Origin of the sequence: Sinomicrobium soli (assembly GCF_003285545.1) — a bacterium.
GTDB lineage: Bacteria > Bacteroidota > Bacteroidia > Flavobacteriales > Flavobacteriaceae > Sinomicrobium.
This window is the reverse complement of record NZ_QLNV01000006.1, coordinates 1-115,343: the sequence shown is the minus strand read 5'-3', so window position 1 is coordinate 115,343 and position 115,343 is coordinate 1. Positions and strand designations below refer to the sequence as shown.

Annotated in this window: 100 protein-coding genes and 2 tRNA genes; 30 read left to right on the top strand and 72 right to left on the bottom strand. The window is 47.6% G+C overall.

Annotation, left to right across the window (positions count from 1 at the left end):
- Positions 1-196 precede the first annotated feature (196 nt).
- Positions 197-394 carry a helix-turn-helix domain-containing protein gene (locus DN748_RS19420; RefSeq protein WP_410528309.1) on the top strand — a complete coding sequence of 66 codons (198 nt, stop codon included), beginning with the start codon at positions 197-199 and terminating at the stop codon, positions 392-394.
- 108 nt (positions 395-502) lie between these two features.
- On the opposite strand, the gene DN748_RS09385 is transcribed toward DN748_RS19420, so the two are convergent.
- The 3 genes from DN748_RS09385 to dnaK form a co-directional block, all read right to left on the bottom strand.
- The gene (locus DN748_RS09385) at positions 503-1,345 is read right to left on the bottom strand and encodes a hypothetical protein (RefSeq protein WP_112371536.1); all 843 of its coding nucleotides are present in this window, start codon (positions 1,343-1,345) and stop codon (positions 503-505) included.
- Positions 1,346-2,764, bottom strand: a complete 1,419-nt coding sequence (locus tag DN748_RS09380) for a hypothetical protein (RefSeq protein WP_112371535.1) — start codon at positions 2,762-2,764, stop codon at positions 1,346-1,348.
- Positions 2,765-2,956: 192 nt separating this feature from the next.
- Positions 2,957-4,879 (bottom strand): molecular chaperone DnaK, encoded by a 1,923-nt coding sequence (dnaK, locus tag DN748_RS09375; RefSeq protein ID WP_112371534.1) that lies wholly within the window; start codon positions 4,877-4,879, stop codon positions 2,957-2,959.
- A 395-nt stretch (positions 4,880-5,274) separates the two neighbouring features.
- On the opposite strand from dnaK, the gene DN748_RS09370 reads away from it, so the two are divergent.
- Complete coding sequence (locus DN748_RS09370; protein WP_112371533.1) at positions 5,275-6,699, top strand: L-serine ammonia-lyase; 1,425 nt, start codon at positions 5,275-5,277, stop codon at positions 6,697-6,699.
- Positions 6,700-6,710: 11 nt separating this feature from the next.
- On the opposite strand, the gene DN748_RS09365 is transcribed toward DN748_RS09370, so the two are convergent.
- Positions 6,711-8,189, bottom strand: a complete 1,479-nt coding sequence (locus tag DN748_RS09365; RefSeq protein WP_161554521.1) for a TPM domain-containing protein — start codon at positions 8,187-8,189, stop codon at positions 6,711-6,713.
- Positions 8,190-8,486: 297 nt separating this feature from the next.
- Between DN748_RS09365 and panB the strand changes: the two genes are divergently transcribed.
- On the top strand, positions 8,487-9,305 hold the full coding sequence (gene panB, locus DN748_RS09360; protein WP_112371531.1) for a 3-methyl-2-oxobutanoate hydroxymethyltransferase: 819 nt from the start codon (positions 8,487-8,489) through the stop codon (positions 9,303-9,305).
- Positions 9,306-9,433: 128 nt separating this feature from the next.
- A complete protein-coding gene (locus DN748_RS09355) occupies positions 9,434-10,147 on the top strand; it encodes an RluA family pseudouridine synthase (RefSeq protein WP_112371530.1) in 714 nt (237 codons plus the stop codon).
- 52 nt (positions 10,148-10,199) lie between these two features.
- Here the strand turns inward: DN748_RS09355 and DN748_RS09350 are convergent, their stop codons facing one another.
- From DN748_RS09350 to DN748_RS09320, 7 genes are all read right to left on the bottom strand, one after another.
- Positions 10,200-10,913: a response regulator transcription factor gene (locus DN748_RS09350; RefSeq protein WP_112371529.1), complete on the bottom strand. Its 714-nt coding sequence runs from the start codon at positions 10,911-10,913 to the stop codon at positions 10,200-10,202.
- A gap of 5 nt (positions 10,914-10,918) precedes the next feature.
- Positions 10,919-12,490: a sensor histidine kinase gene (locus DN748_RS09345; RefSeq protein ID WP_112371528.1), complete on the bottom strand. Its 1,572-nt coding sequence runs from the start codon at positions 12,488-12,490 to the stop codon at positions 10,919-10,921.
- Positions 12,491-12,562: 72 nt separating this feature from the next.
- Positions 12,563-13,156 (bottom strand): dephospho-CoA kinase, encoded by a 594-nt coding sequence (gene coaE / locus DN748_RS09340; protein ID WP_112371527.1) that lies wholly within the window; start codon positions 13,154-13,156, stop codon positions 12,563-12,565.
- A 213-nt stretch (positions 13,157-13,369) separates the two neighbouring features.
- Positions 13,370-14,362 carry a CdaR family protein gene (locus tag DN748_RS09335; protein WP_112371526.1) on the bottom strand — a complete coding sequence of 331 codons (993 nt, stop codon included), beginning with the start codon at positions 14,360-14,362 and terminating at the stop codon, positions 13,370-13,372.
- Positions 14,363-14,365: 3 nt separating this feature from the next.
- Complete coding sequence (locus DN748_RS09330) at positions 14,366-15,367, bottom strand: glycosyltransferase family 2 protein (RefSeq protein ID WP_112371525.1); 1,002 nt, start codon at positions 15,365-15,367, stop codon at positions 14,366-14,368.
- Between the two features lie 128 nt (positions 15,368-15,495).
- Positions 15,496-16,404 carry an NAD(P)/FAD-dependent oxidoreductase gene (locus tag DN748_RS09325; protein ID WP_112371524.1) on the bottom strand — a complete coding sequence of 303 codons (909 nt, stop codon included), beginning with the start codon at positions 16,402-16,404 and terminating at the stop codon, positions 15,496-15,498.
- Positions 16,405-16,464: 60 nt separating this feature from the next.
- Entirely contained in the window at positions 16,465-17,022 is a 558-nt protein-coding gene (locus DN748_RS09320; protein ID WP_161554520.1) for a TetR/AcrR family transcriptional regulator, read from the bottom strand.
- 144 nt (positions 17,023-17,166) lie between these two features.
- Between DN748_RS09320 and DN748_RS09315 the strand changes: the two genes are divergently transcribed.
- A complete protein-coding gene (locus DN748_RS09315; RefSeq protein WP_112371522.1) occupies positions 17,167-18,039 on the top strand; it encodes a sugar phosphate isomerase/epimerase family protein in 873 nt (290 codons plus the stop codon).
- Positions 18,040-18,131: 92 nt separating this feature from the next.
- Here the strand turns inward: DN748_RS09315 and DN748_RS09310 are convergent, their stop codons facing one another.
- Complete coding sequence (locus tag DN748_RS09310) at positions 18,132-19,184, bottom strand: YncE family protein (RefSeq protein ID WP_112371521.1); 1,053 nt, start codon at positions 19,182-19,184, stop codon at positions 18,132-18,134.
- A 247-nt stretch (positions 19,185-19,431) separates the two neighbouring features.
- Here DN748_RS09310 and DN748_RS09305 point away from each other — a divergent pair, with 247 nt between their 5' ends.
- Positions 19,432-20,397, top strand: coding sequence for a hypothetical protein (locus DN748_RS09305; RefSeq protein ID WP_112371520.1), 966 nt, complete (start codon positions 19,432-19,434; stop codon positions 20,395-20,397).
- Between the two features lie 16 nt (positions 20,398-20,413).
- On the opposite strand, the gene DN748_RS09300 is transcribed toward DN748_RS09305, so the two are convergent.
- A complete protein-coding gene (locus tag DN748_RS09300) occupies positions 20,414-21,100 on the bottom strand; it encodes a hypothetical protein (RefSeq protein ID WP_146746587.1) in 687 nt (228 codons plus the stop codon).
- 211 nt (positions 21,101-21,311) lie between these two features.
- Between DN748_RS09300 and DN748_RS09295 the strand changes: the two genes are divergently transcribed.
- Positions 21,312-21,725 (top strand): glyoxalase, encoded by a 414-nt coding sequence (locus tag DN748_RS09295; protein ID WP_112371518.1) that lies wholly within the window; start codon positions 21,312-21,314, stop codon positions 21,723-21,725.
- 4 nt (positions 21,726-21,729) lie between these two features.
- On the opposite strand, the gene corA is transcribed toward DN748_RS09295, so the two are convergent.
- The 9 genes from corA to hisG form a co-directional block, all read right to left on the bottom strand.
- Positions 21,730-22,803, bottom strand: coding sequence for a magnesium/cobalt transporter CorA (corA, locus tag DN748_RS09290; protein ID WP_112371517.1), 1,074 nt, complete (start codon positions 22,801-22,803; stop codon positions 21,730-21,732).
- A 25-nt stretch (positions 22,804-22,828) separates the two neighbouring features.
- Positions 22,829-23,425 (bottom strand): bifunctional phosphoribosyl-AMP cyclohydrolase/phosphoribosyl-ATP diphosphatase HisIE, encoded by a 597-nt coding sequence (gene hisIE, locus DN748_RS09285; protein WP_112371516.1) that lies wholly within the window; start codon positions 23,423-23,425, stop codon positions 22,829-22,831.
- 351 nt (positions 23,426-23,776) lie between these two features.
- Positions 23,777-24,532 carry an imidazole glycerol phosphate synthase subunit HisF gene (hisF, locus tag DN748_RS09280; protein ID WP_112371515.1) on the bottom strand — a complete coding sequence of 252 codons (756 nt, stop codon included), beginning with the start codon at positions 24,530-24,532 and terminating at the stop codon, positions 23,777-23,779.
- Positions 24,533-24,572: 40 nt separating this feature from the next.
- Entirely contained in the window at positions 24,573-25,307 is a 735-nt protein-coding gene (gene hisA, locus DN748_RS09275) for a 1-(5-phosphoribosyl)-5-[(5-phosphoribosylamino)methylideneamino]imidazole-4-carboxamide isomerase (RefSeq protein WP_112371514.1), read from the bottom strand.
- A gap of 18 nt (positions 25,308-25,325) precedes the next feature.
- Positions 25,326-25,916, bottom strand: coding sequence for an imidazole glycerol phosphate synthase subunit HisH (gene hisH / locus DN748_RS09270; protein WP_112371513.1), 591 nt, complete (start codon positions 25,914-25,916; stop codon positions 25,326-25,328).
- Between the two features lie 7 nt (positions 25,917-25,923).
- Positions 25,924-27,057, bottom strand: coding sequence for a bifunctional histidinol-phosphatase/imidazoleglycerol-phosphate dehydratase HisB (gene hisB / locus DN748_RS09265; RefSeq protein ID WP_112371512.1), 1,134 nt, complete (start codon positions 27,055-27,057; stop codon positions 25,924-25,926).
- Positions 27,058-27,132: 75 nt separating this feature from the next.
- Entirely contained in the window at positions 27,133-28,185 is a 1,053-nt protein-coding gene (gene hisC / locus DN748_RS09260) for a histidinol-phosphate transaminase (protein WP_112371511.1), read from the bottom strand.
- A complete protein-coding gene (hisD, locus tag DN748_RS09255; RefSeq protein ID WP_112371510.1) occupies positions 28,185-29,477 on the bottom strand; it encodes a histidinol dehydrogenase in 1,293 nt (430 codons plus the stop codon). Before hisD ends, hisC begins: the two co-directional genes overlap by 1 nt.
- Positions 29,478-29,495: 18 nt before the next feature.
- Positions 29,496-30,353, bottom strand: a complete 858-nt coding sequence (gene hisG / locus DN748_RS09250; RefSeq protein WP_112371509.1) for an ATP phosphoribosyltransferase — start codon at positions 30,351-30,353, stop codon at positions 29,496-29,498.
- Between the two features lie 432 nt (positions 30,354-30,785).
- On the opposite strand from hisG, the gene DN748_RS09245 reads away from it, so the two are divergent.
- Positions 30,786-31,625 carry an OmpA family protein gene (locus DN748_RS09245; protein ID WP_112371508.1) on the top strand — a complete coding sequence of 280 codons (840 nt, stop codon included), beginning with the start codon at positions 30,786-30,788 and terminating at the stop codon, positions 31,623-31,625.
- Between the two features lie 10 nt (positions 31,626-31,635).
- The gene (locus DN748_RS09240) at positions 31,636-32,133 is read left to right on the top strand and encodes a hypothetical protein (RefSeq protein ID WP_112371507.1); all 498 of its coding nucleotides are present in this window, start codon (positions 31,636-31,638) and stop codon (positions 32,131-32,133) included.
- A gap of 128 nt (positions 32,134-32,261) precedes the next feature.
- Here DN748_RS09240 and DN748_RS09235 read toward each other — a convergent pair whose 3' ends face one another.
- Positions 32,262-33,884: an ABC-F family ATP-binding cassette domain-containing protein gene (locus tag DN748_RS09235; protein WP_112371506.1), complete on the bottom strand. Its 1,623-nt coding sequence runs from the start codon at positions 33,882-33,884 to the stop codon at positions 32,262-32,264.
- A gap of 260 nt (positions 33,885-34,144) precedes the next feature.
- Here DN748_RS09235 and DN748_RS09230 point away from each other — a divergent pair, with 260 nt between their 5' ends.
- Complete coding sequence (locus DN748_RS09230) at positions 34,145-35,557, top strand: TlpA family protein disulfide reductase (RefSeq protein ID WP_112371505.1); 1,413 nt, start codon at positions 34,145-34,147, stop codon at positions 35,555-35,557.
- A gap of 89 nt (positions 35,558-35,646) precedes the next feature.
- Here the strand turns inward: DN748_RS09230 and fsa are convergent, their stop codons facing one another.
- From fsa to DN748_RS09215, 3 genes are all read right to left on the bottom strand, one after another.
- Positions 35,647-36,303, bottom strand: coding sequence for a fructose-6-phosphate aldolase (gene fsa, locus DN748_RS09225; RefSeq protein WP_112371735.1), 657 nt, complete (start codon positions 36,301-36,303; stop codon positions 35,647-35,649).
- A gap of 158 nt (positions 36,304-36,461) precedes the next feature.
- On the bottom strand, positions 36,462-37,265 hold the full coding sequence (locus DN748_RS09220) for an SDR family oxidoreductase (RefSeq protein ID WP_112371504.1): 804 nt from the start codon (positions 37,263-37,265) through the stop codon (positions 36,462-36,464).
- A 195-nt stretch (positions 37,266-37,460) separates the two neighbouring features.
- Entirely contained in the window at positions 37,461-37,787 is a 327-nt protein-coding gene (locus tag DN748_RS09215) for a hypothetical protein (RefSeq protein WP_112371503.1), read from the bottom strand.
- A gap of 617 nt (positions 37,788-38,404) precedes the next feature.
- On the opposite strand from DN748_RS09215, the gene DN748_RS09210 reads away from it, so the two are divergent.
- On the top strand, positions 38,405-39,592 hold the full coding sequence (locus DN748_RS09210) for a DEAD/DEAH box helicase (RefSeq protein ID WP_112371502.1): 1,188 nt from the start codon (positions 38,405-38,407) through the stop codon (positions 39,590-39,592).
- An 18-nt stretch (positions 39,593-39,610) separates the two neighbouring features.
- Positions 39,611-39,805, top strand: coding sequence for a cold-shock protein (locus tag DN748_RS09205; RefSeq protein WP_112371501.1), 195 nt, complete (start codon positions 39,611-39,613; stop codon positions 39,803-39,805).
- A gap of 157 nt (positions 39,806-39,962) precedes the next feature.
- Here the strand turns inward: DN748_RS09205 and DN748_RS09200 are convergent, their stop codons facing one another.
- The 3 genes from DN748_RS09200 to DN748_RS09190 all read right to left on the bottom strand — a co-directional run bounded on the left by DN748_RS09200 (position 39,963) and on the right by DN748_RS09190 (position 44,442).
- The gene (locus DN748_RS09200) at positions 39,963-40,400 is read right to left on the bottom strand and encodes a cold shock domain-containing protein (RefSeq protein WP_112371500.1); all 438 of its coding nucleotides are present in this window, start codon (positions 40,398-40,400) and stop codon (positions 39,963-39,965) included.
- A gap of 193 nt (positions 40,401-40,593) precedes the next feature.
- Positions 40,594-43,263, bottom strand: coding sequence for an alpha-L-rhamnosidase (locus DN748_RS09195; protein ID WP_112371499.1), 2,670 nt, complete (start codon positions 43,261-43,263; stop codon positions 40,594-40,596).
- 81 nt (positions 43,264-43,344) lie between these two features.
- Entirely contained in the window at positions 43,345-44,442 is a 1,098-nt protein-coding gene (locus DN748_RS09190; RefSeq protein ID WP_112371498.1) for an L-dopachrome tautomerase-related protein, read from the bottom strand.
- 586 nt (positions 44,443-45,028) lie between these two features.
- On the opposite strand from DN748_RS09190, the gene DN748_RS09180 reads away from it, so the two are divergent.
- From DN748_RS09180 to DN748_RS09145, 8 genes are all read left to right on the top strand, one after another.
- The gene (locus DN748_RS09180; RefSeq protein WP_112371496.1) at positions 45,029-47,818 is read left to right on the top strand and encodes a M16 family metallopeptidase; all 2,790 of its coding nucleotides are present in this window, start codon (positions 45,029-45,031) and stop codon (positions 47,816-47,818) included.
- A gap of 48 nt (positions 47,819-47,866) precedes the next feature.
- Positions 47,867-50,539 carry a TonB-dependent receptor gene (locus DN748_RS09175; protein WP_112371495.1) on the top strand — a complete coding sequence of 891 codons (2,673 nt, stop codon included), beginning with the start codon at positions 47,867-47,869 and terminating at the stop codon, positions 50,537-50,539.
- Positions 50,540-50,555: 16 nt separating this feature from the next.
- Positions 50,556-51,815, top strand: a complete 1,260-nt coding sequence (locus DN748_RS09170; RefSeq protein ID WP_112371494.1) for a DUF4876 domain-containing protein — start codon at positions 50,556-50,558, stop codon at positions 51,813-51,815.
- A gap of 1 nt (position 51,816) precedes the next feature.
- Entirely contained in the window at positions 51,817-53,343 is a 1,527-nt protein-coding gene (locus DN748_RS09165) for a DUF6850 family outer membrane beta-barrel protein (RefSeq protein WP_112371493.1), read from the top strand.
- 82 nt (positions 53,344-53,425) lie between these two features.
- The gene (locus DN748_RS09160; protein ID WP_112371492.1) at positions 53,426-54,727 is read left to right on the top strand and encodes a cryptochrome/photolyase family protein; all 1,302 of its coding nucleotides are present in this window, start codon (positions 53,426-53,428) and stop codon (positions 54,725-54,727) included.
- A gap of 208 nt (positions 54,728-54,935) precedes the next feature.
- Positions 54,936-55,349 carry an OsmC family peroxiredoxin gene (locus DN748_RS09155; RefSeq protein WP_112371491.1) on the top strand — a complete coding sequence of 138 codons (414 nt, stop codon included), beginning with the start codon at positions 54,936-54,938 and terminating at the stop codon, positions 55,347-55,349.
- Positions 55,350-55,733: 384 nt separating this feature from the next.
- Complete coding sequence (locus DN748_RS09150; RefSeq protein ID WP_112371490.1) at positions 55,734-56,708, top strand: ribonucleotide-diphosphate reductase subunit beta; 975 nt, start codon at positions 55,734-55,736, stop codon at positions 56,706-56,708.
- A gap of 21 nt (positions 56,709-56,729) precedes the next feature.
- The gene (locus tag DN748_RS09145) at positions 56,730-58,424 is read left to right on the top strand and encodes a ribonucleoside-diphosphate reductase subunit alpha (protein ID WP_112371489.1); all 1,695 of its coding nucleotides are present in this window, start codon (positions 56,730-56,732) and stop codon (positions 58,422-58,424) included.
- A gap of 91 nt (positions 58,425-58,515) precedes the next feature.
- Here the strand turns inward: DN748_RS09145 and DN748_RS09140 are convergent, their stop codons facing one another.
- The 11 genes from DN748_RS09140 to DN748_RS09090 all read right to left on the bottom strand — a co-directional run bounded on the left by DN748_RS09140 (position 58,516) and on the right by DN748_RS09090 (position 72,661).
- Positions 58,516-59,592, bottom strand: coding sequence for a TraB/GumN family protein (locus tag DN748_RS09140; RefSeq protein WP_112371488.1), 1,077 nt, complete (start codon positions 59,590-59,592; stop codon positions 58,516-58,518).
- Between the two features lie 109 nt (positions 59,593-59,701).
- A complete protein-coding gene (locus tag DN748_RS09135; RefSeq protein WP_112371487.1) occupies positions 59,702-61,201 on the bottom strand; it encodes a TlpA family protein disulfide reductase in 1,500 nt (499 codons plus the stop codon).
- 3 nt (positions 61,202-61,204) lie between these two features.
- A complete protein-coding gene (locus DN748_RS09130; RefSeq protein WP_112371486.1) occupies positions 61,205-62,089 on the bottom strand; it encodes a hypothetical protein in 885 nt (294 codons plus the stop codon).
- Between the two features lie 18 nt (positions 62,090-62,107).
- On the bottom strand, positions 62,108-63,553 hold the full coding sequence (locus tag DN748_RS09125) for a RagB/SusD family nutrient uptake outer membrane protein (protein ID WP_112371485.1): 1,446 nt from the start codon (positions 63,551-63,553) through the stop codon (positions 62,108-62,110).
- A 9-nt stretch (positions 63,554-63,562) separates the two neighbouring features.
- Positions 63,563-66,916 (bottom strand): SusC/RagA family TonB-linked outer membrane protein, encoded by a 3,354-nt coding sequence (locus tag DN748_RS09120; RefSeq protein ID WP_161554519.1) that lies wholly within the window; start codon positions 66,914-66,916, stop codon positions 63,563-63,565.
- 323 nt (positions 66,917-67,239) lie between these two features.
- Positions 67,240-68,415 carry a FecR family protein gene (locus DN748_RS09115; protein ID WP_112371483.1) on the bottom strand — a complete coding sequence of 392 codons (1,176 nt, stop codon included), beginning with the start codon at positions 68,413-68,415 and terminating at the stop codon, positions 67,240-67,242.
- 257 nt (positions 68,416-68,672) lie between these two features.
- A complete protein-coding gene (locus DN748_RS09110; protein WP_236636825.1) occupies positions 68,673-69,278 on the bottom strand; it encodes an RNA polymerase sigma factor in 606 nt (201 codons plus the stop codon).
- Positions 69,279-69,527: 249 nt separating this feature from the next.
- Entirely contained in the window at positions 69,528-70,625 is a 1,098-nt protein-coding gene (locus DN748_RS09105) for an MBL fold metallo-hydrolase (RefSeq protein WP_201741456.1), read from the bottom strand.
- A gap of 84 nt (positions 70,626-70,709) precedes the next feature.
- Entirely contained in the window at positions 70,710-71,210 is a 501-nt protein-coding gene (locus DN748_RS09100) for a hypothetical protein (protein WP_112371480.1), read from the bottom strand.
- Positions 71,211-71,425: 215 nt separating this feature from the next.
- The gene (locus DN748_RS09095; RefSeq protein ID WP_112371479.1) at positions 71,426-71,875 is read right to left on the bottom strand and encodes a VOC family protein; all 450 of its coding nucleotides are present in this window, start codon (positions 71,873-71,875) and stop codon (positions 71,426-71,428) included.
- Positions 71,876-72,037: 162 nt separating this feature from the next.
- Positions 72,038-72,661, bottom strand: coding sequence for a Crp/Fnr family transcriptional regulator (locus tag DN748_RS09090; protein ID WP_112371478.1), 624 nt, complete (start codon positions 72,659-72,661; stop codon positions 72,038-72,040).
- A 159-nt stretch (positions 72,662-72,820) separates the two neighbouring features.
- Here DN748_RS09090 and pheT point away from each other — a divergent pair, with 159 nt between their 5' ends.
- A complete protein-coding gene (pheT, locus tag DN748_RS09085; RefSeq protein ID WP_112371477.1) occupies positions 72,821-75,247 on the top strand; it encodes a phenylalanine--tRNA ligase subunit beta in 2,427 nt (808 codons plus the stop codon).
- A gap of 247 nt (positions 75,248-75,494) precedes the next feature.
- Entirely contained in the window at positions 75,495-77,702 is a 2,208-nt protein-coding gene (gene katG, locus DN748_RS09080; RefSeq protein WP_112371734.1) for a catalase/peroxidase HPI, read from the top strand.
- Here the strand turns inward: katG and DN748_RS19075 are convergent.
- A complete protein-coding gene (locus tag DN748_RS19075) occupies positions 77,687-77,830 on the bottom strand; it encodes a hypothetical protein (protein ID WP_161554518.1) in 144 nt (47 codons plus the stop codon). The two genes, katG and DN748_RS19075, sit on opposite strands and share 16 nt — an antisense overlap.
- Positions 77,831-77,870: 40 nt before the next feature.
- On the opposite strand from DN748_RS19075, the gene DN748_RS09075 reads away from it, so the two are divergent.
- The gene (locus DN748_RS09075; RefSeq protein ID WP_112371733.1) at positions 77,871-78,584 is read left to right on the top strand and encodes a hypothetical protein; all 714 of its coding nucleotides are present in this window, start codon (positions 77,871-77,873) and stop codon (positions 78,582-78,584) included.
- 81 nt (positions 78,585-78,665) lie between these two features.
- Here the strand turns inward: DN748_RS09075 and DN748_RS09070 are convergent, their stop codons facing one another.
- From DN748_RS09070 to DN748_RS09005, 13 genes are all read right to left on the bottom strand, one after another.
- Positions 78,666-79,958, bottom strand: coding sequence for an acetyl-CoA hydrolase/transferase family protein (locus DN748_RS09070; RefSeq protein ID WP_236636824.1), 1,293 nt, complete (start codon positions 79,956-79,958; stop codon positions 78,666-78,668).
- Positions 79,959-80,006: 48 nt separating this feature from the next.
- Positions 80,007-80,594 carry a YceI family protein gene (locus tag DN748_RS09065; protein WP_112371475.1) on the bottom strand — a complete coding sequence of 196 codons (588 nt, stop codon included), beginning with the start codon at positions 80,592-80,594 and terminating at the stop codon, positions 80,007-80,009.
- A gap of 110 nt (positions 80,595-80,704) precedes the next feature.
- Positions 80,705-81,961, bottom strand: coding sequence for a hypothetical protein (locus DN748_RS09060; RefSeq protein ID WP_112371474.1), 1,257 nt, complete (start codon positions 81,959-81,961; stop codon positions 80,705-80,707).
- A gap of 43 nt (positions 81,962-82,004) precedes the next feature.
- Positions 82,005-82,592, bottom strand: a complete 588-nt coding sequence (locus DN748_RS09055) for a YceI family protein (protein ID WP_112371473.1) — start codon at positions 82,590-82,592, stop codon at positions 82,005-82,007.
- Between the two features lie 255 nt (positions 82,593-82,847).
- Positions 82,848-83,231, bottom strand: coding sequence for a group III truncated hemoglobin (locus DN748_RS09045; RefSeq protein ID WP_112371732.1), 384 nt, complete (start codon positions 83,229-83,231; stop codon positions 82,848-82,850).
- A 51-nt stretch (positions 83,232-83,282) separates the two neighbouring features.
- Positions 83,283-83,987, bottom strand: coding sequence for a sulfite exporter TauE/SafE family protein (locus DN748_RS09040; protein WP_317047415.1), 705 nt, complete (start codon positions 83,985-83,987; stop codon positions 83,283-83,285).
- Positions 83,988-84,013: 26 nt separating this feature from the next.
- Positions 84,014-84,475, bottom strand: a complete 462-nt coding sequence (locus DN748_RS09035) for a FixH family protein (protein WP_161554517.1) — start codon at positions 84,473-84,475, stop codon at positions 84,014-84,016.
- 187 nt (positions 84,476-84,662) lie between these two features.
- On the bottom strand, positions 84,663-86,081 hold the full coding sequence (ccoG, locus tag DN748_RS09030; RefSeq protein ID WP_112371470.1) for a cytochrome c oxidase accessory protein CcoG: 1,419 nt from the start codon (positions 86,079-86,081) through the stop codon (positions 84,663-84,665).
- Between the two features lie 47 nt (positions 86,082-86,128).
- On the bottom strand, positions 86,129-87,001 hold the full coding sequence (locus DN748_RS09025) for a cbb3-type cytochrome c oxidase N-terminal domain-containing protein (RefSeq protein WP_112371469.1): 873 nt from the start codon (positions 86,999-87,001) through the stop codon (positions 86,129-86,131).
- Positions 86,998-87,183, bottom strand: a complete 186-nt coding sequence (locus DN748_RS09020) for a CcoQ/FixQ family Cbb3-type cytochrome c oxidase assembly chaperone (protein WP_112371468.1) — start codon at positions 87,181-87,183, stop codon at positions 86,998-87,000. Before DN748_RS09020 ends, DN748_RS09025 begins: the two co-directional genes overlap by 4 nt.
- Before the next feature lie 5 nt (positions 87,184-87,188).
- Positions 87,189-89,384, bottom strand: a complete 2,196-nt coding sequence (ccoN, locus tag DN748_RS09015; RefSeq protein ID WP_112371467.1) for a cytochrome-c oxidase, cbb3-type subunit I — start codon at positions 89,382-89,384, stop codon at positions 87,189-87,191.
- A gap of 5 nt (positions 89,385-89,389) precedes the next feature.
- Entirely contained in the window at positions 89,390-89,578 is a 189-nt protein-coding gene (gene ccoS, locus DN748_RS09010; RefSeq protein ID WP_112371466.1) for a cbb3-type cytochrome oxidase assembly protein CcoS, read from the bottom strand.
- Between the two features lie 58 nt (positions 89,579-89,636).
- Positions 89,637-92,033, bottom strand: coding sequence for a heavy metal translocating P-type ATPase (locus DN748_RS09005; protein ID WP_112371465.1), 2,397 nt, complete (start codon positions 92,031-92,033; stop codon positions 89,637-89,639).
- A 107-nt stretch (positions 92,034-92,140) separates the two neighbouring features.
- Here DN748_RS09005 and DN748_RS09000 point away from each other — a divergent pair, with 107 nt between their 5' ends.
- Complete coding sequence (locus DN748_RS09000) at positions 92,141-92,824, top strand: Crp/Fnr family transcriptional regulator (protein WP_112371464.1); 684 nt, start codon at positions 92,141-92,143, stop codon at positions 92,822-92,824.
- 14 nt (positions 92,825-92,838) lie between these two features.
- Here the strand turns inward: DN748_RS09000 and DN748_RS08995 are convergent, their stop codons facing one another.
- From DN748_RS08995 to DN748_RS08975, 5 genes are all read right to left on the bottom strand, one after another.
- Positions 92,839-94,035 (bottom strand): GTP-binding protein, encoded by a 1,197-nt coding sequence (locus DN748_RS08995; protein ID WP_112371463.1) that lies wholly within the window; start codon positions 94,033-94,035, stop codon positions 92,839-92,841.
- Between the two features lie 131 nt (positions 94,036-94,166).
- Positions 94,167-94,508 (bottom strand): hypothetical protein, encoded by a 342-nt coding sequence (locus DN748_RS08990; RefSeq protein WP_146746586.1) that lies wholly within the window; start codon positions 94,506-94,508, stop codon positions 94,167-94,169.
- Positions 94,509-94,975: 467 nt separating this feature from the next.
- On the bottom strand, positions 94,976-95,818 hold the full coding sequence (locus DN748_RS08985; protein WP_112371461.1) for a universal stress protein: 843 nt from the start codon (positions 95,816-95,818) through the stop codon (positions 94,976-94,978).
- A 128-nt stretch (positions 95,819-95,946) separates the two neighbouring features.
- On the bottom strand, positions 95,947-96,993 hold the full coding sequence (locus DN748_RS08980; protein ID WP_112371460.1) for a response regulator: 1,047 nt from the start codon (positions 96,991-96,993) through the stop codon (positions 95,947-95,949).
- On the bottom strand, positions 96,971-98,209 hold the full coding sequence (locus DN748_RS08975; protein WP_112371459.1) for a PAS domain-containing sensor histidine kinase: 1,239 nt from the start codon (positions 98,207-98,209) through the stop codon (positions 96,971-96,973). The genes DN748_RS08980 and DN748_RS08975 overlap by 23 nt, the downstream gene beginning before the upstream one ends.
- Before the next feature lie 185 nt (positions 98,210-98,394).
- Between DN748_RS08975 and DN748_RS08970 the strand changes: the two genes are divergently transcribed.
- The 4 genes from DN748_RS08970 (at position 98,395) to DN748_RS08955 (ending at position 102,281) form a co-directional block, all read left to right on the top strand.
- Positions 98,395-99,666 carry an MFS transporter gene (locus tag DN748_RS08970; RefSeq protein ID WP_201741455.1) on the top strand — a complete coding sequence of 424 codons (1,272 nt, stop codon included), beginning with the start codon at positions 98,395-98,397 and terminating at the stop codon, positions 99,664-99,666.
- Positions 99,667-99,746: 80 nt separating this feature from the next.
- Complete coding sequence (locus DN748_RS08965) at positions 99,747-101,771, top strand: HD family phosphohydrolase (RefSeq protein WP_112371458.1); 2,025 nt, start codon at positions 99,747-99,749, stop codon at positions 101,769-101,771.
- Between the two features lie 148 nt (positions 101,772-101,919).
- Positions 101,920-102,003, top strand: a tRNA-Ser gene (locus tag DN748_RS08960).
- 203 nt (positions 102,004-102,206) lie between these two features.
- A tRNA-Pro gene (locus tag DN748_RS08955) sits at positions 102,207-102,281 on the top strand.
- A 316-nt stretch (positions 102,282-102,597) separates the two neighbouring features.
- On the opposite strand, the gene DN748_RS08950 is transcribed toward DN748_RS08955, so the two are convergent.
- From DN748_RS08950 to DN748_RS08920, 7 genes are all read right to left on the bottom strand, one after another.
- A complete protein-coding gene (locus tag DN748_RS08950) occupies positions 102,598-102,951 on the bottom strand; it encodes a YceI family protein (RefSeq protein ID WP_201741454.1) in 354 nt (117 codons plus the stop codon).
- A 57-nt stretch (positions 102,952-103,008) separates the two neighbouring features.
- Complete coding sequence (locus DN748_RS08945; RefSeq protein WP_112371456.1) at positions 103,009-103,638, bottom strand: NAD(P)-dependent oxidoreductase; 630 nt, start codon at positions 103,636-103,638, stop codon at positions 103,009-103,011.
- Between the two features lie 260 nt (positions 103,639-103,898).
- The gene (locus DN748_RS08940; RefSeq protein ID WP_112371455.1) at positions 103,899-104,552 is read right to left on the bottom strand and encodes an HAD family hydrolase; all 654 of its coding nucleotides are present in this window, start codon (positions 104,550-104,552) and stop codon (positions 103,899-103,901) included.
- Positions 104,553-104,626: 74 nt separating this feature from the next.
- Positions 104,627-105,250, bottom strand: a complete 624-nt coding sequence (locus DN748_RS08935; protein ID WP_112371454.1) for a class I SAM-dependent methyltransferase — start codon at positions 105,248-105,250, stop codon at positions 104,627-104,629.
- Positions 105,251-105,485: 235 nt separating this feature from the next.
- Entirely contained in the window at positions 105,486-106,670 is a 1,185-nt protein-coding gene (locus DN748_RS08930; RefSeq protein WP_112371453.1) for a M20 metallopeptidase family protein, read from the bottom strand.
- A gap of 105 nt (positions 106,671-106,775) precedes the next feature.
- Positions 106,776-107,153 carry a nuclear transport factor 2 family protein gene (locus DN748_RS08925; RefSeq protein ID WP_112371452.1) on the bottom strand — a complete coding sequence of 126 codons (378 nt, stop codon included), beginning with the start codon at positions 107,151-107,153 and terminating at the stop codon, positions 106,776-106,778.
- A 105-nt stretch (positions 107,154-107,258) separates the two neighbouring features.
- Positions 107,259-107,621, bottom strand: a complete 363-nt coding sequence (locus DN748_RS08920) for a DUF2200 domain-containing protein (protein WP_112371451.1) — start codon at positions 107,619-107,621, stop codon at positions 107,259-107,261.
- A gap of 318 nt (positions 107,622-107,939) precedes the next feature.
- On the opposite strand from DN748_RS08920, the gene DN748_RS08915 reads away from it, so the two are divergent.
- A complete protein-coding gene (locus DN748_RS08915) occupies positions 107,940-108,380 on the top strand; it encodes a DinB family protein (RefSeq protein WP_112371729.1) in 441 nt (146 codons plus the stop codon).
- 56 nt (positions 108,381-108,436) lie between these two features.
- Here the strand turns inward: DN748_RS08915 and arsB are convergent, their stop codons facing one another.
- The 4 genes from arsB to DN748_RS08895 are packed head-to-tail and all read right to left on the bottom strand — an operon-like array spanning position 108,437 to position 110,966.
- Positions 108,437-109,483 (bottom strand): ACR3 family arsenite efflux transporter, encoded by a 1,047-nt coding sequence (gene arsB, locus DN748_RS08910; protein WP_112371450.1) that lies wholly within the window; start codon positions 109,481-109,483, stop codon positions 108,437-108,439.
- Positions 109,484-109,486: 3 nt separating this feature from the next.
- A complete protein-coding gene (locus DN748_RS08905; protein ID WP_112371728.1) occupies positions 109,487-110,104 on the bottom strand; it encodes an arsenate-mycothiol transferase ArsC in 618 nt (205 codons plus the stop codon).
- 11 nt (positions 110,105-110,115) lie between these two features.
- Entirely contained in the window at positions 110,116-110,586 is a 471-nt protein-coding gene (locus tag DN748_RS08900; protein WP_112371449.1) for a DUF6428 family protein, read from the bottom strand.
- A gap of 50 nt (positions 110,587-110,636) precedes the next feature.
- The gene (locus DN748_RS08895; protein ID WP_112371727.1) at positions 110,637-110,966 is read right to left on the bottom strand and encodes an ArsR/SmtB family transcription factor; all 330 of its coding nucleotides are present in this window, start codon (positions 110,964-110,966) and stop codon (positions 110,637-110,639) included.
- A gap of 420 nt (positions 110,967-111,386) precedes the next feature.
- Between DN748_RS08895 and DN748_RS08890 the strand changes: the two genes are divergently transcribed.
- Positions 111,387-112,151, top strand: coding sequence for a LuxR C-terminal-related transcriptional regulator (locus tag DN748_RS08890; RefSeq protein WP_112371448.1), 765 nt, complete (start codon positions 111,387-111,389; stop codon positions 112,149-112,151).
- Between the two features lie 18 nt (positions 112,152-112,169).
- Here DN748_RS08890 and DN748_RS08885 read toward each other — a convergent pair whose 3' ends face one another.
- Positions 112,170-113,528, bottom strand: coding sequence for an outer membrane protein assembly factor BamD (locus tag DN748_RS08885; RefSeq protein WP_112371447.1), 1,359 nt, complete (start codon positions 113,526-113,528; stop codon positions 112,170-112,172).
- Positions 113,529-113,579: 51 nt separating this feature from the next.
- Positions 113,580-115,214 (bottom strand): hypothetical protein, encoded by a 1,635-nt coding sequence (locus DN748_RS08880; RefSeq protein WP_146746585.1) that lies wholly within the window; start codon positions 115,212-115,214, stop codon positions 113,580-113,582.
- Between the last annotated feature and the right edge of the window lie 129 nt (positions 115,215-115,343).

Here is a 115,343-nt window from a genome sequence, read left to right as displayed (position 1 = left end):
TTGAGTTTTACCAAAAACAAGACCAAAAAGTAAAAGGGAAAATCCAATATGTTTTCGAGTTGATTAAACAAGTTGACAGGTTTTAACAAAAAAATAATAAATATGGAAAAATATAAAGACATTTGATGAACTAATTGAACTCGAACACGGAAAAATCGGTACGGAAAGCCGAAACAAATACGAAGAAGGTGCACAAATGTTCATAGTGAGCGAAATGCTGAAATCTGCACGCAAAGAAGCAAAACTGACACAAGAGCAATTGGCGGAAAAGGCAGGTACAAAGAAAAGTTATATTTCCAAACTTGAAAACGGAAAAGGGAACATCCAACTTTCGACATTGATCCGAATATTTGAGCAGGGATTAAACCGCAGAATCGGACTGACTTTCCTCTAAACCGAATAAATGTAACTTATCCATTCAACGGAATATATGGAGAAAAAGGGTTGACAGCAAACAAAAAATGGTAGCAGTACTCTACAGGCGAACCTGACGGTGTCTGATTTAATCGTTCATATATCCCGCAAAACATTCTTCCGGTCTCTGAAAACAGTTTTGTTTAAAGTCTTCGGGATCTATGTTAAACGTTATGGTAATAACTTCTGTTTGCATTTTGGTGACAGAAGTCATGCTTACGGCACCCGTTGTTTCCGTTTTTTGTTCCGTCTTAATTTTGTAGGGAATCAGTATACCCCCAATTTCCTTGTAATCTTCGTAGTTATTTACACTAATCGTGGTATTAGTACTTCCGAAACTTTCCTTTTTGTCAATTAGCTTAGAGGCCACCAAAAGGCCTGAATCGGTTTCAAAATAGGCATAACAATTGAATTCGCTACCGGTTATGTTTTGCTGATAATTCACTACATATACTTCCTTGCCGTTCAAAGTTTCATTGGGCAGCACCTTACCTCCCGGAGGAGCTACGGTTTCCGGAAAGGGTTGTTCCTGGTAACGATTATAAGTAGTACTCGCCATCACCTGTTTTTTCCCATCGGGGAACAGTATGGTGGTTTTACCATTAGCGGTAAGATATCTCGAAAAACTTATTTTATCCCCGGCCAAAGCGGAGGGAAACTGTTTGAGAATGGTAGCAGACTGCACGTTGGCATAATCCCGGAAATTAATAATTTCCTGCTTTGTCGTCCCTTGGTTTTCGACCGCTCCCATAATAGTGTATTCTGAAAAAACAGCACTTACATCCACTTTATTTACGATGTTTGCCAACTTTTCGTTCCCTCCTATGGCCATTATATATTTGGCATAAATTTCTTCTACCGTGGGTGTCTGTTGGCCAAAAGCCGAAAACAGTATAAAATAAATACTCACCAATGTAATTCTTTTTTTCATTTAGTCTATCTGCCTAATCAACATCCCTGATTCGTATTTTCCTTTCGCCCCCTGGAAAATGGTATATTCCGATTCAGACGATTCTCCGAACCAGTCTCCCTGGGTAGTATTGTTCCAGATATCTTCTTCTTCCGCTACCTTAATAATGCCTACTCTCCGGTATCCGGTTGCCCCGTCTTCATGCAGTAATTGTTCGAGTACTTCAAACCTGTCCCCTGCCTTGATCCCTTCCTTGGTCCCTACCTTAGCCGCGATAGGATCGCCGCTGAAAAGGGGAAACTTGGTACGGAATTCCTCATATTTCCGCTCCAGTTCATTAAGGCAGACATTAAGGGCCTTTTTTATAACCGCATCGTCTTGGATAAGACTGACCTCATTCCAGTCGAGGGTCTCCTTTTCCAATATTTTTAATTGCTCTTTGCTGTGTTTTACTATTCCGGTATTCGAATTTTCGTCTACAACCACACTTCCGATATATTCGAGTTTAAAAATATCCGACGCATCAAAAGCGGCTTTTCTGGAAGGATCGATATCGTTTTTATCCATCCAGTAATCGTTATAAAAAACAGCAGCAACAGCATCATTCCATACCAGCCGGTACAAATAGGCCCTGGTAGTAATACTGGATTTCAAGGAATATCTAAAGAGGGCTACCTTCCTGTCATTATTAATATTTTCAAAATCATATACTACCACGAAGGTATTGCCGATCAGTTCTTCCCCGGCATCTTTCAGCATGGCTTTCCCCCGGGAACTGTGCAAGGCTACTTTTATATTCAGGTCGGAGGCATTATATTCTCCTCTACGGGCCACCAGGTTCATATTAAAGCCCCCGTCACCCCCCCTGTTAAACCATCGGGCTACCAATTGCTTTGCTACCTTATTACTGTTCAGGTAATTACCGATATGTTCAGCCTGGCCAGGATCTCCCGCTTTTCCGGGGACCTGGTAGGGGCCGATATTGTGATCGTTAAACTTTTCCGGCAATCTGCTACTCCCGAAAATATACCTTGTCTGGTAATGAAGATATTCATCCGACAAATCGGCTATCATCAGGGTATATAAGGAACTACGCCTATATTTTATATCAATGGTACCCTCCGTGGGGTTTTCTGAAAGCCGGTTTATATGCTGTGATGTCAAAGAATTATAATCTATCGAATTACGGTCAATATTTTCAAGGCTGCTTCCCTTGAAATAATTGGTATTCCAAATTTCCCGGTGCGCTGTGGGTATAAGTTGCCGGTACATGTCCGGTCCTCTTTTTTTTGCTTGTTCGGCCTGTTGTTCGTCAAATTCTTCCCGGCTGACGGTTGTCAACTGCCCGGAAGAAGAGATCGTCGCCACCCCCATACTGCATCCCACAACAACAACAGAAAAACAACCAGACAATAATAATCTCAGGTAAAGTGTATTCATAATATGCCATTTATTACGTTTTTAGTCCGGAAGTAAGCCCGGTGCAATTTCAATAAATATAAAATGCCATAAAATACCCTCCGGAAGGTATTTTATGGCATTTTAACCGGGGATAAAACGATACCTGGCCAATAAAAAAATCCGCCCCGATTTACCGGAGCGGATTTTTACAATATACTGAGAAAAACATTCTTATTTCACTTCCTCAAAGTCTACATCCTGTACATCATCGCCTTCCTGCTTGTCATTTCCGGAAGCAGAAGCATCGGCTGTATCGGCTCCGGCCTGGGCTCCACCGTTCTGCTGTGCCTCGGCCTGGGCCTTATACATCTCCTCACTGGCGGTTTTCCAGGATTCATTGAGCTTGGCAAGGGCGGGTTCGATAACCGCTATATCCTTGCTTTCATAAGCTTTCTTGAGTTCTTCCAAAGCGTCTTCGATCGGTTTTTTCTTGTCATCAGACAGCTTGTCGCCGAATTCCTTCAGTTGCTTTTCCGTCTGGAAGATCATTCCGTCGGCCTCGTTGAGCTTGTCAACCTTTTCCTTGGCCTTCTTATCGGCTTCGGCATTGGCCTCCGCCTCTTTTTTCATCTTTTCTATTTCCTCTTCGGTAAGCCCGGAAGAAGCTTCTATACGGATGTCCTGTGACTTTCCTGTGGCCTTGTCCGTAGCGGATACCTTGATGATACCGTTGGCATCGATGTCAAAAGTAACCTCTATCTGCGGCACCCCCCTCGGAGAGGGTGGTATACCGTCGAGGTGGAAACGTCCTATGGTCTTGTTGTCATTGGCCATCGGCCTTTCTCCCTGAAGCACATGGATCTCCACAGAAGGCTGGTTGTCTGCCGCTGTAGAGAATACCTGCGACTTCTTGGTAGGGATGGTCGTGTTCGACTCGATAAGCTTGGTCATTACCCCTCCCATAGTCTCGATACCGAGAGACAGCGGGGTCACGTCCAGGAGCAATACATCCTTGACATCCCCGGTAAGTACCCCTCCCTGAATGGCTGCCCCGATGGCAACTACCTCGTCGGGGTTTACCCCCTTGGAAGGTTTCTTCCCGAAGAATTTCTCTACTTCTTCCTGTATTTTGGGAATACGTGTAGACCCTCCTACAAGGATGACCTCGTCTATATCGGATTTTGAGATCCCGGCGTCCTTCAGTGCTTTTTCACAGGGTAGCATAGACCTTTTTACCAGCTCGTCTGCCAGTTGCTCGAACTTGGCTCTTGTAAGGGTCTTCACCAGGTGTTTGGGCCCTGAAGCCGTAGCCGTAACATAAGGCAGGTTTATTTCGGTCTGCGTAGAAGAGGAAAGCTCTATCTTGGCCTTTTCCGACGCCTCTTTCAAACGCTGTAATGCCATAGGGTCTTTGCGGAGATCCACCTGCTCCTCCTTGTTAAATTCATCTGCCAGCCAGTTGATGATCACCTCGTCGAAGTCATCCCCTCCCAGGTGAGTATCCCCGTTGGTAGACAGTACTTCGAATACACCGTCGCCCAGTTCCAGGATGGAGATATCAAAAGTACCTCCCCCGAGGTCGTATACGGCGATCTTCTGGTCCTTGTTAGACTTGTCCAGTCCGTAAGCCAGTGCCGCTGCCGTAGGCTCGTTTATAATACGCTGTACCTTAAGCCCGGCTATTTCCCCGGCTTCCTTGGTAGCCTGCCGCTGTGCATCGTTAAAATATGCGGGAACCGTAACCACGGCTTCCGATATTTCCTGCCCGAGATAGTCCTCGGCAGTCTTTTTCATTTTCTGAAGGATCATGGCCGACAGTTCCTGCGGGGTATATAAACGTCCGTCTATATCCACACGGGGGGTGTCGTTATCTCCTTTTACTACCTTATAGGGTACCCTGCCCACTTCTTTTTCAGACTCCGAAAACTTGTTCCCCATAAAACGCTTTATGGAATAAATGGTCTTATGAGGGTTGGTCACTGCCTGACGCTTCGCCGGGTCTCCCACCTTTATCTCTCCGCCTTCCACAAATGCAATCACGGAAGGAGTTGTTCGCTTTCCTTCGGCATTAGGTATGACTACCGGTTCGTTTCCCTCCATTACGGAAACGCAGGAGTTGGTAGTACCTAAATCGATTCCAATAATTTTACTCATAACAGTGTGTTCTTATTTTAAATTTTTAAGATATTTTACGTTTTGCTATATCATCAGTCAATGACTATGCCAAAAAAATACCGTCCGGGTTTTACTGCCATATTGCAGAATATTACTGTCATTTTGACCGGAACCCCCGGTTTCAGCGGCTCCTGTTACCCTGACTCACCCTTTAAACAGGACAATCGCCGCAGGCTCCGGCACCTATGCGGTTACAAGGATGTTTCAGGGCTGCATAAAATTGGTCGGGGAAATTCGGGAATCTGAAGTATTCGATTATATTTGCTCTTCAATAATGTGATTTATATAACAATACCATTGCCGAAATTTGGTTTTTGACACAACCGGTCCTGTATCCCGGATATTTCCGGAGGGCGATTAAACCGACTGTTATTATGGAATGCATTAGTGTTTTCGATATGTTAAAGATAGGGATCGGGCCATCCAGTTCGCATACTCTCGGACCGTGGAGAGCTGCGGAACTATGGATCGGCGAACTGAGATCGCAACATGTCTTTGAGAAGGTAAAGCATGTACATGTAGCCCTGTACGGCTCGCTGTCACTCACCGGGAAAGGCCATGCCACCGACCTCGCCGTGGTACTCGGGCTCTCGGGAAAAGACCCGGAATACGTCCCTGTAGAGGATATCCCCGGGATCGTAAATGAAGTCAAAACTCATAAAACACTGCACTTCGGCAATACACGGCGCATTGCTTTCGACTTTAAGGCAGACATTGTTTTTCACAGGGAATTCCTTCCGTTCCACGCCAATGCCATACGTTTTACAGCCACTACCTCAGACGGGAGTACCAGCAGTGAGACCTACTATTCCATAGGCGGCGGCTTTGTCGTGAGGGAGGAAAGGCTTTCGGCCAGGGAGAACAGGAAAGCGTTCAAACAGTTTCCCTACCCCGTGGAAAACGCCGCCCAGTTACAGGATTACTGTAAAAGGGAAAACAGGAATATATGGGATATCGTATATGAAAATGAACGATCGCTCAGAACGGCGGAAGATATCGACACGGAACTCCAAAGGGTATGGAACACCATGCTGGAGTGTATGTATACGGGATGTCATACCGAGGGCATCCTTCCGGGAGGGTTACAGGTAAGGCGGCGTGCTTATGAGCTGCACCGGAAATTAATGGGAACACTTCCCTACCACAACCCGGAAGAATGGTTGCAGGCCATACGGAAGACCCGGGTAAGGTTCCGGCAGATCTTCAAGTGGGTCAGTTGTTTTGCGCTTAGCGTCAATGAGGTAAACGCTTCCCTCGGAAGGGTGGTTACCGCCCCCACGAACGGCAGTGCCGGGGTAGTACCGGCTGTACTGATGTACTATATGGTGATCGAGAATCACAAGGCAGGGTTCGAACAGATAAAACGGTTCCTGCTTGTGGCCGGGGTCATAGGCAGTATTTTCAAGAGAAACGCCACCATATCGGCGGCAATGGGGGGCTGCCAGGCAGAGATCGGGGTATCTTCGGCCATGGCTGCTGCAGGGCTTGCAGCCCTCTCCGGAGGTACTACCGAACAGGTTCTCATGGCAGCGGAAATAGCTATGGAACACCATCTCGGGCTTACCTGCGACCCGATAGGCGGACTCGTACAGGTGCCTTGTATAGAACGCAATGCCATGGGGGCCATCAAGGCCATTAATGCCGCAGAACTCGCCATGGATAGCGATCCTCTCGATGCCAAGGTGCCTCTCGACAAGGTAGTACAGACCATGTGGGAAACGGCCAGGGACATGAATTCAAAATACAAGGAGACCTCCGAAGGCGGACTGGCAGTAGGGGTCTTTCTTTCCGACTGCTGACCTGAAAACGGTTACCAGCTTCCGCCGGCTCCGCCACCGCCACTGCTCCCTCCACCGAAACTTCCACCGGAAGAGGAAGAAGAACTCCCCCCAAACCCTCCGCCCGAAGACGATGAACTCCGCTGTTTACGGGGAAGTATCTTTATCCCCAGGTCTTCCACATGATTACAGTTCACACATTTCCGGATACGCTTTCCCCTGCCTTCCCGGTCGTAGGTCGCCGAGGTAATCGTCTTTACCGTTTCCTGCCCCAGCGTCCTGAACCCGCATGACTGGCAGTCGGCATATTTCCGGAAACGGGGCCCGGGCCAGCTCACAGCCCTGACCTCTCCGGTATCCCGGTGCTTCCATATTTCGTAGCTCCGCGATAACGCCCACTCCTCCTTGAGCTGTCCGCCGCTCAGCAGATCGGTAGATTTCTTCAGTTTGTCCCGGTCCATCCGGCTCCACGCCCCGCTGTTATCCGGGGGCAGAAAACGCTCCTTCATCTTTTTCCTCTTTCCCCGGAACCGCAATACCATAAAAAAAGCCAGGGGGGATAGCAGCAGGGGCAGCGCCATGCTCCGGTGGTACCGCCCCAGGGCTTCCAACTTGTTTTTTTCATCCCTGAACGATTTGGATACCAGCTCATTGCCCCTTTGATATTTAAAGAACACAATGATACTACCGAAAACAACAGCATACCACGGGATCAATGCTGGACGGAACAGTACGGCAGGATGATACCCGCTGAATCCCAGTCCGAAAATGGCGGCAAAAACAAGGAAAAAGAAACAACCGCACCCGCCTCCCAGGGCATTCATGAATTCCTTTACCCCCTTTCTGACCTTTGTCCCGCGCTTTACCGATCCCGAGATAATACGGTCCATATATTTCATGACAAGGAAGATAACAGCGATAATGATCGCCGCATACAGCAGTTTCTGCCCATACCGGTCCAGGAATGTAGGGCCTTTCAGTGCTGCCCTTATTTCATCGGCCTTCCCGGGAGACAGGGTGATGTCCCTGATAACATTCATGGCCTTTAATACCCCCTCGCCATAATTACCTGCCTTAAAGGAGGGGACCATATATACCTCCCCGATGCGTTTAAGTATGGCATCGGGAAGCACCGCTTCCATACCATACCCGGTAATAAACCGGTAATTCCTTCGCTCCCTGGCCACTAACAGCAATAATCCGTTATCCTTTTCCTTTTTCCCGATCTTCCAGCTTTCAAACAGTTCGAAAGCAAACTGAAAATCGTCCTGTCCCACAAAATCATCGATGACCACCACCGCCACCTCTGCGGTAGTTTTCCGCTCAATGGCTACAGCTATGGAATTTATGGAATCTTCGGCAACGGCATTCAATATCCCGTCGGGGTTACTCACAAAATAGTCCTGCCCCCCCGCTTTCGGGCTGGGAACACTTTCTACGGTGTACTGCCCGTATCCGGAGACCAGGGAAAGCACCGTCAGAATGACTGCTGTAACAATATGTTTTTTCATGTTTATCAATGTGATAATGTGCCAATGTGATAATGTGATAATTGACCAATTGGCTAATTGACTAATTGGCACATTGGCTAATTGACTAATTACCACATTATCTCCGCAAAATAAGGGCTGTTCCCGGGAAAGGCCTAATTTTGGAAAATAAAATATCAAAAAATACCCGATTTCCATGAGATGGTTCCGGGCAGGCACGTCCGGAATTCCTCATCAGCTTACCGGTGGGAAGCACACAATTTAGTATTTTTACGGCATATTATCAGAAGCTGCTAATACTAACATAAATAACATAGCATGTCGGTTGCAAAAAAAGAATACAGGAGAGTGACGGTAAAATCGCTTTCCGAAATGAAAGGAAACGGTGAAAAAATAAGTATGCTCACCGCCTACGATTACTCCATGGCCCATATAGTGGACGGTGCCGGGATAGATGTCATCCTGGTGGGAGATTCTGCCAGTAATGTCATGGCCGGGCACGAAACCACCCTTCCCATAACCCTCGACCAGATGATCTATCATGCCTCTTCGGTGATAAGGGCGGTAAAACGGGCCCTTGTCGTGGTAGACCTGCCGTTCGGAAGTTACCAGTCCGATCCCAAGGAAGCCCTGCGCTCCGCCATCCGCATCATGAAGGAAAGCGGCGCTCACGGGGTCAAGATCGAAGGGGGAAAGGAAATAAAGGAATCGGTCAAAAAAATCCTCCATGCGGGAATCCCGGTGATGGGACATCTCGGGCTTACCCCGCAATCCATCTATAAATTCGGGTCTTATACGGTAAGGGCCAGGGAAGAGCAGGAAGCGGAGAAGCTCCTGGAGGATGCCATTTTCCTGGAAAAAATGGGATGTTTTGCCATTGTACTTGAAAAGATCCCCGCCACACTGGCCCGGAAAGTGGCCGAAAATGTCTCCATCCCGGTTATCGGTATCGGCGCCGGAAACGGCGTAGACGGACAGGTACTGGTACTTCACGACCTGCTGGGCATGACCTATGAGTTCAGCCCGCGCTTCCTCCGCCGTTATATGAACCTGTACGAAGATATGACAAATGCCATCTCTCAATACGTTGACGATGTAAAGAACAGCGATTTTCCCAATGATGACGAACAGTATTAATGTGATAATGTGCCAATGTGATAATTGACCAATTGGCTAATTGACTAATTGGCACATTGGCTAATTGACTAATTGACTAATTGACTAATTGGCTAATTGGCTAATTGACTAATTAACAAACAGGGATTATGAGTATACGTTCAGACCGGAACAATATTATGGTGCTTTATGAAGACAATCACATCATTGTCGTAAACAAGAGGCCGGGGGATATTGTACAGGGGGACAAAACGGGAGACAAGCCGCTCAGTGAAGTGGTTAAGGAATATATCAGGTACAAGTACGACAAACCGGGTAATGTGTTCCTCGGGGTGGTACACCGCCTGGATCGCCCTACGAGTGGTATCGTTGTCTTTGCAAAGACTTCGAAGGCCCTTCCGCGCCTGAACAGGCTCTTTGCCGAAAAAGAGGCCCGAAAAACTTACTGGGCCATCGTTCAGAAATGCCCCTCTCCTCCGGAGGGACTGCTTGAGCACTGGTTAAAACGCAACCAGAAACAAAACCGTTCGTATGCATATCCCAAAAAGGTAGAGGAAGCGAAGAAAGCTTCCCTGAATTATCGGGTTATCAAAAAACTGGATCGTTATTTTCTGCTGGAAATAGACCTGCATACCGGGAGGCATCACCAGATCAGGGCACAGCTATCGGCCATAGGATCGCCTGTTAAGGGGGATCTCAAATACGGCCATGACCGGAGTAACCGGGATGGCAGCATACACCTGCACGCGCGTTCACTTACCTTTATACACCCCGTAAAGAAAGAAAAAATTACCATTGTTGCCCCCCCGCCCGAAGGAGATGCCCTGTGGAGAGCCTGTCAAAATGCAATAAAGCCCGTATGACAGCGGGCTTTATTCCTTTCGGATAATTATTTTATGATCGGGTTATTTATTGCTACTCGGCTTCACTCTTGACCACAAGCCGGAACCCTTCACCATGAATATTGAGGATTTCCACGTCTTCATCTCTCTTGAGGTATTTCCTCAGTTTGGCAATATACACGTCCATACTCCTGGAAGTAAAATAGTTATCATCCCTCCATATCTTGGTAAGCGCAAGTTCCCTCGGCATCAGATCGTTTTCGTGCAGGGCCAGCAGGCGTAACAATTCATTTTCCTTGGGCGACAGCTTGATGGGTTCTTCCTCTCCGTAAGTGAGAAAACGCAGCTTGGAATTCAGGTGGAATTTACCTATCTGGAATTCGAACTGGTTACTGTCGGCATTACCACCGTTGGCCTTACGCTGAAGGATTGCCTTTATCTTGAAGAGCAGGACCTCCGAGTCAAAAGGTTTGTTCAGGTAGTCATCGGCCCCGGCCTTGTATCCTTTCAGGACATCCTCCTTCATGGTCTTTGCGGTGAGGAATATGATCGGGATATGTTCGTTTTTTTCCCTTATTTCCTTAGCCAGGGTAAACCCGTCCTTATAAGGCATCATGACATCGAGAATACAAAGATCAAAACTTTCCTTGCGAAACTTTTCAAACCCCTCCATTCCGTTTTTTGCTAAAACCACATCAAAATTGTTTAGCGCTAAATAATCCTTAAGAACAATCCCGAAATTGGGATCGTCTTCAACCAACAAGATTTTCTTATTTACTGCTTCCATAATTTTTATATTAAAGGTAACTTTATAAAAAAGGTACTTCCTTTATCTTTTTCACTTTCCACATACACCATTCCCTGGTGATCCTCCACGACATTCTTCACATACGCCAGTCCCAGTCCGTGTCCTTTTACATTGTGGATGTTCCCGGTATGTTCCCGGTAAAATTTTTCAAATATCCTCTTGAGTACAGCCTTGCTCATTCCCATCCCCTGATCCTGTATCCTGATCACTATATTGTTTTTTACCGTTTCGGTATGTACATCGATCCGGGGCGAATCAGGAGAGTATTTTATGGCATTGTCCAGAATATTGACCAGCACATTGGTAAAATGGAATTCATTGGCCAGCACCTCACTGCGATCGGCCTTAAAATCTGTACGGATCTCCCCTCCCCGGTTTTCCACCATAAGAGATACGTGTGCTATGGCTTCTTCGATAATGTCGTGAATGTCCACATTGTTTTTACTGATCTCCAGCTGGTTTTTCTCCAGTTTTGATATGCGCAATACATTTTCTACCTGCGCATGCATTCTTTTATTCTCATCCCTGATCATTTGCAGGTACTGGCTGACCTTGTCGTTATTTTCAAGAACCTTGGGGTTCCGGATGGCATCCAGGGCGAGATTGATCGTGGCAATCGGAGTCTTGAACTCGTGCGTCATATTATTGATGAAATCCGTTTTTATTTCGGAGATCTGTTTCTGACGGAGCAGCTGGTGAATGGCTCCGGAATACGCTATAACTATAATCAGCGTGAAGATAATGGATAACAGGGCCATTCCCATGATACTGGAGACGAGGAATTTCTTTTTCTGGGGAAATGTCACCAGCAGGGCAAAATCGGTTTTGCCTTCCTCATCCAGGAAAATAGGAACCTTATACCTGGTACTCTCACTCAGTTCAAAACCCCTTGACCTTACCTTGGTGGCCAGATCGTTGCCATACACACCATACTCAAAGTCCAAATCAATCCCGGCCTCGGAAAGCTCCCTTTGCAAAAGCAGCTGGATTTCCTGGTCAGACACTCTTTCACTTATAGGCTTGCGTTTGGCATAATGCTGAAAATAGGTTTCGAACTGCGCCTTGTCAATAGCCGTCATTCCCCCTATCTTTTCTATCCTTTCGGAAGGGGTATACGTCTTTTTTCCATCGATATCTATCCCTTCTTCGTAAATGATTGTGCTTCGTTTACTGTTAAAATTTTTAATAGGAATAGAATCCGATTCGCTATCAAAGAACGTAGAAGATATCCCGTAATCCTCTTCTAAAACACCGTGAGAGTAAATAAATGTCTCGTTATTTTCCTCGTTTCTGTCTATAAACAAAATCTGCCGGAGTTCAGCTTCCTTAAACTTACCTATACTGTCTACAAGTTGCAGGTATCTGTTGGAGTAATCCTCTATCTCCCTTCTTTCGATCTTGTCTGCAACCGACCTCAGTATCTGTACGATACTCGTAGAGAATTGTTCCTCCTTATCATCTACGGCAGTCTTTATCCAATATCCCTGAACAAAAATAATACCAATCAGGGATAAGCTCATCAACGCTACCAGCAGAACGAATAATTTCTTGCTCATTAAAGCAAAATTAAGGGTTTAATATACAGTTTGTCCAGCCTTTAACCAAACCTTAACAAAAATAAACGATATTTAACGGGACGCTTCAAGGTTTGATAAAACAGGGTGTAACTCCCTGACCTGCCTTTCGGTTTTTTCCAGGTCGGTATTGACAATGACATAATCGGAAAGGGCTTCCTTCCGCTTTTCATCCCATTGATTAGCTATACGCCGGAGAACATCTTCCCTGCTTACGGTATCGCGTTGCATCACTCTTTTTATCCTGGTTTCTTCCGGTGCCGTAACCATAACCACGGCATCGCATTCCTTATTACCACCGCTTTCAAAAAGCACGGCAGCTTCCTTTATGACATAGGGTGCATGCTGCCTGGCATACCACCCCCTGAAATGTGCTGCTACCGCCGGGTGAATAATACCGTTCAGCCTGCCGAGCAATGCCCTGTCGCTAAATACCTTTCCTGCAATATACGCGTTATCCGGGCCACCGGGTGTATAGGCTTTCTCCCCCAGCAGTGCTACTATGGCCGTCCTGATTTCCGGAGCGGTCCGCATCAATTTCCCGGCTTCGATATCGGAAATATAAACAGGCACCCCCAACTCCGAAAACATACGTGCAACTGTAGACTTTCCACTACCGATACCCCCAGTTAATCCTACTACGATCATTTATTATCAAGTTAAAGGCAACCCTGACTTCGCAGGCAGGCCTGCAATTCCATTGTTACTTATCCTTTGGTTACTGAGTTACTAAGTTATTAGGTTATTGAGTCAAGACGCAATAAAACCTAATAACCTAACAACCATCCATCAATTTAACAACTTTCTGCTTCTCTCACAAGATTTTCCCGGAGATTGTATACCCCCGGACCATCTTTCCGGCTACTGCCCTTTTCCCGGCTGCTGCGCGGTATTGTCCTGCTTGAGGATATCCACCTCCCATTGCGACAGGCTTATACTCGTCACGGCATCCGGCATTTTCAATACTTTCAGCACCAGGTAACTGGTACTGTCCGACACAATACTGTCGTAATTCCCCGCGACGATAAAATCCGAGGGGTGTACCCCCGACAGGTCTCTGAGCGGACCTTCGCAACGAATTTCGATTTCGGAAGGAAATGTTTTTACTTCCACACTTTCCGGTACATTGGTCACCGTAACAGGTACGATAATCCGGCGTTCGGAAAAACGGGCTACCCTGGCACTCAGTTGCACTTCCCTGTGCTCGAAACGCAAATGGCGGAACTCTTCGGGTATGGCCAGAGGGATTTTCCGGTCGATATCCGCATCTATATTCTTCAACACCAATTCAGAAGTATAAAGGGTATCTATCCGGTTCACTTCCACGTCAGGGCCATACACCTTTACACGTTTCGGAGACAGCACCAGACTGTCGTATACCCGGTAATCCCGGGCAAAGGATAAATTAGCTTTCAGTCGTACCGGAATATCCCTGGTAATATTCCTTGCGAGATTGAAAAACAGGGTATCTGCCGCTACCTGCAATACATTCACTTCCGACGGAAGGGCGGCCCTTAACTGCCCCTGGATATCGGCAGCGAGCAGAAAATAATCCTCCCCCCTTTTTCTTATGCCGGAAAGGTCGATATTGACATTTTCACCAAAATACTTGAGCCCGAACAGCCGGAAACCCTTTGCATTGACAGCCACTTTGATACTCTTCTGTGGTTTTATCAGGAGTTTATCTTCCGGGACCCCCGAATAGTGCGCTTTTAAAGTTACGGAGGTCGTATACCTGTTAGGCAGTTTTATGAGAAACCACAGTACAAAAGAGAAGAAGAAAAAGAACATGAACAGCGAAGCTTTTCCGCTCTTTCTGATCTTTGGTTTATTTCGTTTGCTGCGCTCTTTCATCAATTATTCAAAAAATAATTCGGGAAATACCCTTTCCGGGACCTTCTTCAGTATCTTTATATAAAACGTACTCTTTATAAAACCGTATCCGTACCCGGAAAATTGTACGAGAACGGCAAAAACCGACATCAGCGCGATCTTTATCCCACCGCTGCTATACCACGAGTCGAAAAATATCACTATAAAATATATAAGGTATAATTTAATAAAAAATATGTTTCCCGCCAGGCACATCAACAGGCTGAACAGAAACCCTGCCAGAAAAAATGCCGGAAGCCAGTATACCGGCTTTTCCGTTTGCGGATGCCAGCGGTTGAGTATGGGCCTGGTCATTCCGAACTTGTATACCTGTGTATAGAATTTTTTCCAGGATATGCGCCTTTTGTGATATACGTATGCCCGCTCAAAAAAACGCGTTTCATAACCTGCTGCCCAAAGGCGGATGGTGAGATCAGGATCTTCCCCGGGATGTATTTTTCCGAAGCCGCCGGTCCGAAGGAAAGCCTCACGGGAAATCCCCATATTAAAGCTTCGGGGCTGAAATTTTCCTACGGCATTCTTCTTCCCCCTTATTCCTCCAGTGGTAAGCGTCGAAGTCATGGCATAGTTTATGGCCTTTTGCAAGGGAGAAAAGGAAAGATGAGCAGTATCGGGCCCTCCGAAACAATGCACAAAGTTTTCAGCCAGTTCGCGGTGTACTTCCGAAAGGTAGTGCGGAGGGAGAATACAATCGGAATCCAGAATGAGGAAATAATTCCCCGAAGCTTTCTGCATGCCGTAATTTCGGGAATCCCCGGGACCTGTATTCTCCTTGTAGAAATAGGAGATGCTCAGTTTTCCGGAATACCGTTTTACAACCTCTTCAGACGATATCCCGGAGCCGTCCTCCACAATGACCACTTCAAAGGACCTTTCATAATCCAGGCAGGCCATGCTCTCCAGCAGCTCCGCCACCTCATCCGGCCTGTTATACACCGGAACTATAAAAGAAAATTCCATACCCATGGGGCAAAGATATAATAAAAGACCATTGGAAAAATAAAATCAACCCGGGGCTTGTCTTTCCAAGGTACTTCCCCGATGTGATCCCATCCGCTTCCAATGACCCCGCAACTGCCTGATAAGGCTAACCCCTAATCCTCCTTGAGAATAAGTTGCCGGCTGATCATGGCTCCGGCCCTGGTCCCCGCAGCAATGGCACCCGATACCGATCTCATGGGTGAACAGTTGTCACCCACTGCAAAAACACCGTCCACACTGGTCTGTCCGAACCCGTCAACCTCAATATATCCGTTTTCAGACAGCTCACACCCCAGGGTTTCCGGAAGGGCACTGTGCTGTTCAAAAGGTAAAGCCGCATACAGCGCACTGATATCGAGCCTTCCGCCATCCGAAAACAGTACGGCCTGTAATCTGCCTTCTTCGTGCAATAACCGTTCGACCGCCCTGTCTTCTACCCGTATATCATGCCGTGACAGCAATTCGCGGTGTGCTGCCGTTACCGAATACCCTTCAGCCGGAAAAACCGTGAGCTTTCCTGCCCAGTGATTGATAAAAACCGCGTGTTCCGCTCCGTGGTCATTGCTGATCATCAATCCCGTATCCATACCCTTGTACTCGTATCCGTGACAGAACGGACAGTGGATTACGGAAATACCCCAACAGGCCGAAAATCCAGGAATACGGGGCATAATATCCCTTATTCCCGTCGCAAAAACAAGCTTGTTGCCCCGGTAAACATTTCCCTGTTCCGTGGTAACCGAAAACCCGTTTTCTTCCTTATGTACTTCACAAGCCCAATCGTAATGCAGGCTTACCGTAGGATACTTCAACACCTGTTCCCGGGCCTTATTACTGATCACCTGCGGCGGAACCCCGTCCTGGGTGATCAGGTTATGAGAATAGGGAGTCTGCCTGTTACACGGGTTCGCACTGTCTATGACCAGCACCTCCATACACGCCCTTCCCAGGATCATTGCCGTGGAAAGGCCCGCATAACTGCCTCCCACGATGATCGCATCGTAATCTTTTATTCCTTTCATAAATTGCGTTTTATGTCTCTAAAGTGAGACATTATTGTGTAAAAAATTTTATTCAGCTCCTTAATTACCTATCGCTTTTTTCATGGAGATCCAGGCAAATTTCTTTACCTCCTTTTCCCGCATTCCCTCGTCCTTCAGGCTGCTGATAGCCGCCGATACAATTCCCGGAAACAGCACTGCTATCCACGAAGAAGGAAGATGGTTACTGATCTCTCCCTTATCCCTGAGTTCTTCTATGACACGGTTAAAGGACCGGAAGGTACGGTCGTAATCCTCGCAATTCTTATCGCTGTGGGTATGATGGTGATCACGAGCACGGTGTATCTGTCGCAGAAACGCGTATTTAACCCCGCAGTCAATGGCAGCATACAGCTGGTATTCGAGCAGCTGAAGCGGTCCGGATGCTTTCCGCGAAGCTTCTTCCATGGCTTCCCGGCAAGCCAATACCATATACCGGTTGCAGGCGGCCAGCAACTCGTCCCTGTCCCTGAAATAGCGATGTAATGTTCTGCGTGTAATCCCCGCTTCCTGTGCCACTCTTTCCAGTGGCGCAGATAAATCGCCGTTGAATACGGAAATGGCGGCTTCAATAATTCCTTGTCTGGTATCTGCTTTCACGGGGTTAAAGATAAATAAAATGTCTCATGATTGAGACATTTTTAATTGATATTTTCCGAGAGAAAGCGAAGCCCCGCATAATATTGTATATTGTATGGCTTTTTCCGAATGACTAAAAAATAAAACACTAAATACCGATTGCACATGAACAGACGAAATTTTATCAGGAGTACCGGAATACTTACCGCAGGTACTGTTGCCCTGGGACAGGGCGAACTGATGGCCGGGGTATTGAAAAGCAGGTCCATCGATCCTTTCGGGGTACAGTTGTACAGCGTGAGGGATGTATTGCCACAGGACCCCAGGGGGGTGATGAAAAAACTCGCCGCCATGGGATACAGACAGTTCGAAAGCTATGCAGGGAAAAAGGGATTCCTCTGGGGAATGGCCCCGCAGGAAATGAAAACTTTTCTCGGTGACATAGGCGTAAATATGGTGAGTACCCACTTCAACTACCACGCCGTGACCGATAACCCGGACAAACTCAAAAAAAATATCGAAATGGCCGAAGGTGCCGGGTTAAAATACATCCTGTGCCCCCATATCGGCGCCCAGAAGAGCTGGGACGACTGGAAACGGATCGCCGAGCAATTCAACAAGACCGGGGAGGAAGTCAGCAAGGCCGGGCTGAAATTCGGTTATCACAACCACGATTATTCCTTCAGGCCACTGGAGGGAAAACTGCCCCAGGAATTCCTGATCGAAAACACCGACCCGGAAAACGTCTTGTTCGAACTCGATCTCTGCTGGATCGATGTTGCCGGTGCAGACACGGCCGCCCATCTTAAAAAGTACGGGAAACGCTATGAATTATGCCATATCAAAGACTATAACATCAAGGACGGAAAACCCCTGCAGTGCGATCTCGGTGACGGGAGCGTGGATGTTAAGAAAACACTTCGCAGCGTTCTTAAAAGCAATATCCGGCACTTTATCGTAGAACAGGAACAATATCCTGTTTCGCCTTTGGAAAGCCTTAAAAATGATGCCGTATACATGAAAGCGTTAAAGGTCTGACGAAAGACAACGCTCACTGTTTGCACAGAAACAATAAAAAACGCCGGGAATATGCAGTCTCCGGCGTTTTTTATATAGTTGTTTATTAATTATTATAAGCTAATAAGGCTCACGGTATCTCCTTCCGGGTCCTTCAGGGAAGGATTGTCCCTGTCACTACGGGCCTTGTTGGTTACATAGGCATTTCCTGACTTGACATCAATGGCCACCGTATTCGGATGGGTCCCTGTTTTCAGGTTTTTCAATACCGCATAGTTACCGGTATCCACCACAGTCACCGTACCTGCCTGTCTGTTGGCAATATAAAGAAGTTTCTTTTTGGGGTTGAAAGATATGCCCAGCGCACCTTCTCCCGTGGGGATAGTCCTGATCACCTTTCCGGAATGAGCATCGAGTACCGAAACATTTCCCGTTCCCTGGTTGGATACGAAAAGACGTTTTCCGCGAGGATCATATGCCAGGTTGGTAGGTTTTTCACCACCGGCCGGAAACGTTTTCACCACCTTGTGCGTTTTAAGATCGATCTCCACAATATTGTTATCCCCGAGATTACATGCATACAGCACGTTTTCCTTTTGGTCCAGGGCTATGCCCGTAGTAAGGTTTCCCGTGTTTGCTATGGTAGTCTTAAGGGTATTTGAAGCCCCGTCAATAACCCACACCCTGCTTTCTTCTCCGGGGTCGGTGACATATACCGTATTGGTGGCCTCATCAACCACCACTTCCCGCGTATGGGCCTCCCCCTGCGGGGCGGTTATTTCGGCAATGGCCTCACCGGTAGCCAGATCGATAGCCGATACACTCCCCGAAACAGTATTGGAAGTATACAAGGTCTGGGTTTTTCGGTTTATACCAAGGCCGAATGCAGGCGCTGACGAAACATCTATACTATCCGAAACCGTCAGGTCGTCAGCATCCAGTTTATATATACGGGAGCGGAACTGCTTGCTTTCAAAAATCTCTTTGGACATCGGGCCGAACGAGGCCACGTACACCGAATGATCCTTGTCATTGTATACGATCTCGTAAATCTGCTCTCCCGGTTTTACGGTTTTTTCAATCTGCTGGGCGGCAGCCCGCTGCACCAGACCAACCGTCAACAATAGTGTACCTGCCACTAAGAATTGTCGTTCTGCTTTTTTCATAATACTTTTTTAAAGGTTAATACGCTATGATCCGGAGGTCTTTATTAAGAATGATTCTATATAACAAATATAATGATATCACCTCTAAAAAATTCATATCCCGGATACTTTTTCCGATTTTAACATTTCTCCTTACGGTTTCGCGCAACCTATATCAGAGCATCACATCTACTACGTGTAACGACCTCCGACTGACCATCGGCCCCGGGTATATGAATACACACACCATTAAAATGCCACATAACACATGAAAACTTTCGTTTCACCTTCACCGCGTCTTTTATTATTACTGCTTATAACCTGTTTTTTTACCGGCTGTCAGAATGATGACGATGCAGCTGATGCTGTTTTCGGCAGCGGACAGTCCGTACTGGTTCATGAGGGAAATATCCTGGTCAGTGGCTTCATTTCCCGGCACCGGCAGCTCCGCACCGGGTATTGGATCAACGGTGAACCGGCTTCTGAAGAAGATTTCGAGGCACTGACCGGCCAGCCCGCCATATACAGGCAGGCCGTGGACGATGAATTCAGGCGGATATACAGGTACCGGGATACCCGGGGTGTTCTCAGGGAATACAGTTTTAACCAGTTTGTCTCCGAAAAAGACCATGTTCTTCAATATTACGAAGATGGTGTTCGTATGGAAATGCCTGCGGATAGCCTGGGAGTACTTTCCGCGGTCGACTTTGCGGAAGACCATCCTTATTTTGCCGGTTTTTTTGAATCGGGAGTATACGGAGACAGTATTGCCGTATTGAATCCGCGTGTCCCTTTTATCTGGGACGGCCATTCTTCCCGACTTCCCCTGCAGCTCCCGGAAAATACACCGTCATTTCAGGGTATCAGCACCATTTACATGAAAAATGCAGATGAATTTTATATAAGTGCGGTCTGCGGATTTCCTATGTACTGGAAAAATACCGAGCCTGTGGTACTCGACAACCGCTATGGGGAGGTATGGCAGATCACCTCCGGTGAATCTGATGTTTACGCTGCGGGATTCGTCAACAAACACGGGTCGAACAGCACCTCACATACGGCCTGTTACTGGGTCAACGGCACGTATCATGAACTGGAAGACCACGCCCAGGCTTATGGTATTTATATAGATGGTACCGATATTTATGTTACCGGGGCTACCGGGAATGTCCCCACCGCTTACCGCCCGTGCTACTGGGTCAACGGTGTCCGGGTCGATCTGCCATTAAAATAAGAATAAGAGAATCAGATCATTCTTCCTCGTCCTTGACGACGATCATGGTAGCCTTTCCGCCCGTATTCAGCAGCCATTCATTGGCCGACAACAGCTCTCCCTGGTCGCCGAATACCCGGAGTTCGGCCGTATTGGGGCCCGAACTACCCTGGTTCAACGCCTGAAACTCGATCTTGTTGAAACCTTTCTGCAGCGGTATGTGAAAGACCTTGAATCCCGCTTCGAGTGTCACATCGTATACCACTACGCTGTCGTTGAGATAAATCCGCACCCGGTCACCATCCACATACTCGTGGTCCCGGCAGGCCAGGCCCACTGTTTTGGAGTTCGTCTTAAAGTCTCCGAGGTAACCGGTGGTCGTATAATTCCCGTTGCGGTCCTCCCCTTCGGTACCCGTAAACTGCCTGTTGATCTTAGAATTGTATTTTTCACCCGGATTGAGAAACTGTTCTTTCTGCATGAAATTGCTCTGGTCCTCGGAGGGGTCCAGGGTATACTTTGTGTTTTTCCTGTAGGGATTAAGCATGGGAGATTCCATGATATCGGGCGTATTGAGAATGGAGCCTCCTTCCCCGGCCGAATTGCTTTTGGGGAGTGACTTTTTTTCCGCCGGAATGGGAACGGACTTTATGGGGATATCTCCCTGGGCCGATAAGCGGGCCGTAACCCCCAGCAAAACAAATATAAAAAATAGACTTTTCATACGCCACGTACAACAAAATTCATGCCTGAATAACATTTGGTCAGGAACCGGTATCCAAAAATAAGTAAAGCCATACACAATATATGCCTATAAGATGTTAAAATACCTTTCCGGGTGGAAAGTACAGGGATGTTTATAAGATGGTTAACAACTATGCCCCTATCTTTCCGGAAGCGTTCATATAAGAAGTACCTTTAATAAAACTGCTATTATGGACAACAGATCAAAAGGCTTGCTCCGTATCCGTCCCGAAATTCCCGATGCACTGGTTTACGACACGATGAGTAGTGATGAATACTTTCAGAATGCTACGCTACGCCCTGTTATCAAACTGCAAAGGGAACTACTGGTAGAGGCTTTCAGGAATTATGCCAACAAACACAAGGGGGTGTTCTACACCCTGAATACCGAAAAGAAACTGCACTATATCGAAAATGCCATCCAGAAGGACATCAAGTTCCGGAACTCCCTCAAGGGCATGATCATAGGCCAGTTTACCGTAGCGGAATACGCGGAATACATACGGAATTCCTCCACCCTGAACAAGCGGATGATGAATACCGTTATCGAAACGGTCAAGGATTGCCTGCAATTGCTGGAAGCAGATGTGGAATGCAGTGTTTGATTCACTACAGCCATTTTTTCCTTTTGAAGTATAACAACATCCCGATAAAGATCAGGAGCATGACTCCCATGAGGATAAAATAACTGTACTTTCCGTGCAGTTCGGGCATGTTGTCAAAATTCATGCCGTAAACCCCCGCAATAAAGGTCAGGGGGATAAAAATGGTGGCGATCACCGTCAGTACCTTCATGATGTTATTCATCCTGTTGCTTATGGTACTCATATACATTTCCATAAGGCTCATGATCATCTCCCGGTACATCTCGATATATTCCACGACCTGTATGGCATGATCGTAAAGATCGCGATAAAAGTTCTCGATATGCGCACTGATGAGGTCGGAATCGGTTTTTTCTATACGGCTGACGATCTCCCTTGCAGGAAATACAGAGCGTTTCATACGAAGGGTTTCCTTTTTCAGCAGCAGGATATCCCTGGTAAGATCGGCCTTATCCCCTCCCTCAAATAACTGGTCTTCTATATCTTCTATCTTCTCTCCCAGCGTTTCAGCCACCAGGAAATAATGGTCGGTAACGGCGTCGAGCAGGATAAACAGCAGGTAATCGGACTTTTCATTCCTGACCCGCCCGCGATTTTCTATAATGCGTTTTCTCAGGTCATCGAAAACATCCTGTTGCGGTTCTTCCTGAAAAGTAACCACATATCCCTGCCCCATAACCAGGCTGAGGTGTTCGATCACCAGCCTGTCCTCCTGGTAGTACAACATTTTGAACACCACAAAAAGATAATCCTCGAACTCGTCGATCTTGGGGCGCTGATAGGTGTCCACGATATCTTCGAGTACCAGCGGATGCCAGTTCAGATGTTTGCCAAGGGTCTCTATCGCCTTTACGTTCCGCAATCCGTTAACGTTGATCCAGGTCGTCTTGTTCCCGGTACAGAAAGGCAATACCTTTTCCACATTGTCAAATACGGTATGCGTACAGTTTTCCCTGTCGTAATCTATAACCTCGATAGAGAAATCCTCTTCTGTCCGGACCCCCGTATACGTCATGGTTCCGGGTACGGAACCTATGTTTCTCCTTCTCTTCCTGGCCGGGCGTGTTTTTTTCTTCATATCTCTAAAGATACTGAGAAACTATTTATTTCCTATGCCGATCCTTAAGAATTTTGATAACGTCTTCCAGGGTATACCCCTTGGCCTGCAACAGGATAAGGTAGTGAAAAAGCAGGTCTGCACTCTCGTTGAGAAACAGGTCTTTATCGTTGTCCTTGGCCTCGATAACCACTTCAACGGCCTCCTCTCCCACTTTCTGGGCGATCTTGTTGATCCCCTTCCCGAAAAGGGAAGCCACATAACTGTCCTTTCCTCCTTCCTCTTTTCTCCGGGCAATGACACCTTCCAGTTCCGACAGGAAACCGAAATGCGGGCGGTTGTCCTCTTTCCAGCAGGTATCGGTACCGGTATGGCAAGTAGGCCCCTTCGGGTATGCCCGGACCAGCAGGGTATCGCCGTCACAGTCTGCCTTAATATCGGCCAGGAGCAATACATTGCCGCTCTCCTCGCCCTTGGTCCATAAACGCTGTTTGCTGCGGCTGAAAAAGGTCACCATACCGCTTTCCACGGTTTTTTGGTAAGCGGCCTCGTTCATATACCCCAGCATCAGTACGGCCCGGGTCTCGGCATCCTGTATAACGGCAGGTACCAGGCCGTCGTTTTTTTCAAAATCTATATTCATGATGATCGTGATTTAGTTTGTTAGTTGTTAGTTTACACAGGTTAATTTAGTTTGTCATTCAGAGCGAAGCGCAGCGTAGTCCCTGCCTGCCGGCAGGCAGGGAAGAATCTCGACCCAAGCCCAAAAGAACTTCAACAGCACAACGGCTAAAAAGAGATTTAACTACGTTGAGCCCTTCGGGGTTCTCCTGCCGTCGGAATGACAATCCTGTCATTCAGAACGCAGTGAAGAATCTCAACCCAAGCCCAAAGGAACTTCAACAGCACAACGGCTAAAAAGAGATTTAACTACGTTGAGCCCTTCGGGGTTCTCCTACCGTCGGGATGAACTCCCGACTTCCGACTTCCATGATTACAAACGCACTGCAATATCCTGTGCCCTTAAAAAAGCTTTCAGCGGATTGATCTCCATCTCCTTGAAATGAAATACGCTGGCTGCCAGGGCGGCATCAGCTTTTCCTTTCAGGAAGGCGTCGGCAAAATGCTGCATTTCCCCGGCCCCTCCCGAAGCGATCACCGGGATATTTACCAGTCCGGAAATATGTGCCAGGGCTTCATTGGCAAAACCGTTCTTGGTCCCGTCGTGATCCATAGAGGTAAAGAGTATCTCCCCGGCGCCGCGCCGTTCGGCCTCCGTGACCCATTCATACAGGGGGATCTCCGTAGGCACCTTGCCCCCGACCAGGTGTACCCTCCACTGGCCGTCTACCTGCCTGGCATCTACGGCCACCACTACGCACTGGCTTCCGAAACGCCCGGAAAGTTCATCGATCAGTTCGGGGCGTTTTACCGCAGAAGAATTTACCGAAACCTTATCGGCCCCGTTATGCAATAGTATTTCCACATCTTCTACGGCAGCTATCCCCCCTCCCACCGTAAAGGGAATATCCACTTTTTCCGCTACTTTCCGGACCAGTTCGGCCAGGGTTTTCCGTTTTTCCTCGGTGGCCGAAATATCCAGGAACACCAGTTCGTCAGCACCCTCCGCAGCGTATATGGCAGCGAGTTCCACCGGGTCTCCGGCATCCCTGAGGTCGAGAAAATTAACCCCTTTTACCGTTCTTCCGTTCTTGATATCAAGACAGGGGATGATTCTTTTGGTCAACATATGTTTTTCTATTGATACTGTGATCGATACACAAACGGCATCAGGCCACAATATAGTTTTCAAGTTCTTTAAGGCTTATCTTACCCTCGTAAATGGCCTTGCCTATAATGGTCCCCTCGCATCCCAGGGCTGCAAGGCGGGGAAGTTCTTCGAAAGCGGATATCCCGCCCGAAGCGATAAGCTTTGTATTTCCGGTATGCTCCAGTATTCCGGAATACAGTTCGAACGCCGGCCCCTTCAGCATACCATCTTTGCTGATATCCGTACATATCACATATTCAATCCCCTCTTTGTTATATCCTTCGATAAAGGGGATCAGATCTATACTTGAATTTTCGAGCCAGCCGCTTATGGCTATTTTTTCTCCTTCCGGACCGGGCTGTACATCGGCCCCGAGAATAATTTTTTCCGCGCCGTAACGGTCCAGCCACCCCAGGAAGGTCTCCCTGTTCTTTACGGCAATACTCCCCCCGGTAACCTGTGCGGCACCGCTTTCAAAAGCTATTCTCAGGTCATCGTCCGATTTGAGTCCGCCCCCGAAATCGATCTTAAGACCGGTATTCGACGCTATCTGTTCCAGTATCCTGTAGTTTACGATATGACTGCTCCTGGCCCCGTCCAGGTCTACCAGGTGCAGGTATTCTATACCGTGGGCCTCAAACTGTCTGGCCACCTCGAGAGGGTGTTCGTTGTACACCTTGCTGGTACTGTAATCTCCTTTCGAAAGCCGTACACATTTGCCTTCTATAATATCTATTGCCGGTATTATTCTCATGGTGATAAATCTGTAATTTTAAGAAACGGTTTCCAGAAAATTTTTTAAAACTGCTGCTCCTGCCGTACTGCTCTTTTCGGGATGGAACTGCACCCCGTAAAAATTATCCTTTTTCAGGGCAGAAGCATACGCAATGCCATAGGACGTATAAGCGACAGCTTCGGGGCAGTCGGGCACGTAATAACTGTGTACCAGGTACATGAATTCCCCGTCCCGTATCCCGTCGAAAAGGTCCGATTTCAACCCGGAAATCCGGTTCCATCCTATCTGGGGTACCTTCACGCTATCCGGAAACCGGAGCACATCGGCATCAAATATTCCCAGTCCCGAAGTATTTCCTTCTTCCGAATGCCTGCACATCAGCTGCATCCCCAGGCATATACCCAGCACCGGCTGCTCCAGCTCCGGGATAAGCCTGTCGAGCCCGGTGGCCCTGAGTTTACTCATGGCGCTTCCCGCGGCCCCCACCCCCGGAAAAATAACCTTATCGGCCTTTTTAATGGTTGCTGCATCATCCGTAAGTACGGCCTGATGCCCCAGTCGTTCCACGGCAAATTTCACGCTCTGGATATTTCCCGCCCCGTAGTCAATAATAACGATGTTCTTCATACCTGCTTCAGATCATTCCCTTTGTAGTAGGGAGTACCATTTTTTCCACATCCCTTTTTACTGCCATCTTCACAGCTTTGGCAAAAGCCTTGAAAACAGCTTCTATCTTGTGGTGTTCGTTCTGCCCTTCGGCCTTGACATTCAGGTTTGCCCCGGCCCCGTCGGTAAAAGACTTAAAAAAGTGATAGAACATCTCCGTAGGCATCTTTCCGATCATCTCCCGCCTGAATTCGGCATCCCATACCAGCCAGTTCCTTCCCCCGAAATCGATGGCCACCTGCGCGAGACAGTCGTCCATAGGCAGGCAGAATCCATACCGCTCTATACCCAGTTTATTTCCCAGCGCCTTCCGGAATGCCTCTCCCAGTGCAATGGCAGTATCTTCAATAGTGTGGTGTTCATCCACCTCCAGGTCGCCCTCAACACGAATAAAGAGATCCATCTGCCCGTGCCTGGCCAGCTGATCGAGCATATGGTCGAAGAAGGCGATCCCCGTCGTGATATCGCTCTTACCGGTACCGTCGAGGTTAAGGTCTATTTTTATATCGGTCTCATTGGTCTTTCGCTCTACCGAAGCGGTGCGCCGTTCCAGTTTCAGAAATTCGTATATCGCCTTCCAATTATCGGTTTCCAGGGCTATACAGGCCTGAAGTTCCTCTGCCCCGGCGGTAACCTCCCCCGTTCCGAGCCGGGTGTTATTGTTGATGAACACCGCCCTGGCCCCGAGGTTTTTGGCCAGCTCCACATCAGTGAGCCTGTCGCCTATAACCAGTGAATTTTCCAGGTCGTATTCCTCTGAAAAATACGGGGTAAGCAACCCGGTTTCAGGCTTCCTGTCGGGTGAGTTCTCTTCGGGAAAGCTGCGGTCTATAAAGATCCGGTCAAACACTATCCCTTCGTTTTCCAGGCTTTTCAGTACCAGGTTATGCACCGGCCAGAACGTATCTTCCGGAAAAGCATCCGTTCCCAGTCCGTCCTGGTTGGTCACCATCACCAGCTCATAATCCAGTTCCCGGGCAATACGTCCCATCCAGGTAAACATGCCGGGATAGAATTCCAGTTTTTCAAAGGCATCGATCTGTTCGTCTTCCGGTTCCTTTATCAAGGTACCGTCACGATCTATAAACAATACTTTTTTCACACAAATATATTTTTAAGATCAATTAATTATCACATTGACTAATTGGCTAATTGACCAATTGCCACATTATCACATTCAAACCATCCCGCGCAGTTCTTCCATCAGTCTACTGTTCTCTTCAGGGGTTCCCACCGTAAAACGCAGGCAATTTTCGCAAAGCGGCTGTGTCGTCCGGTTCCGTACCACGATACCTTTGTCCAGCAGTTGCCTGTACCTCAGGTTGGCGTCGTCTACCCTGGCCAGGATAAAATTGGCATCGGAAGGAAATACCTGCGACACAAATTTTACTTCAAGTAATGCATTAAATAAAAGCCCCTTTTCCCTCTTTACATCAGATACTTCCTTATCTATACTATCCGGATCATCCAATCGGATCAATGCCCGTCTCTGGGTCAGTGCATTTACGTTATACGGCGGTTTTATCCTGTTGAGCACGGCGATGACCCCCGGCGATGCAAAGCAGATGCCCAGCCGTATTCCCGCCAGGCCGTATGCTTTAGACAGGGTCTGGGTAACCACCAGGTTGGGGTATTCCTCCAGCCTGTGCAGACAGCTTTCCTGCGCGGAAAAATCAATATACGCCTCGTCGATCACTACGAGTCCGCCAAAACCTTCCAGGAGGGCCGTAACACTTTCCGCGGAGAAGGAGTTCCCCGTGGGATTATTGGGAGAGCACAGGAACAGTATTTTCGTATTCCGGTCGGCCGCTTCCAGTATATCCTTCACCCTGGGCTGGTATTCCTGCGACAGCAGCACCTCCCTGTTTTCCACATTGTTGATCTCTGCCAGTACCTTATACATGCCATAGGTCGGGGGCAGGGTCAGCACATTGTCCTGTGCCGGTTCGCAGAACGCCCTGAACAGCAGGTCGAGCACTTCATCACTTCCGTTACCGAGAAGAATGTTGTCCGCCGGCACCCCCCTCCGGGCGGCCAGTACCTCTTTCAGCTTCCGCTGCTGCGGGTCCGGATAGCGGTTTACATCGCTTTCAAAAGGGTTCTCATTGGCATCGATAAATACCATTTCGGCCTCAAAATCCTCAAATTCGTCCCTGGCGGAAGAATACGGTTTCAGCCGGGCCACATTAGGCCTTACCAGCCGGTTGATATCAAATAGTGTCTCCTTCATTATTTCTTGTTTTCAAGACGGTTCAACCTCAGGGTAACCGCATTTTTATGTGCCTGCAGGCCTTCCGCATCCGCCATCAGTTCTATAGCATTCCCGATATGCCTGATCCCTTCTTCGGTAATTTTCTGGAAGGTAACCGATTTGGTAAAGCTGTCCAGGTTTACCCCACTGTAATTACGGGCATACCCGTTGGTAGGCAGTGTATGGTTAGTACCCGATGCATAATCTCCCGCACTTTCCGGGGTGTAGTTCCCGATAAACACCGACCCTGCATTGACAATGCCCTCCACATAAAATCCTTCTTCCGCGCTGCATATAATAAGGTGCTCGGGGCCATAGCTGTTCACCAGTTCGAGGGCATCCTCCTTATCCTGCACATAGATCAGTTTTGAATTCCCTATGGCCGCTTCGGCTATGTCCTTTCGGGGCAGGGCTTCCATCTGCTGCTCCAGCTCCTTTTCCACCGCATCGATCAGGTCTTTCGAAGTGGACACCAGCAGTACCTGGCTGTCTTTACCGTGTTCTGCCTGTGAAAGGAGATCGGAAGCTACAAACCCGGCATCGGCGCTGTCATCGGCCAGGACCAGAAGTTCCGAAGGGCCTGCGGGCATATCGATGGCCACACCGTACTGGGTAGCCAGCTGTTTGGCCACGGTGACATACTGGTTACCCGGCCCGAATATCTTGTACACCTGCGGAATGCTTTCCGTACCGAACGTCATTCCCGCAACGGCCTGTATCCCTCCCACCTTGAGGATCCGGTTTACCCCGCACAGTCCGGCAGTGTACAGGATCGCAGGATGTATATTCCCCTGTTTGTCCGGGGGAGAACAAAGTACGATCTCCCCGCATCCCGCAATAGCAGCGGGCACGGCAAGCATAAGCACCGTGGAGAACAACGGGGCCGTACCCCCGGGGATGTAAAGCCCGATCTTCTGTATCGGTTTCTTTTCCTGCCAGCACGTTATTCCATCGGTGGTGGTTACCGTTACCCTCCCTGTTTTCTGGGCAGCGTGAAATTTTTCGATGTTGGTCCTGGCCAGTGCTATGGCTTCTTTTAATTCGCCAGAAACCATTCCGCCTGCGGCTTCTATTTCGGCCGGGGTCACCACCATACTGCCCGGCGACACCCCGTCGAACAGCGAGGTGTATTTCAGCACCGCCCGGTCTCCTTTATCCTTTACTTCCCTGAAGATTTCCTTTACCATGGCCTCTATATCGCCTATGGTACGGGTCGGCCTTTGCAGTAATTCCGGCCATGTAGTGCGTTCGGGATTGTATATTCTGTTCATCTCAACCACTGTTTCTTATTAGAGTACCATTTTTTCAATAGGACATACCAGGATGCCTTCGGCTCCTACCGCCTTGAGTTCGTCGATCACCTCCCAGAACTTGTTCTTGTCGATCACCGAGTGTACGCTGCTCCACCCTTCTTCGGCCAGCGGCATTACGGTCGGACTTTTCAGTACCGGGAGTATCCTGCCCACTTCCTCTATCTTGTCATTGGGAACATTCATCAGTATGTACCGCGAATTTCTGGCCTTAAGCACCGACTGTATACGGAACAACAACCTGTTCAGCAAGACATTGCTCTCTTCCGAGATTGCAGGGGATACTGCCAGTACGGCCTCGCTTTTCAGGATGATCTCCACCTCCCTGAGATTGTTCTTAAAGAGAGTGCTGCCACTCGATACGATATCGACAATGGCATCGGCCAGGCCTATATTGGGTGCGATCTCTACCGAACCCGATATCTGGTGCAGTTCTGCCGTGATCCCTTTTCCTGCCAGGAAAGCGTTGACCGTATTCGGGTAAGAGGTGGCGATCTTCAGGCCGTCGAGATCTTTTACCGAACGGTAGGGAAATGTTTTCGGTACGGCAACCGACACCCGGCACCTGGAAAACCCGAGCTTTTCCACCACCCGGATATCGTCTCCCTTCTCCACCAGGAGGTTTTCTCCGAGAATGGCCACGTCCACCACCCCGTCGCGAAGGTATTGGGGAATATCCGAATTCCTGAGAAAGAGTACCTCCATCGGAAAGTCGGAGGCCTCTGCCTTAAGCTGGTCTATGCCGTTATTCACCGAAATTCCGCATTCCTTGAGGATCTTAAGGGAATCTTCATTAAGGCGACCGCTTTTCTGGATAGCAATTTTTAATTTGTTCATTGTTCTCGTTTTGCCCCTTCCGGGATACATTAGCTGATATACGGTTTAAAAATAAAAAAGCCCGTTTGAATCACTCAAACGGGCTCTATATGGATTTTTATGAATTACACACATACCATGTTCACCTCGCCTGAGTGCAAGAGTAAAAATGGTGATGATGTAATACGGTTATAGTCATTTCTCTATTGTAATGCAGCAAATTTAAATGAAAAATCCGTTATAAAAACAAGAAAACGGCTTTTTTTTATAACAATACCCAGCCATATTGTAACTACGGTAAAAAGCCTGTTGATTTTTTAAGCGGCCCGCATTGCCTGATCCTGGTGAAATTCATACTTTTAACCAATTTTATTGCTGTTTTATTATTATGGAACTCAATGTACGATCAATAAAAGAGGCTTTGGACCGACTATTCAGAATGATACGTTAAATATGAAAAATTTCATCATTGCCTTTATTGTCTTTTCGATATGGTTTTTTCTGGGATCACGTTATTATTTCTGCCATATAAAGAAGCTGTGTGAAACATCACCGCAGGAAACCGTTGTGAGAGATACACTTCCCGAACCCCTTCGGAAAAATTATGATACCGAAGCATTCAGCGGATTTATTATCAGGAAGGAAAGTGATTCCGTAAGCCTGTCCGGTCCCGGGGAAAAGCTGGAAAAGGGCATTTTCGATTTTCTGAACAGGGAACAGGCGCAGGAGCTGCTCATTACCGGGTATTACCGGCCGGAAGAAAAGGATTCCCTCGGGCTCAGGCGTGCCGCCAACCTGAAAGATCACCTCGTGGCTTATGGTATAAATCCCGACCGTATCGACATTACAGCAGCCGAAGACTACTATAATTACGACAGCCGGGGTTATTTTTTCGGCGGGATAACACTGAAATACAGGGACATTCCGGATGCGCGAAAGGCCATTATAGAAAAGGGGATTACCAACAAGATTCTCTACTCCCGTTTTGGTTCTGAGCAATTTGTTCCGGATAATACGCTGGTAGGATATACCGAAGAACTCAGGAACTACCTGCAGAGATACCCCGAAAAGAAAGCAGTCATTACCGGGCATACCGACAATATCGGTACGGCAGCGGCCAACGAATGGGTAGGGATGCAACGGGCCAGAAATGTGATGCACTACCTTGTCGGGGAAGGCATTCCCAGGGAGAAACTGGAAGCATTATCCCGGGGCCCTCACGACCCCATAGAAAGTAACGCCACCCCGGAGGGACGAAGAAAAAACCGAAGGATCGAAATTAAAGTGAATTAAACCGGAACTCATGGAACACATAGCACCTGTAACCTTTACAGAATACCTGGTATTGTTTATACTCTGCCTCGGCTGTTATCTTATCGGTTATTTATTTGCGAAAAAACACAGTGCAAAAAAATACGGAAAGATACTGGACCAATGCCTTACGGAAAAGCAGCTGCTGGAAGACAGCCTCCTGAACCAGCCCGGAAATACCCCGGGAAATATCAGGGCAGTCAAAACCAGGGAACGGCGTGGCGCCTTATATACCGGAGACAATCCCCTGGACTTCGAGAGGCTGGGACATGCCGGGGAAGACCATAGGGACAACCTCAAGAAAATAAACGGTATAGGTCCGTTTATAGAGGAAAAACTGAATGCCATAGGCATCTTCACCTACGAGCAGATCAGCCGGTTCAACGAACAGGACATAGAGCAGGTGACCGAACTCTTACGGTTTTTCCCGGGACGGATCAAACGGGACAACTGGAAAGGCCAGGCCATTGCCCTGAAAAAGAAGATGTAGGCAAACGGAGCGTCACCGTAAGCCCGGAGATCCCTCTCCCGGCTTACTTCTACAAACTCAGCAACCCAGGGTCAGGACAGGCACTATGGTAGGCACAACCCGACCAGGTCTCACTCATACCGGGTTTTTTAACGATACATTTTATTCCGCTGTTCCTTAATGGCCGGGTCGCTCATATAATCGTCAAAAGTCAGGTACCTGTCGATCACTCCGCCGGGGGTCAGCTCGATGATCCGGTTGGCCACGGTTTGTGCGAACTCATGGTCGTGGGTGGTAAACAGTACCGTGCCCTTGAAGTTCTTCAGTGAATTGTTGAAAGCCGTAATGCTTTCCAGGTCGAGGTGGTTGGTAGGCTCGTCCAGCAGCAGTACATTGGCTCTGAGCATCATCATCCGGCTCAGCATACACCGTACTTTTTCTCCTCCCGAAAGTACCCTTCCCGTTTTCAGGGCTTCTTCGCCGCTAAACAGCATTTTCCCGAGAAAGCCGCGTACGTAAACCTCTTCCCTTTCCTCTTCCGTCTTGGCCCATTGTCGAAGCCAGTCTACCAGCGTAAGGTCGTTATCGAAATACCCCGAATTGTCCACAGGCAGATAGGACTGCGAAGTGGTTACACCCCACTGGAATTTTCCGGAATCAGGGGCCTGGTTACCGCTGATGATCTCATAAAAGGCCGTCGTGCCCCTCGAATCACGAGATATTACAGCCACCTTGTCTCCCCGGTTGAGATTGATATCGACATTCCTGAACAGCTCTTCCCCGTCCAGCGAAGCGGCAAGCCCTTCGGCATTCAGGATCTGGTCTCCGGCTTCCCGCTCCTGCTCAAAGATAATGGCAGGATACCTTCTGCTGGAAGGCTTGATATCGTCGATCTTGAGTTTTTCCAGCATTTTTTTCCTGGAGGTAGCCTGTTTCGACTTGGCTACGTTGGCACTGAAGCGCTGTATGAATTCCTGTAGTTCCTTAGCCTTTTCCTCTGCTTTCTTATTCTGTTGTGCACGCTGCCGGGCTGCCAGCTGGCTGCTCTCGTACCAGAAGGTATAGTTCCCGGAATAATGACTTATCTTCCCGAAATCTATATCGGAAATATGCGTACATACGGCATCCAGAAAGTGGCGGTCGTGAGACACCACGATCACGGTATTGTCGTAATTGGCGAGGAAGTTCTCCAGCCATCCGATCGTTTCAAAGTCCAGGTCGTTGGTAGGCTCATCCATGATCAGCACATCCGGGTTGCCGAACAGGGCCTGTGCCAGCAGCACCCGCACTTTCAGCTTGCCGTCCATATCCGACATCACCGTGTAGTGAAACTCCTCAGAAATGCCAAGGTTAGACAACAAGGCAGCCGCATCGCTATCGGCACTCCAGCCGTTCATCTCCTCAAACTGTACCTGCAGTTCCCCTACCCGTTCGCCATCGGCATCGCTGAAGTCTTCTTTGGCATAAATATCATCCATTTCCTTTTTGATGGCAAACAGGGGTTTGTTTCCCATGATGACCGTTTCGAGCACAGTATGGTCGTCATACGCATAATGGTCCTGTTCCAGCACCGACATACGTTTGCCGGGTTCCAGGTATATGTGTCCGGAAGTAGGCTCCATTTTACCGGAAAGGATTTTGAGGAAGGTGGATTTTCCCGCCCCGTTGGCCCCTATGATCCCGTAACAGTTGCCTTGGGTAAAGGTCACGTTTACCTCGTCAAACAACACTCTTTTACCGAATTGAACAGAAAGATTGGATACTGTTAGCATGTACTATTTTATAGTTAAAAAGTTAAAACCCGGTCGCTGATACGCCGTTTTTATACACTTCCGGACTTGTATCCGGGAAAGCTTTAGTCTACATTTGTTTTTTAGTCCCTGCAAAAGTAACAAAACCTGAACTACTAACACATATGCGAACCGGGGAAAAGCAGTTTTAACTGACTATTAACACGGTGGCTTCGCAAGGTTTGTTAGATTTGTCTAGGTGTTAGCTATAGCGTTAGGCGCTATACGTATAATGTGATGGTATGAGGAAACTGCTGATAGCATTTTTGGCGATACCTTTTGTGAGCTGTAACGATTCAAAGCAAAAAACCGCTTATTTCGGTGGTGAAATCATAAACCCCAGAGACAGTATTGTTGTCCTGTACAAAGATGACGAACCTGTTGATACAGCAATACTCAACAGCCAAAACCGCTTTTTGTTCAAGATAAGGTTGAGTGACAAGGGAGGTGACCTGTTCAAATTCAGGCATTTTCCGGAGCATCAGCATGTCTTTATACAGGGAGGTGACAGCGTACTGGCGCGGGTAAACACTCTTAATTTTGACGAATCCCTGGTATTCTCCGGGAAGGGTGCGGAGAAAAATAATTTCCTCATAGAGATGTTTCTCCTCGACGAGGATGAACAGGAACTTATTTTCAGCTACTACACCCTGAAACCGGAAGTATTTTCCCGCAAGATCGACTCCCTGAGAGCCATGAAAATGGAGCAGTACGAATACCTTATCGTAAACCAGCGCCTGTCTGACGCGGCGAGAAATATAGCCAGGGCATCCATAGATTACCCCAATTACAAATCCAGGGAATTCTATCCGTATATGCATAAAAGGCTTACCAACATACCACGGGAAAACCTCCTGGATATTCCGGAAGGCTTTTTTGATTTCAGGAAAAATGTCAATTACAATGATGAGGCCCTGAGTTTTTACAAGCCCTATTTCGACTTTATGGTAACCCATTTTAACAGCCTGGCCTATGTGAAATGCGTAAAGGAATGCCGTAAACACCAGATAGGTGCCGAAAAATCCGTTCACTACTATATTCATAAACTGGAACTTATAGACCGTAAGGTAAAGGAAAAAGGGCTCAAAGACTATCTTTTCCGGAATACGGCCTATACCTATTATTTCGAAGACCAGGATGATACCAACAACCTGCTTTTTCTTGAAAAGTTCAAGGTGCTGGATAAGAGCAACAAGTACAGGGATGAAGTAGAAACGCTGTACACCAATATCCGCAACCTCAGCCAGGGTTCGGAAGTACCGCGCCTGGAGCTCCTGGATGCCGGGTCAAAACAGACCGATCTGGTCCAGGTATGCCAGGACAGCAACACCGTGATCTATTTCTGGACCTTTTATCAGAAAGGGCACTCGAAATATATAAACAAGTATGTACTGGCCCTGGAACAGGAATACCCCAAGGTCAATTTTGTAGGCATATGCCTGAATGAAGACTACGATGAATGGATGCAGACCATATCGTTTCAGGGACTGAGACGAGAGCATCAATACCTGTCATTAAACCAGGAGAATATCAGCAGGGGGCTTACGATAAACAGCCTCAACAAGGTGATTGTCATAGACAACCACAACCATATCATTAATGCCTTTACCTATATCAACAGCCCGGAACTACATCGTATATTACGTTCTCTTTAGGCTATTCTCCAAATGCAAATGGGGTTATTAAGCCAGCCGGAGTTCCGGCGGGCCTAATAACTCAATAATACCTCAGACTATAGAGGGGGCTATGCATTCCCTTTTTTGTAGTCTTCCAGGAATTTCTCCAGCCCGATATCGGTAAGCGGATGTTTCAGCAGTCCTGTAATGGAAGACAAGGGCCCCGTCATGACATCTGCACCTATCTTGGCACAGTCTATCACATGCATGGTATGTCTTACGGAAGCAGCGAGGATCTCGGTGGTGAAACCGTAGTTGTCGTATATCTGCCTGATCTCCGCAATAAGGTTCAGTCCGTCCGTAGAAATATCGTCCAGGCGCCCTATAAACGGAGAAACGTATGAGGCCCCTGCCTTGGCGGCAAGCAGGGCCTGCCCGGGAGAAAATACCAGGGTACAGTTGGTACGTATGCCCTTATCGGTAAAATACTTGATCGCCTTTACCCCGTCCCTGATCATGGGCACCTTTACCACAATCTGTTCGTGCAGGTCGGCAAGCTCTTCCCCTTCCTTTATCATTCCTTCAAGATCGGTCGCGATAACTTCGGCAGATACGTCGCCTTCTACAATATTACAGATATCCACGTAGTGTTTCAGGATATTATCCCTCCCGGTAATACCTTCCTTGGCCATAAGCGACGGATTGGTGGTTACGCCGTCAAGCACTCCTAAAGCCTGTGCTTCCTCAATTTGCTGCAAATTGGCAGTGTCGATAAAAAATTTCATCTGTTCTTTTTTTATTTGTTTTTCATAGGTCAGATGGAATGCCCTGATGATCATATCGGTAAATGTCCGGAAATCTGGTCATGGGCATTTCATGTGAATAAATTCAAAGTTAAGTTGTTATATATAATCAGGTTATACCTGTTTTTATCCGTATAGTACTACAGCTTATAATGATTGATCAACAGTTTTTCATAGACCTTGTCCGGAAGGATGCGCTTCAGCACTATGGAGAACTTCTGCATAAAGGCCCCTACCTTGTAGTGGATACGGGGCGATCCTGAAGTGATAATGCGGTATACCGCCCTGGCCATCTGCTGCGGGTCTCCTCCTTCATCGACGTGTTCATCCATAAGCCGGAGGATTTTTCCGTACTTCTCTTCATAGGGCGATCCTTCCCGCACCGGGGCGTGATAGCGTCCTGCCGCAATATTGGTAGCGAAGTCTCCCGGGGCCACATTTACGGCCTGTACACCAAAATCCCTGATTTCCATCCGCAGGGCTTCGGTAAGTAATTCGAGTGCCCCTTTGGAAGAAGAATATATCCCCCTGTAAGGCAGCCCCATATACCCGGCAATAGAAGTTACATTGACAATAAGGCCTTCCTGCTGTGCTCTCATGGCAGGCAGAACCGCCCTGATCACCCGGAGCGGACCGAAAAAATTGGTTTCGAAATGCTGGTGTACCTCCTCCTCCGGGATCTCCTCCAGGGGCCCTGTGATACCCACCCCGGCATTATTGATCAGCACATCGATCCTCGACTCCGCCTCCAGGAGGTTTTCTACCGCCTGTGACACGGAAACCGGATCTCTCACATCCATTTTCAGCAATGGAAATACCGATACCGTTACTTTCTCCGGGTTCCTGCTGGTGCCGTATACCTTAAGCCCCCTGGCCGTAAGGTATTCGCCCATGCACTTTCCTATTCCCGAAGAGCCCCCGGTAATCAAAACCACTTTAGACATAGTTATCTTCTTTTATCCCGTCCGGAATTTGAGAAACTGTTTAAAAAGAACCAAAGAATAAGCTTTAGCTACTTTCAGGGAACGAAGATACCTTTTTTTGACGTAAATACAGGCTTAAAACGCGAAGTAATACAGACTTCAGAATAAGGGAAGACGAACACGGTCCCGGATCACTTTCGCAACCGGGACCCGTACTTACTTATCGATAAACGAGAACTTGTCTTCGAACATCTTGCCGATGACCGGCAGGGGCTTCTTCTCTTCATTCACCGCATTAATGATCCCCATAATCAGAAATACCAGGAAAACAATCCCTACCAGGCCTACGATCATGCCCAGGCTGGATGATATGGCATTGACAATGGTTACCGCAATATTAAACAGTATACCGGTTATAAAGAGCCCCAGTCCCTGCTTGAGGTGATACCGGCTCAGGTCGTCTCGCTGGTCCTTGCCTGCAAAATAGGCCACCAGCCAGAAAATACCAAGATAACTTACAATGGATTGTGCTTTCGGATTCATAATTTATACGATTAGATTTTACATTACTACGACACTCCGGAATTCTATGATGCAATTTACATCATGTCCCCTTTCAGAAGTATCACTGGAATTGGGTATATATACAGGAATCGTTACCAATGCTGTACCTTCATAAAATATTTCTAACTAAAATAAAAAAATATCACGTATTTATTAAAAATATTATCATACATTTGCGCATGTTTTATTAAAAACCACGATCATTATATTTTATAAAGTTTAGGTTGTCATATTGCACTTGACAGGTATCCGTTTAAGTGGGCACTACGCAGTCTCCTCCTCTATAACACTACTTTCTCATTTTTGTAATCCACAAAGTTTACTCTTATAGAATAACAAAACGCTTTTTGCAGAAAAGCCGGTAATATTTGTTTGTAAAATTTAAAATCACTTTTATCAAAAATTCCGTATTCTTTGTCCTGTTATACGCCCCTGGCCACCGAAACCCGGTATGTGTACCCCCTGAAGTACGTATATATTTCAATATGTCAAACATCACCAGTACGTAAAAATTATTTCATTCGCAAACAGTCTGCCTGTCCCGAACCCGTTTCGTGGAATACAGGCTTTTATTTTCATAAAAACAGAAATTTATAATGTATTACAAAAAAAATAACAATACCAGAAACACTCCGCAGAGAAGAAGGCCGCCCGCAGGGAACCGTAAAACTTCATCCCTGAGCACTACGGCACTTTTGCAGCATACCAAAAAGACTCCGGAGCATTCTTCCGCGACTTTTGTTGCGCAACAAACTTACGGAGAAATGAACCTTCACCCCTTGTTGCAAAAGAACCTGCATAAAAAGGGATATACCCATCCTACCGAAATCCAGGAAAAGACCATTTCTCCCCTGGTCAACGGGGAGAATCTGGTGGGCATAGCCTCTACCGGAACCGGAAAGACCGGGGCATTCCTCATTCCCATCATACAACAATTACTCGTCACCCCCCGTACCCGGTACCTGGTGGTCGTCCCTACCCGCGAACTGGCCTTACAGGTCCGGGAAGAGTTTGAAGCGCTTGCCGGCGGACTCAAGTTTTTCTCTGCATGTTTTATAGGCGGCACCAGTGTTGGCCGGGATATAGCCAGGGCAAAACGTAAAAACCACCTCGTTATAGGCACCCCGGGCAGATTGCTGGACCTGGCAGAACAAGGGGCTTTACCACTGCAAGGTATCAACGGACTCGTGCTGGACGAATTCGACCGCATGCTGGATATGGGATTTATAAAGAGCGTTAAGACCTTGATTTCCCTGATGTCTTCGAGGAAGCAGACCATGCTGTTTTCGGCTACGATAAACCCGGGACAGGAACCACTGATCAAAGATATCGTTGCCAGTTCCGTGCGGGTAAAAGCCAGCAGTGGCACCGAATCGAGCAGCAATGTAAAGCAGCATATCATAAAGCTGTCTGAGGGCGAAAACAAATTTGAGGTACTGCACAACCTTCTAAAGGAAAAGTCCTGTAAAAAAGTGATCCTCTTTGCAGAGACCAAAAGAGCCGTAGATAAAATAAACAAACAGCTCACCAGGACCGGGATACACTCCGACGTGATCCACGGCAACAAATCACAGAATTACAGAACCCGGACCATCCAGCATTTCAAATCGGGCAAAATACGTGTACTGGTCGCTACCGATGTAGCTGCCAGGGGTATTGATGTAGATAATGTGACCCATGTTATCAACTACCAGATGCCCCAGAGCCTGGATAGTTATATTCATCGCATAGGAAGAACAGGCAGGGCCGGAAAACAAGGCAGGGCCTATACTTTTATCAATTAATAATTAAATGAATTCATTATGAAAAAAGGAACCGTTAAATTTTTTAATACCGAACGAGGATTCGGCTTTATTACCCCGGAAGACAATTCCCAGGAGATATTTGTCCACTACACCGGACTTGTAGACGAGATCAGGGAAAATGACAAGGTACAATACGAAACCACGCAGGGAAACCGCGGCTTAAGTGCTGTTAACGTAGAAGTACTGGACTAATTAAGGTCTGTCTGAAAAATCAATACCTGCAGGGATTTCCTTTAACGAGGTAAACCTTGCAGGTATCGTTTTATATACGAGTATGAGACCACGAAAACACATTCCCTCCCGGCCGGAGGTTTTTATGTTCTTATCAGCCACTATCTCCCAATTCTTATTATTCTGATCTTTTTACTCTGGTGGCGCTATAGCCTTTGGGGGTCCGCTCCTTGATAAAGGTGACCCTGTCCCGCTCCGCAACAGCCCCCAGAAAGTGGTTTTTGTGCACAAAGACCGTATCGCCGCTGGCATCATCCTTTATAAAACCAAACCCCTTACTGTCGAAAAAAGAAACGAGGACACCCGTGTGCTGCCCAAAATCTTCCGGTGCGGAAGCTTCGGTATTTCCGGGAACCGGGTCTGGGGTATCCCCGGGACTGCGCTCTCCCGGAGGGGTTGCACTGAGATTCCCTCTTTCGTCTACATAGGCTATCATGCTCTCAAACCCTTTTCCCTTGTTGTTACTTGTCTTCCGCTCTTCCCTTCTGCGGGCCTTTTCCTGTTGTTTCTTTGCTTTTTTCTTTGCATTTTCTTTTTTAAAGAAGGAGTCTGCCATATACTATCGTTTATATTAATAAGTTTCGTTGTACGGAGAGGCGGCAGCTGAAAAGGCTAAGACTGAAATATACCGAAGAATACCAAACATCAGAAAAGGCATTGGCAGGAGCCGGAAATCCTATTACCCGTAAAGGTACAACTATTTCGGCTCCCTGCCATAATATTATGTTATTTTAAATTTACTGTACCGTCTACCACAGTTCGAGTTCGTGAGTTCCCGGAACAAGGGCTATTTTGTATTGCTTTCCGGTTTCGGGGCTTAAATCACTCCCCCGGTACTTTACCCTGTTTCCCTCCAGGTATACCGTGGCTGTGCTGTTGGAAGGTATGTTAACCGTGTATACCACCCGATCGTTCTGCCGCTTCCAGGAAGAAACGATATCCCCGTAAGGCCCCCGGTATGTGGCACCGAATGTTTCGAGGCCCCCGACGAAATTGGGTTTTAGTTTTACGTGTCTGAACCCGGGACGGGTCTCGTCGGGAAAGATCCCCCCTATTCCGGTGTACAACCATCCCCCTATGGCACCGAACATGATGTGGTTTCTGGATATATCGGCAGCGGCATTGATATCCCAGTTTTCGTATAAGGTAGTGGCCCCGTTCCTGATCCACCAGCCCCAGGAAGGATAGGTGTCTTTTGTAGCCACTTCATAGGCGAGGTCTGCATAACCGTTCTGGCTCAGGGCTCCCAGAATGGTACGTGTTCCCAGCAGTCCCACATCGATATGATTATCAGCCTCCCGGACTGCACCGGCCAGGTTACCGGCCACTTTCGGGCGTAAGGCTTCGGGTACTATGCCCCAGTATAACGGGGCGCTGAGCTCGGTCTGGTAGCCCTGGCCGTATATCCCGGTTTCGGTATTGAGGTACCGGTGGTTTATGGCTTCTTTTATATTTTCGGCCAGTTGACTGTACTTTCTATGGTCGTCCTCCCTCCCGAAAAGTGCTGCAGCCCTGCTCAGGATAACGGTATCGACGTAGTAGTAAACAGACGAAGTAAGCTCTTTGGGCGATCTGGATTTTACCGGAACCCAGTCGCCCAGCCCCCAGCCGGTAAGTCCGTCATCATCACTTACGGAGGTGATATGGTCTACGTATTTTTTTATGGGGTCGTACATTTTCCGCAAAGCCCTGTCATCGCCGTAAAAAAGATATAGTTCCCAGGGTATTATGGCTATGGTACTGGTCCAGTCGGGCCCGTTGCCCCAGTCGTACCCCCAGCCCCCGGTGGGGATGATAGATGGCAGTACCCCGTTGGGTTGCTGCTCGTCGCGGTGGTCGGCCATCCATTTCTCATATACGGTAATGGCATCAAAATTGTACAGCCCGGTGTGAATGTTGATATGGGCATCGCCCGTCCACCCGTTTTTTTCACGTTGCGGACAGTCGGTGGGATAGCCGAACAGGTTGGACAGATAGGAAGCATTGGTTGCTTCCCAGATCCTGTTGAGCAGGGTATCGGACGACGTAATGCTTCCGGAAGGGCGTACATCGGTATGCATAAAATAGCCTTTCAGGCCCGACTTCTGCAAGCGGATCGGCTGGTCGCTTTTTACTTCTACATACTGGAACCCCTTGTAATTAAAATGCGGCATAAAGGTCTCTTCTCCTTCACCTTTCAGTGTATAGATATCAGTCTGAAACGGATCGAGCGTGTCCCTGGGGCGGTAATGCACGTCGATATTGGAGAGGTCAGGCCCTCCCCTGTCATCCAGCTGTTCGGCATGGGTAACCCATATCCTCGTACCTTTCGGTCCCGCTGCCCGGAGCCGGGTAACCCCGGAAATATTTCTTCCGAGATCAAAAATATAGCGTTTGTCACTCTTTTTTTCCATAGCGACAGGGGTTATTTCCTCCACATTTCGGATAGGCGGAATGACCTGGGACACAATACGGTCTGAAGGTGCTTCGGTCAGTTTTACCGGTTTCCATCCCGAATCGTCAAAACCGGGAGTATTCCACCCGGGCTGTTCCTTCAGGGCATTGTAATGCTCGGCGGTATAGATGCTGTTGAACACTACCGGGCTGAGCGCAGTTTTCCAGCTATCGTCAGTTGCGATGGTCTTTACAGTGCCATCGTCGTAGGTAAGCCGTATGTTCAGGCAATACCGCGGCCTGTTCCGCCATCCGGCCTCGTGAAAGTTCCACACCGCGGTAGACTGGTGGTTGTACCAGCCGTTGCCGAGCAATACGCCGACAGCGGTCTGCCCGTCCCGAAAGGCATCGGTAACATCGTAGGTAACGTAGACATTGCGCTTGTCGAACCGGGTATATACGGGATCCAGACGGTGGTCCCCTATTTTCTTCCCGTTCATATACAGTTCATACAATCCGGCAGCGGCTATATAGGCCCTGGCTTTTACCACCTTCTTCCCTTCGGGGTTATCCACCACCTTCCGGAAATAAGGGGCAGGTTTCAGGGTGATATCGTCGGTATCGGTAATCCATTCTCCTTCCCAGTTCTCTTCGCCCATCATTCCCGTCTCAAAACCGGATACCCGGATATTACTTTTTTCATCCTTGTCACCGGTAACCATAACCCCCCAGTAATACCTGGTAAAAGGCTGCAATTCCCTGCCCCGATAGATGGCCAGGTTATCACTCCCGCTGAATTTTGTTTTCCACATTTCTCCCTCACCCCGGGCCACGGCCGCCGAATCGGTACCGACGTACAGCTGCACTTCTTTCTGAAAAACCGGTTCGTCACCGGAAAGTTTCCACCGGAAACGCGGATGTTCCGTATCGATGCCCATAGGCGTATCGAGGTATTCTGTTTGAAGGTGCGATACCCGGAGCACCGTATTATCTTCGCCGCAGGCAGAGAAAAGCACCATAAGGAGACACAAGACTGTCCTGATCATAAATAACTGTTTTTTAAGAACGGTATGCCACCGTAAATAGGTTAATTTCCGAACTAATTCAAAAGTAATCACTGCTGCGTTTTACAAGGGGAGTTTTACCCTGTATACCTTATACGGATATTCGGTGCGGTCTGTGCCCTTATTCCACTGTGGCAGGCGCTGCATCTGGGCACAGGTAAAATACAGGTAACCATCGGTCCCTATCCCGAGCGAATCCGGCCATAATATCCGGGAATCGCGTACCAGGGTATGTTTTTTGCCGTCCGGACTGAAATATGAAATGCTGTAACCGGTTGATGTGGTAAGGTATATGTTTCCGCGACTATCGGCTATAAGCCCGTGAGTAATGCCTGCCTCCCCCACTTCTTCTACCTTACTGCGAAGGTCCCTTTCAGAAAGCGTGCTATCTGCAAGACGGGATGTCTCAATGCTAAAGAGCTGCTCCTTGTTTATGGGCTTGAAATAGAGGCGGGCGAAGTCTGGTGAAAGCGCAATACCATTGACATGTGATGAAAACGGTTTGCCGTTTTTATCCTCCATCCTGCGGTCTCCGTAGGTAATCACGATATCATCTGCAAGCGTAAAGGGGGACTCCTTCAGTACGACCCTGCTCTTTCCCGACCTGAGGTCCAGCACCACGATAGCCGCCTGCCCCGGATCGGACAGATAGGCCAGCTGTTTTCCGGTATCTACCCGCACATCATTAAGCCCCGAGACGGTTTTGTCCAGGTCTTCAAAAAGATAGACCTCCTCTACCCTGTCGGTTGCCGTGTTTATTTTTACCAGCTTGAACCTGCCTTCTTCCTGTGTATCCGGATCGCCGAAAATAGAACCCCTTGAGGCCGGTCTGGAATCGAGCACCCACAACCTGTCTTCCGCATCCACGTACAGGTCCTGTATTCTCAGAAAGTGCCTGTCGTCATCTTTCTTTATGTTCCAGCCCTTATCAGGATAGGGACGAAGCATTCCCGAACTTATTTCCGTCAGGGCATACCTCCCGTCGCCGTCATAGTTCGGAAAAGCCACAAAGACCCGGTTATCGGAGTTGACACTGAGGCCTATCGCCATACTTTTTCCGATGTCGGCCACTTCTTCAAGGGCTTCACTGTGATATTTTTCCTGGGCAGATACTGAAGGCAACATTCCTGTGATGATTACGGACAGCAAAAGGTTTTTCATGGCACATTGTTTTTTTGCTTCCTTAAAGGTACGGTTTTTTACCGATAGCAAAATAATCCTTTTTGCTCATCTGCACTCTACCTGCGTTACGATAAATTACCCGGATTTTTGTCATTTTCATAAAATCTCTTATACCGTTCCGGAGCACTTGGGCAGGCGGCAAAAAATCAGGAAAAAAGCCCTGACACAGACCGGATTTTCCTGTTTTACTATTATGAGTTACAGGAGAAAAATAAATTATAGTAAAACTTTATATAAAACAATATAAATAACTGAAAACATATATTTTAATAATTTACATAAACATCTTGTTTACAAGCAAAAACAGTCTTTCTCCCTGGATATTTCGGTATGACATCATACATGATTTTAGCCAAACCGCGGAACATTTATAATCCGTATGCGGAGTATTATTCCTGATCATTTTTGCCCGGATAGCACTCAAATAAGCCTATAAATTTTCTGAAGTGAGTAAGGTCCTCCCTGTGTTAAACTCCATTTAACGGCATTATATCTCCGTTTTGCGTAGGTGCTGTAGTAACTTCCATTTTACTTTTGTATTTATATTTATTTATTCTAAATTAAAATGATTATAAGAAGAACGCTTACGCTTATCCTGCTTCCCCTTATCCATACCTTATCTGCCCAACATCCCGCAACACACCCCAGACTGGTTTCCGGTGTGCTGGACAATGGCCTTCACTACTATATTTACCCGACAGATATGGTAAAACAGCAGGCCAGCTACTATCTTATACAAAATGCCGGTTCCATACTGGAAACCGATAAGCAGCAGGGCCTGGCCCATTTCCTGGAGCATATGGCCTTTAACGGTACGCGGCATTTCCCGGGCAAAGAGCTCCTGGACTATTTTGAAAAACACGGGGCATCCTTTGGCATTAATATCAATGCATACACCAGTTTTGACGAAACGGTTTACAATCTCAGCGGTATCCCGGCGCACAGTGATGAGCTGATAGATCAATCCCTGCTCACCCTTTATGACTGGAGCACCGGGCTGTTGCTGGAGGAAAAGGAGATCGATGCCGAAAGAGGGGTCATCGTAGAAGAGTGGCGCACCCGGAATACGGCCGGCCGAAGGATATACGATGCCATGCTTCCTATACTTTACAACAATACGCGTTATGCCCACAGAACCCCCATAGGCAGTATGGAAGTGGTCAAAAACTTTTCCCCGGAAGCACTTCGCCGCTTTTACCGGGACTGGTATCGCCCGGATCTGCAGGCCGTTGTTGTAATAGGTGACATAAAACCGGAAGAAATCGCAGAAAAGATAAAAACCCGTTTTTCAGATATCGGGGTTCCGGAAAAAGCGCCAGAAAGAATATTCTACCCCATTCCCGAGCATAAGGAAACCCGGTATAAGATGGCTACCGACAAGGAAATCAACCAGGCAGATATAAGCCTGGTCATCCGTCATCCCCGGCAGGTGGCCCATCCCGATCTCACACAATACCTGCACCGGGAACAGCTTCGTGAGCTCAGCCTCTCCATGCTCAACACCCGGCTCGATGAAATGAGTAAGGAAAAAGACTGCCCGTTCCGGTCGGCCTATGTGTATTACGGAAGGCTCTCTCCCTTAACCGATCAGTTCGGAGTACGGATCACTCCCAAACCAGGCCGTCAGCAAGAGGCTTTCAAGGCCGTTACAGACACCTATGTCATTGCAGAACAGCACGGTTTTTCTCTCCCGGAAACAGAACGTGCGATGACCAACATGGAAGCGGGGTTCCGTATCAGGGCAGAAAAGGAAGACGAGATGTCTCACGACAAAATAGAACAACGCATACAGGAACTGTATCTATACAACACGCCGTTTACCTCTGCTTCTGTATCGCTCGAACGGTTCCGGGAACTCCGCAAGGATGTCAGCAACGAAGAGATCACTGAAGTATTGAAGCAGCTGTTCCGGAAAGAAAACCGTATTATACTGGTTACAGGAGTAGAGAACGAAAACAACCTGACGGAGGCAGAAGCCACGCAGATCCTGCACCATTCGGAATCACATTCCTGGCCGGCCCCGGAGGAGGATACCTTAAATACCGACCTGATGGAAGGGATTACCATTGTGCCCGGAAAGATCACGGAAGAAACTTATTTAAAGAATATAGATGCCTATACGTTCACACTGAGCAACGGTTGGAAGGTACATTATAAATTTACCGATAAAAACAAGGGAGAAGTATTCTTCAGTGCGGAAAGTGACGGGGGCAAATCGCTTTACCGCCCGGAAGACATTCCTTCAGCCAACTATTCGACGGTTGTTGCCCAGGCTTCGGGGGTGTACCGGTATTCTGCAACCGACCTCAACAAGCTTCTTGCCGGAAAAGTGGCGAGGGTTGCCCTGAGTGTATCGGAAACCACGGAGGTCATCACCGGTTACGGAATGGCCAGAGACCTGGAAACCCTGTTCCGGTTGTTTTACCTGCAACTCAATCACCCGAGGTTTGATCGCGAAATGTACGATCAGAAGATAGAAAGCCTGAACGACAGTTACCAGAAATACTATAAAAAACCCCGTAATGTTATCAGTGACAGCCTTTCCCTGGCCGTATACGATACCGGGAACCCCAGATTCAGCCTGTTCGACAAAAACTATATAGAAGCGATTTCATTTTCACGACTACAGGAGATATACCACGAACGGTTTGACGCGCTGGATCGTCTCGAAATGTTTATTATAGGCGATATAGAAGAGGAAACCCTGAAAACACTTCTTGAACAGTATGTAGCTTCTACGCCTTCGTCGGGCCGGAAAGAACAGTGGCGTGACGTTTCCGTTCCCTGGAAACACAAATCCCTGGTAAGAAGAATTCCCGTAAAGATGGAAACCCCCAAATCAACGGTAAAAATGAAATTCAGGAATGCCGCAGCATACAACTTCAGGAACCAGACGCTCATACGCTATGTAGCAGACCTCCTGCAGTTACGCCTTACCAATGAACTGCGGGAAAAGCAGGGAGGCACGTATGGCGCTTCTGTTTCGGGAAGCCTTTCCAGGCGCCCTTCCCCTGCCCTTACCTTATCGGTAAGCTTTGATTGTGACCCGGAAAAACCGGAAGAACTCATACAAATTGTAAATGACGAAATAGACAAAATAAAGAGCGGAAATATCTCCGACAAAGAGCTGCACAAGGTGATCAGTGCTTATGCCAAATCCGTGGCACAAAGCAAGAATTACAGCCATTCGGCCTATACCCGCATGTATACCTATATCAGGGACGGATATGATCTTGATTCGCTACACGCGGCCGGGGGTTTTCCGGAAACGGTAAACAAAGAAGAAATAAAGCGCTTCACCCGGAAGTTCCTCAATAAGCAGATGAAACACTACACCCTGACCTTTGAACCGTAAACCCCGGTTTCCGCCAGTAAACCATAAAAACACACTGATCATCTTATAATGAAAGGGATAAAACCGATTACCGCCCCCCTGCCATACCTTTTACTGTTGATGTCCGTACCTTTTTTCTCCACCGGGCAAACCGTTCGTCTTGACGGTTCCGTCCGCAATGAGCAAGGACAGCCATTGCAAATGGTATCGGTGTATACCAGGGAAAAGGATGTGTATACCTATACGGATACCGACGGGAGGTTTGAACTTCTGCTCAAACCCGGGGAGCAATCCGTAATTTCGGATATACTGGGATACCGGGCGCTGGAACTCCGCTTTCACATGACCCGGGACACCACCATACCGATAGTGCTCAAAACCGAATCGCTGGAACTCAGCGAAGTAGTGGTTACCGGGGAACAACGTGAGAGTATAGAAGGCAGCAGTACGTTTAAAATAGACCGCCAGGCTATAAGACAAATTCACGCCAGGAGCCTGGGGGACATTCTCACCCTGCTGCCGGGCAGCGAGCAACAAATGGGAAACCTGAATACCGTACAGCAGGCCAATCTCAGATCGGCTGTGGCCTCACAGGCCAACGCCTTCGGTACTGCTGTTATCATAGACGGGGCAAGGATCAGTAACGATGCCGATATGCAGGTCAGAAATCCCTCGTCTTCCTTTTCCCTTTCCGGAAATACCACCGCCGCAAGGGGGATTGACCTGAGGGGTATTTCGGCCAACTCCATCGAAACCGTGGAAGTAGTAAACGGTGTGGCTTCTCCAAAATACGGAAACATGTCTTCGGGGGCCATTATCGTAAAGCAGAGCGTAGGCAGGCAACCGCTCACGGTCCAGACCAATATTACCCCGACCACGTACCAGGCCGGGTTATCGCGGGGTATTGCCCTGAAAAACGGTTCGGGAATACTGTTTACCGACCTGTCCTACCTGTATTCCACCGGAAGCGCCACAGAAAAGAAAAACTACTACCAGAACCTGAACCTGGGGCTGCGCTGGCGCACACAGGTATCAGCCACCCTGAACTGGTTCCATACCACCGCCCTGCAGCTCTACCATTCAGATGACGGATTGCGCCATGAGCCCGATGAAATATACAAAAATGTCTCCGACGTAAAAAGCACCAATTACCGCATTAACCTCAATGGTTCCCTGGACCTGCTGGGTAAACTGGACTATAATTTTTCTGGAAGCCTCAACCGGCAGACTTCCTATTTCGAATCACTGCAGACCAACGGGCCGCTTCCCTTTGTGGAAGCCCTGGAGCCGGGAACATACTTTACAGGATATTCTCCGCTGACCTACGAACAGGTAAAAAAAATAGAAGGGCAACCCGTAAGTATTGACCTCCGTGTGGAAAGCGTGCAAAAATGGCTCCCCGAACCACATACCAGTATTTATTTTGATACGGGTATACAGTATACTTTCGACAAGAATACGGGAAAAGGAAGGGCCGCCACCAATAATATTGCTGCCACGGGTAATGTTATAGGGAGCCGTTCGGCCAGGTTTCACCGGATACCCGCTTCCGAAACCCTGTCTGCCTATCACGAGACCAAGGTCATAAACGATTTCACACACTGGAGGTCCGAAGCCAGGATAGGCGTGCGTTACGATTATATGCTGGGGCGGTACAACCTCTGGTCTCCCCGCTTGTCTTATAAGGCCACGGTCTTTCAAAAGATAAGCCTGCGGGCTGCCTGGGGCAAGGCTTACCGGGCCCCTGCGATGATCGAACTCCACCCTGGCCCCACCTATATCGATTTTACCAACCTCGGGTATTATGCCCCAAATCCGGACGAAAGGCTTGCCGTGGTAACCACTCATGTATATTATCCCGACAACAGTGCGCTCCGGCCCAGTACCGTGACAACCCGTGAAGCCGGAATAGACTGGGAAAACAAAGATCTCAGGATAAACCTCACCTACTACCGGAAAGACCTCGACAACGGCATTTACCACTCCCCGGAACTTATTGCCCTGGAAAAAGATCTCTATACCGTAACGGAGCAACCCGAAAACCTTCCCCCGGTGGTAGAGGCCACGGGAGAAACCGAGAACATAGCCCGTACCGTACAGGTACTCAAAAACGAGTATTTTGCAAAAACAAGGGGGCTGGAAGTCAATATGAGCTTTCCCAGGATCCCCGTTACCGACACCCGGTTCAGTTTCAGGATGGCCCATATAAAGACCCGGGAGAGATACACCGGATATGATATAGGCATTTCGAACTACGTGATCGGAGATGCCAGAACCCGCTTCGGGGTCTATGAAAACCCCGACAGGACCACCTATCTCAGCCGGGGTACGCTGACTGCCATACAGCATATTCCTTCCCTGAGACTGGTGTTTACCATAGCCGGGGAAATGAATTTCAGGAATTACAGCCAAAGGCATGCCAGAAGCCTCTACCCCTATGCCTATTACGATCATAAAGGAATACTATATCCCATTCCCGAAGACGAAAGGGCCTCGGGGGCTTATGATGACCTCAGGCTTTCCGAAAATACGTTTACACCATACGAAAAACCTCCTTTTCATACCAATTTTAACCTGCAGATCAGAAAAGAAACGGCTTCGGGACATTCCTTCAGCTTCTTTGCCAATAATTTCCTCTGGAAAAATCCCACTTACGTGATCAACGGCAACCGAAGATACCTGAACGATGACCTTACCGTCGGATTTTCCATGTTATTCCGCATAGGAAGTAACCAAAATTAACTATATAACTATAATCATGAAAAGTAACAATTTGTCCAAAACATCTTTATTATGTTCCCTGCTCTGTACCATAATGTTCATCACCGGCTGTAGCAATGACGACGATGAAAATTTCCTCGGGAACGTAACCATTACGGTTACCGGCGAAGACGATAACGATGCCCTTCCGCTGCAGGGGCTCACTGTTCAGTTGCTCAATACCACCGATAATACCAGCAGGGAAGGCACTACCGATGCTTCCGGAAAGGCCCATTTCCCGGATATCCCGGCAGGGACCTATAATGCCGCGGTCTCTCATTATGTTGAGGGGGAAGACTATACCCTCAGCGGTTCGCAAACAGGCATAGCCGTGGAAAGCAACCTGAACACGGAAGTGGAGATACGGGTCAGGGCCGTAGACCCCAACGGTACACTGGTGATCAAGGAAATATATTACAACGGGGCCAATGACGGGTACGTAACCCTGTTTAAGGACCAGTTCATAGAGATCTTTAACAACAGTGACCAGGTTATTTATGCAGACGGACTCTATATTGCAAACCTGTTTGGGGAAACAGGGGCTTCAGGACATCAATACCCCCTGACCGATATGCTGGACACTTCTGAATATGTATACGCCGATTTTATCGAACAGGTTCCCGGAGATGGTGACGATTATCCCATAGCTCCCGGAAATAGTATTGTTATAGCCCTCAATGCCATGAACTTTAAGGAAGCAAATCCCGGGGCCGAATTTGCGCTGGACAACACCGGGGCAGACCTGGAACGGTATTCCGTAGCCTGGAAAGAGGCCCAGGGACTGGAAGGCAGTGCATTCTTTGATTTTGATAATCCGAATGTCCCCAACATGATCAATATTTATATTGAGGGCGCCCTCTGCCTTTTTGATTCTTACGGCACTTCGGCCGTGATTTTCAGGACAGACAAGGCTTTCGGCGATACGGACATTGTGGAATATTACAAATACGAAGGGTACGGCTCACCCTCATACCTGATGAAGATACCGGTAAGTGATATCATAGACGGGGTTGATTTTCTCGAAAACTCACAGGCGGCGGCCTATAAAAGACTACCGGATGTCATAGATAGCGGATTTAATTACCTCAAGGCAGACGGAGGGGCCTTCTATTCCAGTATGAGCATGAGAAGAAAAGTAGATGAAAACCGCTCGACTCTCTTCGGAAGGGTAGTCTTGCAGGACACCGATAATTCGGGGGCAGATTTCGAGTCTATAGATTACCCGGATGCCAAAGGTTATAATGCATTAAATTTTTAAAATGATCAGTGTGAGTATCCGGAAATTACTTTTGGCCGCATTCGTTCTCCTGGCCTTTCGTGTACATGCCCAGCAGGGTTCCTTTGCCGAGCGCCGGGAGGAACAGTTCTATTTTGAAAAACTGTATGCCCGCGTTCCCTCTTCCATCTCCTGGTGGAAAGGAAAAAACCGGGCCTATATAAAAGGACGGTTTGCCAATGAGCAGGGTGATTTCCGGAACCCTCAACAATACGGGAAGGGAAACTTTACAGGGCTGAAGACCGCATCGCTTTCCACCCTGGGTAACAGCGGGTGGACTTTACACGGAAGTTTCGAGTATGAGAACAGTCGTGCGGACAGTGTAAATACCAACCTGTCCTATTTTAACAGGGATCACGGCGCTCCTTTTTACTTTTTTATCAAAAAACCGGGCGAATGGAACTTGCAGCACTACGGTTTTAACGCAGATATCAGCAAAACATTTGCAAATGACAAATACGCCATGGGGCTCTCCATAAAATACGATATCGACCTGGCATACCGCAAGATCGATACCCGGAATGAATTTACAAAACTGGCCTCCCTCCTGCGCTATTCCCTGACTTACAACTCCGGAGCATACGGCCGCTACAGCATGGGCATTGAGCTCTACCAGAAAAAAACCGGATCGGAACTCCATAATAAATACCCTCATCCTACCAGTGACGACACCTATAACATATACTTCAATACCGGGCTGGGATCTTATTTCAAAAACCTGACCAGCGGGATCATCAGCCGGGAAACCAGTCCCGGGGCCCTTGTACAATGGCACCTCGATAACAAGTCGGGAGAGATCCTCGCACGTTATTCCATCAGGTCGGGAAAGCGAAAATGGATCAACGACGAGATCTATAAGGCTACACAAAGCAATATTGTGGCAAGATACGATTATACCCTCCATACCGCCACCCTTTTCCACAAGGCCTCCGCAGGGAAAAACAGCCTCGAACAGCTTCTGGAAGCCGAATACATTTCCGGAACGGGAAAAAGCAGGGACAATACCCTGGAAAATTTCCGGAAAAACTACACCACCTCCGTTATAAATGCCGGGTTGACAAATATATATCGTATTCCCGTCGAAAACGGCCTGAAAGCCATCAGCCTGAAAACCCGCTATGAGAGCCTGGACGAACTGGACAAGAGTTACGGATACAAATTTGCCTATAGCAATCTGTACGCAGGGGCTTCCCTTACGGGAGGGCTGTACCTCGGTTCATGGGATACCAACCTGAGTGCCGGGGCAGATTATAAACTCCACCTTCAACACAGCCATGATCCGAAAGCCGCCCGCGACAATATCTACTACAACTGGATAGCTATTCCGGCCATGGCCTATCACACCACCGACTATTTTCAGCTGAATACCAGGCTGTCTACGGCCAGGAACCTGGAACACAATGCCCTCGAATTCGATATCGCTTATTCGCTGATACTTCCCTCGGGACAAGGGTCCGGAGCAAATAAAAATTTCCGGCATATTTCAGCTTCGGTAAGCTTCTGGTTTTAAAAAAACGGATTATTTGCAGACCAAAACAATCCCCGTATTCCCGATCTATGCCTATTTTTGAAGAAAAGGAAAGGGATTGCCTATGCAGACAGATAAAATACATGTATTCTGGTTCCGCAGGGACCTCAGGCTGGAAGACAATGCAGGGCTGCACCACGCCTTAAAATCGGGCAGACAGGTGCTGGCCGTTTTTATCTTCGACACCGATATTCTCAAGCGTTTTCCGGACCCGGAAGACCGGCGGGTGGATTATATCCGGCAGGCCCTGGTACACATTGATAAAGAAATGCAAAAATACGGGTCGGCACTCCGTACTTTCTACGGAAACGCCAGCGAGGTATTTCAAAAAATAACGGCATCTTATACTGTGGATACTGTTTTCTGCAACCGCGATTACGAACCCCGTGCCCTGCAGAGAGACCGCGACATCAAAACCCTGCTGAAAAGTATGGGAACAGATTTCAGGGATTTTAAAGACCAGGTGATTTTTGAAAAGGACGAGATCGTCAAGAATGACGGTACCCCCTATACCGTGTTTACCCCGTATTCGAAAAAATGGAAAGACACCTTAAAAGAGCAGCACTATGCGGGGTTCCCATTGAAAAAAGAGCATTTAATGCCCTTGAAGAGCGCCGGGATACACCGGCTGGAAGATATTGGCTTTCGGAAAACCGATATCACATTCACTCCTCCTGTCATAGATACCGGGACGGTATCTGCTTATGATAAGTTCAGGGACTATCCGGCAAAAGAACGCACTACCGGGCTGGGAATCGCCCTGCGTTTCGGGACCATCTCCATAAGGAAGTGTATACGCCTGGCCCTGCAATACAACGATACCTGGCTCGATGAACTGATATGGCGGGAGTTTTTTATGCAGATCCTGTATCATTTCCCCTGGGTAGAACACCGTTGCTTTAAGGAGAAGTATGAACACATAGCATGGCGCAACAACGAGAAGGAATTCCGGCTTTGGTGTAACGGCAAAACCGGGTATCCCATAGTAGACGCAGGTATGCGCCAGCTCAACAGTACCGGGCAGATGCACAACCGGGTGCGTATGATCACAGCAAGTTTTCTCACCAAGCACCTTCTTATAGACTGGCGGTGGGGCGAGGCCTATTTCGCCCGGAAACTGCTGGATTACGATATGGCGGCCAACAATGGTAACTGGCAATGGGCGGCAGGCTGCGGTTGTGATGCGGCTCCGTATTTCCGGATATTCAACCCCTATGCCCAGGCTAAAAAATTTGACCGGGACCTTCATTACGTCCGCAGGTGGTATCCGGATTTCGAGGCTGACCTCTCCCCGCCTGTAGTAGAACACCATTACGCCCGGAAAAGGGCCCTGGACACCTATAAAAAGGGATTGGGGAAGGAATGACTTTCCCGGGGAAAATCCGGGTATTTTAAACTTTACTTAACAGGCAATTGTCCGGCAGACACCATAAATTTCGTAACTTTAGACGAAACGGGAAATTACCCATGTGTATATCCCGGTGCTGTTGCGGGCAGTAAACACCCACAACTTTCCGGAGTACCGGGGCCCCACCGTAACAGAGATACCATGTTTAATCTGAAAAATCATTATTATGAAACGCAAGGCAGAAGCCGTATGGAACGGTAGTATCAAAGAAGGAAAAGGACATCTTACCACCGGTAGTGCTGTTCTCGACAAAACCCAATACTCATTTAAAAGCAGGTTTGAAGAAGGGAAGGGCACCAATCCGGAAGAACTTCTCGCCGCAGCCCACGCCGGGTGCTTTACCATGAAACTCAGCCTCGACCTGACCGAAGGCGGGTATGAGGTGGAAGAACTCCGCACCTCCTCTACCGTAAGCCTGGAGGACGGAAAAATAACCAGGTCGCTGTTGCGGCTCGAGGCAAAGGTAAAGGATATTGACCACAACACTTTCCAGGATATTGCAAAAAAGGCCAAGGAAACCTGCCCGGTGAGCCAGGCTTTCAGTTTTGAAATAGCGCTGGAAGCAGAGCTTGTTTCCTGATCCGGACTCCCGGAGCAATTCCGGAAGGAACCGATCTTTTACACCCCGTCTTTTCGCAGGGAATGACGGGGTCTATTTCTCTTGATTCCGGGATTAAACCCCGGTAACCGGCAGGCGCGAACATTTGTATTTCCACTCCTTACACAAGAGGATATCCCTGTTTTCCCGGGAAAAGGCCGTAAAATACAAAAATCTAATTACCAGCATATTAACCAAGTGTTAATAACCTCTTTAAATCTTTTTTATTCCCCTTGCAAAACCTGTGAGAACTTGGCTTAATTTAGTTATCACGAAAAAAAGACAGATGTCTTCTCATTTGTTTTTTCCACGAAATTGATTTCAAACCTATTACCGAAAAGGGAGAATTTTTTAAATACTTGCATTATGGGAATTTTTGACAGAAGAGTGAACTATAAACCGTTTGAATACCCCGATGTTTTACAATTTACAGAAGCCATAAACAAATCGTTCTGGGTGCACAGCGAGGTAGACTTTACTGCCGACACCCAGGACTTCCACTCGTACCTGAGTCCGGCAGAGCGCAGGGCCATAAAGAACAGCCTCCTGGCCATAGCCCAGATAGAAGTTGCCGTAAAAACCTTCTGGGGGAATATCTATCAGCATTTCCCCAAGCCGGAGTTTAACGGACTGGGAAGTACCTTTGCGGAGTGCGAATTCCGGCATTCCGAGGCGTATTCGAGATTGCTGGAAGTATTGGGATATAACAACGAGTTTAAAGATCTCCTGACGGTTCCCGTGATCAGGGACCGGGTGGAATACCTCTCTGCGGCGCTGAAAAACGCCAACTCCGAAGACCATAAGAAATACGTGGTCTCCCTGATCCTCTTCTCCATTCTTATAGAGAATGTATCGCTCTTCAGCCAGTTTGCCATCATCCTGTCGTTTACCCGGTTCAAAGGGTATATGAAAAATGTGAGCAATATTATTGCGTGGACTTCCGTAGACGAACAGATCCACGCCAATGCGGGGATTTACCTGGTGAACAAGATCAGGGAAGAATATCCCGGCTTCTTTGATGAAGAAACCGTACAGCACGTAAAGGATACCGTAAAGAATTCCCTGGAGATCGAAGGAAAGATACTGGACTGGATCTTTGAAGAGGGAGAGCTGGATACCATCAAAAAACACGATCTGCTCAACTTCATGAAATTCCGTATCGACGACAGTATGGAAAAAATAGGCCTCGGCCGTATTTACGGTATTACAGCCGAAGAGTATGCCCCCCTGCGCTGGTTTGAAGAGGAAGTTTTTGCCAACAGCCTCGACGATTTCTTTGCCAAAAGACCGGTAGACTATACCAAACACGACAAGAGTATTACAGCAGACGATTTATTTTAAAATATAAAACCCGAGTTACGCATGATAACAAAAGAGCTACCGCTAACGGATGAAAACGATGTAACGTTAACAGAAAAACTTTGGTGGAAAAACGACGAAAGTGAACAGATACTGAACCGGGGATACCTGCTTAAGGGAGAAACCGTGGAAGGCGCCATAGACCGTATTACCACAGCTGCGGCAAAACGGTTGTACAAACCCGAACTGAAAGAGTCGTTCCAGGAAATGATAGAACGGGGCTGGATGAGCCTCAGTTCGCCCATATGGGCCAATATGGGTACGGAACGCGGACTTCCCATTTCCTGCTTCAACGTGCATATCCCGGATAATATTGAGGGGATTACACATAAGCTCGGCGAAGTGATCATGCAAACCAAAATAGGCGGTGGAACTTCAGGCTATTTCGGTTCGCTAAGGGCCCGTGGCAGTGCCGTGACGGACAATGGGAAAAGCAGCGGGGCCGTGAGCTTTATGAAACTGTTCGATACGGCCATGGACACCATATCACAGGGAGGTGTACGACGCGGGGCCTTTGCCACCTATCTCGACATCGACCACCCGGACGTAGAGGAATTCCTGAAAATAAAAGACATCGGTAACCCGATACAAAATCTCTTTTTCGGGGTATGCGTACCGGATTACTGGATGCAGGAAATGATAGACGGGGATATCGACAAGCGGAAGGTCTGGGCCAAGGTACTCGAAAGCCGGCAGGAAAAAGGACTGCCCTATATCTTTTTCAGCGACAATGTAAACCGCAACAAACCACAGGTGTACAAAGACCTGGACATGAGGGTCAATGCCAGTAACCTCTGCTCCGAGATCATGCTTCCTTCTTCGGAAGACGAATCGTTTATCTGCTGCCTCTCGTCCATGAACCTGGAACTTTACGACGAGTGGAAAAACACCGAGGCCGTAAAACTGGCCATCTTTTTCCTCGATGCCGTATTACAGGAATTTATCGAAAAAACAGAAGGCAATTATTACCTGGCTTCGGCCAACCGTTTTGCCAAACGGCACAGGGCCCTCGGGCTGGGCGTGCTGGGCTGGCATTCCTACCTGCAGAAAAACATGATCCCCTTCGAAAGTATGGATGCCAAAATGAAGACGACCGAAATTTTCAAGCATATCAGGGCAAAAGCCGACAAGGCTACCGAAGAACTGGCCAGGATATACGGAGAACCCGAGGTACTGAAGGGATACGGGCGAAGGAATACCACCACCATGGCCATTGCCCCCACTACCTCGTCTTCGGCCATTCTCGGACAGACTTCTCCCGGAATAGAGCCTTTCAGCAGTAATTATTACAAGGCAGGACTGTCTAAAGGAAACTTTATCCGGAAGAATAAATACCTCAAAAAAATGCTGCAGGAAAAAGGTATGGACAACGAAGATACCTGGAGAAACATCATGCTCGACAGCGGCAGCGTGCAGAAACTGGAAGGGCTCACCGAACAGGAAAAATCCGTGTTCAAGACCTTTAAGGAGATCAGCCAGCTCGAGATCATACAACAGGCCTCCATACGCCAGAAATACGTAGACCAGTCGCAGAGCCTGAATATCAATATCCCTTCAGCGGTTCCGATCAAGGAAGTAAACAAGCTGCTTATAGAAGCCTGGAAACTCGGGGTAAAAACCCTCTATTACCAGAGAAGTCAGAGCGTTTCGAAAGAAATGGTAAACAACCTGGTGAATTGCAGCAGCTGCGAGTCGTAAACGGAGAGCACAATATAAAATCAAAAAATCCGAAGCCTTATTCATTTCGTAATAAGGCTTCGGATTTTTTATGAATTGTCACACGCCCCTATCAAAACTGAATGGGTCCCTGGTTCCTGGCTATCAGAATATAATCGGTATATTCAGACAGGGGCTCCAGGGTTCCGGTAAGCGGGATTACGGTAAAATCTTGTTTGGCTTTTTTATTGATGGCTTGCGAGAATTCTTTCCAGGGAATCTTGTCCCTGACCTCGTATAAGGTGATCGGGTTTTTATACTTCTCGTCCCATTGCTGGGATTCTTCATGCAGGATCAGTCCCGTAAGTGTCGAAAAGGAACTCTCCTTTTTCAGGAGCTCCGCCAATCGTATTTTTTCATTGTTATACACCGGCTTCAGATAGGTGTGGTCCCTGCCTACCAGCATCAGAAAGTTTTTCTCACCGGACGCCTTTATACGGTCTGTAATATTCTTCCCGATATCTTCTTCCCGGCTTCCCCCGAATTCCACAGCATGGTTCCCCATCAATTCCGAGACCACTTCCATATCTTCGGCAGGCAGTGCAGACCGCATAAACTCCATATGCCTCGAAAGGATATCCTTGGTCTTTTTTACAAATTCCTTACCCTCATCGGTAGGATAGCCAATGGTGTAGGTCTTGTAAAATTCGGGTTGCCTGATCACGTTCATCAGGGAATCTATCTCTGCCGGCCTGTTTTCACAGGTCTTGAAGATATTATACAGGGCATAGCCAAAAGTTCGCGTGCGGTCGAAATCGACCCCGACTACTTTTAAGGGCTTTTTCAAGGTCTTGTTAAAGAGATACAGCTTTTCCCATGCCTTCTTCCAGTCGGTATAAAAACCGCCATAGATCGTATAAGCCAGGTATTTTTTATCTCCCGACTCCAGGTAACGATTGTAAAAATAGGCTTCCGAAGGCCCGAATTCGATAAGGAGCGTACGGAGCTGATCTTTTTCATGAAGCAGTTCGACCAGTTCGGGATATATGGTCGACGCTGCCGAAGAAGAATGGTTTTCTCCCAGTAACAATAATTTCTTTTCTCCCCTGTTTTTAGTGAAAAAACCGGAAAAATAGGCGCTGTTATCAATGTTTTGTTGTCCTGACAGGATATGGGATATCAGGTACACACTAAAGAGTATATACTTCATTTACACTATGATTGATTTTAAACTTATTGCAGAAAGGCCAGACCTTGGCAAACTGTCATCCCGGCCTCAGGCATACTATTGCCGGAAGGCCGGGAACACGGTATGCGGTCTATATATTGAGTTCGTCAAACAACTCCAGCAGCTTCTGGTCTGAAGGGAACGGAGCTGTGGCATCCACGATCTTTCCCTCGGGGTCCAGAAGGATAAAACGAGGGATCATTTTAATATTGAATGCCTTCGAAATTATATCATGTGCTTTCTTATCCGCAATAAGCTGTATCCCGTCCAGGTCGTTTTCTTCGACAAAATCTTTCCATTTTCCGCGGTCCTTTTCCTTGTCGAAAGAAATACTCACAAACTGAATATTTTTGCCCTCATAGGCCCTTGCCACCTTTTTTAAACTCGGGATCTCTTTCTTACAGGGGCCGCACCAGGTAGCCCAGAGGTCTATATAGGTATATTTGCCCCTGAGATCGCTCAAAGCCATTTTTCCTCCATCGGTATCTTCAAAAACAGCCTCCGGTGCAGGATTTCCTTCCAGCATGCCTTCCATATCCTTGTATTTCTCTCTTACCACAGAGGCCATCTCCGGGTACGGGCTGTCTGCTCCGAACCTGTCGTACAACTCCTTGCTGAAATCTCCGGCCAGGGCGTATGCCATATACTGATAGTGGATTTTTTCGGGCAACTCCGTTCCCACCCAGTCATAAAACCCCTGCACATCCCCGGTCTTATTGCGCTCGCGGTATACTTCGTACTTCTTATCGAGATAGGCATCCAGGCTATAATAATATCCCATCCCGTTTTCACCGATCTCTTCCCCGAATTTCACTTTATCCAAAAAATCGTAATAGTCACCGGGTAAGGGTGTTTCTTCCAGATCGTTATAACTCGCATAGACAGCCGGGTAATTGACCTTGGCAGCTACCGTTTTCCCGTAATAGTCGGTTTCGTACAGGTGTACCAGTTCCTGGCTCAAGGAGTGCCGGGAGGAAAAGTCAGCTAAAAAATCCAGCTTCTCCCGATACAGGGAATCGGTAATCCTCTTGTAATCGTCAGGTTTGCGATTGGCTACATCATACCAGTTTTTCAGGAATTTGTGCTTGTAATCGTTAAACCTCTTGTCCTCCGCATTTACAAAAATACTGTTGTCGACATTCGTTCCGGAAAAAGACAAGGTTTCCTCCAGCCGTTCCGCATCCGCCTCCAGGTGGAGACTGTCCCCGGGCAGCAAATAAAGGTATACCATCCTCAGGTCGACAGTTCCGGTCCTCATGGTAGTGTCCTTTCCTTCTATGGTGGTGTACTGAAACTCCCTCGTTACGGGAACCTTGCCAAAAGAAAACCACCCTTTTACCGGGCTTCCGGTCTTTAATTCCATCCTGAACTTCCCTTCTTCCGAAAAGTCGACCCGTTCTGTCTGCAGGTTTTTCAGGAATTCATAGTTATAATAGGTAAATGCCCCGGTGGTATCCTTAAAATGCTCTACCTGCCCGGTAACGATAATCGTATCATTTTTTTCCGCTTCTTTCGTCTTCTCCTGACATCCTGTCAACCAGACGGTCAGCAGTGCCATTGTTGTTCTGGTCATCTTGTTTACAAAACGCATAGCTTAGTTATTTTTTGGGTTATACTTACTTTCCTGCCATGCCTCGTTAATGGTTTCCAGCGGGATTCCCTCCTGCCGGAACATCGAGGTCACCAGGCCGTACTTTTGTTTCAACAGCGCATGTTCATTCAACAGGCTATCCCTTTCCAGGGGCGGCACGGTGGCAGCCCAGGCAGCAAAAAGGTCAAAATCCTGCTGACCACTTTTTATAAGATCTTGATTATCTGACAAAAAACCTTTGGAGTAGGCATCCTCCAGATCGATTACCTGCCAGTAATATACCTCCGCATCCGTTATTGCATCCGTGAATTTGTTATAATAGGCATCCGTGTATACGGGATCAGCTCTTAAAACCCCGGACAGGCCATAATAGAAGCTTTGCTTTAGCAGCAACGAATCCAGTCCCTCATTGACAACCCCTCCGACAGTAAGGTCGGAATTGGAATTGTACCACAGATAAGACAGGTAATCGTATTTGGTATATACCGAGGTACCGCTGGAGAGCTCATTGCTGTACAGGTAAAAGTTCCTGAAGATCAGACTTTCCTTATCTTCCGGGATCTGCATTACAAATTCATCCTCGATCATATTAACATATACCAGTGCCGCAGCGCTGTCGGGCGGCATTCTTTTCCCGATCGACAGGCCATCTTCCGAGACCAGGTCGTTATAATTGCGGTCGCCTATGGTATCGGTATAGATAATAATGCCGTAATCGTCGTACAGCTTGAGAATACGATCGCTTAATGGAGTGCCCGGAACCAGGTTGGATGGCAGTTCCTGCGGGGCATCATAATCGGCTACAAGCCGATCATCTTCGGAACAGGCAAGCAGGGAGAGCAGTAATACCAAAACCGGAAACATATATTGCAAACTCTTGTTTTTCATAATATTTGTATTAAATAATTAGCGGGGGTTCTTTTCCATGGAAGGATTAAAATCCAGTTCCACCTGGGGGATCTGCAGAATATAGCGGGGATCACCTGCAGGCAGTATATAGGTCTCATCGTTATACTGGTGCCTGATCTCGGGCATACCGTACCTGCGAAGGTCGTACCAGCGATGGAACTCCCCGAAAAGTTCCCTGCGGCGCTCTTCCCGGACAATGTCGATCACTTCTTCCTTTCCGGAATAATCGGAAACGGAATACCGGTAGTAATTGCCGTCTTCTTCATCAAATTGCGCATCGAACTTGAAACGCCTTATATAATTTATATCGTCCAGGGCTTCCCGGAGCATCCCCGATTCGGCATAGGCCTCTGCCCTGTTCAGATAAGCCTCCTCTACCCGGAAGCCCCTTACCGGTTCTCCTGTTCTATTAGGAAATGGCCTGTTCTTAAAATAGATCCTTCCCTGCGGTCCTTTTACATAAGAGAAATAATACAATCGCAGGTCACCGGGCTCAAACGTATTCATAAAATCATCTGATACTCCCAACGCCCCGGGGAGATAGGCATAGGTATAATATTCGTTAGAACCGTAAACGAAGAGCACGTTATCGTTGTCCGGGCTCAGGTAATGGGTACCCTGCCCGTAGCCCCAGCCCGTTTGCGCCTCTTCCATGGTAGTCCCGGAGATGTCGAAGATCTGCGAATTCTCCCCGGTTACCTTCGTAGCGAATTCGATAACACTTTCATAATCCTTTTTATACAGGGCTACCCTGGAAGCCAGCAGGTTTGCTGCAACCGGGGTCAGTTTGTATTTGGACTGCACCCGCTGGTCGTTCTCTTCCATCAACCGGGTCCCTTCGGTGAGGTCGCTATCGATCTGATCATAGATTTCCTGTACACTGTTTCTCGTATAGGACGAAGCCTGTACGATAGGATCGAGTTTTAAAGGCACCCCGGGATCAGAAGCTGCCGTTCCGGGATCATAGGGCTTTGCATACAGGTTGATCAGCTTAAAGAAGGAAAAGGCCCGCAACACCATGGCTTCTCCCTTCAGGTAATTTTTGGCGGCCGTACCTCCTTCGGCACCGTCTATATTTTCCACGATAACGTTGGCATAGTATATCGCCTCGTAGAAATTTTTCCACGCCTGGTCATAACCGCGCATCATGGAAGAGTGCTCATGGGTGATCTCAAACGAAAAAGGATGGATCGCATATTCGTTGGCGTCCTGGTTAAAATAACTCAGGTCCTGATCGTCTGTCATCATTTCCACATAAAAATCCAGGGGGACCTCGGTTCCGTAATCCCTGGTTGTCGGATAGCCGTAATTCAGGAGTTCGTCGTAATCCTGGACGGTTTCGGGTTTTAACTTGTTTTGAGGATCTTCCTCCAAAGCCTTATCACATGAAAAAAAAGCAATGAATACGGGAAGTAACACCAATATTTTAGTTGATATTTTCATGAGTCTTTCTTAAAATGTTACGTTTATGCTTAATGAATACGATCTCGGGATAGGCAGGGACTGACGGGGAAAGGTTTCCGGATCATACCCGTTCAGCCCCTTGTCGGCAAACAGGAACAGGTTATTTCCTTCAAACTGAATAAAGGCATTTGAAAAACGGAAGGTTTCCAGCCATGTTTTCGGGAACCTATATTGCAGGGTTACATTGCTCAGTCTCAGGTAGTCTCCCTTGATCACCCTGATATCACTCATATCCCAGTAATACTTGTGATTATCGGCCCCCGTTTCATTTTTGATATGCGGAATATTCGTATTGGCTTCATCTCCCCGTGTGCGCCAGGCCCCTAAAAGTTCCCTGTTGAGGTTCTGGTCGGGTGAGTACATCCAGGACTCCAGTATATCCTGCCTTCTGAAATAGTTTCCGAATCCATAGGTAAACAGGAAGGTAAGCTGAAAGTTATGGTATTCAAACATATTGCTTATCCCTCCCTGGTACGGAGCTTCCATAGGGCCGTTATATACCAGGTCTTCCACCTCGAAATCGAGATCCCTGGTCCCTTCGGTCACCGTTCCGTCAGCCAGTTTAAAATGTGCGGTCCCGTTCTCGTCCAGATGATCAAAAGCTACGGAGTATATGGCGTTCAACGGTTTTCCCACCATGGCCGCATCGGGTTTATATGGGAAAGGCGACAACATGCGCGACACCACAGGGTCGATATTTACCTTGGTCACTTCGTTTTTGTTATACGAGAAATTGACAGTCGTACTCCAGTTAAAACCGGGATGGGGCGCACGGAAATTATACGTGCTAATCCCGAATTCGATCCCCTTGTTGCTCACATCTGCAAAATTGATGGGTAGGGTAGAAAACCCGTTAACTTCAGATATCCTTGTATTGGTGATCAGGTCTTTTCCCTGTTTGCTATACACGTCTACTGATCCCTGTACCCTGCTGTCAAACACGGCAAAATCCAGCCCCAGGTTGGTATTGTATGTCTTTTCCCAGGTCAGGTTGGGATTCGCGGGAGATCCGATAGTCAACAAATTGAGTCCGGACCAGGATGCCGGGCTCAGGAAGGATGCTACAATTTGCGGGGTACTCTGTGTATTCGTCGACCCCTGTAAGCCGTACGAAGCCCGTATGGCGAGGTTGTCGAACAGTCCCTCTTTCATAAAGCTCTCTTCCATAATATTCCATCTCCCGGCAATAGACCAGGCAGGAGACCAACGATATTTGGGATTGGACCCGAACAGGTTGGAACCGTCATACCTGATATTCAGATTAGCCACATATTTGTCCTTAAACGAATAGGTAGCCACACCAAAATAAGAAGCGGATTTTGTCGAATAGTCCCTGATGGTCAGATAAGGAGCACCGGATAGTTCTTCCCCTATATTTTCATGCGTTGAAATAACCTTGCCACGTTCGTGCAGGTACCCATAACCAATAGTATTATCGCCCCGGTAATTATTGGAGCGATACTCTCCTCCGCCGTATAGGTTAACATAATGTAGATCGGTAGATAAAGGGGTATAATCAAATGTTCCCTTCAATATGATATAATCCTGAAAATTGGAATTGGAAAATATGATCCCTCCGCTGGGCAGGTTGCTGTCTCCGGGGGCCGGTTCGCCGTAATTGGACCTTCTTATCCCGGCAACCTGGTTGGTGTTCTCCTTGTAATAGGTTTCGTTCAACGCACTGCTGCGGGTGTAATTGGCAAGACCGAATACCTTCAGGTTGTCGGTAATATCCACATCGACAGAAATACGTGAATTCACTCCGTCCGTCGTAGAGGTCTGGTTGGAGTTATCGTATTCATTCATAATATTGAACAGGTAAAAATCATTGTGGCCCCTGTACATATAGTAGCTTCCGTCCGGATTTTTCAGGGGGAAGGTCCTGCTGGTATTGATCGCATAATCAAAAGGTCTGGGAGTAGGCCTTGTAAAATTCGAAATTCCCGGCGGGACCATACTGAAGGGATAGGAACTTCGTTTATTCCGATAAGTGGAAAGGTATAACTCCACATTAAAAGCGTCCGAAAGCTGGGTATTGAGTTTAATGGACCCGTTGAACCTCTTGTTGTCGGTCATAATATCCGTCCCGTCCTCATCCACCATCCCGAGCGATGCGTAATACGTGGTCTTCTCACTCCCTCCGGACACATTGACATTGGCATTCACACTCAGTGCATCGCGGAAAAGGATATCGAACCAGTCCGTGTTATAGGTCTGGGCCTTGCGGACCTCTTCCTGGAAATCGCTCCAGGTAGCCAGTTCCCTGCTTTTATAGCGTGCATAGGCCCCTGAGAGACCTACAGAGTTTACATTGGCATCTGCATTGTAATACTGCATGCCGGAATCGAAATAATACTGTTCTATCCCTATTCTTTCCTTCGAATTCATGAGATTGAAATCACTGTAGCGCGGTCTTTCGGCTACGGAAGTCCGTATACTGAAATTCACTACCGGTTTGGATTCCCTTCCCCTTTTGGTAGTCAGCACTATCACCCCGCCGGCTGCCCTGACCCCGTATATGGCTGTTGCCGAAGCATCCTTAAGCACCGTGATGGTCTCTATATCCTGGGGGTTTATTCCGGACAGGGCATTTCCTATCCTGTTTACCACATCGGGAGTATTCAACTCGGTAGGTGTTAAAGGAACCGGGTCTTCCAGGACCACCCCGTCCACCACCCACAGCGGTGAGGTATTTCCTGTCAGGGTCGAGGTTCCCCTGATCTTTACCATGGGAACCGACCCGACTTCACCGGAAATAGAGGTTATGCTTAACCCGGGCACCTGTCCTTTCAGCATATTGTCTATCCGGTTCTGGTCATTCGAATACACGTCTGCTGTCTTGATAGTATTGACTGCTCCCGTCATCCTTTTTTGAACAATATTGTTATAGCCGGTTACAATAACCTCAGCGAGCTCATCCGCAGATTCTTTCAGTACGACATCCACATTGTCTGATGCGGATATATCCGAAAGTACGACTTCTCTCGACTCAAATCCTACAAAACTGAAAACCAGAACATCTTCAGCATCTGCACTGATCCGGTACCGTCCGTCCATATCCGTAGTCGTTCCCCGGTTTGATCCTTTGATGAGTACGGTGACCCCCAACAGCCGCATTCCGTTCTCATCACTGACCACACCCGATATCTGCTGTTGTACGGAAGCCGGTTTCGGAAGAAAGGTATTTAATACTATCTGGTTGTTAACCAGTTTATAGGAAATATCGGTATCTTTAAACAGGCGGTTCAGCACCCTGTACAAGGGCTCCTCTTCCGCAGATACGCTGACTTCTTTTGTGAGGTCTATGTCATTGAGATTATACAAAAACCTGTAGGGAGTCATTGCCTCAACCGTATTGAAAAATTCTTCCAGGGCCGCATTTTTTAAATGCAGGGAAACTTCTGTGTTTTGTGAGTATGAATCGGCTTGTATCCTGAATAATGAAATGAACAAGAAGAACAGTGTAAGCCTCATTTTTAAATCAAATTTTAAGGCAAGAGAACCCCACCTCATGAGATTGATGAGTTTTTTCATATTTTTGTTGTGATTAGTTGGTGATTTATCTGATAAATCGCTTGTTTCAAATCGGGAAATGCGCCAACATTTTCCGATTTTTTTCTGCTTGCTGGTCGGACTGTTATGTTTTCATAAATTTCTTCCGCTTGTTAATTAATGATTATACGTTTGTTGTCCATAGCATACTCAAAAGGAAAACTTTGCCGGAAGGATTCCAGTATCTCCTGCAAGGAGTGCGTATCGAACTTGGCAGTAAACCGGGCTTCATCCAATTTCCTGTCATTATTTACGATCTCCACATTGAATCTTCGTTCCAGTGTGTTGAGAATAAAGGGGAAAGGCCGCTTTTCAAAGATCATTTCTCCCTGTATCCAGGCTATATAAGATGCCGTATTTACCTCATTTATTTCAATGTTCCGGTCCTGCTTATCAAAAAGGGCCAAAGTGCCGGGTACCATGACCACAGGTCGGTCTGAAAAGCCCTCTTCATCAGTATACAAGGCAATTTTTCCTTCCGTCAATACCGTTTCCACCTTTTTACCGGACTCGTAATTATGAACATTAAAATGTGTACCCAGCACCCGTATGTTCAGGTCATCCGCATGAACGATAAACGGCCTGGAGGTATCTTTTGCGACTTCGAAATACGCTTCGCCGTTTAACACAACCGAACGCTCGTCCGTTCCGAAACTGCCGGCATACTGCAATACGCTACCGGAATTCAGGAACACAACAGTACTGTCCGGCAGGGTGATATTAAACCGGCGTCCGTAGGGCACTTTTATTTCATTTATTCCATCGGTTGCCCCTGCCTTGAGCGGGTTTACTACCAGCGCATTGTTGCCAACAATACCTATCACCTCCCCTTTTGTGCTCACTATCTCATGCTGTTCTCCCGTGAGTACCATGGTCTCTCCCGAAGCCAGCTTCATTACGACATTTTCATGTTTTCGCAGATCGTCCGTATCCTGCACCGGCTCCACAGACTCCGTAAAGGTCTCATATACCGTATATATCCCCAGGCACAATACCAGTACGGCAGCTATCCTCATTACACTGCGCCACCTTTTATTCCGGGGCACGGGTACTTTTCGCCGGTGCTCTTTTTTTGCCTGTAGTATTTCCTGTAATATCCGGTCCCTTTTCCCGGTATCTACAGGCGGCAGATCCTCAATGTTCATCAGTTCCGCCATTTCCATAGCTTCCGGAAACCTGTCATTTCCTTCCTCTTGCAGGATATGTATCAGTTGATTTATTTCTTCCGGACCAGCATTTCCCTGTATATACTTTTCAAGAAGGTTCTTAATCTCATTTCTTTTATTCATGAATCAAAATTTATAGGGCGTTTGTATATAATACGTTTGAAGAGTTCATGAGTATTATCCCTCTTCCGCATTTTTTGCATTTTTTTCGGACAGACTATCCTGAAAAAGACTTATGTCACTGACAACAAGCATAATATACAGTGAGTTTTTTTAGATAGAAAACAACAACAATGGCCGGAAATCACAGGGATAATAAAGCACAGGGGACGAATAAGAACCTTAAAAAAAGTCAGGAACCCCGGGGCAAGTCCCGGAGTTTACATCCCGATGATCGAGTAAAGCAAGAATATAAGAGTAAAAGTAAGGTCTGTATTCACCTCCAGAAAAATACGGATATTCCGAAGTGCCTTACTCATCTGGACTTTTACCGTATTGGTGGAAATCCCGAGTTCCCGGGCAATATCTTCATAACTCATTCCTTCCTTTCGCGACATTTCAAAAATACGCCGGCGCTTCGGGGAAAGACTGGCAATAGCCTTGTTCTTCCACTCCTCGTAATCGGCATCGTCCACATAGTCCGAAGTCTGATTGTGCACATAGGTACCGGTATAAAAGATCTCCTTGCGAAGTACTTCATTATTACCGGCTTTCCGGAGAAAATCCAGGGATTTATTGCGGGTGATGGTCAAAATATAGGATTTGAACGACAGCTTCGGGTCCAGCGATTCACAATGCAGCCAGACCTGCATAAAGACTTCCTGGACGATTTCTTCTGCAATGGTGGACGATTTTACCAGCGACATACCAAATCCGTACACCGCATGATAATATTTGTGGTACAACTCCCTGAAAGCCTGTTCGTCATGATCCCTGACCCGGCTTACCAGAAAACCGTCTTCCATATGGTCCTTACATGTCTTCAATCGAAATTACCCCCTTTGAAAAGTTTGCCCCGTTTCCCCGTAATTAACATCACAGATCTCCGGAAAATTCACAATTCCTGTTCGCACTTTTCAAATGTAATATCTTTCTGAGAAAAAGAACATTTTAATTTAACAAAAAAATAACTTTGATATTACATTATACCTAAGAAACCATCTAAATCTCCCCCATATACCCGTCAACACACTACCACATTGACTAATTATCACATTGACTAATTGACACATTGACTAATTGACCCGCTCCCACCAGGGTTCAAAGACCTGGCTGTCGTCGTCAAGCCTTACTTTTTGACCGATCACGGGGGTTACCAGCGGTATTCCCGCATCTTTTCCATAACGGGAGACTTCCGTGAGCGGCTCTTTCCAGCCATGCGGGGAGAGAGAGAATTTGGAAGAGTGTACGGGCATCAGCCTTCTGGCCCCGAGATCAAGAGCTGCCTGTACGGTTTCTTCCGGGAGGCAATGTATGGCATGCCAGGCCACATTATACTGGCCGTTTTCCAGAATGGCAAGGTCTATAGGGCCGAAACGCTTTCCGATTTCGGCAAAATGCCTGTCATAACCACTGTCTCCGCCCAGGTATATCTTCTGTGAACCCGTTTCCAGCAGATAGGACATCCACAGGGTATTGTTCCGCTTGAACAACCGGCCGGAAAAATGACGGGCCGGAAGGGTATGCAGCCGCATCTGCCCCTCCAGCACCACGGTCTCGTTCCAGTCGTGTTCCTCCACCATACCGGCGGGGTATCCCCAGTATTCCAGGTGGGCACCCACCCCCAGGCCACAGATCACCTTTTTGACCTTATCCTTCAGTTTCCCTATCGTTTTATAATCCAGGTGATCGTAATGATCGTGGGTAATAAGCAGGTAATCGATATCCGGAAAATCTTCCGCATCATAAATATCAGTACCCTTAAAAGCCCTTGTAGACCCTGGTACGGGAGAAGCATTGCCGCTAAAGACGGGATCGACAAGTATGCTCACCCCCTTTACCCGGAGAAAATACGACGAATGGCCGAACCACACCAGGATATCTTCGTCTTCCGGAAGTGTCTTCAGATCGGTCCGTACCGAAGGGATGGTTCCTTTGGGTACATTGTCCGGGCTTTTTTTAAAGAAGAACATATACATTACCTCCAGATAGGTATATCCTTCGGTAAGCGGAGGCGTATAGCTCAGGTTCTCAAAAACTCCGTCCCGGAAGTGAGGCGAAGCCGCAAGGCGCTCCAGCCGGTCCCCGGAAGGGGCCTTTCCAAACTGGGGATGTTGCAGGTAAAGGATAAGGGATATGACCAGAATGGCCAGAAGCGATAAAAAAATAATCATAATACGGCGGAATACAGACCATATTCTTTTCATGGCAGTTTATACATACAATACGTTTCACCTGAATGCATCATCTTCAAACTCCTACCCCCCGGCTTCCGGATCGAGGATAGCTATTTTCTTTTTCAGTCTTCTCGTGGTTTCCTTTATGGTCTTGTTCCAGGACGAATCAAACACGTATAATTTGAGTTTTCCGGCCAGGGAAAGTGCCGTACCGAGTTCCATTTTCATTTCGTATAACTGCACTTCACGCCACTTTATGTCAATTTTACTGATCCCTTTTACCTTCAGGGCAAAATCGATCAATGCGCCGGCTTCCTCAAAATCTTCATTGTTGAGGAGTGTCTCTATATAATAGGGATATATTTCCACCGCATTGACATCTATGGTAAGTGCTTTCTGAAAATAGGCCTTTGCCTCTTCGTACCGCTGTAACTGCTCAGACAACATGCGCCCGTACAGGCACAGGGCCATGGTATTGTTCTCGTCATAAGACAAGGCATAATCCAGAGATTCCAATGTGTCTTCCAGGCTATAAGGATAATTGTCCATAGCCTGAAAAAGGTATTTATGAACGGATGTCATGTTCCGGGTATTGTTTTAGTGATCTGATATCTTTGTCGGGTGTCGCCACCCCAGAGTCCTTTTGCGGCTCCTAATATACCAATAAAACCGCTCTTTCCCCGACTCTTTTACAATAATAACACTTTTTACCCGATAATCGTATACCCCGTGGGTTCGCCCCGAGGTTCCCGATTTCCCGCAACACCAGGATCATACCCGGAAATACCCCGGGCATATTACCCCATCTTCACATTCCCTTCATAGTGTATCATCCACCATATCCCGAACCTGTCCTGGAAACTGGCATATAATTCGGCAAAAAAGGTGGGTTCCAGTTTCATTTCGATATTTTTGGCCCCGTCTGCCAATGCCTTATACAACGATTCTGCTTCCCCGGCCGACTCCGTATCGAGCATAATATAAGTCTGATTTCCTTCATGAACAGGCAGCCCTACCATACCTTCTACGATATCAGAGCCCATCAGCATGGTACTTTCATTGATCCGTATGGCCGTATGAAGTACCCTGTCCTTTATTTCATCGGGAATTTCCGGGGCTCCGTCACCCCCGGGCATATCACAGTAACGGTGCGTTCCCAGGTTTTGTGTATGAAACACTTTTTCGTAAAAACGGAATGCTTCTTCACAATTTCCGTCGAAGTTGAGATATGCGTGAATCTTTGCCATGTTTGATATGGTATGAAGGTTAATGTTTATTTACGCTTTCTGCCGCACAGCTCACAGGGCCGCCCACGACTCCGGATCGGTCCGGGAAATGCCGGTAGCCCGCCGCACCATCTTCCAAAAATAGGTGTAATACAAGGAAACAGGCTTGTCTTATGACAAGTTTTATACGGTGCGATTTTTTTTGCCGGCAGTACCCCCTGCGGTAATCTCTTTTCGTATTCTGCTCAGCGATGTATCCGTAATGCCGAGGTAACTGGCTATATGTTTCAGGGGAGCCTGTTGCAACAGCCGGGGTTTTTCCTCGAGAAGGCGAAGGTACCTTTCAGAAGCCGGAAGGGTGATCATCCCGGTGGCCCGCAGTTTGCTTCGGGACAATTCTGCCGCCATCCAGGAACGCCCCCATTCCCGGAAGGCCGGAATTTCGTGAAACAGCTCCTGGAAGCGTTCGAAGGATATTTTCCAGAGCCTTGCATCGCTCAGGCATTGTATGTATTCACGGGTGGGGATCCGCTGAAAAAGGGAAGCTACCTCTATCACGACCTCCCAGTCTCCTGCAAATGCCGTGGTGATCTCGTTGCCCTCAAAATCGTATACATAGGTGCGTACAAGACCGCTTTCCACAATATAATAGGCATTAGCGACTTCTCCCTCCCGCAACAGCAGGGTTGCCTTACCGGCCTCCACCAGGGTATGGGCCTCACAAATAAGCCCGAGATCGGTAGCGGAAAGCAGGGGGTGCCGGTATACGTCAGAAAGTATTTTGTTCACTATTTGCATTTCAGTCATTAAATATAATAATTTTATGCGATCTGTTATCTCCCCAGAAATCGCAATCCCTGCTTTTATAAAAAATTCATAACGCTTATCTTTGCCATCGTTAAAAGCAAAAACAAGGCGTACATCAACGACATACTTTCGTATGTAAAAACGTAAGTTCAAGACTCAATGAAGATATCCTACAACTGGCTCAAACAGTTCATCAAACTGGACTGGGAAGCAGACAAAACTGCAGCATTGCTCACCGATCTCGGTCTCGAAGTAGAAGGGATCACCTCTTTCCAATCCGTAAAGGGAGGACTGAAGGGTATTGTAGTAGGGCATGTGGTTTCCTGCGAAAAACACCCTAATGCCGACAGGCTCAAAGTAACCCGGGTAGACCTGGGCAACGGCCAGCCGGTACAGATTGTATGCGGAGCTCCCAATGTAGCTACCGGGCAAAAAGTTCCCGTAGCCCCCATAGGTACGACGCTTTACGACGATAAGGGCGAGACCTGGAAAATAAAGAAAAGCAAGATACGGGGCGAAGAATCGTTCGGAATGATATGTGCCGAAGATGAACTGGGACTGGGAAAAAGCCACGACGGCATTATGGTACTGGACCAGAACCTGGTGCCCGGTACTTCCCTTGCGACACTTTACCAGGTAGAAGACGATGTTGTATTTGAGATCGGTCTCACGCCCAACCGCGCCGATGCCATGAGCCATTTCGGGGTGGCCAGGGATCTGAGGGCCGGATTGCTCCGGCAGGATATCAGCCTGGAAATGATCACGCCATCGGTAAGCAGTTTCCGGGTAGATAACAGGACACAGCGTATCGATGTGGACGTACAGGACAAGGCGCTGGCCCCGAGATATACGGGGGTCACCATTTCGGGGCTCAGGATAATGCCGTCCCCCCAATGGTTGCAGAACAGGCTAAAGGCCATAGGGATCGCTCCCAAAAACAATGTGGTAGACGCCACCAATTACGTACTGCACGAACTGGGGCAACCGCTTCACGCTTTTGACATCGCCAAGATAGCAGGCCATAAAATAGTAGTAAAAACGGCAGATCCTGGAACCCGGTTCACTACGCTGGACGGGGTGGAAAGAGAACTGCACGAAGAAGACCTTATGATCTGTGATGCCGAAAAGCCCATGTGTATCGCCGGGGTTTTAGGCGGTGAATATTCGGGAGTTTCCGACGGTACGACAGGTATTTTTCTCGAAAGCGCATATTTCAGTCCCGTAGCCATCCGGAAATCGGCTAAAAGACACGGGGTCAATACCGATGCTTCCTTCCGTTTTGAAAGGGGTATCGATATCAGGACCGTGGAGTATGCCCTGCGTCGCGCCGCACTGCTCATACAGGAAGTGGCCGGCGGGGAGATCACCAGTGATGTGGTGGATATGTATCCCAAAAAGTTTGAAGATTTCCAGGTATTCCTGTACTATGACAAGATCAACAAGCTCATCGGCCAGAACCTGCCGGAAGAAACGGTAAAATCCATACTGAGTTCGCTGGACATCAAGGTAAACAATGTTACCGAAGCCGGAATGGGGCTCACCATTCCTTCTTACCGGGTAGACGTACAACGCGAAGCCGATGTTATCGAAGAGATACTCCGGGTATACGGTTACAACAATATTAAATCGGGAGAAAAACTGAACGCTTCGGTTTCCTATTCTTCCCGATTCGAAGATTACAAGATACAGAACAAGGTGGCCGATCTGCTCGTGGCAAGAGGATGCTACGAGATCATGGCCAACTCGCTGACGTCTCCGAAATACAATGATCTTTCCGGAGATATAAAGGACGAGAACAATGTGACCATGCTCAATCCGCTCAGTAATGACCTTTCCATCATGAGAAGGACACTGCTGTTCTCCGGGCTGGAAGCCATAGCATATAACATCAACAGAAAACGCCCGAACCTCAAACTCTTCGAATTCGGAAAATCATACCACCAGTTCGGAAACCGCCGGGAAGAACACAAGAGCCTTGCGCTCTTCTTTACCGGAAACAGGAATGAGGAAAACTGGAAAAACCCGGTTACGCCGTCAGATTTCTTCTATGCCAAGGGCGTGGTACAGATCATCCTGGACCGGCTGGGGTTCCGGGACATCACCTACAGCCCTGTAGAAAAAGATGTCTTTAACGAGGGGATCGTAATATCCGCAGGCAAAGTCCCGCTGGTATCGCTCGGGGTCATACGCCAGGATATCCTCAGGGCTTTCGATATAAAACAGGAGGTCATTTATGCCGACTTCCGCTGGGACGATGTACTGCAACATCTCAATACCGAGGGTATCAGGTACGGTGAAATCCCCAGGTTTCCCGAAGTACGAAGAGATTTTGCCCTCCTTATCGACCGGAAGGTGACATTCAGTGACATTTATGAAACAGCGCGTAAAACAGATCGTTCCCTGCTGAAGAACGTCAACCTGTTCGATGTGTATGAGGGTAACAAACTGCCTGAAGGCAAGAAGTCGTATGCCGTGAGTTTTACTTTCCAGGATGAAAACGGGACCCTCACCGACAAACAGATCGACCATATAATGGACAAATACCGCCAGGCTTTCGAGAATGAGCTGAAAGCCGAATTGCGGTAGCCCGGTTACGAAAATAATCATGCAGTAAGGGCAAACAGGAATTACACCTCTCCTGTTTGCCTTTTTTGTTTTCCGTCTCTCTTATTTTTATACCATATATAACAGTATACAATTATATCCTCACAGAATCATAATCAAAACTGATAGTTCCATTATAACATTTTATATGCTTAATGTGGCACAGGCCGGCATTTTTCTTATTTTTAGGAGAAATATTACCTTCAAAACGCAACTTAAAAATAAAAAAATGGAAAACAGCTCAACGGGTGCGGGCAAATGCCCTTTTTCAGGACATGCCCCACAACAGGCAGCAGGTGGCGGGACCAGGAACCGCGACTGGTGGCCCAATCAGTTAAAAGTAAACATTCTGAGGCAGAATTCGTCCCTGTCCGATCCGATGGACAAGGGTTTTAATTATGCGGAAGCCTTTAAAAGCCTGGACCTTAAGGCGGTGAAAGAGGACCTGCACAAACTCATGACAGACTCCCAGGACTGGTGGCCTGCGGATTTCGGGCACTACGGCGGGCTTTTCATACGTATGGCCTGGCACAGTGCGGGTACCTACCGTATCGGTGACGGGCGGGGAGGCGCCGGCGGAGGGCAGCAGCGTTTTGCCCCGCTCAACAGCTGGCCCGACAATGCCAGCCTGGACAAAGCGAGGAGACTCTTATGGCCCATAAAACAGAAGTACGGCAAAAAGATTTCCTGGGCAGACCTGATCGTACTGACCGGGAATGTAGCCCTGGAATCGATGGGGTTCAGGACTTTCGGTTTTGCCGGCGGGCGCGAAGACTCATGGGAACCCTGGGATGATGTCTACTGGGGATCGGAAACTACCTGGCTGGAGGATAAGCGATATACCTCAAACCGCGACCTGGAAGACCCTCTTGCCGCAGTGGTCATGGGGCTTATCTATGTAGACCCTGAGGGGCCGGACGGAAACGGTGACCCCATTGCCGCCGCCAAAGATATCCGGGAGACCTTCAAACGAATGGCCATGAACGACGAAGAGACCGTGGCCCTGATCGCCGGGGGGCACAGTTTCGGAAAAACACACGGCGCGGCCGACCCCGGCAAATATGTAGGGCCCGAACCGGAAGCCGCTCCTATGGAACAAATGGGATTCGGATGGAAAAACAGCTTCGGGACCGGTGCCGGTCCGGATGCCATTACCGGTGGCCCGGAAGTCATATGGACACAAACCCCTACACAGTGGAGCAACTTCTTTTTCGACAACCTCTTTAAACACGAATGGGAGCTGGAACGAAGTCCCGCAGGGGCCAAGCAATGGGTGGCCAAGGATACGGAAGCCACTGTTCCCGACCCTTTCGACCCGAATAAAAAACGCCGCCCCACCATGCTGACCACCGATCTCTCCCTCCGGCTCGATCCGGAATACGAAAAAATATCGAGGCGTTTTTATGAGCATCCCGATGAATTTGCCGATGCTTTTGCAAGAGCGTGGTTTAAGCTTACCCACCGCGACATGGGACCGAAATCCCGGTACCTGGGCCCGGAGGTTCCCGAAGAAGACCTGCTGTGGCAGGACCCCATCCCGGAAACAGATCACGAACTGGTGGACGAGGGAGATATTACACGACTCAAAAGCAGGATACTGGAATCCGGCTTATCCGTTCCGGAAATGACAGGTACGGCCTGGGCTTCCGCCTCTACCTTCAGGGGCTCCGATAAACGCGGGGGGGCCAACGGCGCCCGTATACGCCTCGCCCCCCAAAAAGACTGGGAGGTCAACAACCCGGAACAGTTGTCACGGGTACTCGGGATACTGGAAGGCATACGGGAGGAATTCAACAACGCCCAGACAGGAAACAAGAAAATTTCGCTAGCCGACCTTATCGTCCTGGCCGGGTGTGCCGGAGTGGAAAAAGCGGCAGGAGACGCCGGATACGGCATTACCGTTCCTTTCACTCCCGGCCGTATGGATGCCTCCGCCGAACAAACCGATATCGAAGCTTTCGAGTACCTCGAGCCGGCGGCAGACGGGTTCAGGAATTATCGCAGGACCAGGTTTGATGTTTCCACCGAAGCCCTGCTTATAGACCGGGCCCAGCTGCTTACCCTCACCGCCCCGGAACTGACCGTACTGATCGGCGGGCTCCGCATGCTGGGAACCAACTACGACAAGTCCGAACACGGTGTATTTACACATACCCCGGGGAAACTTACGAACGATTTCTTTGTGAACCTTCTCGATATGGGCACCGAATGGAAACCGGTATCGACAGAAAACCAGGAGATCTTCGAGGGCCGGGACCGCAAAACGGGAGCGCTGAAGTGGACTGCTACCCGTGCCGACCTCGTATTCGGTTCCAACTCCGAACTAAGGGCCGTGGCCGAAGTATACGGCTGCTCCGATTCGGGTGAAAAGTTCGTCCGTGATTTTGTAGCCGCGTGGAACAAGGTGATGAACCTCGACCGCTACGACTTGGTATAACCGGTTTCCCGGACCATGACAATCAGTCCCGGCAGCAGGACGGGACTGACAGCAGAAGGCGGCCTGAGGCCGCCTTCTTTTTTGGATGAAAAGCATATATCGGTATTTCCCTTGATGTTTCCTGTCATTTTCACTAATTTTGGAATAACCTTTTACACTTTCGGAAAAATGGTATTACACAGGGTCAATCTGGAACATAAGCTAAAGCAATACAGAGACAGGAAATCCCGTACCCCCGACCTGCTGAAACAGGTGGAAAGGATACTGGAAGAAGAAGACCGCAGGAACCGGCATATCACCGAAAAACTGGCCCGGGGTTCATCGCAATCCCATACGCTGGACTTCGAAAAGCTGGCTACCGACAGGATCTTTCATATCTCCCATATCAAACAGGTGTGTACGGACTACCGCTTGCGTTTTCTGGATACCCGGTACTTTAAAGGTACATTCCCGGAGGAAGCCATCGCCGAGATCAAACGCCTCGAAAAGCAGCACGGCACAACACTTTCAGGCTTTAAAATAGTAGCTCCCGCCGGGTTGTTCAGGCTGGAAAATGCCGATGACCCCCTGCTGTTTGTTCCCCTGGGCAACAATTATTATTACCTTATACACAAGTGGGGCAACGACCTGCATCCCCTGAGAAAGTGGTTGATGCTTCCTTTCAAGAACCTGTTCAACCTGTTTATCCTCATGGTTGTCATCAGTCTCGGAATTACCGCCATTACACCACTTCGGCTATTTACGCCCCACCCCGACGCATCCCATTTCTGGCTGCTGTTTTTCTTTATACTGAAATCACTGTGCGGTATTACCCTCTTCTACGCCTTTGCCCTGGGCAAGAACTTCAACGGGCTGGTGTGGAACAGCAAATATTACAACTGACGTCCCCCGGTCGTTCCGGGATATAAAAAAAACCGTTCCGGGAATATCCGAAACGGCTTTTTAGCTGTTTATTGCCACAGATTATGAAGACCTGGAGATCATACTGCTTCCGAAACGTTCAAAAGCAGCCTTCTCCAGTGATTCCCTGTGATCGGGATGAGCGATGGAGATCAGGGTCCTGGCACGTTCCTTCAGGTTTTTCCCGAAAAGGTCTACCACGCCGTATTCCGTAGCCACGTAATGCACGTGCGCCCTTGTGGTGGTAACCCCCGCCCCCTGTTTCAGGAAAGGCACGATCTTGGATATTCCCTTGTTGGTCACCGAAGGGAACGCTATGATCGCTTTCCCCCCTTCAGACAGGGAAGCCCCCCTTATAAAATCCATCTGTCCTCCTACCCCTGAATATTGCCTGGGGCCTATACTGTCGGCGCATATCTGCCCGGTAAGGTCTATTTCGATGGCACTGTTTATGGCAGTGACCTTCGGATTGCGACGGATAATCGCGGTATCGTTGGTATATGCGGTTTCTTTGAAATGTACTGATGGGTTATCGTCCAGGAACCTGTATAATTCGGGAGATCCTACGGCAAAGCAGGTAACCAGTTTGCCTTTTTTGATGGCTTTTTCCTCTCCCGTGATGACCCCTTGTTCCACCAGGGGCAATATCCCGTCGGAGAACATTTCCGTATGCACTCCCAGTCTCTTGTGGTTCCCGAGCTGGCTCAGTACCCCGTTGGGTATTCCTCCTATTCCCATCTGCAAGGTAGCACCATCTTCCACCAGTCCGGCTACGTGATAGCCGATCTTCTTCTCTACCGCCGTGGGTTCCGTTATTCCGGTACTGTAAATGGGTTCATCCACAAATACGGCTGCATCGATACGGTTGATATGGATTATACCGTCTCCGTGTGTCCTGGGCACATTGGGGTTTACCTGTGCAATAACCGTATGTGCCGCAGTAATGGCCGGAAGCGTAATATCCACGGAAGTGCCCAGCGAGCAATACCCGTGCCGGTCGGGAGGAGAGACCTGGATAAATGCCACATCGAGAGGCAGGTGATTCTTCCGGAAAAGCAGGTGTATTTCACTGAGAAAGACCGGGATATAATCGCCATAGGTGGAATTTACTGCCGATCTTACATTCCCTCCCACAAAAAAGCTGTTCAGCCGGAAAGACTGGCAGTAAGGCTGCTGTGTATAAAGCGCCTGTCCTTCGGTGTGCATCTGTACGATCTCAATATTTTCGAGTTCTTCATAACGCTGGCAGAGGGCATCTATCAGGTTGTTGGGTGTCATGGCAGCTCCCTGAAAGAACAGGCGGCTTCCCGACCGGACAAGAGACACGGCCTCTTCGGCTGTAGTATAGTGTAACATATCAATGATTGTTTTTTGAATTGCTTTGTTTTCCCGGACTGCCATGCCCTACCCGGCATCTGCGACCTGCAGGAACAGGTCGAAATAAATATCTATTTTCTCATCCACAACTATGATCCCCAGCATCTTTTTCGGGGGTTGCAGTCCGAAATCGCGGATATTGAGAGGAAGTATCCCTGAACATTTTAAAGCCCTTCCATTTTCAAGGGTCACGGGAACGGTATAATCCCGTTGCTCTCCCCCGATGGTCATGGATACCCGGGCATGTATATTTTCCTTCTCCGGAATTATTTCCTTCAGGACGAGTTTTATCTCCGGGTATTCATCGGTTTTGAGCAGACCGTGAAAATCCCTGTTTATTCCCCTGCCTCCGCAATCGAAACCCCTGTTTTCAAGAAGCAGGCCGGCTTTTTTGAACAGCAGGCGTTTTCCCTCCCTGTAAAATACTACCGGAACCGCTTCTGCAAGGAGTTCCCTGTCGTACGTACAGGTAAAATTGCGGACATTGGAATACCCTTTGAGATAAAGCCGGCTTTCTTCACCGATAGTGATCAGTACTTTCTGCTCCCGGAAAGGCATTCCCGAACAGAAGAGTACCAGGATAAAAAGTATGCTTATTCCGGAAATGGTTCTCATCTGTTACCTTGTTTTATATATTGTACTTTCGGTTCCCCGGCTTTTCCACCGGGGGATGACCGAAAGATACAAATTCATATGTTAACTGCTTTGAGTCTTTTCAATATTGATCAGAAACTGATCACGGCTTCTGCCACAAACCCGTTGAACTTACCTTCATTCAGTATATTATCGGTATAATAACCGTCGTATTGCTGGTTTACATACTCCAGTTTTACCAGAATGTTTTTGGTCATGAAGTACCCTGCTCCCAGGTTAAAACGGTCTATGGTAACATCTTCTCCGGAAGCCAGTTCCCCGTCTACCGTATTATACCTGCCTCCTACATAGAAGTTCTCGTCAGCTCCGAAGCGGTACAGTAATTCGCCTCCCAGCTGCAGTGTATTCCTGCGGTCTGTTTCGGCATCTGTCTTTCCGGAAACGGTTTCGACCAGTCCGAAGAATTCAAGCCCCTGGTATTTCACGAACGGGTTAATCATAAAGGCCGTCATTTCATTTGTAAATCCGGGGTCAAACCTACCGGACCGGAAGTTCCCTTTGGAGGTAGCGTCTACACCTTCCATAACGTAATAGTACCTTGACCCTGCCCGGTCTGCCGAATATAGGTATACGTTACCGCTTTGTGCGGTGTGGTACATAGACCCGGTCAACCGCAACCTCAGGTCCTGGTTTACCTGTTTGTCATACCCCAGTTTCAACAGGGTAGAAGGGCTTGTACCTCCCTTGGCATCCTGGTTCAGCCTTCCGTTGGTAACCCCGACCATAGCCAGCCAGCCCCGGTCCCTGTAGTATACCTCGGCACCAACCTCGGTGGTAAAGGCATCCATGATATAGTTCCCTACAAAAGGATTGTAGATAGCCAGGGCATTATCAGTCCTCCTGAAATGGGCATCCCCGTAGTTGTTTTCCATATGGCCGAACTTAAGCGTTACCTTGTCCATGACATCTTTCAGGAATCCTTTTTCGATAAAATCCAGCTTATTGATGGTGATATACCCTCCTTTTACATAGGGCTCGGGATGGTGCCTTGAGGAGAGGTAGGTCCTTAAGTGCAGGTTTACCCCGTCGTATAATGCCACATCCAGGTCCAGGTTGGCAGTAGCCAGGTTAAAGTTGTTCCCTATATCGTACAGCGGAACTGCTCCCCCGTTTTCATGAGCGATATTCTGGAACTGCAGGGCAAATGCTCCTCCTATCCTTACCTGGACCCCGTCGAAAGTGGTCGCCGTATCCTTGGGAGCTTCAAAAACGTTTATACCATTTTTGTCAGGGCTCCTGAAATTATCGAGGTCCCTCTTCTGGGCGTTGGTTGTTACCGTGCCCAGGCACAGTGAAATCAACAGTGCGATGATTGTCGTCTTTTTCATAATATGAGTTATTTAATGGGATATTTTAAAGATTATTTACAATTTACTGGTAGGCAATATTTACTTTTACCGTTACTTTCTCACCGGTTTTTATGGTTCCCAGCAACGCTGTAGGTGGTTCTACACCGTAATCCGTCATATCGATCTCCGTGCTTCCGGAAAGGTTTATTCCCTGGGCACTGCTTACCTCAAATTTCAGTGTCACCTGCCTGGCAGTTCCGGCAATGGTCAGTTTTCCGGGAACGGAGACCGTGTATTTTCCCGAAGCCACTTCCGTGATATCCGTAACCGTACCGGCTACAAAAGAGATTTCCGGGTGTTTCCCGCTATTCAGGGCCTTATACGTATTCTTGTCCATTCCGCCCTTACCGCTTTTCAGTGCTTCTACAGCTATGGTAAACCTGAGCTTTTCAACCGACTCGAGTACATTTCCCGCTACCTTGAATTCGCCGGAGCTCATAAAAGCGTCGGCAGTCAGCTCCCAGTCGTGTACATTCGAGGTACCGAATACCTCAACCTTGCTTTTGGAGGGAACAGCGTTCATTTCCTGCGCTGTAGAGACTGAAATAAAAGAAAACACTCCCATCAGGGTAATGGCTATCTTCAGAAATGATTTTTTTGTTTTTCTCATGATACATTAAATTTAAATGAGCCGGGGCTCGTGGTTATTCACAGGACAAAATTGCTGCGAAATAAATTCCCCGACCATGATATTTATCAGCCCTGAAAAAAAAGTGAAGAGAGGTTGCTGGTTTGCAGGTTTAAAGTCATTCAGAACGAAGCGCAGCGGAGTGAAGAATCCCTATCCCGGATCAAAAGAACCTCAACGGCACAACAGAAAGCCCGGAGATCCTTCGACTACGCTCAGGATGAAACGGAGTGAAAACTAATTGGTCCTGTCCCGGTAAATGGCCATAAACAGATGGGTCGACATTTTCCTGGCATTGTGTTTGGCTCTTTCGGCCAGTTCCCCGGTGTAAAGACTGTCTACGGTGGCAAACCAGATGTTCAGCCACACCCCGAAATGACGGCTCTCCAGGCTGTGGTCAAAGGCGGCATCCACCCTGGCATGGGCAATTCTCGGGTTGCCCCGGTATTTTCCCTTTAAAAACAGGTTAGACTCCCAGAAATCGGTGAGCTTTTCAAAATGTTCTTCCCAATCCGAAATCATCCCGTTAAAAAAAGGGCCTATTTCAGTGTCTTCCCTCACCTGTTTATAGAAAGTACGAACCAGGTGAGCTACATCTTTTCTGTTCTTGATATCGTCCATAAATACAAAGATAACGGATCTCCTGTTCATCCGGGCAAACATCGGGGATGATCAATGGCACATGATATTAAAAGAGGCCTCCGCTGCCACCGGTGCGGGGGAAATATAAGGGATGCCCAGACCCAGGCCCCTTACTATAAAGAGGACCCCCATACCGACAACAACTACGGGAACAAGTTTCCTCACCCTGTGCCGCACTGCCGGGGTCAACAGGTTTCCGAGGTATACCGCCACCGTCATCAACGGTACGGTACCCAGTCCGAAAAAGGCCATATAGGCCCCGCCTTCCCACAGGCTGTCTGTGGTCATGGCCCCCAGTACGGCCATATATACCATACCGCAGGGCAGCAGCCCGTTGAACAGCCCTGCGAGAAAAAATGTTTTGGCCGATCGCTTTCTCATAAGCGCCCCCAGACGGTTCTTCACCGCCGAAACAAACCGGTAATACCACGGCGGCAACATACCTTTACGGCGCATAAGCCGTGGAAAAAGGACCGCAACGATCATGACCAGGCCTGTGATCACCGAAAACTGCTGCTGCACCCCGAAAAAGCGAAATCCCAGTCCGAGTATGCCGAACATAAGCCCGATCAGTGTATAGGTAAGTATCCGGCCCAGGTGATAGTTGCCCAGTTGCACGGCCCTTCGTGCCCCGTTACTGCGGTCTAACGGTAGCATCAATGCAATGGGGCCACACATGCCTACACAGTGAAAGCCCCCTGCAATGCCCAGTATAAATGCCGAAATCCATATCATGGCGGTATATTTTGGTTCCACGGGAATTACTCCCTGAATGTTATTTTTTTATGACTCAGATAGCTGTCATTTTCATATATCCAGTCTATTTCCAGGTCCCATCTTCCGGGAAGCAATACCGCTGCCGGGATGAACATCCGGTGGTCTGACACCTTCAGAGCCACGGAAAAATCTCCCGAACGATCCGAAGGGCGATAGAAGGAGACCTTTCCGGAGATCTTTTCCGACAGTGTTCTTTCGGGAAATACGATCTCCAGGCCTTCCCTGTCTACCGATATCTCCGGGGCCATCCCCGATTCCAGGGTGCGGCGTTCCCGCTGCATATCCCGGTCAAAAGAAAGCTCTTTGGAATAATAAGCCTCGGTTACCATTTCATGGTCGTATTCTTTCCTGGTATTCATACGTATCACGAAAAACATGATAAACAGTATAAAGCCTATAAAAGCCAGTACGATTCCTGTTCCCCAGTTTATCTTTATCTTTTTCATTTCCATCAGTTTTTACAATATCCCGGTCGGGTCATTTTTATCGCCGGCCCCGACATACCACCGGAAGGGTTAAAACAGGCTACCGCCCCGGACGGGATCAAACTCAGACCATAAATCATCCCTGCATGCCGAAGCGATAGCCCTAAAATAAACCAACTAAATAACCATATCGCAATTCTTATCACCTTTACCTGTAACTCGCCGGTCCCTGAAAACTGACCGCAGTGGTTTCTATCAGGGTCCCTTCCCGGTACAGCCCGAGCCTCACCCTTGTCTTGTCCCCGTCCAGTTCGGAGACGGGAAGCTTGATGAACAGTGTCCCTTGGCTCAGTCCCTGTCCCGGGATGGTGAAATAGGTTTTCGGCACCAGTTTTACCATTCCCTCATGAGAGAGGAGCTTAAAGGTGACACTATCCATCACTGCGGTGGTTTTATTGACTGTTTTATAGGTATATACATTACTTATGATATTCTCCCCTTCGCGCTGATACAACTGCCCGGGAACACGCAGCAAATTGGCCTCTACCTCGTTCCTCAGCAGCAGTAACCCGGTAAGTATCCCTACCAGTACGAAAAGTACGGCGGCATATCCCTTCATCCTCAGGGTCAGCCGGAAGGGTGCCTTTGTTTCGATGTTTTCTTCATTGGTATACCGTATCAGTCCTTTCGGCAACCCTGTCCTTTCCATGATATGATCGCAGGCATCGATACAGGCCGTACAATTGATACACTCGAGCTGGGTGCCGTTGCGGATATCTATCCCGGTAGGACACACCTGCACACATTGCATACAGTCGATACAATCTCCGTAACCCAGTGCTTTCCTGTTCTCGTTCTTCCTTATTTTTTTTCGCCCTTTTTCGCCCTCTCCCCTTTTGTGATCGTAGGCTACCACTACCGATTTTTCATCGAGCAGCACTCCCTGAAGACGTCCGTACGGGCAGGCTATGATACACACCTGTTCCCGGAACCAGGCAAATACGAAATAGAACACCCCCGTAAAGATCAGTAGCGGAATAAATACCCCGAGGTGATTTCCGGGGCCCTCCTTTATATAAGCCAGCAGGACGTCGCTCCCGATGATATAGGCCAGGAAAATATTCGCTATAACAAAGGACACCAGGATAAAAACGCCCCATTTAAACAGCCGTTTTCTTATTTTTTCACCGTTCCACTCCTGCTTTTTCAGGCGCATCTGTGCCCCCCTGTCGCCTTCGATCCAGTATTCGATACGGCGGAATACCATTTCCATGAATATGGTCTGCGGACAGATCCATCCGCAGAATATCCTTCCGAATGCCACCGTAAATAATGCCAGGAAAACGATCCCGACAACCATCGACAGGACGAAGAGATAAAAATCCTGCGGCCAGAACGGAAAACCGAAAATATGAAACCTGCGGTCGAGTATATTGAACAGGAGAAACTGGTTTCCGTTTATTTTTACAAAGGGAGCCGCAAAGAGGAAGATCAGCAACAGGTAGCTTACCCTTTTACGCCAGGTATAATACCTTCCCGAAGGTTTTTTGGGGTATACCCATGCCCTTTTCCCTTCCGCATTGATGGTCCCGATGGAATCCCTGAAATTTTCATCTTGTGGTGTCATTGCCTTCCTTTGTTATCTCTTTTCTGCCCGGACCTTCCTGAGTTGTTTTATTCCTGCAATTCCTGCCCCGGTTCTTTCCACAGGTCGCCTTCCGGTTCCTTGGGATCAGCGGGAGTGGTTCCCTGCATTGACAACACATAGCTGGCCACCTGCTGGATCTCACGGGGACGCAGCGACTGTTTCCACGCGATCATTCCTTTCCCCGAACGCCCTCCTTCGGAGATGGTGTGGAACACATTGCTGATCCCGCCTCCGAGTATCCAGTGGTCGTCCGTAAGATTAGGGCCTATCCCCCCACCTCCGTCAGCCATGTGACACGCCACGCAATTCGTCTGAAAAATACTTTTCCCGGCCTCCATATCAGCAGCTTCCGTAAGCAGGGTCACCGTACTGGCATCGACCAGGTCTTTGGCGGTTTCCCGGTACCTGGCAATGGCTGTTTCCGCCTCGGCCACTTCCTGCCTGTACTCTTCGTCCTGGCTGGCCGCCCCCATGATCTCATACCTCACCATATAGATTACGGAAAATACAATAGTGAGATAAAACCCGTAAAGCCACCAGGGGGGAAGGGTGTTGTCGAGCTCGTGGATACCGTCGTAATTGTGATCCAGCAACAGCTCTCCTTCCTGTTCCATAGGCCTGGTCCCTGAAAGTTTTTTGGCCAGGCTGCGGTACCACGGGACTTTTGCGGCTCTGGCCTCTCGCTGTTCTTCGGTCATCATGATATCGGTGAGCCTGTTGAGTGCCGCAAGCACACTCTCTACGGCGACCAGCAGGATGGCAAACACGATCAGGAAGAGCAATACTTCCGGGTATGTGATAAAGGCAGGCTTATCGCCCGAGTCGATAAAGTATTCCGTAGCCCCCGAAACCAGGACCAGAATAGCTATAATGCGGAGATAGGATGAAAATGACCTCATAATGATTCGTTTTCTTGAGATTCCAGCGGAATCTGTTTGACAGTTTCTATATAATCTTTCCGCGCTGTAAGCACCCACCAGAAAAGGCCCACGAAAAAGAGAAAGAATATGGACAGCGAGATGATGGGATACACGGCCACACCGTCTATGGTGGCCAGGTGGTCTTTGACAAATTTAAGCATGACGACTATTCGTTTTCGGTGATATTGTTATCTTCAATCCTGATATCCGTACCCAGTCTTTGCAGGTAGGCAATAAGGGCCACGATCTCCCGGTCTTTCATCGGAACAAACCGCTCTCCGTTCTCTTCGGCTATCCGCCTGTCCTCTTCATACGACCGTACAAAGTCCGGATCGTTATGAAGGTTTTCCTCTATAGCTGCAGCCTGCCGTTCCATACTTTCCCCGGCCCCGGCTATGTCTTCATCCGTATAGGGAACACCAAGGGATACCATGGCCTCCATTTTTTTCCGGATATTGCTCCGGTCGTGTTCGTCCCTTATCAGCCATTTATAACTCGGCATAATGGACCCGGATGAAGTACTCTCGGGCTCCCACATATGGTTAAAATGCCAGTTGTCGGAATACTTCCCGCCTACCCTCAACAGGTCGGGGCCGGTACGTTTACTGCCCCACAGGAAAGGGTGGTCATATACGTATTCCCCCGACCTGGAGTATTCCCCGTAGCGTTCCACCTCGCTTCGGAAAGGCCTGATCATCTGGGAATGGCACCCTACACAGCCCTCGCGGATATAAATATCCCTTCCTTCCAGTTCCAGGGGGGTATATGGCTTAACACTGGATATGGTAGGGATATTCGATTTTACCATGATGGTAGGCACGATCTCCACGATCCCCCCGATAAGGATGGCCACGGTAGCCAGTACGGTAAGCTGTACCGGCTTTCGCTCGAGCCAGGTATGGAAGCCCTCCCCGGAAAGTTTTCCTTTTGACACTCTTTTCAGAGCGGGGGCTTCGGCGAGTTCATCACTTACCTCCTGCCCCCTGCGTATAGTTACCCATATATTGTAAATACCCACCAGGGCGCCGAACAGGTAGAGCGATCCCCCGATGGCACGCATCCAGTACATGGGCATGATCTGTGTGACGGTTTCCAGGAAGTTTCCGTAGATCAGGGTTCCGTCCGGATTGAACTGCTTCCACATAGAGGCCTGTGCAAACCCGGCCACATACATGGGCAGGGTGTACAATACGATCCCGAGAGTCCCTATCCAGAAGTGAAAGTTGGCCAGGGATTTCGAGTACAGGCTTGTCCTGAACATTCGCGGCACCAGCCAGTAGACCATCCCGAAGGTCAGGAAGCCGTTCCACGCCAGCGCCCCTACGTGTACGTGGGCCACGATCCAGTCGGTAAAATGCGCGATGGCATTGACATTTTTAAGAGACAGCATGGGGCCCTCGAAAGTCGCCATCCCGTATCCCGTTATGGCCACGACCATAAATTTGAGCACCGGGTCGGTACGCACCTTGTCCCAGGCACCTCTCAGCGTCAGCAGCCCGTTGATCATTCCTCCCCAGGAAGGCGCGATCAGCATAACGGAAAATACCACTCCCAGGTTTTGCGCCCAGTCGGGAAGGGACGAATACAACAGGTGGTGAGGGCCTGCCCATATATAGATAAATATCAGCGACCAGAAGTGCACTATGGAAAGCTTATAGGAATACACCGGCCTGTTGGCGGCCTTGGGGACAAAATAATACATCAGTCCAAGGAAAGGTGTGGTCAGGAAAAAAGCTACCGCATTATGCCCGTACCACCACTGTACCAGGGCATCCTGTACCCCTGCGTATACCGAATAGCTCTTCAGGCCGCTTACGGGGATCTCCAGGCTGTTGAAAATATGCAGCACGGCAACCGTGACAAAAGTAGCGAGATAAAACCATATCGCCACATACAGGTGCCGTTGTCTCCGTTTGAGGATGGTTCCGATCATGTTGACCCCGAAAGCTACCCATACCACGGCAATGGCTATATCTATGGGCCATTCCAGTTCTGCATATTCCTTGGAAGTGGTATAGCCCAGGGGAAGGGTAATCGCCGCCGCTACAATAATGAGCTGCCAGCCCCAGAAGTTAAAATTACTGAGGAAGTCACTGTACATCCGGGCTTTCAGCAGGCGTTGCAGGGAATAATACACCCCGGCAAAAATGGCATTCCCGACGAAAGCGAATATCACGGCATTGGTATGCAGCGGTCTGATCCTCCCGAAACTGAGCCAGGAAATACCCTCGGTAAGCCCCGGAAATATAAATAAAAAAGCGAGCAACAGCCCTACGGTCATCCCTATGACTCCCCAGAACAGGGTGGCCAGTAAAAACTTCCGCACAATTTTGTTATCGTAATAAAATTGCTCCATTTCCATAATGATTATGATGATTGTTTGTTTTCAGTTTCGGCAGCATCCTTATCCGTAACCAGTTCGTCTTCGAAAAGCATACGTACGGAAGGGGTATAACTGTCCTGATACTGCCCGCGGCGCACTGCGGTAATAAAGGCGATCAGGAAAACAGCGGCCACGACGATACTCACTGTAATAAGAATATAAATGACACTCATGGTGCTCTTGTTTGCGGTCAAAATTAATTTCACCCACCGGGATAAAACATGATAAAAATCATAAAGGCGCGGCCTGTTTTAATTTTCTGCTGATGATATTGGTCATTACCGTTACAAAGGATACGATACTCACCGAACTCAGCGGCATGAGAATGGCTGCGACCACAGGCGACAGTTTTCCGCTCACCGCAAAAGACAGGCCGATGATATTGTACAGGAATGAGAGCAGAAAACTCACCTTAAGCACCTGCATCCCGTTTTTCGAAATCTTCAGAAAACGGGCGATATCCCGGAAGCGGGAAGCGTCGAGTATGGCATCGCAGGCCGGGGAAAACACGTTGGTATCTTCGGCCACTACCACCCCTGCATCGCTCTGTTGCAAGGCCCCCGCATCATTGAGCCCGTCTCCTACCATCATGACCCGTGCCCCGCGACGGCGGCACTGTTTCACATAGTGCAGCTTATCCTCCGGCTTCCGGTTAAACAGCATCTGCACTCCCGGTGGCAAAAGGCGCTCAAGGGTGTCCTTTTCACTGTCGTTGTCCCCGCTCAGGATCACCAGCCGGTATTTTTTACCCAGAACCTCAAATAGTTCCGGCACCCCCGGCCTGTAGACATTCCGGAACGTAAAACGCCCCTTGTACCTGTTATCGGAACTTATATGTACACTGGTTTTCCCGGTATTTGATGTGTCGTCTTCTCCCACAAATCCGGCAGATCCTACCCGGATATGCCGGTCGGTATAGGTCGCCTCCATCCCCTGCCCGGTATGTTCTTCAAAAGTATCGGGAACCAGGATGCCGTTGCTTTTCAGGATGGCATATAATTGCCTGCTCAGCGGATGTGACGAATTCCGGAGCGTGCTTCTCAGCATATCCTGTTCACCGGCATCAAGCTGTTCGCCTTCATAAGCTATGGCAGCGGTATTTCCGCCGGTAATGGTCCCTGTCTTGTCGAATATAATAGTGTCTATCGCAGCCAGTCGTTCTATGACTGCGGCATTTTTGAGGTAGCATTTGTTTTTGCCGAAAATGCGCACCAGGTTGCCCAGGGCAAAAGGTGCGGCAAGCGCCAGGGCACAGGGACAGGCTATGATAAGTACGGCAGTAAAAGCATTAAAGGCCGTGTCCGTTTTTCCCTGCCATAGCCAGTACCCCAGCGACAACAAGGCAACCACCAGGATAACCGGGGTAAAATAGCGGCTTACCCGGTTGGTCAGGTTGTGATAGCGCTCTTCCTTTTTCTCCCCGAAACTGCTATCGGCCCACAGGCGGGTCAGGTAACTCTGCGATACCGTATTCAGCGCTTCTATTTCAATAAGTCCGGAAAGCTGCTTTCCACCCGCATATAATTTGTCGCCTGCAGTTTTGGACACCGGATGGGCCTCCCCGGTGACAAAACTGTAATCGATATGGGCATTGCCCCTTTTCAGTATGCCGTCTACGGGGATCAGTTCCTCGTTGCGAACCAGGAAACGATCGCCTTTCTTCAGTGCATTGACCTGTACGATCTCTTCCCTATCTTCGTGCAACCGGGTCACGGCCACCGGAAAATAAGACTTGTAATCCCGTTCGAAGGACAGGAAAGTATAGGTTTTCTGCTGCAGGTATTTCCCTATGGTCATAAAAAATATCAGTCCCGTAAGACTGTCAAAAAAGCCCTGTCCGTATCCGGATACGATATCAGTGACACTCCTGACAAACATTACGGCAATACCCAGTGCTATGGGAACGTCGATATTGAGCATTCCCGCACGGATACTCCGGTACGAGGAGACAAAATAATCCCGGGCCACATAGAACACCGCGGGTAACGAGAGCAACAACATCAACCATCTGAAAAACGGTTTGTACTGTTCCAGCCAGAATTCCCGGACTTCAAAATACTCCGGAAAGGACAACAGCATCACATTGCCGAAAACAAACCCGGCAATGCCCAGCTTATAGAGTAGCGAACGGTCTTCGGTTTCCGGTCCGGACTCGTAATCCTCCAGGCTTATATAAGGTTCGTATCCCAGGGAAGCCAGCAGTAATACCACCTCCCTGAGCGAAGTTGCCGTATTGTCGTAGGTAACCCGTACGGTTTTCTTCGGGAAATTTACCTGTGAATCCCTTATTCCCTTGTGTAATTTCTTCAGGTTTTCAAGCACCCAGATACACGAACTGCAATGAATTCCGGGAATATAGAGACTTACCACCTCTATGGTTTCATCTGTAAACTCCAGCAGCCTTCCGGCTATCTCCGCTTGATCCAGAAAATCGTATTTCGAAGAATTCCCGGCAGGTTTCACCCCCGGATTGTTTTCCAGGTCGTAATACCCGTCCAGCCCGTGTTCAGACAGGATGCCATACACCGTCTTACAGCCGGTACAGCAAAACACCTTGTCCTTATACGGCACTGTTCCTTCCTTACACCGATCTCCGCAATGGTAACAACGATCCCCGGAATGTTCCATAATACAGCTTTATTTGCTGCAAAAATCATCCATCATACCGGCAAATAACATGATATTTGTCAGGTTCTTTTCGTATTTTTATACGGTCGTTGAAATATCCCGCAGCCATGAACAAGTGTGAACAATGTATGGTAAAACAATTCAGTGCCCTTCACGCCCTTACCCGTAACGAGCTGATACGGCTGACGGTGTGCAAGACTTCGGAATACATAAAGAAGGGACAAGTCCTTTTTGAGGAAGGAGAGCACCTCAGGGGAATATACTGTATCAAGAAAGGCATCTGCAAACTCACCAAATTAAGTGCCAACGGCCGGGAACACATCGTAAAACTGGTGAGCAGGGGCGACCTTCTGGGGCAGCGGAGCCTTATCGGTAATGAAGCCGTAAATCTCAGCGCTACTGCCGTAAACGACATGGAAATATGCCTGCTGCCCCGCGAAGAGATCCTGAGGTCTTTTGAAAACAACCGCGAATTTTCTGCCAAGGTCATACACGAGGTCTGCCACGATCTGAAAGAGGCGCATAACTCTACCGTAAATATGGCACAGAAAACGGTAAAACAGCGACTGGCGGATACCCTCCTATACCTGTACCACACTTTCGGGACCGATCAAGACGGGTACCTGCTGGTGCAACTCACCCGGGAAGAACTGGCCGGCATGGTAGGCACGGCCACCGAATCGCTGATCCGTATATTATCTGTGCTGGCCAGGGAGCAATACGTTGCTACAGACGGAAAAAAAATACGCCTGGAACAGCTGTCGGGGCTGGAGAAGGTTACGCTGATGTAATTAATACGGATTTTTTACAGATAGCCCGTAAAAGGGCCTTCAAAAGTATTGTCGTCCAGCAATAACTCTTCGGTTTCCGTGATCAGGCAGGCTTCCAGGTCACGGACAATGGTTTCCCGGTCCATATCCTGCCCGATAAAGACCAGTTCATTGATCCTGTCTCCCCACTTCCTGCTCCACCGTTCTTCGATCACTTCCTTATGATCCAGGTAAGAAGGATAGCGTATGCGTTCGGAAAACGGCATGCTGCACCACCATACCCCGGCCCGCTCCATCCGCGACGATCCGCCGGCCTGTGAAAAGCTCAGTGCCTCATCGGGCCTGGAAGCCAGCCAGAACAGCCCTTTGGCCCTTATAATCCCGGAAGGGTAACGCTCGTTCAGGTAGTTCCATAAACGTTCGGGATGAAAAGCCCGCTGGTTGCGGAACACGAAAGAACCGATGCCGTACTCTTCCGTTTCCGGGGTGTGGTGCCCGGCCTCCAGCTCTTTCTGCCACCCGGCCGACATCTGTGCCTCTTCGAAATCGAACAGCCCGGTGTTCAGTATTTCGGCGGGAGCTACCTGCCCGAACGAGGTAGAGATAATCCTGGCCCCCGGATTCAGTTTTCCTATGGCTGCCTTTAACAACCCGGTCTTCTGTTCTCCTGCCAGGTCGGCCTTGTTGAGTATAATGACATCGGCAAATTCTATCTGGTCGGTAAGAAGGTTCACGATGGTCCTGTAGTCTCCTTCCATATCCGTCAGGTTTCTGTCCGCCAGCAATTCGTCGGTCCCGAAATCCTTCAGGAAATTATGGCTGTCCACTACGGTAACCATGGTGTCTATATAACTGAAAGCAGAGAGGTCGATCCCGTTCTCCGGATCGGCATAGGAAAAGGTCTGTGCCACCGGTACGGGTTCGCTGATCCCCGTACTTTCTATCAGCAGGTAATCGAACCGCCCTTCCCGCGCCAGCCGCTCCACTTCTACCATCAGGTCTTCCCGAAGCGTACAGCAGATACAGCCGTTGCTCATTTCCACCAGTTTTTCTTCGGTACGCGACAATACGTTCTGCTCTTCCACAAGCCTCGCATCTACGTTTACCTCACTCATATCATTTACAATGACCGCTACCTTAAGACCGTGTTTGTGATGAAGTATATAATTGAGCAATGTGGTTTTTCCGGCACCCAGAAAACCACTTAATACCGTAACAGGAAGTTTTTTCATAGCTTAAATAAAAATGCAACAATGTTGCAAATATAAAAACTATTTTACATATACAACTTTGTTGCATTTAAAAAATATAAAAAATGCCCCCGCCCACGTGAAGTTGCAGGCCCGGCAGGAATATCAATGCCTCAGTACTCCACGGGCAAAAGGAGTGTACGGCCTATACAGTATATACAAAGCGAGATCTCCTCCGGAAGCGGGATCGTGTCGGGCACTTCTTCCCGGAGCAGTACGTGTTCCTCCCTGTTACAGAAAAGTATGTGGTCACGACGCAGTTTAACCCTCATAAATTCCCGTTCCCTTCCGGGCATCCCGGAGACGATACGGATAATATGAGCTATGAGTTCCGGTTTTCCCAGCAGGCGTACCAGCGACCGGTATATACCGTCGGTATAATAGAAACCGGAACCGGGATCGTGAAACAATGCCCCGGTACTCCCGATATTTTCCATTTCCTCTTTAAAAACCATCTGGCCGGCATGTTTTACCTGTAACATGGCATCAATAATGATAAAAATATTATTTAACTAAACCTATCGGCCTTGAATCGACAGGTGATAAAATTGCTGCTTGGTTACTGATTACTGGTAAATAAGTTAATCAGTTATTAAGTTATTCAGGCAACACTCATTATAACTAAAACACATAGGTTTTGACTTCGAATGAGAACACTAAAGAAGAGGAAATGCCCGGTCCCTCCCCAGAAACCGGACCCTCTCCTCATCTTTTTGGGGTAAATACTTCGAGGTTGGATCAAAAAATTTACCGGTACTAAAGTAAAGAAACTGTCTGCCCGGGGAAAGTTTTTATTTTGTCATATTCGCGAATAGTGACAAACAAAACAGATCACAAAAAACTATTTTTCAAATACTTACCATAAAAATATCGTTTTATGCCACCAAACCTTTACCAGACCCGATAGCGGTACAATAAGCGGTTATTCGTGCAGCACCAGGAACGGTATCCTGGTATGATAGCTGATCCGGGCCACCGTTGGCCGGAAAAGGGTCTGCTGGAAAAAATTGAGTTTTTTGGCCATCATGGCCACCCAGTCGGTATCCCTGCCGGCCGTAAACTCTTCTATGGCTTCGCCGAGGTTTTTTCCCCTTACCCGGTGAAAACCATGTGGCCGCTGCTCCAGGTAACTGCACAGATACTCCTTGTTCACCTGTTGTTCTGCAGTAAGGCTCTCTCCGTTCTTTTTTACCATGTAAAGCACTTCTACCGACATGGAAAAGTGATCGGCAAAAAACAACAGGGTATCCAGTACCCTGGGTGAATACGGAATACTGTAATCAGTAGGAAAGACCATGCGGCCGGCCGGTTTCAAAGGTGTATCTTCCGGAATGACCAGTACCGGGCACTTTACCTTGGTGATCACATCTCCCGTATTGCTGCCTACCGTCATTTCCCTCAGCCCCGAGGCCCCTCTTGTTCCCATTACGATAAGCGATATATCCTTTTCGCTTACCAGCTTTCGCATGGAATCAATAAAGAACCCATACTCCGCCATAAGTGTAAAGCGGGCATCGGCATGCGGGTAATCATCCCGTATTTCCGACAATATCCTTTCCAGTTCCGAATACGATTTTTCCATCATTCCCTTTTCCACATCTGCGGGAAAACCCGTAACCGGCAACTCTGTAGCCCCGTATATATAAGGCTGGACGACATGCAAAAGGTAAAAATGACAACTCCCCTGCCCGAACAGTGAAAGAGCATGCCGGATAGCATTCCGGGAATTTGCGGAAAAGTCTGTAGGGATCAGAATATTTTTCATTTTGTTTTCAAACTATCGCAGCAAAAATACCTGCTGTTTCAAAAACAAAATATGATAAATATCAATCCGCCCGCCCCTGCCTGCAATCCGGGAAGTATAAATTGGTGGTTGAAGGTTGAAGTTGTCATTCAGGATATTCTATGAAGTCCTTCAATATCAAGTACCTTTATATTTCTTCCTTCTATGGCTATAAGTCCTTCCTTTTTGAGTTCCGACAAGGTGCGGATAAAGCTTTCCGGGGCAATTCCGGCCACACTGGCGAGATCGTTCCGGGAGATCCTGATCTCCTGTTCCGGTTTGAACTGCAGTTTTTCCACGAAACGCAATATGGTGCCGGCCGTTTTCTTTCGCACCGATCCGTAAGCCATCTGCAGGAGTTTTTCCCTGGCCCCGGAAAGATCCCCGGCAAGAAACTCCACCAGTTCCACCGCCAGGTTGTGATTCTGATGCAGCACTTCTGCAAAAGTATCCTTGCGCAGTGCATATACCCCGGTATCTTTCAATGCCGTAGCCGATTCTTCATAAGGAATGTTACGGGTAAAGGAATAATAGCCGAAAAAATCATCATCCCGGCTGATATCGGTAATAAGCTCCTTGCCGAATTCCTCTATACGATGTGTTTTTACCATACCGCGGTCTACAAGGTAAATATAATTGGAGTGGTTTCCTTCCGCATAGATCACTTCGCCTTCCTTAAAACTGAGGTACTCCCCTTCATCCGTAAAAAAGTTTTTGAGTTCATTGATGTTGCGAATATCCTCTTCCTGCTCTTCCCGTTGTACTTTTTCCCCTGCCTCCTCCAGCAGGGAAACCTTGGCCATCCGGCTTTCGATAGCGCTTATAAGTTCCTCTTCCTCAAAAGGTTTGGTCAGGTAATCATCGGCGCCCAGGTCCATCCCCCTGCGTACTTCCTTTCGTTCGGTTTTGGCAGAGAGAAAGATAAAGGGGATTTTACGGGTATCCTTATTTGCCGACAGGGTTTCCAGTACCCCGTATCCGTCGAGTTCCGGCATCATGATATCGCATACGATAATATCCGGAAGCTGTTCCACCGCAAGGGCTACCCCCTGCTTTCCGTTGGGGGCGGTCAGCATTTCATATCCCGACAGCTCAAGTAGTTCTGCGGTAGTTTCCCTTAACACGGGATCGTCTTCAATGAGTAATATCTTCTTCATAATTAGGTAGTTTTACCGTGAATACCGTTCCTTTGCCCTCCTCGCTGACAAAACTGATCTCACCTCCGAGGTTTTCCAGGTGGCTTTTTACGATGTTGAGCCCGATACCTGTGCCCTGATCGATCAGGGCATTCCTGGCACGGAAATATCTGCTGAATATATATTTCTGGTCTTCCCGGGGAATACCGATCCCCTGGTCCTTCACTTCGAAAACAAACATGTTTTCTTCTCTTCTCACACCTATATCGATCACCGTATGTTCGGGAGAGTATTTTACTGCATTCCGCACCAGGTTGGAAAGTATGAGTTCAAGTATTTTCTCGTCCTGACAGAGTACGTAATCATCAGTATTATCGGGAAAATTGATTCTTTGCCCGGTTTTCAGCAACATATTGGCATCGTAAATCACTTCGTTAAATACTTTACTCACTTCAAAAGGAGCAAATTTATACTTTTCCTTCCCCGATTCTATGCGTTCTACAGATAAAAAATCATTGAGGATATTGTTCAGGTATCTGACCTTATTTTTAATGGTTTCCAGGTGTTTTTCCCGTTTTTCCTGCTGTTCTTCCCCGGTGTATTTTCCTATAAGTGTTGCCGATACCAGGATACTGCTCAGCGGTGTTTTGAACTCGTGGGACACCAGGGAAAGAAACTTGGTTTTCAACTCGTTGAGTTCCTTTTCCTTCTGGAGGGCATTCTTGATCCTGTTCTCGGCATCCGTTCTGCGCTTCACCTCTGTCTTCAACTGGTTTACCAATGTCCTGAGCTCCCGGGTACGTATCTCTACCTTTTCCTCCAGCTCCTCATTGAGCTGGCGTATCCTGTTTTCTGCCTCCCGGCTCACGGTTACATCCATGACCAGGGCAATGACATACTTGTTCCCGTTAAATACGAAAGGATTGAGCCCGATCTCTACCGGAAGCTGTGTCTTGTCTTTCCTGATGCCCCACAGGTTCCTGCCCGCAGCCATTTTACGCTTGCTGGAACGGGCATAGTAGTTGTTGAAATGCCCGTCATGGCTTTTGCTGTATCTCGGGGGGATCAGGATGTCGAGTTTCTCTCCTATCAATTCGTCTTTCTCATAGCCGAACATCGCCTCCAGGGGGCTGTTTACCGCTACGATATTCTTTTCCCCGTCTACGACCAGTATTCCTTCCGAAATCGTTTCGAGAAGAGTGCTGAAAATCTTTTCTTCCTGTTGGAAAAACTTCATGGATACAACTGTTTATCTGAATATCTCTCACCAGCGGTCTCCTTAACCGATCATTGAACAATATTGTCAGGGGCCCATACCGGAATGTCAGTGTTCAAAGATAGTTATTTATGTTTTTAATACGTGAAATCTTTATATTGATATACACGGAGATCATAATGCCCGCCTAAAAAAAGTAAGGTGTTATGGTACGCATTACCATATTCCTGTATACCTTTGCAGCTGCAATAAAAATACTCGTTTTACAGGCTGTAATTATGTCGTTTGATACTGCTTTAACTACCGGCGGGCACCGTACCAGAATGCAGATAGCCGGTTTTGTTTCATTTACTTTCCTGGGATACCTGTGTATCGGACTACCTCTGGCCGTACTCCCCATATATATTCACAAAACCCTGGGATATAGCGAAATAGTGGCCGGTGTAATTATCAGCCTGCAATATGTTTCCACATTTATCGTAAGAGGGATTTCCGGAAAACAGGTAGATACCCGGGGGCCGAAACCGGTAGTACTGATAAGTATGATCGGTTTTATGGCCAGTGCCATACTGATGTTTGCGGCATTTAAAACCCAGGAAGACAGGATGCTCTGCCTTGTTCTCCTGGCCGTAACCCGGCTTATTACCGGCTGTGCGGAAGGCATGATAGGGGCCAGCCCGATAAACTGGGCGATGCTGGCCGTAGGCGAACGGCACACGGCCACTGCGATCTCCTACAATGGTATTGCCAGTTACGGCGCCCTGGCCGTGGGGGCTCCGCTGGGAGTACTGATCAGCGAACACTGGAAGATCGAGTATATTGCATTGTGGATATTCATCATCCCGCTCACGGGTCTGTTATATGCCCTCTCCAAAAAAGCGGTTACCGGCCGTTTCAAAGCCAAACCGATAGGCTTTTTCAAGGTGTTGAAGCTGGTAGCCCCTTTTGGTGTTTGCCTGGGACTGGCCGGACTGGGGTTCGGAGGACTGTCTAATTTCATCACCCTGTATTACGATTATTTCCACTGGCCGGGCGCAGCCCTGTGCCTCACGGTTTTCAGTGTGCTCTTTATTACCGGGCGACTGTTTTTTGCCAACCAGATCAATCTCCGGGGAGGTCTCAGGGTGTCTTTGGTATGCCTGGTCACTGAAATGACGGGGCTCATCGTATTGTTCCTGGCCACACATCCCCATACCGCCCTGGCGGGTGCAGCCATAACGGGACTGGGGTTTTCCCTGGTCTTTCCTGCTCTCGGGGTAGAAGCCGTAAAACTGGTACCGCCTTCCAACGCCGGGGCCGCCCTGGCTTGTTACGGATTGTTTATAGATCTTTCCCTGGGAGTTACCGGTCCGCTGGAAGGTGCTGTTATCAATGTCTTCGGTATGGAATACCTGTTCCTGTTCTGCGCGTTTACTATCCTTATCAGTATTATTATCATCTGGAGGCTGCTGCAACGGAAAGGCAAAAACAGGCTCTGAATGCTACAGATCTATTTCCACCGGGTATGTAATGCTCATATGAAACATTTTTGTGTAAATTTGAACAAATATTCCCCTGAATGAAACATGCCTTTCACAATATATACCGTAATCAGTCACTGATTTACAGGATTTTCCTTTTTATCTGTGCCACGGCACTGGTGGTATACCTCTTCCCCAAGGCAGGTAAATTCAAATACGAGCTGCAGAAAGGAAAGCCCTGGCAGTACGAAAGCCTGTATGCCCCGTTCGATTTTCCGTTGCTCAAGACCGGTGAAGAAATGGAAAAGGAACGGGAAACGGTCAGGAAAGAATTTATTCCGTACTACACCTATAATTCCGGCACCATGTCCCGGGTAATGGAGCATTACGCCGCGGAGTACGACAATTTCGTACAGCGCAGCGAACTGGAAAAAACAGGGCAGGACTTCCTCCGGTCACTTTATGAAAAAGGCATTATTGCAGACCAGGAGAATATGCCGCCGGGACGTTTTATGCACCTGGTGAAAGGGAATGAGGTTTCCGTGGTAAACAAGGAGAGGATCATCAGGCGGGGAGATCTTAAACAACACCTCTTCCGGTACCTGGATGACCGGCGGCTTTCGGCCTATAAGACCGATTTTTACAAGCTGTTCGACAAAATAACAGAACCCAACATCACCTGGAACAAGGATTTTTCAGAAAAAGCCCTGAAAGAGGAACTCGAGAACATATACGCCACCAAGGGGACCATAGAGCGTGGCGAACGGATCATCCTCAACGGGGAAGTCGTGGAAGGCGAAAAATATGAAAAGCTGTATTCCCTGCAACAGGAGTATACGTCCCATATCTGGAAAGGCACCAATTATTACTGGATCCTCTTCGGTTATATTGTACTGGTAGGGCTGGCTTTTGTGATGCTCTTTCTTTTCCTGGGCAAATTCCGCGCAGATATCCTTAACGACAATACCAAGGTCACGTTCATTTTTGTGAACATCATTATCATGGTCTTTGTCACGACCCTGGCCGTAAAGTACGACGGCAGCTATGTATACGTGGTCCCGCTGTGTATCCTCCCTATCGTATTAAAAGCCTTTTTCGATACCAGGCTCGGTTTTTTCGTGCATGCACTCACCGTCCTGCTGCTGGGTTTTGTGGTCCCCAACAGCTTTGAGTATATCTTTTTACAAATCATTGCCGGAGTGGTTACCATACTTACGGTATCCGAATTATACCGGAGGGCCAACCTGTTTATTTCAGTCGGGCAGATCACGCTGGTCTACATGATCGCTTACCTGGCCTTTACCGTGATTCACGAAGGCAACCTCAACGATATCATATGGCTTAATTTCGGATTGTTCATACTGAACGGCCTGGCTACCCTTTTCGCCCAGCCCCTGATCTATATTTATGAAAAGCTGTTCGGCCTTGTCTCGGATGTCTCCCTGCTGGAACTTTCAGACACCAATTCAAAACTTTTAAAAGAACTGTCGGACAAGGCACCCGGAACCTTTCACCACTCGCTGCAGGTCGCCAATCTTGCCGAGGCTGCGGCCAACGAAGTGGGGGCCAATGCCATGCTGGTCCGCGTGGGGGCCCTGTACCACGATATAGGCAAGATGAACAACGCCATATACTTTACGGAAAACCAGACCACCGGAGTAAACCCTCACGACGAGATCAGTCCGGAAGAAAGTGCCAGGATCATTATCGACCACGTACTGGACGGCATAGAACTGGCCCGGAAGCACAACCTTCCCGACCGCGTTATAGACTTTATACGTACCCATCACGGTACCACCACGGTATATTATTTCTATAAAAAACAGCTGGAACAGGATAAACATACAGCAATAGAAGACTACCAGTATCCCGGCCCCATCCCCTTTTCCAGGGAAACCGCTATAGTAATGATGGCCGATGCCGTGGAGGCGGCCTCCAAAAGCCTGAAAAACCCCACCTTCAGCATGATCAATGACTTTGTGGAAAAGATCGTGAGCAAACAGATCGAAACAGGACAATTCCTCAATGCCAACATTACCTTCAAGGAGATCGAGGACATTAAAAAAGTCTTTAAACGCAAACTCACCAATATCTATCATCTGAGGATAGAATACCCCGAATAGTATCCTGTTGATTCTTAATCAGGTAAAAAAAAATCGGAAATATCCCGTAAAAAAGTCCGGCAAATAGTTGCGTTCTACACCCTGAACCACTACATTTGCATCCGCATTTTAGCAACGGAAACGTTCTTAAAGATATTCAAAGCTCAACGGAGAGGTGCCAGAGTGGTAATGGAGCAGATTGCTAATCTGTCGACGGGAAACTGTCGCCAGGGTTCGAATCCCTGTCTCTCCGCTTCTTTTCGGGTATAGCGTAGCCCGGTTATCGTGTCCCGCTATTGGCGGGAAGGCCGAAGGGCCGAATAAAATATTGAAAAGGAATAGAATTCACACTATTCATCGGGGTGTAGCGTAGCCCGGTTATCGTGTCCCGCTCTTGGCGGGAAGGCCGAAGGGCCGAATAAAATATTGGAAAGGAATAGAATTCACACTATTCATCGGGGTGTAGCGTAGCCCGGTTATCGCGCCTGCTTTGGGAGCAGGAGGCCGCAGGTTCGAATCCTGCCACCCCGACTTGACGAGGCTGTCTAAAAAGTCAAGGCAGCCTCTTTTTTATTCGGGTAGGTATCCGAGAAAAATCTCAAATACGCAAATCTCAGGGGGGTTGAAAAAACTTTTTAGACGCCCTCGTTTTTGTTTTGGGCTATTCCCTTCTTAATGTGACAGACAGATCCCCCCACTTTGTTGATCCTTTTGGTTCGAAAAGAAAATCTGTTCTACGGTATTCACCGGCCAAAGCAATTTCATCCACCACCTGACGTATACGTTTTGCCTGCAAAATTGTTTTACCGGGGTATGGGTCGGACCGTATTATATAAGAAATTTAAAATTACTGCTGAAATTCGGCATTGACAACAAAGGGCACTTCATCACCAAGCATAGGGGCTGGAAATGCTGAGCCAATCCCGAAATCTGAACGCTTGATAACTCCTGTCAGCTTAAATCCTGCCGAAGTTTTTTTGGTTTGCGGGTTTTCAACCGAGCCTCTGTAAGTAAGGGTTAATTCTACCTTTTTGGTGATGCCTTTTGCGGTCAGGTCTCCGGTAAGTTTGTATTGTCCTTCTCCTGCATTGTTTATGCCGGTACTTTTGAACGTAATCTGCGGGTATTTCTCCACGTCAAAGAAGTCGGGGCCTTTCAGGTGCCCATCCCTCATTTCATTTCGGGTGTCAATGGATGCCACGTTCCGTTTGGAGACGTTTATTTTAAATACGCTTCGCGTTATCACCGTATGCCATGATTATTTCGCAGAAATGGCAACATACTTTTTGAGTTCGGTGGGATTTTCTGCTTGTTTAACGATAAAGTCGGCAACATCTGCCCTGTTTATGGAACCTATATCGAACCCTTCGTACAATTGGGTTTCAACCCGATAATTTTCCGTCAACGGGCCATCCCGTAATTCTCCCGGCCGTACGATTATCCAATTCAGGTTGGAGTTGGAAACTATGACCTCCATTTTTGTTTTATCGGCATAAACGTCTTTCAGAGCAGTTTCCAAAAACGCTCTAACAGGCTTCGAGGTGTAATTTATACTATCTCCGGCACCGAACCCGGTAACAAAAACAAAGGGGATATCAGACTTGTTTTCTCTTTGAATTTCTATTAGCAATTTGGCGAAATCTGAAAACAGGGTCGTTGCCTGCATATTGGCTCCGGTACCTAAGGTAACCAAAACCGCATCGGTGTTTTCGATTGTTTTCATCAGATCGGCTTTGTTGGTCGCACTGCCCTGTACCGATGTCAATGCATCGTTCTCTATTTCAATTTTTGAACGGGAAAGGGTTATTACCGTGTGTCTGCGGTCCAAAGCTCTTCTGACTGTTTCGAGACCGATACCTGCAGATGCCCCGATGATCGATATGTTCATTTTTATTTTTCTATTGTAATTATTTTAATATTACAAATATATTTACATTTGCTAACTATTTGTAAGTACTAACCCATAAGTTAGTGCTCACATTTTGGTAAGCATATTGTATTGTTAATAATTTATGAATACTCAGGAAAAAACTGAAGGTAAGTGTAATATTGCCGGAATTCAGGCAGTTAGGGATGCTATGGGTGTATTGAGCGGATATGAGAAAGCCCATACTGTCCGCTTGTCCTCTCCGTAGGGTTCCGGATATTCTATCTGCCGGTTCTCGACGCTAACCAATCGAAAAAGTCACCGACCGTGTAAAACAGTACGTCGGGGTTCAGGGCCTCCAGCTGCTCCGGTTCGGCAGTTTCTGCCCACGCTGCTGCGGCAATGGGAATACCCGCCTCCCGGCACGACCCGATATCACTGGGGGAATCGCCTACGTAAATAACTTCATTACTATCCGGATTTCCGAAATAATCCAGGCAGTTTCTTATACCTTCCACTTTCCTCGGACCCGCGGGATCGCCCGTTTCCGTCTTTTCAAAATAACCGGAGATCCCGAAACGGTTCATTGAGATCTCTGCACTTTTTTTACCCTTTCCGGTAACCATAGCCAATCTCACATCTCTTGATTTCAGGAGGCTCAAAAGTTCCCTGATCCCCTCGAACGGCTCAGGGCACATGTCGTGGAACTCCTCGTAATAATGTAAATAGGCCTCTATCCCCTTATCATAATGGTCCGGTGCAAGTGCCGCAATAGTTCCTTCTTCGGAAGGACCGAACGTTGCCATGATCTCGGCATCGGAAACTTCTTTCCCGGTAAGGGGTTCGACCGATTTCCTGAACGCTGCAATACACATGGGTAAGGTGTTGGCCAATGTGCCGTCCAGATCAAAAATAACAACCTTGATCTTTTGCATTATTACTGTTTTTTAATAGATTGATAAACACCACTGTAACATTCTCTATAAGCAGATACCGGCATATGCTACGGTTACCTTTTTCTACCGACAAACCGTATTACAGATCCTTTGCCGTTATGGTACAAACCTTCATGTAATGTAACCTCCCGGGTACAGAGTTCAATAACATCGTAATCCTTAAAATCGGATTTGAGTTCCTCCTCCGAAAACAGTGATTCCATATCCACGGGGCCCCCGACCTTTGGATTTTTCATGCGGTATTCGAGATGTTCTTTTCCGAAGCCTTCAAAAATGACAATCCCTCCTCTCCGGACATATCTGTCCAGTAACCTGTGATATTCGGATTTAATGGCTGCCGGGAAATGCGCATAGATCAGGGCTATGGTGTCAAACTGCTCTTCCCGGTAACCGAGATCCGGCAATTCACCCACTTTATAGTCTATGCTCACATCGTTAGCTCCGGCCAGCTTCAACGCTTTTTTTCTTCCCTCCGCGCTGATATCAAAAGCAGATACATTCCAGCCTTCAAGAGCAGCGAATACCGCATTGCGCCCCTCGCCTTCCGCGGGAAACAGGATATCTCCCGGTTCGAATTTCCTTAACTGTTCTTTCAGATATTCATTGGGCAGGATTCCGAAGGCATAAGCCTCATCGGCATATCGGTTCTCCCACCTTTTTAACCAGGGATCGGGCATGGTATACGGATAGTTATGGATTTAATACGAATTTCTCAGGCCTAAAGCACGACTAATTTAAGCATTCCCCATGTATAATCTCTACAAAAAACTCTTAAAAAGTGGGACACCCTGCCTGAAAAGATTTTTGTAGAATCGGCAGGTATCGAACTAAACCATCTCCCCTATCCGGCTTTAATACTTCGCCAAAAGCTCCGGGCATATCCATATCCGGCAAAAAGCTCAGCCACCCGTTTCAATGGCCCAGCTGCCGTAATGCGATATATGCCATCAGGCCGGTACTTAATTGCAGGGCGCTTTCATCCACATCAAATGTGGAAGTGTGTAAAGCCGAAGTAATGCCCCGGCTTTCATTGCCTGTTCCCAGGAGATAGAAACAGGAATCAGCCGCCCGGGAATAATAGGCAAAATCTTCGGCGGCCAGCCAAAGGTCCAGGTCTACCACCTGTTCTTTCCCCAGAAATTCTTCGGCATAGGCGCGCACTTCGTCCGTCAGCTTCGGTTCGTTTACAAGGACCGGGTATCCTGTATTCACCTCAAAATTGCATTTAGCTCCCATACTTTCGGCAATACCCCGGGCCATTTTCTTCATACGTCTTCGGGCTTCCTTGCGCCATTGTTCATCGAACGTCCTGAACGTGCCTTCCAGGTATACTTCATCCGGTATCACATTGGTTGCTCCGTTGGCTATGACCTTTCCGAACGACAGCACACTGGGCATTCTCGGATCGGCAATTCGGCTCACCACCTGCTGTAACGCAGTGATGATATGGGCAGTAATGACCACGGGATCTGTATTCTGCTGTGGTTGGGCACCATGCCCACCCTTACCTTTTACGGTGATGAAGAATTCATCCGTGGAGGCCATAAACTTCCCCGGCCGGAACCCCACCTTACCTGCGGGTATCAGGGGCATCGCATGCTGTCCTACAACGGCCCGGGGTACGGGGTTTTCCAGCGCCCCTTCCTCAATCATCAGGCTGGCACCGCCGGGCGGTCGCTCTTCTCCGGGCTGAAAGATCAGCTTCAGGGTTCCTCCGAAATCAGCTTTTAATGATTGGAGTATATGCGCCGTGCCCAATAGCGATGCAGTATGTGCATCGTGACCACAGGCATGCATCACGCCTTTATTTTCTGAACCGTATTCCCGGCCGTCTACCTCGGTAATGGGCAGGGCATCCATATCTGCGCGGAGGGCGATAACGCGATCGGAAGGCAGGTCACCCTTGATCTCCGCCAGGACCCCCGTCCTGGCGAGCGTAACATACGGAATGCCGAGTTTGTCCAGTTCCGCTTTCACAAAAGCACAGGTTTCGTATTCCTCAAACGACAATTCGGGGTGTTGGTGTAAATGCCGGCGGTGGGCTACCGTTTTTCCGTATATCTCCCGGGCCAGGCTTTGTATTTTTTCTTTTAACATTGTGATCTGCGATTTGGCATTTAATATGTATCATGTTTAAAGTGGTAAATAAAATAAATGTTACCTCTTTCATTGTTTTCAGCTTGTCAGAAACCGGGTTTTTTATTAAATTCCAATTACGTAGGATGTCATTGAATTAATTTTTTTTCCTTTCGCTCCACTAAACCGATAAAAGTCCGAAAACGCATATTTCTTCCCGTTTTGTATTTTTATAATTCCGTTTACAGCTCCCTCTTTTCCGTGAGACAAGATTTGGTCAAGTTGTAGTTCGGCCGTTTTGATTTCCTTCATTTTATTCAATTCCTTTGCAAAACTGTCTTTTCCTTTAATTTTTTTGTCGCCAACTATATTCCAAACGATATCATCTGTTACGCTTTCTGTAAGAAATTCCACGTTTCCTTTTGCAAAGGCAATATTGAATTCCTTTAAAAACTCCATTTTTGGGGAATTGCCGCAATTTGAATTTGAAACAATTTTCGTCATTTGGCTGCTTTTTTAATTTGAGTTCATTTTTTTTAACGTATTGTCAATGCTACATGACTATAATCCGTCGCAACACTGCTACCGGTTTTCTATCCCGATATGGGGTTAGGTTCTCAAAATTTTCTCCATCTTTCTGCCTTTGGCCAGTTCATCGACCAGCTTGTCCAGGTATCTTACCTGCCTGGTCAAAGGAGTTTCGATTTCCTCTATGCGATAACCACAGATCACCCCAGTGATAAGGCTCGCGTTGGGGTTCAGCCTTGCAGTTCCAAAGAAGGTTTTAAAAGTCACTTTTTCATCAATCAGTTCCTGCAGTTTATCACTGTCGAAGCCGGTCAGCCACTCAATGACCCGGTGCAGTTCTTCCCGGGTCCTTCCTTTGCCCTCCACCTTTGCAATATAATGCGGATATACGGAGGCAAAGGTCATTTCTGCTATCCGTTTATCGTGTTCGGGTGTTGTTTTCATTTGGTTTTTTAGTTTGTAGTTCTTAGTTGTTAGTTTGGTTCATCATTCCGGCATGGGAAACCCCTAAAGGCTCAATACAGTTCAATCTCCGGTGCTTCCTTACTGATTTTTTCCGGTCAAAACAACGCTACAATATACCGAATATCTCCGCAAAGATCCAAAATGAAAACCAGGGTTCTGTTACTTATAAGCCATGTTTATAAAAGTAACTGGTATTCGCCAGCCCGTTTTTCCTAAATTTGTCATAAAACCACATAGAAAAGTTCAAAATGGGTGCAGTATATCAAAAGCAGTAAAGTAACCGGAAAAACCAAAGTAATGAAAGCTTTTTTCAGAGATATCTTCGAATTTCATCATCATTTCAACCAGAAACTGGCGGGGCAACTGCTGGACCTTGAAGAAAAATTGCCCGAACGGACCGTTTCCCTCTTTTCCCATTCCTTAAATGCACACCAGATATGGAATGCACGTATCATCCGGAAAAAGACATTGGGGGTCCACCAATTGCATACGCTGGAAGAATGCAAGCGGATTGATCGTGAAAACTACGACGAAACATTAAAAATACTGGACGAACGGGAGTTGGATGAAACTATAGTCTACACCAATTCAAAAGGGGATAAATTCAGTAATTCGATCCGGGAGATTCTCTTTCATATTGCCAATCACCACAGTCACCACAGGGGGCAGATCGTATCAGATATCAGGCTTGCGGGAGTGGCTCCGATAGTAACGGATTATATTTTTTATAAACGTTAAGGCCGGGAATATTCCCCTTTCCCCTGTCATAGATCCCCGGTTTTGCTTTTACCGCCTTAAACGCCCGGCTCCCCGTGATATCTTTCCTTTAGCCAAAGCGAAACCTTTACCAGTAAGATCAATGCCGGCACTTCTACCAACGGGCCGACGACTCCTGCAAATGCCTGCCCTGAATTTATTCCGAAAACGGCAATGGCAACCGCAATAGCCAGTTCAAAATTATTTCCTGCCGCCGTAAAGGCTACGGAAGTCGTTTTATCGTATCCGACTCCCATTGTCCTGGTAACGAAGAAGCCAATAACGAACATCAAGGCAAAATAGATAAACAGGGGAACGGCGATTATCAGCACATCCGCCGGTATTTCCACGATCAACCCGCCTTTTAAGGAAAACATCACCACAATGGTAAACAACAAGGCTATCAGCGTGACCGGTGAAATGGCCGGAATAAACTTCTCCATATACCATTCTTCTCCTTTCAGCTTCACCAGAATCAGGCGGCTTATTATTCCGGACAGGAACGGAATCCCGAGATAAATGGCTACACTTTTGGCAATAGTCCCTATTGAAATATCGATGGCTGTCCCTTCAAACCCGAAATAAGGAGGAAGGACCGTAATAAAAATCCAGGCATAAAAACTATATGCAAAAACCTGGAATATACTGTTTAATGCCACCAGGCCCGCCCCGTATTCACTGCTTCCCCGGGCAAGGTCGTTCCATACCAGGACCATGGCTATACACCGCGCCAGGCCGATCAGGATAAGCCCTGCCATATATTCCGGGTGATCGTGTAAAAATAACATGGCCAGTACGAACATTAAAACCGGACCTATAATCCAGTTGAGCACCAGGGATATCAAAAGAATCTTTGTATTGGCGAATACCTTTGGCAGAAGTGAATAATTGACCTTTGCCAGGGGCGGATACATCATCAGTATCAAACCTATGGCAATAGGAATATTGGTATCGCCCTCATTAAACGAGTGAATAAAACGGGGGAATACCGGAAAAAAATAACCTGTTCCCACTCCCGTCGCCATTGCTATAAAAATCCACAAGGTGAGGTTCCTGTCGAGAAAGCCCAGTTTTTTTACTGCCATGTTTCACGATTGAATTTGAGAGAAAACATAAAACAATTCCGCAGCGATCTGCAGACTTCTTTCCGCATATTTCCCGGCCTGAAGCGGGGTGTTGTCAAAAACTTTCGGGTCTTCGTAAGTAACGGGAATGCGTTTTTCCGCTCCCGGTACAAACGGACAAGCTTCGAAAGCGGCATCACAGGTCATTACCGCCGCAAATTCCGATTTCGGATTAAAATCATCGTCCAGTTTTTTTGAAAACCCTATAACGGGATGTTCGTTTTCCGAAAACTTGAAGGTGTAGGGAGCATTGCCGGCACCTGCCAGCTTTTGCACGAGAAACCCCTGTGCTTTCAACGTTTCCGCTACTGCCGGATACAGGGCGGTGGCTTCCGTACCTCCCGAATAACAGACAACATTTTTAATATCAAAGTAATGGGCCATAGCCTGCGCCCATACCTGTGACAAATGACTTCTTCGCGAGTTGTGCGTACAGATAAAATGGAGACGGACCTCTGCCATTGCATCGACCTTTTCCCGGATAAACTCAACAAGGGGTTTAAGTACCTGTTTTCTTTCGCCGGAAAGGGTTGCCGTTTTCAGTGTTTCAACGGTTTCCCCTAATCTTTCATAAACTGCCATAAGTTTTTTAGTTAACAACATCCGCTGCCGGGTGCACAGCGGGACGGGTTTTTCAATGCAGATAATTTTACTCTTGGCTTTTCCGAAGGAATACGGCACTTATCCTTTGCCAGGCAATCGGTTTGCGTAGTAACGAGCAGAAAATTTTCACCCTCAAACCCCAGACCATACTTCGATATGCTTTCTCCCTGGTACTCTACTTCCACAGGCAGGTTCTCATCAATATTCAACGTTTTTTCCGAAAGTTCAATGATCTTCAATAACTTGTCAGGGTGCAGCCTGTGGTCGTAATCATCGGCATTCCACAACTGAAAATTGACCGTTTTTTCCTCGCGTACGGTACCGCCGCAATCTATAAAGTGCCTGGAGATCTTCCCCACCTCCGTAACGTGAAAGTGATTGGGTACCAATGTTCCGTCGGGCAATTGAAAAGCAATGACCTCCAGTTGCCTCAATATGTTTTTTACTTCCGAAAGCTTCATAACTGCATTCTTTTACGATTTATATGATATTTATTACCGTTATACCTTTTTCAGCAACAATCTGTTTCCGGTATATCCTGATTGAAAAAAGAAATCATCAATGTTTTCATTTTTAACCAATTGTCAGGGTGTATACAATAGCAAACCCTGGTCCCCTCTATTGTTCCCCGGATAAGCCCGAGTTGCTTTAATTCCTTCAGGTGCTGCGAAATGGTAGGCTGCGCCAATCCTATTTCATCAACCAGGTCTCCGCATATACACGTGTTCAGTTTAAACAGGTGCTGGATAATGGCCACTCTTGCCGGATGCCCGAAAGCCTTTGCAAAAAGGGCAATTTCATTCTGTTCGTCCGCAAAAATCTCTGTTTTGGATAATCCCATCACTTTATTCATTGTGTCATTGCAATATTACGATTAATAATCGATTTTACAAAACCGGGTTTGATGGGCCGTGAGGCAAATTGCTATTTGGATGATTGGTTATTGGGTTATTAGGTTATTCAGGTAACAACTCAATAACGCATCGTTAGTTTGCAAACGACGAAATGGGTGGAAGCCGGGAGTCGGGAGTTGTCATTCAGAACAGAGCGCAGCGAAGTGAAGAATCTCCAACCAGGATCAATGGAACGTCAACAACATCACCGAAGCACCGGAGATTCCTCCCCTGCGGTCGGAATGACAACTATAACCAAGAACTAAAAAACTACAAACTAAACAACAAAAATACCCTCCACAGCGTACTTTTAAACATTTTGTTTATATTTGGTCCGCCAAAAAACCTGATTGACCAACCACACCAATATGAAAAAGCTTCTTTTTGACGAAGCCCGGAAAAACTGGCTTGAGATCGGCCATCACAAAAAACCGGGAGACCTTAAACTGGAGGTAGAACTCTACAAAAAGATGCTCAATATTTTCCAGGTAGGCGACTTCTATTATATGGTTTTTAATCCGCCCGAAGGTATTATCGAATACACCAGTTCATCCATTACACCGATACTGGGATATGAACCTTCGGAATTCCAGCTGGAAATGCTGATGGAGATCATTCATCCCGACGACCTTCCCTACTTCCTGGATTTTGAAACTACCGTAACCAGGTTCTGGAAACAGCTGCCGCCGGAAAAAGTGATGAAATACAAAAGCCGGTACGACTACCGCCTCAAGAAAAAAAACGGCGAATACATGCGTATTCTCCAGCAGATCGTCACCATACAGAGCGATGAGCACGGCGCCGTGCTCCGCACTTTTGTCGTGCACACCGATATCAGCCATATCAAACACGACCACAAAATGATGCTTTCATTCGTTGGCCTGGAAGGCGAACCTTCCTATATCGATGTACAGCCCGATGCCAACTTTTCCAAGTCCAGGGAGGTGCTGACATCAAGGGAAAAAGAAGTCCTCTACCTGATCTCACAGGACTACAGTTCGGAAGCTATTGGCAGATGCCTGAATATAAGCCCGAAAACCGTAGGCACCCACCGTAAGAACATCTATCGAAAGACCGGTACCCATACCGTTACGGGACTGATAAAACTGGCGCTGCAAAACGGATGGTTGTAATGTGGCATAGCTTTGTTGCTATTCCTCTGAAACAAGAATAAAAGACAATCGTTCCCCGTTTTTAATACGCTTGTCTTCATAATGCTTTATCGTATGATCGTATCCGCTAACAGTGTTATCTCCTAAACTAAAACCACTCATCGTAATTATTTTCCCATTGCCTGTTTCAGGTATAGCCTTACCCGTAAATCTCGCATATTCTTCTGCCTCTGACCTGTCATCACAAGTAGCGCCTTTAACTTTTATACCCAGTTCATTGGGTTGTTTTCTGCATTCCCTGTCATTTTGATCCAGGCAAGGCCATATAAAACCGGACTTATACGAATAATAATTTATATACTTATACTCATATCCTTTTCGCTTGTTCCCACCGATGATCTGTTTTTCCACAATGGTATCCAATTGCTGTTTATGTCCGCCTCTCTGGGTATATTGCCATTCTGCTTGTGTGATCAGGCGAAATTTCTTTCCTGTCTTTGAATTGAGTGCCTGAATGAAATACAGGACATTTTCGTAGCTAATATTCCTTTCCTCTTCAGGAGAAAAAGGATATCCGTTTTTTTTACTTATTCTCAACCGGGTTTTGAAATCCTGTTTTTTGGGTAAATAGTTGATCTCCCACGTATCCCAGGCATAATTATTGTGATAATTAATATAATAGTTGTTCGGGTTGTCTAAAACAGCCCAGATAATGGCTTCGGTAATGTATTGGTTTACAACATAAAAATTATATGGGATTTCTATGGCCCTTTGCGGATTACCGTTATAGTACGGATTAAAATATCTCGCTTTTTCTTTATATGAGTCTATTATTTCCTTGTCTGTCCTGTATTCCCCCAGGTAATTACGCCGGTCTATGGTATTTCTGTAAAATGTTCCCTTTTCTACTTTTATTACATTATTACAGAAATCGCTTATAATTTTTCTTCTATATTGCTCTTCGTGTATTCTCATCTGGTTTGCTGCCTGATTCCATTCTTCCTGGGTTTTGGGTAAGTGCTGAATGGATTGGGCTATTTGATACACCTCCTTATATTTGTCTTCCAAACCTTCTATATCATACCTGGAAAGATATAAATCACAGTCTTTCCTAAGTGCCTGTGCAGTAGTATGTCCTTTGAATATTTTATCATACCGGCCTATACCTCTCACAAAAGGAGCACGAGCTATAATTTTAAGATACAGGATTTTCGGGTTTTTCATCCCTTTTGCTTCCAATTCTTCCAACAAGCTTATTGCTCCATGGTAATCAAATTTTTGAAACCTTTGCTCAGCTTCCTCAAATTTGAGCCTTTCCATGGTGCCTTGAGCCTGCACGGCAATACTGCTACAAACGAAAAGGACAAGTAATACGATGTGTTTTATTGTTTTTGTCATTTTAACTTTTGTCGGATTTTTAATTTTGCTTCATCAATTTTTTCATAGTGTTTATTCTTTTACAGGATTGCCCCAGTAATCTAACTTCGGTTTTTTGGTTTGTTGTTTCTGTGGTGTAGCCGTTTGCTTGGTCTGTGTGGTATTTGTTTTTTTTATTGGATTGCCCCAGTAATCCAACTGCTGCTTATTGCCTGTTGTATGTTGCTGCTGCTCATTGGCATTTTTTCCGGTATAGACGATGTTATTTTCTATACGTATACCTGCATTTTGTATTTCGTTTTTAAAGTTGTTCAATACTGTTTGTGCTTCCTGTTCTGAAATGTAATAGCCATGTAACTGGCCATTATGAGAGGTAAGGTCATTGATTTCTGCCTGTATGGTGTTTGCCATCGGCCAGGTACCATCCGGATATTGCCCTATGGCAAACACATTGGAAACCCTTACAACAGCTTTCCCTTCATCTATTTCGATCCCGGTAAAGCTGTCAAGGTTGTTGGTATAAATAAAATAATACAGTTTGTTGCTTTGCACCCTTGTTGCAGAGGTGGGTATTTCTCCTGTTTTATACCTTTGAAAAATGGCGTTGGTGTTTTGCGTTATTTCGTCTATTCTTGCCCTGCTCGCCAATATTGCTGCTATTTTTGCTTCTTCTTCTCTTTCCGTTCGTTCCCGTGCTCTTTTTTGGGCCTCCAATTTACGGTCTAATGCGGCGCTTTTCGCTTCGTTCTCACGGTTGATCCTGTCTAACTGTGCATCGAAATAGTTCCTGACAGGCTGCATGGCCTGCCGGGTCGGATCTATGGCATCTTGTATTTTTCTTTGCTGTTCACGCCGGTAGGCCTGTCTTTCATATTCCATCTGCTCAAGGGTTTTGCCCCTGCTTTTAGTCCTGTTGGAATTTGCAGTGGTGCGGGATGTAACTGATTTTTCATTCTGAATAGTTTTGCCCGTTGTAGAGGGTGAAGTACTTTTTAAAATTAATCCGCCGCCGCCCGAAGAGGATGAACTGCTATTATTGGTCAATACAATGGTTTTCTTTTTGGGTTCGGGTTTTGATGCCCTGTCCTGCTCTTCTCTTATTTTCTGTTTAACGAATTCAGCAGGAAAAGAAGATTGTGTTAATCTGCCATTATTAATAAGCCTTATTTTAAAAAAAACCAATGCCAGATTGTAGTGTGCCTCTTCAGTAGAACCAGGTGTAGCTTTTACCTTACCCATGACTTTTGTGACATCGGCGCCGGAAAAAGCATGCCCTGTAAAAACATCAGGCTTAGCCTGCCCCCAAATACCGTTGATAGAAAAACGATGTCGCTGGCTATACCCCGTTCCGGGTTCATAAATTTCTATTTCAACGTTTTCAAGTGTATAGCGACCTCCTTGTTCAAAAGAAGCTGATTTTTTTTCTCCGTTCACCATAAAGTCGAATTGAGACAATTTTACAACAGGCATGGATACCCTTACATGGTAACTCCCATTTCCGGAGCTATAAAATGAAGCAGAGCCCCTTGGAGAATAATCATCCCATCGTACGGAACTACGTATGGCCCCCGCGCTGATAGCGTATTGATTAACCCCTTCTGTAAAAGGAGACGACAAATCAAGAATAGCAATATTTTGTCCATATCCTGTTACTATGGTCAAAACCATGACAATACATACTGTAATTCTCTGTGGTTTCATCATCATTATAATTTATATTTAATGTCATTGCTGTCCCATTAAAATCTGAAAAAGTTCTTTGAAATATTTGAAATATAGTTAGTTATAGAGATTTTCCGGGCGAACGGACTTGAAAACATAGCTTAGCATCAGGTT

Bases quoted from the DNA above. Each gene is read 5' to 3' on its own strand.
- DN748_RS09170 (WP_112371494.1), top strand. From the start codon at position 50,556: ATGAAAAGTAACAATTTGTCCAAAACATCTTTATTATGTTCCCTGCTC.
- DN748_RS08895 (WP_112371727.1), bottom strand. From the start codon at position 110,966: ATGGGATTATCCAAAACAGAGATTTTTGCGGACGAACAGAATGAAATT.
- DN748_RS09350 (WP_112371529.1), bottom strand. From the start codon at position 10,913: ATGGAAGCAGTAAATAAGAAAATCTTGTTGGTTGAAGACGATCCCAAT.
- DN748_RS09025 (WP_112371469.1), bottom strand. From the start codon at position 87,001: ATGAGGTCATTTTCATCCTATCTCCGCATTATAGCTATTCTGGTCCTG.
- DN748_RS08890 (WP_112371448.1), top strand. From the start codon at position 111,387: ATGAAAAAGCTTCTTTTTGACGAAGCCCGGAAAAACTGGCTTGAGATC.
- DN748_RS09135 (WP_112371487.1), bottom strand. From the start codon at position 61,201: ATGCGTTTTGTAAACAAGATGACCAGAACAACAATGGCACTGCTGACC.
- hisF (WP_112371515.1), bottom strand. From the start codon at position 24,532: ATGTTGACCAAAAGAATCATCCCCTGTCTTGATATCAAGAACGGAAGA.
- DN748_RS08925 (WP_112371452.1), bottom strand. From the start codon at position 107,153: ATGACGAAAATTGTTTCAAATTCAAATTGCGGCAATTCCCCAAAAATG.
- DN748_RS09330 (WP_112371525.1), bottom strand. From the start codon at position 15,367: ATGGGTATGGAATTTTCTTTTATAGTTCCGGTGTATAACAGGCCGGAT.
- DN748_RS08930 (WP_112371453.1), bottom strand. From the start codon at position 106,670: ATGTTAAAAGAAAAAATACAAAGCCTGGCCCGGGAGATATACGGAAAA.
- DN748_RS09310 (WP_112371521.1), bottom strand. From the start codon at position 19,184: ATGAAAAAAGCAGAACGACAATTCTTAGTGGCAGGTACACTATTGTTG.
- DN748_RS09000 (WP_112371464.1), top strand. From the start codon at position 92,141: ATGAACAAGTGTGAACAATGTATGGTAAAACAATTCAGTGCCCTTCAC.
- DN748_RS08880 (WP_146746585.1), bottom strand. From the start codon at position 115,214: ATGATGATGAAACCACAGAGAATTACAGTATGTATTGTCATGGTTTTG.
- hisA (WP_112371514.1), bottom strand. From the start codon at position 25,307: ATGAGAATAATACCGGCAATAGATATTATAGAAGGCAAATGTGTACGG.
- DN748_RS09115 (WP_112371483.1), bottom strand. From the start codon at position 68,415: ATGAATAAAAGAAATGAGATTAAGAACCTTCTTGAAAAGTATATACAG.
- DN748_RS08915 (WP_112371729.1), top strand. From the start codon at position 107,940: ATGAAAGCTTTTTTCAGAGATATCTTCGAATTTCATCATCATTTCAAC.
- DN748_RS09160 (WP_112371492.1), top strand. From the start codon at position 53,426: ATGCAGACAGATAAAATACATGTATTCTGGTTCCGCAGGGACCTCAGG.
- DN748_RS08995 (WP_112371463.1), bottom strand. From the start codon at position 94,035: ATGAAAAAACTTCCTGTTACGGTATTAAGTGGTTTTCTGGGTGCCGGA.
- DN748_RS08985 (WP_112371461.1), bottom strand. From the start codon at position 95,818: ATGAAAAATATTCTGATCCCTACAGACTTTTCCGCAAATTCCCGGAAT.
- DN748_RS09325 (WP_112371524.1), bottom strand. From the start codon at position 16,404: ATGAAAGGAATAAAAGATTACGATGCGATCATCGTGGGAGGCAGTTAT.
- DN748_RS09165 (WP_112371493.1), top strand. From the start codon at position 51,817: ATGATCAGTGTGAGTATCCGGAAATTACTTTTGGCCGCATTCGTTCTC.
- DN748_RS08885 (WP_112371447.1), bottom strand. From the start codon at position 113,528: ATGACAAAAACAATAAAACACATCGTATTACTTGTCCTTTTCGTTTGT.
- DN748_RS08990 (WP_146746586.1), bottom strand. From the start codon at position 94,508: ATGGTTTTTAAAGAGGAAATGGAAAATATCGGGAGTACCGGGGCATTG.
- pheT (WP_112371477.1), top strand. From the start codon at position 72,821: ATGAAGATATCCTACAACTGGCTCAAACAGTTCATCAAACTGGACTGG.
- DN748_RS19075 (WP_161554518.1), bottom strand. From the start codon at position 77,830: ATGACAGGAAACATCAAGGGAAATACCGATATATGCTTTTCATCCAAA.
- DN748_RS09120 (WP_161554519.1), bottom strand. From the start codon at position 66,916: ATGACTCCCTACAGGTTTTTGTATAATCTCAATGACATAGACCTCACA.
- DN748_RS09140 (WP_112371488.1), bottom strand. From the start codon at position 59,592: ATGAAGTATATACTCTTTAGTGTGTACCTGATATCCCATATCCTGTCA.
- DN748_RS09380 (WP_112371535.1), bottom strand. From the start codon at position 2,764: ATGAATACACTTTACCTGAGATTATTATTGTCTGGTTGTTTTTCTGTT.
- DN748_RS09105 (WP_201741456.1), bottom strand. From the start codon at position 70,625: ATGATTATTTTTTTATCGCTTCTGGCCATTCTGGTCATATCCCTTATC.
- fsa (WP_112371735.1), bottom strand. From the start codon at position 36,303: ATGAAATTTTTTATCGACACTGCCAATTTGCAGCAAATTGAGGAAGCA.
- DN748_RS09045 (WP_112371732.1), bottom strand. From the start codon at position 83,231: ATGGACGATATCAAGAACAGAAAAGATGTAGCTCACCTGGTTCGTACT.
- DN748_RS09125 (WP_112371485.1), bottom strand. From the start codon at position 63,553: ATGAAAATATCAACTAAAATATTGGTGTTACTTCCCGTATTCATTGCT.
- DN748_RS09295 (WP_112371518.1), top strand. From the start codon at position 21,312: ATGGACAACAGATCAAAAGGCTTGCTCCGTATCCGTCCCGAAATTCCC.
- DN748_RS09385 (WP_112371536.1), bottom strand. From the start codon at position 1,345: ATGAAAAAAAGAATTACATTGGTGAGTATTTATTTTATACTGTTTTCG.
- DN748_RS09065 (WP_112371475.1), bottom strand. From the start codon at position 80,594: ATGAGAACCATTTCCGGAATAAGCATACTTTTTATCCTGGTACTCTTC.
- DN748_RS08965 (WP_112371458.1), top strand. From the start codon at position 99,747: ATGAAACATGCCTTTCACAATATATACCGTAATCAGTCACTGATTTAC.
- DN748_RS09240 (WP_112371507.1), top strand. From the start codon at position 31,636: ATGGAACACATAGCACCTGTAACCTTTACAGAATACCTGGTATTGTTT.
- DN748_RS09035 (WP_161554517.1), bottom strand. From the start codon at position 84,475: ATGAAAAAGATAAAGATAAACTGGGGAACAGGAATCGTACTGGCTTTT.
- DN748_RS19420 (WP_410528309.1), top strand. From the start codon at position 197: ATGTTCATAGTGAGCGAAATGCTGAAATCTGCACGCAAAGAAGCAAAA.
- DN748_RS09020 (WP_112371468.1), bottom strand. From the start codon at position 87,183: ATGCTTAAATTTGTCAAAGACCACCTGGCCACCATAGACGGTGTGGCC.
- DN748_RS08900 (WP_112371449.1), bottom strand. From the start codon at position 110,586: ATGAAGCTTTCGGAAGTAAAAAACATATTGAGGCAACTGGAGGTCATT.
- coaE (WP_112371527.1), bottom strand. From the start codon at position 13,156: ATGATCGTAGTAGGATTAACTGGGGGTATCGGTAGTGGAAAGTCTACA.
- ccoN (WP_112371467.1), bottom strand. From the start codon at position 89,384: ATGGAAATGGAGCAATTTTATTACGATAACAAAATTGTGCGGAAGTTT.
- DN748_RS09345 (WP_112371528.1), bottom strand. From the start codon at position 12,490: ATGAGCAAGAAATTATTCGTTCTGCTGGTAGCGTTGATGAGCTTATCC.
- hisC (WP_112371511.1), bottom strand. From the start codon at position 28,185: ATGAAGGAGACACTATTTGATATCAACCGGCTGGTAAGGCCTAATGTG.
- DN748_RS09055 (WP_112371473.1), bottom strand. From the start codon at position 82,592: ATGAGAAAAACAAAAAAATCATTTCTGAAGATAGCCATTACCCTGATG.
- DN748_RS09150 (WP_112371490.1), top strand. From the start codon at position 55,734: ATGGGAATTTTTGACAGAAGAGTGAACTATAAACCGTTTGAATACCCC.
- DN748_RS09220 (WP_112371504.1), bottom strand. From the start codon at position 37,265: ATGTCTAAAGTGGTTTTGATTACCGGGGGCTCTTCGGGAATAGGAAAG.
- DN748_RS09370 (WP_112371533.1), top strand. From the start codon at position 5,275: ATGGAATGCATTAGTGTTTTCGATATGTTAAAGATAGGGATCGGGCCA.
- DN748_RS09090 (WP_112371478.1), bottom strand. From the start codon at position 72,661: ATGACTGAAATGCAAATAGTGAACAAAATACTTTCTGACGTATACCGG.
- DN748_RS09355 (WP_112371530.1), top strand. From the start codon at position 9,434: ATGAGTATACGTTCAGACCGGAACAATATTATGGTGCTTTATGAAGAC.
- ccoG (WP_112371470.1), bottom strand. From the start codon at position 86,081: ATGACACCACAAGATGAAAATTTCAGGGATTCCATCGGGACCATCAAT.
- panB (WP_112371531.1), top strand. From the start codon at position 8,487: ATGTCGGTTGCAAAAAAAGAATACAGGAGAGTGACGGTAAAATCGCTT.
- DN748_RS09180 (WP_112371496.1), top strand. From the start codon at position 45,029: ATGATTATAAGAAGAACGCTTACGCTTATCCTGCTTCCCCTTATCCAT.
- katG (WP_112371734.1), top strand. From the start codon at position 75,495: ATGGAAAACAGCTCAACGGGTGCGGGCAAATGCCCTTTTTCAGGACAT.
- DN748_RS09040 (WP_317047415.1), bottom strand. From the start codon at position 83,987: ATGATATGGATTTCGGCATTTATACTGGGCATTGCAGGGGGCTTTCAC.
- hisD (WP_112371510.1), bottom strand. From the start codon at position 29,477: ATGAACAGAATATACAATCCCGAACGCACTACATGGCCGGAATTACTG.
- DN748_RS09235 (WP_112371506.1), bottom strand. From the start codon at position 33,884: ATGCTAACAGTATCCAATCTTTCTGTTCAATTCGGTAAAAGAGTGTTG.
- dnaK (WP_112371534.1), bottom strand. From the start codon at position 4,879: ATGAGTAAAATTATTGGAATCGATTTAGGTACTACCAACTCCTGCGTT.
- DN748_RS09300 (WP_146746587.1), bottom strand. From the start codon at position 21,100: ATGAAAAGTCTATTTTTTATATTTGTTTTGCTGGGGGTTACGGCCCGC.
- DN748_RS09145 (WP_112371489.1), top strand. From the start codon at position 56,730: ATGATAACAAAAGAGCTACCGCTAACGGATGAAAACGATGTAACGTTA.
- DN748_RS09245 (WP_112371508.1), top strand. From the start codon at position 30,786: ATGAAAAATTTCATCATTGCCTTTATTGTCTTTTCGATATGGTTTTTT.
- DN748_RS08935 (WP_112371454.1), bottom strand. From the start codon at position 105,250: ATGCCCGATCCCTGGTTAAAAAGGTGGGAGAACCGATATGCCGATGAG.
- DN748_RS08980 (WP_112371460.1), bottom strand. From the start codon at position 96,993: ATGAAGAAGATATTACTCATTGAAGACGATCCCGTGTTAAGGGAAACT.
- DN748_RS09070 (WP_236636824.1), bottom strand. From the start codon at position 79,958: ATGTTACACTATACTACAGCCGAAGAGGCCGTGTCTCTTGTCCGGTCG.
- DN748_RS09095 (WP_112371479.1), bottom strand. From the start codon at position 71,875: ATGGCAAAGATTCACGCATATCTCAACTTCGACGGAAATTGTGAAGAA.
- DN748_RS09205 (WP_112371501.1), top strand. From the start codon at position 39,611: ATGAAAAAAGGAACCGTTAAATTTTTTAATACCGAACGAGGATTCGGC.
- hisG (WP_112371509.1), bottom strand. From the start codon at position 30,353: ATGAACAAATTAAAAATTGCTATCCAGAAAAGCGGTCGCCTTAATGAA.
- DN748_RS08920 (WP_112371451.1), bottom strand. From the start codon at position 107,621: ATGAAAACAACACCCGAACACGATAAACGGATAGCAGAAATGACCTTT.
- DN748_RS09075 (WP_112371733.1), top strand. From the start codon at position 77,871: ATGGTATTACACAGGGTCAATCTGGAACATAAGCTAAAGCAATACAGA.
- DN748_RS08975 (WP_112371459.1), bottom strand. From the start codon at position 98,209: ATGAAGTTTTTCCAACAGGAAGAAAAGATTTTCAGCACTCTTCTCGAA.
- DN748_RS09005 (WP_112371465.1), bottom strand. From the start codon at position 92,033: ATGGAACATTCCGGGGATCGTTGTTACCATTGCGGAGATCGGTGTAAG.
- DN748_RS08905 (WP_112371728.1), bottom strand. From the start codon at position 110,104: ATGGCAGTTTATGAAAGATTAGGGGAAACCGTTGAAACACTGAAAACG.
- DN748_RS08945 (WP_112371456.1), bottom strand. From the start codon at position 103,638: ATGAACATATCGATCATCGGGGCATCTGCAGGTATCGGTCTCGAAACA.
- DN748_RS09175 (WP_112371495.1), top strand. From the start codon at position 47,867: ATGAAAGGGATAAAACCGATTACCGCCCCCCTGCCATACCTTTTACTG.
- DN748_RS09215 (WP_112371503.1), bottom strand. From the start codon at position 37,787: ATGAATCCGAAAGCACAATCCATTGTAAGTTATCTTGGTATTTTCTGG.
- hisH (WP_112371513.1), bottom strand. From the start codon at position 25,916: ATGAAGAACATCGTTATTATTGACTACGGGGCGGGAAATATCCAGAGC.
- DN748_RS09100 (WP_112371480.1), bottom strand. From the start codon at position 71,210: ATGACATCCGTTCATAAATACCTTTTTCAGGCTATGGACAATTATCCT.
- DN748_RS09210 (WP_112371502.1), top strand. From the start codon at position 38,405: ATGTATTACAAAAAAAATAACAATACCAGAAACACTCCGCAGAGAAGA.
- DN748_RS09335 (WP_112371526.1), bottom strand. From the start codon at position 14,362: ATGAAAGAGCGCAGCAAACGAAATAAACCAAAGATCAGAAAGAGCGGA.
- DN748_RS09130 (WP_112371486.1), bottom strand. From the start codon at position 62,089: ATGAAAAACAAGAGTTTGCAATATATGTTTCCGGTTTTGGTATTACTG.
- ccoS (WP_112371466.1), bottom strand. From the start codon at position 89,578: ATGAGTGTCATTTATATTCTTATTACAGTGAGTATCGTCGTGGCCGCT.
- corA (WP_112371517.1), bottom strand. From the start codon at position 22,803: ATGAAGAAAAAAACACGCCCGGCCAGGAAGAGAAGGAGAAACATAGGT.
- arsB (WP_112371450.1), bottom strand. From the start codon at position 109,483: ATGGCAGTAAAAAAACTGGGCTTTCTCGACAGGAACCTCACCTTGTGG.
- hisIE (WP_112371516.1), bottom strand. From the start codon at position 23,425: ATGAATATAGATTTTGAAAAAAACGACGGCCTGGTACCTGCCGTTATA.
- DN748_RS09315 (WP_112371522.1), top strand. From the start codon at position 17,167: ATGAACAGACGAAATTTTATCAGGAGTACCGGAATACTTACCGCAGGT.
- DN748_RS09305 (WP_112371520.1), top strand. From the start codon at position 19,432: ATGAAAACTTTCGTTTCACCTTCACCGCGTCTTTTATTATTACTGCTT.
- DN748_RS09365 (WP_161554521.1), bottom strand. From the start codon at position 8,189: ATGAAAAAACATATTGTTACAGCAGTCATTCTGACGGTGCTTTCCCTG.
- DN748_RS09155 (WP_112371491.1), top strand. From the start codon at position 54,936: ATGAAACGCAAGGCAGAAGCCGTATGGAACGGTAGTATCAAAGAAGGA.
- DN748_RS08940 (WP_112371455.1), bottom strand. From the start codon at position 104,552: ATGCAAAAGATCAAGGTTGTTATTTTTGATCTGGACGGCACATTGGCC.
- DN748_RS09190 (WP_112371498.1), bottom strand. From the start codon at position 44,442: ATGAAAAACCTTTTGCTGTCCGTAATCATCACAGGAATGTTGCCTTCA.
- DN748_RS08970 (WP_201741455.1), top strand. From the start codon at position 98,395: ATGGTACGCATTACCATATTCCTGTATACCTTTGCAGCTGCAATAAAA.
- DN748_RS09195 (WP_112371499.1), bottom strand. From the start codon at position 43,263: ATGATCAGGACAGTCTTGTGTCTCCTTATGGTGCTTTTCTCTGCCTGC.
- DN748_RS09230 (WP_112371505.1), top strand. From the start codon at position 34,145: ATGAGGAAACTGCTGATAGCATTTTTGGCGATACCTTTTGTGAGCTGT.
- DN748_RS09200 (WP_112371500.1), bottom strand. From the start codon at position 40,400: ATGGCAGACTCCTTCTTTAAAAAAGAAAATGCAAAGAAAAAAGCAAAG.
- DN748_RS09060 (WP_112371474.1), bottom strand. From the start codon at position 81,961: ATGAAAAAGACGACAATCATCGCACTGTTGATTTCACTGTGCCTGGGC.